108 protein-coding genes and 2 tRNA genes (1 of these 110 running past the window's edge) are annotated in these 111,953 nt (G+C 71.9%); 75 read left to right on the top strand and 35 right to left on the bottom strand.

The window, feature by feature from the left end; translation table 11 throughout:
• Positions 1 to 91 precede the first annotated feature (91 nt).
• On the top strand, positions 92 to 1,189 hold the full coding sequence (locus ABEA10_RS22245; protein WP_329256285.1) for a branched-chain amino acid aminotransferase: 1,098 nt from the start codon (positions 92 to 94) through the stop codon (positions 1,187 to 1,189).
• Positions 1,190 to 1,245: 56 nt separating this feature from the next.
• On the opposite strand, the gene ABEA10_RS22240 is transcribed toward ABEA10_RS22245, so the two are convergent.
• A complete protein-coding gene (locus ABEA10_RS22240; protein WP_345466805.1) occupies positions 1,246 to 1,401 on the bottom strand; it encodes a hypothetical protein in 156 nt (51 codons plus the stop codon).
• 207 nt (positions 1,402 to 1,608) lie between these two features.
• On the opposite strand from ABEA10_RS22240, the gene cimA reads away from it, so the two are divergent.
• Positions 1,609 to 3,180 carry a citramalate synthase gene (cimA, locus tag ABEA10_RS22235; RefSeq protein WP_329256287.1) on the top strand — a complete coding sequence of 524 codons (1,572 nt, stop codon included), beginning with the start codon at positions 1,609 to 1,611 and terminating at the stop codon, positions 3,178 to 3,180.
• Between the two features lie 27 nt (positions 3,181 to 3,207).
• On the opposite strand, the gene ABEA10_RS22230 is transcribed toward cimA, so the two are convergent.
• Positions 3,208 to 3,570 (bottom strand): antibiotic biosynthesis monooxygenase family protein, encoded by a 363-nt coding sequence (locus tag ABEA10_RS22230; RefSeq protein ID WP_329256289.1) that lies wholly within the window; start codon positions 3,568 to 3,570, stop codon positions 3,208 to 3,210.
• A 283-nt stretch (positions 3,571 to 3,853) separates the two neighbouring features.
• Between ABEA10_RS22230 and ABEA10_RS22225 the strand changes: the two genes are divergently transcribed.
• The 4 genes from ABEA10_RS22225 to gltX all read left to right on the top strand — a co-directional run bounded on the left by ABEA10_RS22225 (position 3,854) and on the right by gltX (position 7,579).
• On the top strand, positions 3,854 to 4,039 hold the full coding sequence (locus tag ABEA10_RS22225) for a hypothetical protein (protein ID WP_329256291.1): 186 nt from the start codon (positions 3,854 to 3,856) through the stop codon (positions 4,037 to 4,039).
• A gap of 131 nt (positions 4,040 to 4,170) precedes the next feature.
• A complete protein-coding gene (locus ABEA10_RS22220; protein WP_345466801.1) occupies positions 4,171 to 5,352 on the top strand; it encodes a cellulose binding domain-containing protein in 1,182 nt (393 codons plus the stop codon).
• Between the two features lie 66 nt (positions 5,353 to 5,418).
• Positions 5,419 to 6,183, top strand: coding sequence for a fumarylacetoacetate hydrolase family protein (locus ABEA10_RS22215; RefSeq protein ID WP_329256295.1), 765 nt, complete (start codon positions 5,419 to 5,421; stop codon positions 6,181 to 6,183).
• Complete coding sequence (gene gltX / locus ABEA10_RS22210; RefSeq protein ID WP_425550937.1) at positions 6,176 to 7,579, top strand: glutamate--tRNA ligase; 1,404 nt, start codon at positions 6,176 to 6,178, stop codon at positions 7,577 to 7,579. The genes ABEA10_RS22215 and gltX overlap by 8 nt, the downstream gene beginning before the upstream one ends.
• A gap of 164 nt (positions 7,580 to 7,743) precedes the next feature.
• On the opposite strand, the gene ABEA10_RS22205 is transcribed toward gltX, so the two are convergent.
• Complete coding sequence (locus ABEA10_RS22205) at positions 7,744 to 8,712, bottom strand: hypothetical protein (protein WP_345466796.1); 969 nt, start codon at positions 8,710 to 8,712, stop codon at positions 7,744 to 7,746.
• 252 nt (positions 8,713 to 8,964) lie between these two features.
• On the opposite strand from ABEA10_RS22205, the gene ABEA10_RS22200 reads away from it, so the two are divergent.
• The 3 genes from ABEA10_RS22200 to ABEA10_RS22190 are packed head-to-tail and all read left to right on the top strand — an operon-like array spanning position 8,965 to position 12,069.
• On the top strand, positions 8,965 to 10,122 hold the full coding sequence (locus ABEA10_RS22200) for a Gfo/Idh/MocA family protein (RefSeq protein WP_345466794.1): 1,158 nt from the start codon (positions 8,965 to 8,967) through the stop codon (positions 10,120 to 10,122).
• On the top strand, positions 10,109 to 11,284 hold the full coding sequence (locus tag ABEA10_RS22195) for a DUF993 family protein (RefSeq protein WP_345466792.1): 1,176 nt from the start codon (positions 10,109 to 10,111) through the stop codon (positions 11,282 to 11,284). Before ABEA10_RS22200 ends, ABEA10_RS22195 begins: the two co-directional genes overlap by 14 nt.
• A complete protein-coding gene (locus tag ABEA10_RS22190; protein ID WP_345466790.1) occupies positions 11,281 to 12,069 on the top strand; it encodes a sugar phosphate isomerase/epimerase family protein in 789 nt (262 codons plus the stop codon). The genes ABEA10_RS22195 and ABEA10_RS22190 overlap by 4 nt, the downstream gene beginning before the upstream one ends.
• Here the strand turns inward: ABEA10_RS22190 and ABEA10_RS22185 are convergent.
• Entirely contained in the window at positions 12,066 to 13,193 is a 1,128-nt protein-coding gene (locus ABEA10_RS22185; RefSeq protein ID WP_345466788.1) for an MFS transporter, read from the bottom strand. The genes ABEA10_RS22190 and ABEA10_RS22185 overlap by 4 nt on opposite strands.
• Before the next feature lie 166 nt (positions 13,194 to 13,359).
• Here ABEA10_RS22185 and ABEA10_RS22180 point away from each other — a divergent pair.
• Positions 13,360 to 13,431, top strand: a tRNA-Gln gene (locus tag ABEA10_RS22180).
• Between the two features lie 594 nt (positions 13,432 to 14,025).
• Here ABEA10_RS22180 and ABEA10_RS22175 read toward each other — a convergent pair.
• The 3 genes from ABEA10_RS22175 to ABEA10_RS22165 form a co-directional block, all read right to left on the bottom strand.
• On the bottom strand, positions 14,026 to 14,718 hold the full coding sequence (locus ABEA10_RS22175; protein WP_345466786.1) for an NADPH-dependent F420 reductase: 693 nt from the start codon (positions 14,716 to 14,718) through the stop codon (positions 14,026 to 14,028).
• Positions 14,719 to 14,751: 33 nt separating this feature from the next.
• Complete coding sequence (locus ABEA10_RS22170; protein WP_345466783.1) at positions 14,752 to 15,690, bottom strand: SDR family oxidoreductase; 939 nt, start codon at positions 15,688 to 15,690, stop codon at positions 14,752 to 14,754.
• Positions 15,691 to 15,784: 94 nt separating this feature from the next.
• Positions 15,785 to 16,408 carry an NADPH-dependent F420 reductase gene (locus ABEA10_RS22165; RefSeq protein WP_345466781.1) on the bottom strand — a complete coding sequence of 208 codons (624 nt, stop codon included), beginning with the start codon at positions 16,406 to 16,408 and terminating at the stop codon, positions 15,785 to 15,787.
• 181 nt (positions 16,409 to 16,589) lie between these two features.
• On the opposite strand from ABEA10_RS22165, the gene ABEA10_RS22160 reads away from it, so the two are divergent.
• Positions 16,590 to 17,501 carry a LysR family transcriptional regulator gene (locus ABEA10_RS22160; RefSeq protein WP_345466779.1) on the top strand — a complete coding sequence of 304 codons (912 nt, stop codon included), beginning with the start codon at positions 16,590 to 16,592 and terminating at the stop codon, positions 17,499 to 17,501.
• 291 nt (positions 17,502 to 17,792) lie between these two features.
• Here the strand turns inward: ABEA10_RS22160 and ABEA10_RS22155 are convergent, their stop codons facing one another.
• Positions 17,793 to 18,404 carry a TetR/AcrR family transcriptional regulator gene (locus ABEA10_RS22155; protein ID WP_345466777.1) on the bottom strand — a complete coding sequence of 204 codons (612 nt, stop codon included), beginning with the start codon at positions 18,402 to 18,404 and terminating at the stop codon, positions 17,793 to 17,795.
• A gap of 144 nt (positions 18,405 to 18,548) precedes the next feature.
• On the opposite strand from ABEA10_RS22155, the gene ABEA10_RS22150 reads away from it, so the two are divergent.
• Both ABEA10_RS22150 and ABEA10_RS22145 read left to right on the top strand, forming a co-directional pair.
• A complete protein-coding gene (locus tag ABEA10_RS22150; protein WP_345466774.1) occupies positions 18,549 to 19,283 on the top strand; it encodes an SDR family NAD(P)-dependent oxidoreductase in 735 nt (244 codons plus the stop codon).
• Positions 19,284 to 19,316: 33 nt separating this feature from the next.
• Positions 19,317 to 19,940, top strand: coding sequence for an NADPH-dependent F420 reductase (locus ABEA10_RS22145; RefSeq protein ID WP_345466772.1), 624 nt, complete (start codon positions 19,317 to 19,319; stop codon positions 19,938 to 19,940).
• A gap of 309 nt (positions 19,941 to 20,249) precedes the next feature.
• Here the strand turns inward: ABEA10_RS22145 and ABEA10_RS22140 are convergent, their stop codons facing one another.
• Positions 20,250 to 20,819 carry a hypothetical protein gene (locus tag ABEA10_RS22140; protein WP_345466770.1) on the bottom strand — a complete coding sequence of 190 codons (570 nt, stop codon included), beginning with the start codon at positions 20,817 to 20,819 and terminating at the stop codon, positions 20,250 to 20,252.
• Entirely contained in the window at positions 20,816 to 21,049 is a 234-nt protein-coding gene (locus ABEA10_RS22135) for a hypothetical protein (protein WP_345466768.1), read from the bottom strand. Before ABEA10_RS22135 ends, ABEA10_RS22140 begins: the two co-directional genes overlap by 4 nt.
• Here ABEA10_RS22135 and ABEA10_RS22130 point away from each other — a divergent pair.
• From ABEA10_RS22130 to ABEA10_RS22115, 4 genes are all read left to right on the top strand, one after another.
• Positions 21,048 to 21,479: a hypothetical protein gene (locus tag ABEA10_RS22130; protein ID WP_345466766.1), complete on the top strand. Its 432-nt coding sequence runs from the start codon at positions 21,048 to 21,050 to the stop codon at positions 21,477 to 21,479. The genes ABEA10_RS22135 and ABEA10_RS22130 overlap by 2 nt on opposite strands.
• Positions 21,479 to 24,388, top strand: coding sequence for a tetratricopeptide repeat protein (locus tag ABEA10_RS22125; RefSeq protein WP_345466764.1), 2,910 nt, complete (start codon positions 21,479 to 21,481; stop codon positions 24,386 to 24,388). The genes ABEA10_RS22130 and ABEA10_RS22125 overlap by 1 nt, the downstream gene beginning before the upstream one ends.
• Before the next feature lie 10 nt (positions 24,389 to 24,398).
• Positions 24,399 to 24,896 carry an EXPERA domain-containing protein gene (locus ABEA10_RS22120; RefSeq protein WP_329256331.1) on the top strand — a complete coding sequence of 166 codons (498 nt, stop codon included), beginning with the start codon at positions 24,399 to 24,401 and terminating at the stop codon, positions 24,894 to 24,896.
• A 122-nt stretch (positions 24,897 to 25,018) separates the two neighbouring features.
• Positions 25,019 to 26,539 (top strand): PucR family transcriptional regulator, encoded by a 1,521-nt coding sequence (locus ABEA10_RS22115; RefSeq protein ID WP_345466761.1) that lies wholly within the window; start codon positions 25,019 to 25,021, stop codon positions 26,537 to 26,539.
• Here the strand turns inward: ABEA10_RS22115 and ABEA10_RS22110 are convergent.
• On the bottom strand, positions 26,512 to 27,924 hold the full coding sequence (locus tag ABEA10_RS22110) for a sodium:solute symporter family protein (RefSeq protein ID WP_345466759.1): 1,413 nt from the start codon (positions 27,922 to 27,924) through the stop codon (positions 26,512 to 26,514). The genes ABEA10_RS22115 and ABEA10_RS22110 overlap by 28 nt on opposite strands.
• 28 nt (positions 27,925 to 27,952) lie before the next feature.
• On the bottom strand, positions 27,953 to 28,852 hold the full coding sequence (locus ABEA10_RS22105; RefSeq protein WP_345466757.1) for an arginase family protein: 900 nt from the start codon (positions 28,850 to 28,852) through the stop codon (positions 27,953 to 27,955).
• Positions 28,853 to 29,293: 441 nt separating this feature from the next.
• Between ABEA10_RS22105 and ABEA10_RS22100 the strand changes: the two genes are divergently transcribed.
• The 5 genes from ABEA10_RS22100 (at position 29,294) to ABEA10_RS22080 (ending at position 34,961) form a co-directional block, all read left to right on the top strand.
• Positions 29,294 to 29,587, top strand: coding sequence for a hypothetical protein (locus tag ABEA10_RS22100; protein WP_345466754.1), 294 nt, complete (start codon positions 29,294 to 29,296; stop codon positions 29,585 to 29,587).
• Positions 29,588 to 30,033: 446 nt separating this feature from the next.
• Positions 30,034 to 30,567 carry a (2Fe-2S)-binding protein gene (locus ABEA10_RS22095; RefSeq protein WP_329256357.1) on the top strand — a complete coding sequence of 178 codons (534 nt, stop codon included), beginning with the start codon at positions 30,034 to 30,036 and terminating at the stop codon, positions 30,565 to 30,567.
• Positions 30,564 to 31,553 carry an FAD binding domain-containing protein gene (locus ABEA10_RS22090; protein ID WP_345466749.1) on the top strand — a complete coding sequence of 330 codons (990 nt, stop codon included), beginning with the start codon at positions 30,564 to 30,566 and terminating at the stop codon, positions 31,551 to 31,553. Before ABEA10_RS22095 ends, ABEA10_RS22090 begins: the two co-directional genes overlap by 4 nt.
• A complete protein-coding gene (locus ABEA10_RS22085) occupies positions 31,550 to 33,670 on the top strand; it encodes a xanthine dehydrogenase family protein molybdopterin-binding subunit (RefSeq protein ID WP_345466746.1) in 2,121 nt (706 codons plus the stop codon). Before ABEA10_RS22090 ends, ABEA10_RS22085 begins: the two co-directional genes overlap by 4 nt.
• An 82-nt stretch (positions 33,671 to 33,752) precedes the next feature.
• Entirely contained in the window at positions 33,753 to 34,961 is a 1,209-nt protein-coding gene (locus ABEA10_RS22080) for a damage-control phosphatase ARMT1 family protein (RefSeq protein ID WP_345466744.1), read from the top strand.
• A gap of 76 nt (positions 34,962 to 35,037) precedes the next feature.
• Here the strand turns inward: ABEA10_RS22080 and ABEA10_RS22075 are convergent, their stop codons facing one another.
• Entirely contained in the window at positions 35,038 to 36,195 is a 1,158-nt protein-coding gene (locus ABEA10_RS22075; RefSeq protein ID WP_345466742.1) for an RNA-guided endonuclease InsQ/TnpB family protein, read from the bottom strand.
• A 265-nt stretch (positions 36,196 to 36,460) separates the two neighbouring features.
• Here ABEA10_RS22075 and ABEA10_RS22070 point away from each other — a divergent pair, with 265 nt between their 5' ends.
• From ABEA10_RS22070 to ABEA10_RS22060, 3 genes are all read left to right on the top strand, one after another.
• Positions 36,461 to 37,018, top strand: a complete 558-nt coding sequence (locus tag ABEA10_RS22070) for a DUF6939 family protein (RefSeq protein WP_345466739.1) — start codon at positions 36,461 to 36,463, stop codon at positions 37,016 to 37,018.
• Between the two features lie 74 nt (positions 37,019 to 37,092).
• Positions 37,093 to 37,872: an endonuclease/exonuclease/phosphatase family protein gene (locus ABEA10_RS22065; RefSeq protein ID WP_345466736.1), complete on the top strand. Its 780-nt coding sequence runs from the start codon at positions 37,093 to 37,095 to the stop codon at positions 37,870 to 37,872.
• A gap of 347 nt (positions 37,873 to 38,219) precedes the next feature.
• Positions 38,220 to 38,292: transfer RNA gene (locus tag ABEA10_RS22060), tRNA-Glu, on the top strand.
• Between the two features lie 197 nt (positions 38,293 to 38,489).
• On the opposite strand, the gene ABEA10_RS22055 is transcribed toward ABEA10_RS22060, so the two are convergent.
• Entirely contained in the window at positions 38,490 to 41,645 is a 3,156-nt protein-coding gene (locus ABEA10_RS22055; protein ID WP_345466733.1) for an AfsR/SARP family transcriptional regulator, read from the bottom strand.
• An 80-nt stretch (positions 41,646 to 41,725) separates the two neighbouring features.
• On the opposite strand from ABEA10_RS22055, the gene ABEA10_RS22050 reads away from it, so the two are divergent.
• Complete coding sequence (locus tag ABEA10_RS22050) at positions 41,726 to 42,781, top strand: DUF2332 domain-containing protein (protein WP_345466730.1); 1,056 nt, start codon at positions 41,726 to 41,728, stop codon at positions 42,779 to 42,781.
• Here the strand turns inward: ABEA10_RS22050 and ABEA10_RS22045 are convergent.
• Positions 42,774 to 43,271, bottom strand: coding sequence for an ATP-binding protein (locus tag ABEA10_RS22045; RefSeq protein WP_486303801.1), 498 nt, complete (start codon positions 43,269 to 43,271; stop codon positions 42,774 to 42,776). The two genes, ABEA10_RS22050 and ABEA10_RS22045, sit on opposite strands and share 8 nt — an antisense overlap.
• Before the next feature lie 197 nt (positions 43,272 to 43,468).
• Between ABEA10_RS22045 and ABEA10_RS22040 the strand changes: the two genes are divergently transcribed.
• Together ABEA10_RS22040 and ABEA10_RS22035 are read left to right on the top strand one after the other, a co-directional pair.
• Complete coding sequence (locus tag ABEA10_RS22040; RefSeq protein ID WP_285571323.1) at positions 43,469 to 43,705, top strand: DUF397 domain-containing protein; 237 nt, start codon at positions 43,469 to 43,471, stop codon at positions 43,703 to 43,705.
• A gap of 141 nt (positions 43,706 to 43,846) precedes the next feature.
• A complete protein-coding gene (locus tag ABEA10_RS22035) occupies positions 43,847 to 44,752 on the top strand; it encodes a helix-turn-helix domain-containing protein (RefSeq protein ID WP_345466723.1) in 906 nt (301 codons plus the stop codon).
• A gap of 33 nt (positions 44,753 to 44,785) precedes the next feature.
• Here ABEA10_RS22035 and ABEA10_RS22030 read toward each other — a convergent pair whose 3' ends face one another.
• The 3 genes from ABEA10_RS22030 to ABEA10_RS22020 all read right to left on the bottom strand — a co-directional run bounded on the left by ABEA10_RS22030 (position 44,786) and on the right by ABEA10_RS22020 (position 47,285).
• On the bottom strand, positions 44,786 to 45,646 hold the full coding sequence (locus ABEA10_RS22030) for an SAM-dependent methyltransferase (RefSeq protein WP_345466721.1): 861 nt from the start codon (positions 45,644 to 45,646) through the stop codon (positions 44,786 to 44,788).
• A 78-nt stretch (positions 45,647 to 45,724) separates the two neighbouring features.
• Complete coding sequence (locus tag ABEA10_RS22025) at positions 45,725 to 46,597, bottom strand: hypothetical protein (protein WP_345466719.1); 873 nt, start codon at positions 46,595 to 46,597, stop codon at positions 45,725 to 45,727.
• 43 nt (positions 46,598 to 46,640) lie between these two features.
• Entirely contained in the window at positions 46,641 to 47,285 is a 645-nt protein-coding gene (locus ABEA10_RS22020) for a MerR family transcriptional regulator (RefSeq protein ID WP_345466716.1), read from the bottom strand.
• Between the two features lie 73 nt (positions 47,286 to 47,358).
• On the opposite strand from ABEA10_RS22020, the gene ABEA10_RS22015 reads away from it, so the two are divergent.
• A complete protein-coding gene (locus ABEA10_RS22015) occupies positions 47,359 to 48,348 on the top strand; it encodes a redoxin domain-containing protein (protein ID WP_345466714.1) in 990 nt (329 codons plus the stop codon).
• Positions 48,349 to 48,351: 3 nt separating this feature from the next.
• Here the strand turns inward: ABEA10_RS22015 and ABEA10_RS22010 are convergent, their stop codons facing one another.
• Positions 48,352 to 49,065: an IclR family transcriptional regulator gene (locus tag ABEA10_RS22010; RefSeq protein ID WP_329256384.1), complete on the bottom strand. Its 714-nt coding sequence runs from the start codon at positions 49,063 to 49,065 to the stop codon at positions 48,352 to 48,354.
• 76 nt (positions 49,066 to 49,141) lie between these two features.
• On the opposite strand from ABEA10_RS22010, the gene leuC reads away from it, so the two are divergent.
• From leuC to ABEA10_RS21990, 4 genes are all read left to right on the top strand, one after another.
• On the top strand, positions 49,142 to 50,539 hold the full coding sequence (gene leuC, locus ABEA10_RS22005) for a 3-isopropylmalate dehydratase large subunit (protein WP_345466712.1): 1,398 nt from the start codon (positions 49,142 to 49,144) through the stop codon (positions 50,537 to 50,539).
• An 18-nt stretch (positions 50,540 to 50,557) separates the two neighbouring features.
• Positions 50,558 to 51,148 (top strand): 3-isopropylmalate dehydratase small subunit, encoded by a 591-nt coding sequence (gene leuD, locus ABEA10_RS22000; RefSeq protein ID WP_345466710.1) that lies wholly within the window; start codon positions 50,558 to 50,560, stop codon positions 51,146 to 51,148.
• 109 nt (positions 51,149 to 51,257) lie between these two features.
• Positions 51,258 to 51,482: an SCO5555 family protein gene (locus ABEA10_RS21995; protein WP_345466708.1), complete on the top strand. Its 225-nt coding sequence runs from the start codon at positions 51,258 to 51,260 to the stop codon at positions 51,480 to 51,482.
• A gap of 106 nt (positions 51,483 to 51,588) precedes the next feature.
• The gene (locus tag ABEA10_RS21990; protein ID WP_285569221.1) at positions 51,589 to 51,873 is read left to right on the top strand and encodes an HU family DNA-binding protein; all 285 of its coding nucleotides are present in this window, start codon (positions 51,589 to 51,591) and stop codon (positions 51,871 to 51,873) included.
• Between the two features lie 144 nt (positions 51,874 to 52,017).
• Here the strand turns inward: ABEA10_RS21990 and ABEA10_RS21985 are convergent, their stop codons facing one another.
• Both ABEA10_RS21985 and cofC read right to left on the bottom strand, forming a co-directional pair.
• Entirely contained in the window at positions 52,018 to 52,218 is a 201-nt protein-coding gene (locus ABEA10_RS21985) for a cold-shock protein (RefSeq protein WP_329256392.1), read from the bottom strand.
• Between the two features lie 86 nt (positions 52,219 to 52,304).
• Positions 52,305 to 52,958, bottom strand: a complete 654-nt coding sequence (gene cofC, locus ABEA10_RS21980; RefSeq protein WP_345466704.1) for a 2-phospho-L-lactate guanylyltransferase — start codon at positions 52,956 to 52,958, stop codon at positions 52,305 to 52,307.
• Between the two features lie 81 nt (positions 52,959 to 53,039).
• Here cofC and ABEA10_RS21975 point away from each other — a divergent pair, with 81 nt between their 5' ends.
• From ABEA10_RS21975 to ABEA10_RS21960, 4 genes are all read left to right on the top strand, one after another.
• Positions 53,040 to 53,846 (top strand): lysophospholipid acyltransferase family protein, encoded by an 807-nt coding sequence (locus ABEA10_RS21975; protein WP_345466702.1) that lies wholly within the window; start codon positions 53,040 to 53,042, stop codon positions 53,844 to 53,846.
• Complete coding sequence (locus tag ABEA10_RS21970; protein WP_345466700.1) at positions 53,843 to 54,847, top strand: NAD(P)H-dependent glycerol-3-phosphate dehydrogenase; 1,005 nt, start codon at positions 53,843 to 53,845, stop codon at positions 54,845 to 54,847. The genes ABEA10_RS21975 and ABEA10_RS21970 overlap by 4 nt, the downstream gene beginning before the upstream one ends.
• A 133-nt stretch (positions 54,848 to 54,980) precedes the next feature.
• Entirely contained in the window at positions 54,981 to 56,228 is a 1,248-nt protein-coding gene (locus ABEA10_RS21965; RefSeq protein WP_345466698.1) for a trans-sulfuration enzyme family protein, read from the top strand.
• Between the two features lie 95 nt (positions 56,229 to 56,323).
• A complete protein-coding gene (locus tag ABEA10_RS21960) occupies positions 56,324 to 57,421 on the top strand; it encodes a D-alanine--D-alanine ligase family protein (RefSeq protein ID WP_345466695.1) in 1,098 nt (365 codons plus the stop codon).
• A gap of 15 nt (positions 57,422 to 57,436) precedes the next feature.
• Here the strand turns inward: ABEA10_RS21960 and ABEA10_RS21955 are convergent, their stop codons facing one another.
• Positions 57,437 to 59,281, bottom strand: a complete 1,845-nt coding sequence (locus ABEA10_RS21955; RefSeq protein ID WP_345466693.1) for a beta-propeller domain-containing protein — start codon at positions 59,279 to 59,281, stop codon at positions 57,437 to 57,439.
• Between the two features lie 147 nt (positions 59,282 to 59,428).
• On the opposite strand from ABEA10_RS21955, the gene ABEA10_RS21950 reads away from it, so the two are divergent.
• Entirely contained in the window at positions 59,429 to 60,064 is a 636-nt protein-coding gene (locus ABEA10_RS21950; protein ID WP_345466691.1) for an acetamidase/formamidase family protein, read from the top strand.
• 149 nt (positions 60,065 to 60,213) lie between these two features.
• Positions 60,214 to 60,594: an ankyrin repeat domain-containing protein gene (locus tag ABEA10_RS21945; RefSeq protein WP_345466689.1), complete on the top strand. Its 381-nt coding sequence runs from the start codon at positions 60,214 to 60,216 to the stop codon at positions 60,592 to 60,594.
• 22 nt (positions 60,595 to 60,616) lie between these two features.
• Here ABEA10_RS21945 and ABEA10_RS21940 read toward each other — a convergent pair whose 3' ends face one another.
• The 4 genes from ABEA10_RS21940 to ABEA10_RS21925 all read right to left on the bottom strand — a co-directional run bounded on the left by ABEA10_RS21940 (position 60,617) and on the right by ABEA10_RS21925 (position 64,595).
• On the bottom strand, positions 60,617 to 61,573 hold the full coding sequence (locus tag ABEA10_RS21940) for a sigma-70 family RNA polymerase sigma factor (protein WP_329256410.1): 957 nt from the start codon (positions 61,571 to 61,573) through the stop codon (positions 60,617 to 60,619).
• A gap of 179 nt (positions 61,574 to 61,752) precedes the next feature.
• Entirely contained in the window at positions 61,753 to 62,301 is a 549-nt protein-coding gene (locus tag ABEA10_RS21935) for a YceI family protein (RefSeq protein WP_345466686.1), read from the bottom strand.
• Positions 62,302 to 62,751: 450 nt separating this feature from the next.
• Positions 62,752 to 63,810 carry a galactose-1-phosphate uridylyltransferase gene (galT, locus tag ABEA10_RS21930; RefSeq protein WP_345466684.1) on the bottom strand — a complete coding sequence of 353 codons (1,059 nt, stop codon included), beginning with the start codon at positions 63,808 to 63,810 and terminating at the stop codon, positions 62,752 to 62,754.
• Complete coding sequence (locus ABEA10_RS21925; protein ID WP_329262338.1) at positions 63,807 to 64,595, bottom strand: DeoR/GlpR family DNA-binding transcription regulator; 789 nt, start codon at positions 64,593 to 64,595, stop codon at positions 63,807 to 63,809. Before ABEA10_RS21925 ends, galT begins: the two co-directional genes overlap by 4 nt.
• A 211-nt stretch (positions 64,596 to 64,806) precedes the next feature.
• Between ABEA10_RS21925 and ABEA10_RS21920 the strand changes: the two genes are divergently transcribed.
• The 6 genes from ABEA10_RS21920 to ABEA10_RS21895 all read left to right on the top strand — a co-directional run bounded on the left by ABEA10_RS21920 (position 64,807) and on the right by ABEA10_RS21895 (position 74,054).
• Complete coding sequence (locus ABEA10_RS21920) at positions 64,807 to 65,853, top strand: substrate-binding domain-containing protein (RefSeq protein WP_345466682.1); 1,047 nt, start codon at positions 64,807 to 64,809, stop codon at positions 65,851 to 65,853.
• Between the two features lie 216 nt (positions 65,854 to 66,069).
• The gene (locus tag ABEA10_RS21915) at positions 66,070 to 68,082 is read left to right on the top strand and encodes an NPCBM/NEW2 domain-containing protein (protein ID WP_345466680.1); all 2,013 of its coding nucleotides are present in this window, start codon (positions 66,070 to 66,072) and stop codon (positions 68,080 to 68,082) included.
• A 112-nt stretch (positions 68,083 to 68,194) separates the two neighbouring features.
• A complete protein-coding gene (locus ABEA10_RS21910) occupies positions 68,195 to 69,781 on the top strand; it encodes a sugar ABC transporter ATP-binding protein (RefSeq protein ID WP_345466678.1) in 1,587 nt (528 codons plus the stop codon).
• Positions 69,778 to 70,800, top strand: coding sequence for an ABC transporter permease (locus ABEA10_RS21905; protein WP_345466676.1), 1,023 nt, complete (start codon positions 69,778 to 69,780; stop codon positions 70,798 to 70,800). The genes ABEA10_RS21910 and ABEA10_RS21905 overlap by 4 nt, the downstream gene beginning before the upstream one ends.
• Positions 70,801 to 70,989: 189 nt before the next feature.
• A complete protein-coding gene (locus ABEA10_RS21900) occupies positions 70,990 to 71,715 on the top strand; it encodes a beta-phosphoglucomutase family hydrolase (RefSeq protein WP_345466674.1) in 726 nt (241 codons plus the stop codon).
• Positions 71,712 to 74,054, top strand: coding sequence for a glycoside hydrolase family 65 protein (locus ABEA10_RS21895; protein WP_345466672.1), 2,343 nt, complete (start codon positions 71,712 to 71,714; stop codon positions 74,052 to 74,054). The genes ABEA10_RS21900 and ABEA10_RS21895 overlap by 4 nt, the downstream gene beginning before the upstream one ends.
• Positions 74,055 to 74,122: 68 nt before the next feature.
• Here ABEA10_RS21895 and ABEA10_RS21890 read toward each other — a convergent pair whose 3' ends face one another.
• On the bottom strand, positions 74,123 to 74,578 hold the full coding sequence (locus ABEA10_RS21890) for a DUF3515 domain-containing protein (RefSeq protein WP_345466670.1): 456 nt from the start codon (positions 74,576 to 74,578) through the stop codon (positions 74,123 to 74,125).
• Between the two features lie 31 nt (positions 74,579 to 74,609).
• Complete coding sequence (locus ABEA10_RS21885; protein WP_285571319.1) at positions 74,610 to 74,843, bottom strand: Lrp/AsnC family transcriptional regulator; 234 nt, start codon at positions 74,841 to 74,843, stop codon at positions 74,610 to 74,612.
• A gap of 63 nt (positions 74,844 to 74,906) precedes the next feature.
• On the opposite strand from ABEA10_RS21885, the gene ABEA10_RS21880 reads away from it, so the two are divergent.
• From ABEA10_RS21880 to thiD, 3 genes are all read left to right on the top strand, one after another.
• The gene (locus tag ABEA10_RS21880; RefSeq protein ID WP_345467383.1) at positions 74,907 to 75,815 is read left to right on the top strand and encodes a thiamine-phosphate kinase; all 909 of its coding nucleotides are present in this window, start codon (positions 74,907 to 74,909) and stop codon (positions 75,813 to 75,815) included.
• A 93-nt stretch (positions 75,816 to 75,908) separates the two neighbouring features.
• Complete coding sequence (locus ABEA10_RS21875; protein WP_345466668.1) at positions 75,909 to 76,535, top strand: cellulose binding domain-containing protein; 627 nt, start codon at positions 75,909 to 75,911, stop codon at positions 76,533 to 76,535.
• Positions 76,536 to 76,553: 18 nt separating this feature from the next.
• Positions 76,554 to 77,342, top strand: a complete 789-nt coding sequence (gene thiD, locus ABEA10_RS21870; RefSeq protein ID WP_329256433.1) for a bifunctional hydroxymethylpyrimidine kinase/phosphomethylpyrimidine kinase — start codon at positions 76,554 to 76,556, stop codon at positions 77,340 to 77,342.
• 392 nt (positions 77,343 to 77,734) lie between these two features.
• On the opposite strand, the gene ABEA10_RS21865 is transcribed toward thiD, so the two are convergent.
• Positions 77,735 to 78,034: a hypothetical protein gene (locus ABEA10_RS21865; RefSeq protein WP_345466665.1), complete on the bottom strand. Its 300-nt coding sequence runs from the start codon at positions 78,032 to 78,034 to the stop codon at positions 77,735 to 77,737.
• A 281-nt stretch (positions 78,035 to 78,315) separates the two neighbouring features.
• On the opposite strand from ABEA10_RS21865, the gene ABEA10_RS21860 reads away from it, so the two are divergent.
• Genes ABEA10_RS21860 through ABEA10_RS21850 form a run of 3 tightly spaced genes read left to right on the top strand, consistent with a single transcriptional unit; the run spans position 78,316 to position 80,061 of the window.
• Entirely contained in the window at positions 78,316 to 79,206 is an 891-nt protein-coding gene (locus ABEA10_RS21860) for a CHAT domain-containing protein (RefSeq protein ID WP_345466664.1), read from the top strand.
• A complete protein-coding gene (locus ABEA10_RS21855) occupies positions 79,203 to 79,343 on the top strand; it encodes a hypothetical protein (RefSeq protein ID WP_345466661.1) in 141 nt (46 codons plus the stop codon). The genes ABEA10_RS21860 and ABEA10_RS21855 overlap by 4 nt, the downstream gene beginning before the upstream one ends.
• A gap of 7 nt (positions 79,344 to 79,350) precedes the next feature.
• Entirely contained in the window at positions 79,351 to 80,061 is a 711-nt protein-coding gene (locus ABEA10_RS21850; RefSeq protein ID WP_345466658.1) for a hypothetical protein, read from the top strand.
• 10 nt (positions 80,062 to 80,071) lie between these two features.
• Here the strand turns inward: ABEA10_RS21850 and ABEA10_RS21845 are convergent, their stop codons facing one another.
• Together ABEA10_RS21845 and rpmB are read right to left on the bottom strand one after the other, a co-directional pair.
• Positions 80,072 to 80,554, bottom strand: a complete 483-nt coding sequence (locus ABEA10_RS21845; RefSeq protein ID WP_345466656.1) for a metallophosphoesterase family protein — start codon at positions 80,552 to 80,554, stop codon at positions 80,072 to 80,074.
• 184 nt (positions 80,555 to 80,738) lie between these two features.
• Positions 80,739 to 80,936 carry a 50S ribosomal protein L28 gene (gene rpmB / locus ABEA10_RS21840; RefSeq protein WP_329256446.1) on the bottom strand — a complete coding sequence of 66 codons (198 nt, stop codon included), beginning with the start codon at positions 80,934 to 80,936 and terminating at the stop codon, positions 80,739 to 80,741.
• A gap of 230 nt (positions 80,937 to 81,166) precedes the next feature.
• Here rpmB and ABEA10_RS21835 point away from each other — a divergent pair, with 230 nt between their 5' ends.
• The 4 genes from ABEA10_RS21835 (at position 81,167) to ABEA10_RS21820 (ending at position 86,837) form a co-directional block, all read left to right on the top strand.
• The gene (locus ABEA10_RS21835) at positions 81,167 to 82,810 is read left to right on the top strand and encodes a DAK2 domain-containing protein (RefSeq protein ID WP_345466652.1); all 1,644 of its coding nucleotides are present in this window, start codon (positions 81,167 to 81,169) and stop codon (positions 82,808 to 82,810) included.
• 92 nt (positions 82,811 to 82,902) lie between these two features.
• The gene (gene recG / locus ABEA10_RS21830) at positions 82,903 to 85,092 is read left to right on the top strand and encodes an ATP-dependent DNA helicase RecG (protein WP_345466649.1); all 2,190 of its coding nucleotides are present in this window, start codon (positions 82,903 to 82,905) and stop codon (positions 85,090 to 85,092) included.
• Between the two features lie 173 nt (positions 85,093 to 85,265).
• Complete coding sequence (locus tag ABEA10_RS21825) at positions 85,266 to 85,871, top strand: HEAT repeat domain-containing protein (RefSeq protein WP_345466647.1); 606 nt, start codon at positions 85,266 to 85,268, stop codon at positions 85,869 to 85,871.
• A gap of 387 nt (positions 85,872 to 86,258) precedes the next feature.
• The gene (locus tag ABEA10_RS21820) at positions 86,259 to 86,837 is read left to right on the top strand and encodes a hypothetical protein (protein WP_345466643.1); all 579 of its coding nucleotides are present in this window, start codon (positions 86,259 to 86,261) and stop codon (positions 86,835 to 86,837) included.
• 326 nt (positions 86,838 to 87,163) lie between these two features.
• Here ABEA10_RS21820 and ABEA10_RS21815 read toward each other — a convergent pair whose 3' ends face one another.
• Complete coding sequence (locus ABEA10_RS21815; protein ID WP_345466641.1) at positions 87,164 to 87,823, bottom strand: hypothetical protein; 660 nt, start codon at positions 87,821 to 87,823, stop codon at positions 87,164 to 87,166.
• A 252-nt stretch (positions 87,824 to 88,075) separates the two neighbouring features.
• Between ABEA10_RS21815 and rsmD the strand changes: the two genes are divergently transcribed.
• From rsmD to ftsY, 13 genes are all read left to right on the top strand, one after another.
• Positions 88,076 to 88,642 (top strand): 16S rRNA (guanine(966)-N(2))-methyltransferase RsmD, encoded by a 567-nt coding sequence (gene rsmD, locus ABEA10_RS21810; protein ID WP_345466639.1) that lies wholly within the window; start codon positions 88,076 to 88,078, stop codon positions 88,640 to 88,642.
• Between the two features lie 28 nt (positions 88,643 to 88,670).
• On the top strand, positions 88,671 to 89,150 hold the full coding sequence (gene coaD, locus ABEA10_RS21805; RefSeq protein ID WP_345466637.1) for a pantetheine-phosphate adenylyltransferase: 480 nt from the start codon (positions 88,671 to 88,673) through the stop codon (positions 89,148 to 89,150).
• A gap of 156 nt (positions 89,151 to 89,306) precedes the next feature.
• Complete coding sequence (locus ABEA10_RS21800; protein ID WP_345466634.1) at positions 89,307 to 89,891, top strand: YceD family protein; 585 nt, start codon at positions 89,307 to 89,309, stop codon at positions 89,889 to 89,891.
• A 1-nt stretch (position 89,892) separates the two neighbouring features.
• Complete coding sequence (rpmF, locus tag ABEA10_RS21795) at positions 89,893 to 90,069, top strand: 50S ribosomal protein L32 (protein WP_345466631.1); 177 nt, start codon at positions 89,893 to 89,895, stop codon at positions 90,067 to 90,069.
• A gap of 218 nt (positions 90,070 to 90,287) precedes the next feature.
• A complete protein-coding gene (gene rnc / locus ABEA10_RS21790) occupies positions 90,288 to 91,004 on the top strand; it encodes a ribonuclease III (RefSeq protein ID WP_345466628.1) in 717 nt (238 codons plus the stop codon).
• A gap of 24 nt (positions 91,005 to 91,028) precedes the next feature.
• Positions 91,029 to 91,883 carry a bifunctional DNA-formamidopyrimidine glycosylase/DNA-(apurinic or apyrimidinic site) lyase gene (mutM, locus tag ABEA10_RS21785; protein WP_345466625.1) on the top strand — a complete coding sequence of 285 codons (855 nt, stop codon included), beginning with the start codon at positions 91,029 to 91,031 and terminating at the stop codon, positions 91,881 to 91,883.
• A 263-nt stretch (positions 91,884 to 92,146) separates the two neighbouring features.
• Positions 92,147 to 92,425, top strand: a complete 279-nt coding sequence (locus ABEA10_RS21780; RefSeq protein WP_345466622.1) for an acylphosphatase — start codon at positions 92,147 to 92,149, stop codon at positions 92,423 to 92,425.
• A 167-nt stretch (positions 92,426 to 92,592) separates the two neighbouring features.
• The gene (locus ABEA10_RS21775) at positions 92,593 to 92,790 is read left to right on the top strand and encodes a hypothetical protein (protein WP_345466619.1); all 198 of its coding nucleotides are present in this window, start codon (positions 92,593 to 92,595) and stop codon (positions 92,788 to 92,790) included.
• A gap of 504 nt (positions 92,791 to 93,294) precedes the next feature.
• Entirely contained in the window at positions 93,295 to 96,951 is a 3,657-nt protein-coding gene (gene smc / locus ABEA10_RS21770) for a chromosome segregation protein SMC (RefSeq protein ID WP_345466617.1), read from the top strand.
• Between the two features lie 337 nt (positions 96,952 to 97,288).
• On the top strand, positions 97,289 to 97,690 hold the full coding sequence (locus ABEA10_RS21765; RefSeq protein WP_345466615.1) for a globin domain-containing protein: 402 nt from the start codon (positions 97,289 to 97,291) through the stop codon (positions 97,688 to 97,690).
• Positions 97,691 to 97,756: 66 nt separating this feature from the next.
• A complete protein-coding gene (locus tag ABEA10_RS21760) occupies positions 97,757 to 98,869 on the top strand; it encodes a globin domain-containing protein (RefSeq protein WP_345466612.1) in 1,113 nt (370 codons plus the stop codon).
• A 52-nt stretch (positions 98,870 to 98,921) separates the two neighbouring features.
• Positions 98,922 to 99,575, top strand: coding sequence for a DivIVA domain-containing protein (locus ABEA10_RS21755; RefSeq protein WP_345466608.1), 654 nt, complete (start codon positions 98,922 to 98,924; stop codon positions 99,573 to 99,575).
• 33 nt (positions 99,576 to 99,608) lie between these two features.
• Positions 99,609 to 100,754: a signal recognition particle-docking protein FtsY gene (gene ftsY, locus ABEA10_RS21750; RefSeq protein ID WP_345466606.1), complete on the top strand. Its 1,146-nt coding sequence runs from the start codon at positions 99,609 to 99,611 to the stop codon at positions 100,752 to 100,754.
• 430 nt (positions 100,755 to 101,184) lie between these two features.
• Here ftsY and ABEA10_RS21745 read toward each other — a convergent pair whose 3' ends face one another.
• The gene (locus tag ABEA10_RS21745) at positions 101,185 to 103,539 is read right to left on the bottom strand and encodes an ATP-binding protein (RefSeq protein WP_345466604.1); all 2,355 of its coding nucleotides are present in this window, start codon (positions 103,537 to 103,539) and stop codon (positions 101,185 to 101,187) included.
• Positions 103,540 to 103,861: 322 nt separating this feature from the next.
• Between ABEA10_RS21745 and ABEA10_RS21740 the strand changes: the two genes are divergently transcribed.
• The 4 genes from ABEA10_RS21740 to ABEA10_RS21725 all read left to right on the top strand — a co-directional run bounded on the left by ABEA10_RS21740 (position 103,862) and on the right by ABEA10_RS21725 (position 109,553).
• A complete protein-coding gene (locus ABEA10_RS21740) occupies positions 103,862 to 105,262 on the top strand; it encodes an ammonium transporter (protein ID WP_345466602.1) in 1,401 nt (466 codons plus the stop codon).
• Positions 105,259 to 105,597, top strand: a complete 339-nt coding sequence (locus ABEA10_RS21735) for a P-II family nitrogen regulator (RefSeq protein WP_285569096.1) — start codon at positions 105,259 to 105,261, stop codon at positions 105,595 to 105,597. The genes ABEA10_RS21740 and ABEA10_RS21735 overlap by 4 nt, the downstream gene beginning before the upstream one ends.
• 185 nt (positions 105,598 to 105,782) lie before the next feature.
• Positions 105,783 to 108,002: a [protein-PII] uridylyltransferase gene (locus ABEA10_RS21730; RefSeq protein WP_345466599.1), complete on the top strand. Its 2,220-nt coding sequence runs from the start codon at positions 105,783 to 105,785 to the stop codon at positions 108,000 to 108,002.
• Between the two features lie 165 nt (positions 108,003 to 108,167).
• Positions 108,168 to 109,553, top strand: coding sequence for a hypothetical protein (locus ABEA10_RS21725; RefSeq protein ID WP_345466597.1), 1,386 nt, complete (start codon positions 108,168 to 108,170; stop codon positions 109,551 to 109,553).
• A 3-nt stretch (positions 109,554 to 109,556) separates the two neighbouring features.
• On the opposite strand, the gene ABEA10_RS21720 is transcribed toward ABEA10_RS21725, so the two are convergent.
• A complete protein-coding gene (locus tag ABEA10_RS21720) occupies positions 109,557 to 109,928 on the bottom strand; it encodes a cupin domain-containing protein (RefSeq protein WP_345466595.1) in 372 nt (123 codons plus the stop codon).
• 101 nt (positions 109,929 to 110,029) lie between these two features.
• On the opposite strand from ABEA10_RS21720, the gene ABEA10_RS21715 reads away from it, so the two are divergent.
• Positions 110,030 to 110,476 (top strand): MarR family winged helix-turn-helix transcriptional regulator, encoded by a 447-nt coding sequence (locus ABEA10_RS21715; RefSeq protein ID WP_345466593.1) that lies wholly within the window; start codon positions 110,030 to 110,032, stop codon positions 110,474 to 110,476.
• Here ABEA10_RS21715 and ABEA10_RS21710 read toward each other — a convergent pair.
• Entirely contained in the window at positions 110,450 to 111,391 is a 942-nt protein-coding gene (locus tag ABEA10_RS21710; RefSeq protein WP_345466590.1) for a LysR family transcriptional regulator, read from the bottom strand. The two genes, ABEA10_RS21715 and ABEA10_RS21710, sit on opposite strands and share 27 nt — an antisense overlap.
• A gap of 74 nt (positions 111,392 to 111,465) precedes the next feature.
• On the opposite strand from ABEA10_RS21710, the gene ABEA10_RS21705 reads away from it, so the two are divergent.
• Positions 111,466 to 111,615: a hypothetical protein gene (locus tag ABEA10_RS21705; protein WP_329256498.1), complete on the top strand. Its 150-nt coding sequence runs from the start codon at positions 111,466 to 111,468 to the stop codon at positions 111,613 to 111,615.
• A 109-nt stretch (positions 111,616 to 111,724) separates the two neighbouring features.
• A protein-coding gene (gene ffh, locus ABEA10_RS21700; RefSeq protein ID WP_345466586.1) for a signal recognition particle protein crosses the window boundary here: on the top strand, positions 111,725 to 111,953 show its 5' portion. 1,328 nt of this gene lie beyond the right edge of the window; only the first 229 of its 1,557 coding nucleotides appear in the window; its start codon is at positions 111,725 to 111,727; the stop codon falls past the right edge of the window.

Raw genomic sequence — 111,953 nt, 5'->3', positions numbered from 1 at the left:
CGCGCTGCCGTGACGAAGGAGATAGTAGGACGTCAAAATAAGAAAAGATGGGCAAGGGCGGCACGGGGCCGCGCCGCGAGAGGACCTCCAGATGAGCAACACCTTCGACATCCGGCTCTCCCAGAACCGTACGCCGGCCGAGGAACGACAGCGGATCCTCGACAACCCGGGCTTCGGCCGGTTCTTCACGGACCACATGATCACGATCCAGTGGACCGAAGAGGAGGGCTGGCACGACGCGCGCCTGGAGCCGTACGGCCCCTTGACGCTCGACCCGGCGACGGCAGTGTTCCACTACGGCCAGGAGCTGTTCGAGGGACTCAAGGCGTACCGCCAGGCCGACGGCTCGATCGTGACCTTCCGGCCGTACGCCAACGCGGCCCGTTTCAACACCTCGTGTGAGCGGATGGCGATGCCGCCGCTGCCCGAGGAGCTGTTCGTCCGCTCGCTGGAGCTGCTTGTCGACACCGACCGCGACTGGGTTCCCGCCGATGCGGATTCCAGCCTCTACCTGCGTCCCTTCCTGATCGCCACGCAGCGCGGGCTCGGCGTGAACAGCCCGTCGTCCTCCTTCATGTTCGTCGTCATCGCCTCGCCCTCCGGCGCGTACTTCACCGGCGGCATCAAGCCGGTCTCGGTCTGGCTCTCGGAGGACTACACCCGCGCCGCTCCCGGCGGCACCGGGGCGGCCAAGTGCGGCGGCAACTACGCCGGAGCCTTCGTCGCCCAGGCCCAGGCGGTGCGTGAGGGCTGCGACCAGGTGGTCTGGCTCGACGCCAACGAGCACCGCTGGGTCGAGGAGATGGGCGGCATGAACCTCTTCTTCGTGTACGGCTCAGGGGCGGACGCCCGCATCATGACGCCGGCCCTCACCGGCACGCTGCTCCCCGGCATCACCCGCGACTCGCTGCTGCAACTCGCCCCCGACCTGGGCATCCCCGCCGAGGAGGGCCGCATCTCCACCGACGAATGGCGCGAGGGCAGCGCCTCGGGCGAGTTGACCGAGGTCTTCGCGTGCGGCACCGCCGCGGTGATCACCCCCGTCGGGCGCGTGAAGAGCACGAGCGGTGAGTGGCTGGTCGGCTCGGGCGAGCCGGGCCCGGTGACCATGCGCCTGCGCGAGGAACTCGTCGGCATGCAGCACGGCGAGCGCCCCGACACGTACGGCTGGATCCACAAGACGGCCTGAGGCCGGCCACCGAACGACCTGAGGCCCGCCCCGAGAGCCGACCGGGCGGCCTCAGGTCAGCCGACCAGGGCGGCGGTGTCGAGGGTGATGCTCCAGGGGGCCGGCAGGTCGAGCGGAGGAGCTGGAGCAGGAGACGGAAGATGATGCCGGCGTGAGCCGTGGTGGGCACCGCTCATCACGATCCGGTCATCGATGACCTGCTCGGATCTCACGTCGTCTCAGAGTGTGGAACACCAGGTGTCACTTGCCGTACACATGTGGCAGACTCGGTCGCATCATGCGCTGCGGCCTTCTCATTATCGGCGGGCGCGTCGGCTGATAGCACCACATCGCCGGCGCGCAGACCTCTCACGTCCGTGAGGGGTCATTTTGCTTTTCGGAGCAGTGCGCCTCTCGTATCCCAAAGGACTCGATACCCCATGCATGACGACGGCTTCCACGTCTACGACACGACGCTTCGTGACGGGGCCCAGCAGGAGGGCCTCAACCTCTCTGTGGCCGACAAGATCGCCATCGCGCGTCACCTCGACGAGCTGGGTGTCGGTTTCATCGAGGGCGGCTGGCCCGGCGCCAACCCGAAGGACACCGAGTTCTTCCGGCACGCCCGGACCGAACTCGATCTCAAGCACGCGCAGCTCGCCGCGTTCGGCGCGACCCGCCGGGCCGGCGCGAAGGCCGCGGACGACCCACTCGTGGCCGCGCTGCGCGAGTCCGGCGCGCCGGTCGTGACCCTTGTCGCCAAGAGTCACGACCGGCACGTCGAGCTGGCCCTCCGTACGACCCTGGAGGAGAACCTCGCGATGATCCGCGACACGGTCTCCCACCTGCGTGCGGAGGGCCAGCGGGTCTTCCTCGACGCCGAGCACTTCTTCGACGGCTACCGGTCCAACCCGGCGTACGCCCTGGAGGTCGTACGGACGGCGGCCGAGGCCGGCGCGGACGTGGTCGCACTGTGCGACACCAACGGGGGGATGCTCCCGGACGAGCTGGCCGACGTGGTCGGCGCCGTCGCCGAGTCCGGGGCGCGCCTCGGCGTCCACTGCCACGACGACAGCGGCTGCGCGGTCGCCAACACGCTGGCGGCGGTGAGCGCGGGAGTGACGCATGTGCAGGGATGTGCCAACGGGTACGGCGAGCGCAGCGGGAACGCCAACCTGTTCACCGTGGTCGGGAACCTCCAGCTCAAGCGGGGGTACGACCTCGGTGTCCGGCTCGGCGAGATGACGCGTGTGGCGCACGCGGTGTCGGAGGTGACGAACGTCGCGCCGTCGTCGCAGCAGCCGTACGTCGGGACCTCGGCGTTCGCGCACAAGGCCGGGCTGCACGCCTCGGCGGTCAAGGTCGACCCGATGCTGTACCAGCACATCGACCCCGAACTCGTCGGCAACGACATGCGGATGCTGATCTCCAGCATGGCCGGCCGGGCGTCGGTGGAGCTCAAGGGCCGCGAGCTGGGGTACGAGCTGTCCGGTGAGAAGGCCAAGCAGGTCGTCGGGCGGGTCAAGGAGCTGGAGGCCTCCGGGTACACCTTCGAGGCCGCGGACGCGTCCTTCGAACTGCTGCTGCGCGAGGAGGTCGAGGGGGCGCGGACCCGGTTCTTCACCGTCGAGTCGTGGCGGACCATCGTCGAGCGCCGCACCGACGGCTCGCTGATGAGCGAGGCCACCGTCAAGCTGTACGCCAAGGGGGAGCGGATCGTCGCCACCGGCGAGGGGAACGGCCCGGTCAACGCCCTCGACCGCGCGCTTCGGCTGGCGCTCGAACGCATCTACCCCGAGCTGTCCGCGCTGGAGCTCGTCGACTACAAGGTCCGCATCCTGGAGGGCACGCACGGTACGGAGGCGCGTACGCGGGTGCTCATCGAGTCGAGTGACTCGACCGGGGAGTGGGGCACCGTCGGCGTCCAGGACGACGTGATCGCCGCGTCCTGGGACGCCCTGGAGGAGTCGGTGACGTACTGCCTCCTGCGTGCCGGCCACTCACCGGCCTGAGTACGGGTTCCGCCGCGGCCGGCGTGATCAGTCCTTGGGCGTGGCGCGTTCGACGACCTCGAAGGACCACAGCTCGGAGCCGGTCGCCGCGGGGCCTCCGTGCCCGTGCCCGTGGCCGTGGCCTTCGGGGGCGTCGCGTTCGGCGTCGGCACGTGCCTGTTCGTGGCCCTTCTGGAACGACTGGCTTTCGGTCCAGCGCTGGAAGTCCTCCTCGCTCCGCCAGCGTGTGTACACGAGGTAGCGGTCGTTGCCGCCGGCGGGGCGGAGCAGGGCGAACTCCTCGAAGCCTTCGGCGTTCTCCACGAGACCGGCCCGCCCGGCGAACCGGCGCTCCAACTCGGCGCGCATGGGCTCCGGAACGGTCAGGACGTTGATCTTCACGACGCTCATGAGGGCATTGTCGCGCGCTCCGTCTCCGCTGCGGATGAGGGGTGTCTTGTGCGGTGGTTATGAAGAGCCAATGAAGAGAAAATGTCCAATTTGGGGGTCGTCGGGGTGTTTCAGTGGTCGAACACGTGCGTCTGCACGTGCAGGTCCGCGCGGATGTGAGTTTCCTCAGCGAATGATGCTAAATAAGTGGCGGGGCGGAAATGTCTGACGGCAGACTCTTCCTCCTGTGGCGCTGGGGGCGTCGCGAGTACTTGCTTTCGTTGATCCGGGGGATGTGTCGGAGTTGCAGACTTCTCAGCACTGGTTGCGGTACGACCGCGATATCGAGCTTCTTCTGATCGCCGAGGCCAGCCGGCGGCTGACGACGCGCTCCGGCGACCAGGAGGCGATGGAGTCCGTCATGGCCCTGCTGGAGCGCCAGCAGCACGTGGCCGCCTGCCGGGCCCTTGACCGCCCCATCGAGGCCTGAGAGGCACTGCACGTACTCGGATCGCCGCGGGGGTGCCCCCGCTCAACCGTCCGCTCGTGAGGTGAAACCGTCCGCGCCGTGTCGCCGTCGAAGTCCGGAGATGTCGGTAGAGACCGGAAGACGGTGACACGGTGACGAACACTCCGGGCGACCCGGAAGCCCCCTGGGTCCGGCCGGACCACGAATCCTCCAGCGGACACGCGACCGACGCGCCGGTGACCGGAGGCGCGTCACCGGCGCCACCGGCCCCGGCGGGCGGGTGGCCGGGGAATGCCGCGCCGACGCAGGAGATGCCGGTCGGCGAGACCGGCGCCGCCGCACCGGCCGGCGGTGGCTCCGCGCAGCCGGGGAACGAGCCGCGTACCCGCGAGGTGGCCGCCCCGCCGGAGACCGCCGGGGCACCGCCCGACCTTCCGATGCTCACCCGCGAACTGCCCGTACCCGGCCACGACCTTCCGGAGGCGGCGAGCGCCGCTCCCGAGGCCGCGAGTGATCTCCCCGAGACGCCGAGCAGCCGGTCCGGACCCTGGGACGCGGTCGTGGCCCCGTTCACGACGCCGGAGACGCAGCACGACCAGTCGGCGCCCCGGTACGGCGGGCGTACCGGGGTGTCACGCGGCGAGCCGCCCGCCGAGTACCTGCCGTCCGTCGAACACGGCGAGCACCTCCCGCCCACCGGGCGGCTACCGTCCGGTGAGCAGCCTTCACCGGGTGGGCATCCACCGTCCGGCGAGTATCTTTCGCCCGTTGGGCCGCTGCCGTCCGGTGAGCACCTCCCGTCCGGCGTGCAGTCGCCGTCCGGTGCGCAGCCGTCGCCCGGTGGGCATCCTCCGTCCGGGGCGGGACCGCGCCGTACGACGATGGCGTTCGTCGCGGCCGGCGCCGCGGTCGTGGTCGCCGGGGCCATCGCGTTGGCGTTCGGGCGGCTCGGCGGCGCCTCTCATCCCCAGGCCGGGTGCGCGGGTGAGTTCTGTCCGCGCGAGACGAGCAGCAAGGCCGCCGCGCCTCGGTTCCGCTACCGCACCGTCGAACGTGACACCGGCTACTTCGAGGGCACCGTCACGCTCGTCAACCGCGGCGCGACGCCCCTGCGTTCGTGGACGCTGACGTTCACCTATCCCGGCGCCGACGTCCACAACGCGTGGGAGGTCGTCCTGCGGCAGACGGGGCAGAACGTCGCGATCGTCAACGCCGCGACCGCCGAGCCGATCGCCCCCGGCGACGAGTTCGAGGTGCGGTTCGGCGGCTCGGGCCGTCCGGGTATGCCCACGAACTGCCGTTTCAACGGCACGCCCTGCACCTTCGTACGGTGACCGCGGTTATCCACAACCGGCCCACTGTTGCGACGTCGGCCTCCCGGGCTCGATAGCCTCAGTCTCGTGCGTATCGCGAGGTTCACCAAAGACGGCGACCTGTCCTTCGGGGTGGTCGAGGACGACGACACCATCGCCACCGTGGCCGCCCATCCCTTCGGCGAGATCCAGTTCACGGGGGAGCGCCAGCCGCTGGCCGACGTACGGCTGACGGCGCCGATCCTTCCCAACAAGGTGATCGCGGTCGGCCGCAACTACGCCGAGCACGCCAAGGAGATGGGCAACGAGGCGCCGGCGGAGCCGTTGATCTTCATGAAGCCGTCCACGTCCGTGATCGGGCAGCGGGAGGCGATCGTCTACCCGTCGCTGTCCGAGCGCGTCGACTACGAGGGCGAACTCGCCGTGGTCGTCGGGCGCCTGTGCCGTGACGTGCCGGCGGAGCGGGCCGCCGAGGTCATCCTCGGCTACACCTGCGCCAACGACGTGACAGCGCGCGACCTGCAAAAGAAGGACGGCCAGTGGACGCGGGCGAAGGGCTTCGACACCTTCTGCCCGCTCGGCCCGTGGATCGAGACCGAGCTCGACCCGTCCGACCTCGCCATCACCACGACCGTCAACGGCGAGACCCGTCAGGCCTCCCGTACGGACAAGCTGCTGCATCGCATCCCCGAGCTGATCGAGTACATCACTCAGGTGATGACCTTGCTCCCCGGAGACGTCATCCTCACCGGCACGCCCGAAGGCGTCGGCCCGCTGGAGGTCGACGATGAGGTCTCCGTCACCATCGAGAACATCGGCACGCTCACCAACCGGGTGATCTCACGTGATTAACGACAAGCCCCGCGTGCGCTTCGCGCCCTCGCCGACCGGCATGTTCCACGTCGGCGGCGCGCGATCGGCGCTGCACAACTGGCTGTACGCCCGCCAGCACGGCGGCACTCTCGTGCTGCGCATCGAGGACACCGACGCCTCCCGCAACCGCCCCGAGTGGACCGAGGGGATCATCCGGGCGCTCGCGTGGCTCGGCATCGACGAAAACCAGTACGAGGGCCCGTTCTTCCAGTCGGCCAACGCCGACGAGCATCGGAAGGCCGTGGAGCGTCTTCGCGTCGCCGGCCGCGCGTACTTCTGCGACTGCACCCGCGACGACGTGATCGCCCGCACCGGCGACTCCTACAAGGGCTACGACGGGCACTGCCGCGACCGTGGCCTGCAGGCCGCGCCGGGCCGGGCGCTGCGCTTCCGCACCCCCGACGAGGGCACGACGGTCGTCATCGACCTGATCCGTGGCAAGCCCGCGTTCGAGAACGCCACGATCGAGGACTTCGTCATCGCCCGCGGCGACGGTTCGGTGCTGTTCATGCTGGCGAACGTCGTGGACGACATGACGCAGGGCATCACCCACGTGATCCGCGCGGAGGAGCACCTGTCCAACACCCCCAAGCAGCAGATGCTGTGGGAGGCGCTGGGCGCGCAGCCGCCGACCTGGGCGCATGTGCCCGTGGTCGTCAACGAGAAGCGGCAGAAGCTCTCCAAGCGCCGCGACAAGGTCGCGCTGGAGGACTACCAGGCCGAGGGCTACCTCGCCGAGGCGATGCGCAACTACCTGATGCTGCTGGGCTGGGCCCCGTCGGGTGACCGCGAGATCGTGCCGTGGAGCGTGATCGAGGAGGAGTTCCGGCTCGAGGACGTCAACCCGTCGCCGGCGTTCTTCGACGTCAAGAAGCTGCGCGCGTTCAACGGCGAATACATCCGCGCCCTGCCGCTCGCCGACTTCATCGCGCGCTGCCGCCCGTGGCTGGCCGCCCCGCAGGCCCCGTGGACGCCGGAGCAGTACGACGAGGACGTCTTCGCCGCCCTCGCCCCGCTCGCCCAGACCCGCGTCGCGGTCATGTCCGAGATCACGGCCATCGTGGACTTCGCGTTCCTGGATGAGCCCGAGATCGACGAGGCCTCGTGGAACAAGGCGATGAAGGAGCCCGCCGCCGCGATCCTCGCCGCCGCGATCGAGACCTACACCGACGCGCCCTGGACGGCCGAAGAGCTGAAGTCCCGCACGGAGGCGGTCGGCGTCGCCCACGGCCTGAAACTCGGCAAGACCCAGGCCCCGATCCGCGTCGCGGTCACCGGCCGCACGGTCGGCCTCCCGCTGTTCGAGTCCCTGCAGGTCCTCGGCCGAGACCGCACCCTGGCCCGCCTCCGAAAGGCCGCCACCGCCCTGTCCTGAGCCCCGCTCCCAACGCGGCGAGCGCGCTCAATGCGGCCGACGCGGCGGTCCTCAGTTCGTGTGAGGGGCCCTCTCACCCGGGCTCGGCATGGTGAGAGCGCCCCTCGCAACCGCGAGCCACTCGCGTCCTGAGCGTCGGGTGCGCTGGGTGCGGTTCGCCGTGTTCAGCTTCGGGGGCGGAGGGCGGCCGGCTTGCGGGCGGTGGCTGCACGGTGCGCCGCGGTGAGCGCTGCCAGCACGACCGCCACCCGCATCAGCGCCGAGCCCAGGGAGAACATGCCTTCCGCCAGGCCCTGCCGGCGGGCGATGCCGACCATCCCTACACCGATGTAACGGGTCGGTGCCGGGTGTCCCAGCCACCGCTGCGCCACCGGCCACAGCTGCCACGCCAAGGGCAGGATCAGGACTACGCCGGACACGCCCGCCGACGCCGCCGCGACAGTGGTCATGCCTTCGCGGGCGGCCCAGCGGGTGTGCACGTCGATCAGCGCCGTGACCGCCGCGGCGGCCAGCGCGACGAATGCCGGGCGCGTCGATTCGCCCCAGCCCGGCGGCCCTCCCTTGGCCAGGAGATACTCGCCTGCCCAGTACGCGGCGATCGCGAAGACCGACGTGACCGCGATCACGGCCGGTGCTCCCGGTCGAACCGGTGAGCGTCGTTCCCGATGCCGCGCCGTTCCGGCGAGGCCCGCCGCGACCACGGCGCCGAAGGCGATGGCGGCCATGCACAGCCAGTCGCTGATCGTCAACAGCACCGGAGCCGGCCGTATCCGCGCCTGCGCGAGCGGCGCTGTCAGCGCCTGACGCACCCAGGAGCCCAGCGAAAGCCATTCGGACAGGGGAAGGAGGGAGACCGTCGCCAGCAGGTGCGCCGCGAGCGGGAGGCTCGCCGCCGTCATCGCGCGGCCGGGGTGGCCGCGCATGATGAAGACGACGGCGGCGGCCGCCGAAGCGGTGATCACCAGAGGGACGGGTAAGCGGTCCCACTGCCCGAACAGGGCAGGAAACTCCTGCTCCCGCAGCGCGTGCGCGGCGGCGCAGACGAGGCCGGTGGCCGCCGCGACCAACTGCGCCCACGCGAAAACCGAGGGCACGCTGGGGCGACGGCGCGTCAGCGTGGAGCGTATGTGCACGAGTCATCTCCCTCCAGGGTGGTCGTCGGACGCCACCTGCGTCAGCGCCGAAGCCGTCGACGACGGCCATGCTGTCGCGTCCGCCGACCCGCGGGGGCGAATGTCGGTAAGTCGTGATCTTGGTGCCCGACGGGCGCCCGCCCGGCGGGACGCTCTGGACCGGCGGTGTGGACGGATGATCTGGACACGCTGCCTGCCGCCTGCGTACGGTGGCGCGGAAAGCGCTTTCCCTCCACGCTGAAGAGGTCATTGATGACCACACGCACCCTTGGCGTCATCATGAACGGCGTCACCGGCCGGATGGGGCATCGTCAGCATCTCGTGCGGTCGGTGCTGGCGATCAACGAGCAGGGAGGGGTGCCGCTCGGTGACGGCGGCCGTGTCCTGCTGCGGCCCATCCTCGTCGGGCGGACCCCCGCCAAGCTGCGCGCCCTCGCCGAGGAGCACGGTATCGAGGACTGGACGGCATCGCTCCCCGAGGCCCTCGCCGACCCGGACGCCGAGATCTACTTCGACACCCAGGTCACCCAGGCGCGTGTCCCGGCGGTCACGCAGGCGATCGAGGCCGGCAAGCACGTCTACGTCGAGAAGCCGACCGCCGAGGATCTCACCGGCGCGCTCCGGCTGGCCCGGCTCGCGCGGGAAAAGGGCGTCAAGAACGGCGTCGTACAGGACAAGCTCTTCCTCCCCGGCCTGCGCAAGCTCAAGAGGCTCGTCGACGGCGGCTTCTTCGGCCGGATCCTGTCGGTACGCGGGGAGTTCGGCTACTGGGTGTTCGAGGGCGACTGGCAACCCGCCCAGCGCCCGTCGTGGAACTACCGCGCCGAGGACGGCGGCGGGATCGCCCTCGACATGTTCCCGCACTGGACGTACGTCCTGGAAGGCCTCTTCGGCCGGATCGACGCGGTGACCGCACGCGCCGTGACGCACATCGCGGAACGCACCGACGAGGAGGGCAAGCCGTACACCGCGACCGCGGATGACGCGGCGTACGGCATCTTCGAGCTCGACGGCGGGGCCATCGCACAGATCAACTCCTCCTGGTGCGTACGGGTGAACCGCGACGAGCTGCTGGAGTTCCAGGTCGACGGCACGCACGGCAGCGCCGTGGCCGGCCTGCGCAACTGCCGGGTCCAGCACCGCGGCACGACGCCGAAGCCCGTCTGGAACCCCGACCTGCCCGCGAACCACGGCTTCCGCGACCAGTGGCAGGAGGTTCCGGACAACGAGGACTTCGACAACGCGTTCAAGGTCCAGTGGGAGATGTTCGTCCGGCACGTCGTCGAGGACGCGCCGTTCCCGCACGACTTCGGCGCCGGGGCCCGTGGGGTGTACGTCGCGGAGGCGGGCCTGCAATCCTCGGCGGAGGGCCGCCGAATCGAACTGGAGACGCTCGATGATCACACGTGAGAACCGGGTCCTGCGCCGGCCGGGCCGCCGCTTCCTCCTTCTCCCCGCACCGGGAGGGGCGCTGGAGCCGTACGAGCTGAAGGGCCCGTACGCCTGGCCACGGGCGGAGGGCCTGCCCACCTCACGCGTCGCGTACGCGGCCGCGCACGTCGTCGCCGACCCGCTGGCGGAGCCGGCGAGCCTCGACTGGGACACCACGCTGGCCTACCGCCGCCACCTGTGGTCCTGCGGCCTGCGCGTGGCCGACGCGATGGACACCGCCCAGCGCGGCGCGGGCCTCGACTGGGACACGACCCGTGAGCTCGTCCGCCGCAGCGCGGCCGAGGCGAAGGCCTTCGGCGACCCGTACGACCTGCTCGCCTGCGGCGCCGGCACCGACCACGCGCCGGAGGCCGACTCGGCGGCGGCGATCGCGGACGCGTACGAGGAACAGGTCGCGGTGGTCGAGCAGACCGGCGCCCGCGTGATCCTCATGGCCAGCCGGCAGCTCGCCGCCGCCGCCCGTGGCCCGGAGGACTACCACGAGGTGTACGGGCGGCTGCTGCGGCAGACGTCGCGGCCGGTGATCCTGCACTGGCTGGGGGAGATGTTCGACCCGAGGCTGGCCGGATACTGGGGGAGCGGCGACGCCGAGGAGGCCACGTCGTCCTTCCTGGACCTGGTGAAGGCGCATGCCCCGGCCATCGACGGCGTCAAGGTGTCCCTCCTCGACCCCGGACGCGAGACGCGGCTGCGGGAGGCGCTCCCCGAGGGCGTACGGCTCTACACCGGCGACGACCTCGACTATCCCTCGCTGATCAAGGACGGCAGCGACGCGCTGCTCGGCGTCTTCGACGCGATCGCCCCGGCGGCGTCCGCGGCCCTGGCCGCCCTCGACCGGGGCGAGACCGGCGACTACGACGACATCTTGAACCGCACGCTGCCGCTGGCCCGCAAGATCTTCGAGCCGCCGACCTATCACTACAAGACCGGCCTGGTCTTCCTCGCCTGGCTGGCCGGCCACCAGGACGCGTTCGTGATGGTGGGCGGCGCGCAGAGCGCCCGGTCGGTGCTGCACCTGACCGACGTGTTCCGGCTCGCGGACCAGGCCGGACTGCTGCCCGACCCGGACCTGGCCGTACGCCGGATGCGGTCGTTCCTCACCACCGCCGGAGTACTGTGAACCGCCTGTCGCTGAACCAGTGGACGACGCGGCGCTGGTCGGTCGCCGAGGCCGTGGACGGCTGCGTACGCCACGGCCTGGAGGCGATCGGGCTGTGGCGCGAGCACGTCGCCGACCACGGCCTGGAGGCGACCGCCGCGCTCGTACGCTCCGCGGGCCTGCGCGTCTCGTCCCTGTGCCGCGGCGGCTTCTTCAGCGGGCCGGACTGGCGCGAGCAGAACCACCGGGCCATCGACGAGGCGGCGGTCCTGGAGGCGGCCTGCCTCGTCCTGGTGCCGGGTGGGCTGCCCGCCGGGTCCCGCGACCTCGCCGGTGCCCGCGCCCAGGTGGCCGGCGCGCTGGCCGAGCTGGTGCCGTACGCGGCCGAGCGCGGCGTACGCCTGGCCGTGGAGCCGCTGCACCCGATGTACTGCGCGGACCGGTCGGTGGTGTCGACGCTCGCTCAGGCGCTCGACCTCGCGCCGCCGGAGGTCGGGGTGGTGGTCGACTGCTTCCACGTCTGGTGGGACCCGGAGGTGTTCGCCTCGATCGCCCGCGCGGGATCACGGATCGCGAGCTTCCAGGTGTGCGACTTCCTCGACCCGCTGCCGTCGGACGTCCTGCTGGGCCGGGCGATGATGGGCGACGGGGTGATCGACTTCCGCCCGCTGCGCGCCGCCGTCGAGGCCGCCGGATACACCGGCGACATCGAGGTGGAGATCTTCAACGCCGACGTGTGGGCCGCCGACCCGGACGAGGTCGTCGCGACGATGAAGAAGCGGTACGCCGAACTGGTGCTGGGCTAGGCGCCGCGCGCGGTGAGCGTACGGGCGACGAGCGCGGCCAGCAGCACCGGGACGATCAGGTAGGCGGTGCGCAGCCCGGTCAGGTCGGCGAGGTGGGCCAGCACGAACGGCGCGCCGCCGATCGCCACGCCGGAAGCGAGCGCGGCGCGCGCGGCGGCCCGGTCGGGCGCGTGCGGCCAGGCGGCGACCGTACGGCTGACGGTCGTGGGGTAGAGAAGGGCGACCCCGAGCCCGGTCACCGCGAGCCCGGCGCCGGCCAGGGGCAGGGTGGGCGCGGCCCAGAAGAGGACGAACCCGGCCGCGGCCACCGCGGCGCACACGAGCATGAGCGGCCGATCGCGGGGGAGCCGCCGCGTGATGGGGACCGCCAGCGACCGCCCGGTCGCCATGCCGACCAGGAACAGGTCGGCCACCGCCGGCGCCAGGCCGTCGGACGCGTGGTGCCACTCGGTGACCGCCGAGGCCGCCCAGAACACCATGCAGAACTCCACGCTCACCGCGAAGAGCACCTCGATCCAGGGCCCGATGAGCCGGCGCACGTCGGCGCGCGGCGCGTCGTGCGCGGGTGCCTCGGCCGCCGGCAACGGGACCCGCCAGGCGGGCGCCAGCACGAGGACGAGCATGATTAGCGGCACCACGAGATACCCGGCACGCCAGCCCATCCCGGTCGCGAGCGCCCCGGCCACCATCAGGGGAGCGAGCACGGAGGCCGCACTCGCCAGCCCGTTCGCCTCCCCGACCGCCGCCGCAGGCGCGTGCGGATGGAGAGCGGACAGCAGGGCGGGGATCAGCTGGATGAGCAGCGCCCCGCCGACCCCGATGAGCAGCGCGCCGAGGAGCGTGAGCGCCTGCTGCGAGGTCGCCAGGAGCAGCCCACCGGCGATCATCCCGCCGATGGACAGCCGCAGCGTCACCGCCCGGCCGACCCACCCGACCAGCACACCCCCGAACACCCCGACGATGAGCAGCCCGACCGCGAAGAGTGTGGGGTAGAAGGCGACCTGGTCCCGGTCGACCCGAAGATCCTTCTGAAGGGGCACGAGGATGGCACCGAGCCCGTTGAGGAGGAAGCCGAAACAGCTGAGGACGGCGTACAGCAGCCAGGTCGCACTGTCTCGCGACAAACCCCCCGAACGTTCCACAGGGGGGAGAGTAGCCCGAACGGCGACCGCCACGGCGCTTCCGGCGGTCCCGTGGGACGTATGAGACGCCTGCCGCCGTGCGTTCGCGAGGAGTGGTGAATGTCCGCTAAACTCGCTGAGGCGCTGCGGACCAGGGGTTCGCGGCCCGTGGGGTATGGTGTAATCGGCAGCACGACTGATTCTGGTTCAGTTAGTCTAGGTTCGAGTCCTGGTACCCCAGCACAGCGTCTGACCTACGGCGGGAGTCTCTGATGAGACCCCGCTTTCGTCATCTCTGGGCCCGCGCGGGAACGAACCGGGAACAGCGCGCCATGGGCGTGCGGCGCTTCGCCTCATGAGCCCCAGGCATCACATGGCCGAGTCAACGATCCGGACGCCGGCTCCACACCGCCCTGCCCCTGCTCCTCGGCGAGGCCCTTGCTCACGCCCAGGGTCGCGACGGCACCGAGGACGCCGCAGAGATCAGAGCCATCAGCGACGCCACGATGCGCCTGCTGCTCGGCGCCCCGCTGCATTCCGACGGCAAGCCATCTGCGTAGCCAGGCGCAGCTCTTGGCCTGGATCGTCCAGGTCCTGAAGACCGAGAACCACCAGCTCAAGGAGGCCAGCACGAATCTTCGCGGGCGGTTGGCCCCCTAGGGAGCAGTCCGCGACCTGACCCAGCGACGTCGAACCTGACTCCGCGCGACGAGACGCAGGGGCAGACCCTTCGCTGGATTCGACGCCTCTGCGTGCGAAATAAGCCCCCGCCCGGCATTCCCCGGGCGGGGGCATGGCACGGCCGGACCACATCACGGTCCGCGATAATTGACGGTTACCGCGTTGCGGTGGCCAGTGCCGCGCGGATGGCGTCCTCGCTGACCGGCCGGCCCGTCTCGTTCGAGTACGGCCCGTACGGGGTTCCCCACACCGGCGTGCCCGTCGCCTGCCGCCAGCCATCGGCCAGCCGTCCCGCGTCCACCACGCTGTACCCGATGGATTCGATGAATTCGGTCACCGCTGCCTTCGCCGGCGCGGAGTCCCCGGCGATCGGCAGGTACGAGCGGTCGGTCGCCCCCGCCGGGCGGGCGAGTGCCAGCAGGTGCTTGAAGAAGATGTTGTTGAAGGCCTTCACGAGCATGGCCCCCGGAATGTAGCGCAGCAGCAGCTCGCTCGAGGTGATCGACTTGCTCTCGAGCTCGGGGATGTGCCCGTCACGCTCGGGGCCGTAGTTACATGTGTCGATGACGGTCTTCCCGGCCAGTGGCGCGGCAGGCAAGTTGGGGAAGGCCTTGACCGGCACCGTGACCACGACGATGTCACCGGCCGCCGCGGCCTCCCCGCTAGTCGCCGCGGACGCCCGCGGGCCCAGGTCCGCGGCCGTGTCCGCGAGGGTTTCGGGACCGCGCGAGTTGCTGAGCACGACCTGATGCCCAGCCCCGACGGCGAGCCGCGCGATGGTGGTGCCGATGGCGCCGCTTCCGACGAATCCCACAGTTGTCATATTCTCGGCCTCCCTCCCTTTCATTTGCCAGACTCGTTGCGATTCGGGTCCCTGCCATCAGCTGGCAGGGAAGTAGTGGCCGTTGTCCAAATCGGCGAGCAGGCTGGGCTGAGTGGGTTCCCAGCCGAGGGTCTGGCGGGTGATGAGGTTGGACGCCGGGTAGCTCTGCGTGACGATGTTCGCGAGGGACCCGAAGTATCCCGGCACCATCAGTTCGTCCGCGGGAATGCTCACGGCGGGTAGGCCGAGGCGGCTGCCAATGGCCTCGGCGATCTCGCGGAGCGGGATGGCCCCGTCCGCAACCGCGTGCCAGTATTTGCCGGCCGGCCCCTTCTCCAGCGCCAAGCGGAACAAGGAGGCGACATCGCGGGCGTGCACGGCGTTCCACCGGTTCGTGCCGTCTCCGGGGTAGCCGACGAAGCCCTTCTCCTTCGCGAGCGCGATCAGCTGCACGAGGAAGCCGGCGCGATCGGTCGTGCTGTGCGCGATGTTGGCGAACCGCACGACCGAAGATCGCACTCCCCGCTCGGCGAGGCCGACGACGGCGGTTTCCACGACGTTGCGCGCCCGCAGGGTGCCTTTGTGCTCATCGCCGGCGGGAAGGGCCGGGTCCTCCTCAGTGGCCGGTCGGCCCAGGTGCTGCCCGGGCGAGCCAATGCTTCCCGCCGCGACCAACGGCTTTCCGGTTCCCGCGAGTGCCTCGCCGTAGGCGAGCATGATTGGGAGCTCCGCGGCGGCCACGGCGTCGATCCCGCCGGAGGGAAGCAGGTCTTGCCTGTGCGCGACGTGGATGACGCCGTCGGAGTCGGCGGCTGCCTCCTTGAGCCCGTCGAGGTCCTGGATGTCGCCGCGACGCACCTTGGCGCCGAGCGCGGACAGTGCCGCCGCGGACTCGTCCGACCGGGCCAGGCCGGTGACCTCGTGCCCGGCGGCGATGAGCTCGGGGACGATGTATGAACCGGAATGGCCGGTCCCGCCAGTTACGAAAACGCGCATGCTGCTGTTCCTTGCGAGAGTAGGTGGAAGGCTGCTTTTCGCGTCGCAGATCGGCGTACGTGATGTGATGCGAGAAGCGGTGGTGCGGGCGTGCTCAGCCGGCGAGGTTGACGCCAAGGGAGAAGTTGAAGTTCCCCACGCCGTGGCGGGCCAGGCTGATCATCACCAGGCCCGCCCCTTCCAGCCAGCGCGCTACCTCCAGGCCGCCGGCGTCCAGCGGGCGCAGCCCGAGGGTCTCGATCAACGCCGAGACGCTCGCCTTGGCCCGCGCGTCGTCGCCGGCGAGAAGCACGTCCAGCGGGCCGCCCTGGGCCAGGATGTGGCCGAAGACGGTGTTGAACGCCTTCACGACGTGCGCGCTCGCCGGTGCGGCCTTGGCGATCTCCTGTGCACCAGAGGTGTCATCGGGGGTGACCAGCCCGGTGGCGTCGGGGTTAGAGGTGTTGGTGATGTCGATGATGACCTTGCCGGCGAGCGCGTCTCCGTACTGGGCGACGACCGGCACGGCGCTGGCGTAGGGCACGGCGAGGATGACGAGGTCGCCGGCCGGGGTGGTGCCGAATGTCCCGGCCGTGGCGCCGCCGCCAAGCTCGGCGGCCAGGTTTTTCGCCTGGACCGCGTCGCGGCCGATGACCTCGACGGTGTTGCCGCCCTCGACCGCGCGGGTGGCTATGGCGCGGGTCATGGTCCCCAGGCCGATAATGCTGATGCTGCTCATCGGTGTTTCTGCTTTCCGGGTCTGGACCCTGCTGTCTATTTCCAGTGTCGAATTCTTGGACCGAATTCACTTCGGCGCCCTGAAGCGCCTGTTTTCAGGCTGCCATCGGGTCTGAGTGGGTGTCCAAGACCTCTTGGAGCTGTGGTGATACCTTGAAGGCATCACCGGGCTGGGAGGCTCCATGGATCTGGATCTGCGCAAACTGCGTTACTTCGTCACCGTGGCCGACCAGCTGCATTTCGGCCGTGCCGCCGATGAGCTTCACATCGCACAGCCGGTGCTCAGCCGGCAGATTCGCGCGCTCGAGCAGGATCTCGGCGCCTCGCTGTTCACCAGGAATCGCCACGGCGTAGAGCTGACAGACGCGGGCCGGCAACTGCTGGCCGACGCTGTTCCGCTGCTCGCCTCAACCCACGCGGTCCGCCGCCGGGTGTCCGCGGCCGCCAGCGGCAAGCGGCGGCTGATGGTCGGTTTCCGGGCCGGCATTGCAGTCATCCCGGCGGCCCGTGCGTTCGAGGACCGGCACCCGGACGTGGTCGTGGACGTGCAGCGGATCGAAGGGGACGACCAGGCTGCGATGCTGCTCGACGGCCGTATCGACGTCGGCTATGTGCGGCTGCCCATCGACGAGGCCGGTCTGCGCGTCACCCCGCTGTACACCGAGCCGCGGGTAGCGGTACTGCCCGCCGGACACCGGCTTGCCGGCAAGGAGGAGGTCACCGAGGCCGACCTGGCCGGCGAACCGCTGGTCTGGCACGGTGACCCGAGCACGCAGCCCACCAAGCGCCCGCTCCCCAATGCCGGGTACCCGGTGCGCGGGGTGGACGAGACCCTGGAGCATGTCGCGGCCGGACGGGGCATCTCCTTCCTGGCCCGTTCGGCGTCTGTGTTCTACTCGCATCCGGACGTCGTCTATGTGCCCATCCCGGATCTGGCGCCCGACCAGGTGTGCCTCGCGGTGGCGGCATCGCACACGTCGTCGGTCGTAGATGACTTCGTCACTGCGGCTCAGTCGACGGCCGAGATCACGGCGGAATGTGGGAACTATGAGATGTGGCAGCTTGGAGGCGATGGCGTCTCAAGGCACGCATGAATAGTTCGACCGACCCATCAGGCGCTGGAGACTGAAATGGCCCATGCGGTCAGCCGTCTGTTCGAAACCGGCGGCGCGTCAGCGCCCTGGGCCGGGATGGCGGCCTCGAACTCCTGAAGCCTTCGGGGGGTCGCCGGTCTGCCCGGCGGCTTCTGCTGCGGCCTTCAGTAGGCGGGCGGCCGGTTTCGTGAAAGCCGGCAGGTCCGGGCCAGGTGCCGGGCGGCTGGTGTCGCGTCCAGCGGTGTAGCCGCGCCACCGGCAGTGCGTCCAGCCCGGCCGCGGAGTGCCAAGTCAACTTGCCACTTTCTCCCGTTGCCGGTCGTCGCTGGCTGTGGCGGGGATGGCGTTGTCGATGAGGACGGCGGCGATGGCGGCGGCGGTGGGGAAGGCGTCGGCGTTGAGGACCCGGGTGCGGGCCGCGGCGCCGTCGATGAGCAGTGCGAGCTGCTCGCCGAGCTGTTCAGGGTCGGTGGCGCCGGCTTCGCGGGCGGTGTCGGCGAGCCGCGCGGCGACGGCTTTCTTGTAGTCGCGTGCGTACTGGGACGCGGGGTGCTGGGGGTCGTGGAGTTCGACGGCGGCCGCGATGTAGGGGCACAGGGGGGTGGTCGGGGGGATGTCGAAGGCGGCGAGGAGCCGTTCGCGGGGCGTGAGGTCGGTGCGGTCGAACACGCCGGACAGAACGGAGGGGTCGAACCGGCGCAGGTACTCGGCGACGAGTTCGTCCTTGCTGGTGAAGTGCTGGTAGGCCGTGCGCTTGGACACCTCGGCCGCCGCGCAGAGCTCGTTCATGCCGGTGCGGTTGATGCCCTGCTCGCGGAACAGCTGCTGGGACGCACTGAGGATGCGCTCGCGGGCGCCCCGGCCGCGGCGACGGCCCGTGGGGCCCTTCTCCAACTCCGTCATGGGTCCATCGTACCGCAGCTGGGTAACGACCGGTGTACATAGTTTGCGTCCCGGATGCCCGCCCCGTACCGTAAGCACACAGGGCGGTGTACATAACATCGTCACCCCAGGTGCGCACGGCACCACCGACCCAAGGGAGCGACCATGGGAAAGCTCGACGGCAAGGTAGCGGTCATCACCGGCGGCACCACCGGCATGGCGCTGGCCGGCGCGAAGCTGTTCGTCGATGAGGGAGCGCACGTCTTCATCACCGGCCGCCGCCAGGAGGTCCTGGACGAGGCCGTGAAGCAGATCGGCCGCAACGTCACCGGCGTCCAGGGCGACGCCGCCGACCTGGACGACCTGGACCGCCTGTACGACACCGTCAAGCGGGAGAAGGGCAGCCTCGACGTGCTGTGGGCCAGCGCAGGCGGGGGCGAGCCCGCCCCGCTCGGCGAGATCACCGAGGCCCAGTTCGACACCTGGTTCGGGCTCAATGCCCGCGGCACCCTGTTCACCGTCCAGAAGGCCCTCCCGCTCTTCAACGACGGCGGCTCCATCATCATGACCGGCTCCAACGCCTCGCTCGGCGCCTTCCCCGGCTGGAGCGTCTACGCCGGTAGCAAGGCCGTCCAGCAGGCATGGGCCCGCGTCTGGCTCAACGAGCTCAAGGACCGCCGCATCCGCGTCAACGTCCTGACCCCCGGCCAGGTCGCCACGGCCAAGCAGGAAGAACTCTTCGACGAGGCCACCAAGCGCCAGTTCGAGTCCCTCATCCCCCGCGGCCAGATGGGCCGCCCCGACGAAATCGCCACCGCCGCCCTCTTCCTCGCCTCCGACGACTCCAGCTACGTCAACGGCATGGAACTCGTCGCCGACGGCGGCACCACCGCCATCTGAACCGAACAACGCACAACCAGGGCAGGACATCTCATGAGCAACATCAGCATCATCGGCACCGGGAACATGGCCCGCACCATCGGCACGCGGGCGGTAGCGGGAGGCAACACCGTCGAGGTCATGGGCCGCGATCAGTCCAAGGCCGCTGACCTGGCCAAGGCTCTCGGCGGCGGCGCCACGACGGGAGAATGGGGTGCCGCCCCGGCCGGGGACATCGTCATCGTGGCCCTGTTGCACGACGGTGTCGTGCCGGTCATCGTCCAGTACGGAGACGCTCTCGCCGGCAAGGTCATCGTCGACATCAGCAATCCCTTCAATTCCACGTTCGACGGGCTAGCCCACCGCGAGGAGACCTCGATCGCGCAGGAAGTCGCCAAGGCGGCCCCGGCCGGCGCCAGCGTGGTGAAGGCGTTCAACACCATCTTCCGTCATGTCCTGGAGAAGGGTCGGCCCGACGTCTTCATCGCCGGCGACGATGCGCAGGCCAAGGCACGTGTGGAGGCGTTCATCGAGAGCCTCGGGCTGCGCCCGCTGGACGTCGGCGGCCTGAAAATGGCGCACTGGCTGGAAGGAGCGGGCGTGGTCACGGTGGGCCTCGCCAACCACGGGGTGGGGAACTTGGACTTCTCCCTCAGCATCACCGAACTTCCCGTCTGAGAGCCCGTGGCGAGTCGGTGGGGTAGCGGTCCTGCACGTCCTTCTCGAAGGCGAGGATCACTTCCGTCAGGTCGATGACCGCTCCGTCCAGTCGCCCTCGCAACCAGCAGGTTCGTCCGCCGGATGTAGAGCAGAGACCACATCGTGGAGCCGGCGTGCCGGTGTCCGGGCAGCCGCTGAACGATCAGCAGGTCAGGTTGGCTTGTTCGGCCGGCAAAGCATCCTGTCCACCCTCGGCGATCTTCACGGCGAGGGCGGACAGGATCATCTTGGTCAGGGTTTCCAGCATGATCACGGCGTTCGCAACCTCTAGGAACGGCGGCGTGGGGCCACCTTGAGCCACACGTCCGCGCTCGCGGTGCCGCGTACGGCGTGCAGGTCCCAACACCCCGGCCGGTCGAAGCGGTAACCCGCCCCCCATTCTTCGCCCGGGCGGTGGTACGAGCTGCCGCCGTGCGCCTCGGGACCCCACGCGAGCTTCCGGGAACGGCCGTCCGGGCCGATCGCCGACAGCTGTAGATCGCCGGTCCCGGTCATCCTCCAGACGATCTTCGCCTCATCGCCCGCGCGGATCAGCGGTGACCGGGGGCGCACCATTATCAGTCCCCACAGCCCTGCGCCGTGGCCCGTACCGCGCACCTCGGGGCCGCCGCCGCTGACCGGCGGCAGAGTTCCGATCGGTGAGGGCGGCGCGCAACCGGGCCGGCCGTCCGGTCCGGTCGCGCCGGCGGCGGCCGGGACGCTCGGAACCACGGGCGCGCCGCCGCGGGCCGATGCCGAGTCGCCGGAGGCCGGGATGTGGCCGCCCCCGCATCCGGCCAGGCACAGCGCCAGCCCGATCGATGGCAGGGCGGCGAACCGCCCGTATCCGCGTCTCATCCGACGGGCAGGGTCGGGGCCATGACCGGGTTCTCGTCTCGGTGCGGCGCACGTACGCGGACGACGCCGGGTCGCTCGGCGTAGACCTCGACGATCCGTCCGGAACGGGCACCGGTCGGCGCCGTCACGAGCGGGACGCCGGCGGGCGTACGCGTCAACCGGCCGGTCGCGAAGGGAAACCTCGGTGAGCGCCGGTGCGTCTGTTTCAGTGACAGCGAAGGGAGCGGCATGTTGCAGGAGCTCGTCGTCGCCGGTGGGAGCGCGGTCGTGGGAGCCATGGCCACCGAGTCATGGACGGCCGCCCGCGAGGGGGTCATGCGGATCTTCCGGCACCGCGGGGAAAAGGAGCCGGCCGCGGTCGAGGCACAGCTCGACCGTAACGCCGCCCTGGTGACGGAATCGGCGGACGCGGAGCGCGTACGGCAGGGCCTCACCGGGCTCTGGACCCTGGAGTTCGAACGGCTGCTGGACGAGCATCCCGAAGCCGCCGACGAGCTCCGCGCGCTGATCGAGCGGATCGGTGCGCGGGGCGGGGTTCGGATCCAGACCAACATCGCACGAGACCACGGTAGCGTCTTCGCCTCGCTCGGCGGCAATGTGATCAACCACCAGGCGCCGGTCCACGGCTCCCGTGAAGAGAGCCGTGGCACCGAGGGGTGATGGGGGCCGACCGCCAGACCGTCATCGTCGAGAGCGGTTTCGGGTACGGCGTCATCGGGGCCGACCTCCACGTCTTTCCGGACCGGGGGCCGGTCTATCTCCTCGCCGCCCATCGCCCGCCGCCGGCGCCCGACCGGTCCTGGCTGCTGGAGCAGCCGAGCCGCATGCTGAACGCCCGGTTCCAGGTCGTCGGCTACCGGGGCCGGACCAGGGAGCGGGACGACCTCGCGCACTGGCGTGACAACGGCCCGCGGCTGTCGGCCGTCTGGCTGCACGGTCCCGGCGGCCAGGGCAAGACGCGGCTGGCCGCCGAGTTCGCGGCCGAGAGCGCCGCGGCGGGATGGAAGGTCGTCACCGCGGTCCACGGCGGGGTCATGCGTCCGGGGGGCGCTGAGGATCTGCGCGCCGATGGCGCGGAGGGCGTCCTGCTCATCGTCGACTACGCCGACCGCTGGCCGCTGTCCCACCTGACGTGGCTGTTCAGCAACGCCCTGCTGCACGGGCCGCGCCCCGCGCGGCTGGTGCTGCTCGCGCGTTCGGCCGTCCCCTGGCCCGCGGTCCGGGCGGCCCTGGAAGGCCACTCGGCGGGCACCCGTGACCTCGCGCTGACCGCGCCGGCGACCGTCGGAGAGCGGAAGGCCATGTTCGGTACGGCGCGGGACTGCTTCGCGGCCGTGTACGGGATCGAGTGCCCGGACATCGCACCGCCGGACGGCCTGGAGCTGCCCGAGTTCGGGCTCGTCCTCGCCCTGCACATGGCGGCGCTCGTCGCGGTCGACACCCACGCGCAGGGCGTACGGTCGCCCGCCGAAATGGACGGGATCACCGGCTACCTGCTGGGCCGCGAGCGCAACCACTGGACACGCCTCTGGGAGAACCGCCTGGAAGGAGCGGACCACCGGACACCACCGGGCGTCATGAGCCGGGCGGTCTTCGCCGCCGCGCTGAGCGGCGCCGTCCGCCACGAAGACGGCGTCGCGACCCTCGACCGGGTCGGCGTCGAAGCACCGGCGCGCGTGCTCGCCGACCACGGCGTCTGCTACCCGCCGCAGAGCCCCGGCGACGTCCTCGAACCGCTCTACCCCGACCGGCTGGCCGAGGACTTCGTCGCGTTGAGCCTGCCGGGCCATCCCGTCACCGGAAGTCCGGCCGACTCCTGGGCGCCCGAGGCCGCACGGGAGCTCGGCTCCCGTTCTCCGGACGGCCGTGTGCCGATCCGGTCGCTGGTCTTTCTCGCCTCCGCCGCGGCACCGGACCGGTGGCCGCACGTCGCCCCGTTCGTCGCGCGCCTCGTCCTGGCCGATCCGTCCCTGGCGGTCGCGGCCGGAAGCCCCGTGCTCGGCCTTCTCGCCGAGCTTGACATCGACGTCGAAGTGCTGGAGCGGGTCGCGGCCGAACTCCCCGCACACGGGGATGTCAACGTGGACGTCGGCGCCGCCGCGCTCATCGAACGCCTGACGCCTTCGCGGGTCGAAGCCGGCCGTGATCCGGCCGTCCGGTCCGGGCACTACCAGGAGCTCGCGTTCCGGCTGTCGCGTGCCGGGCGGGCGGGGGAGGCCACCGACGCCGCCGAACGCGCCGTGGAGTGCGCTCGCTCGGCCGACGACTCCTCGCTCGCCATCGCGCTGGTCTATCTCAGCGAGTACGCCGACCACGCCGAGCGCGGCCCGCGCAGCCGTACCGCGGCGAAGGAGGCCACGCGGCTCTTCCGCGACCTGGCGGCCGCGGCCCCCGCCGACTACGAGGTCGGTCTCGCCCTGTCGCTCAGCAACCAGGCGCTGAGCGAGTCGCGGGTGGTCCTGACCGCGGAGGCGCTGGCCGATGCCGAGCAGGCCGTCCGGATCTTCGCACGCCTGGCGCAGAAGGACCCCGCCGCGTACTCCTCCGGCTTCGCCATGGCGATCACCAGCCTCGCGGGCTTCTACCAGCGCGTGCTCCAACCGGCCAAGAGTCTGCGCGGCGCGGAGAAGGCCGTCGGGCTCCTCCGCGAGCGGCTCGCCGCGGGTCCGGCCGCGCCGGCATCCGGTCTCGCCCGGTCGCTCGCGGCCGACGAATCGAACCTGGTCTGGAGCCTGATCGTCCTGGCGGAGAGCCGTTGGGGGGCACGCCGCAAGGAGCAGTCGATCGAGGCGCTCGAGGAGGCGCTGGAGATCTCCCGGAGGCTGGCCGAGACCGTTCCCGAGGCGTATGAGACCGATCTGGCGCGGGTCGCGCAGCGGCTCGCGCTCTACCTGTGGAACCTCGGCCGATTCCGCGACGCGTTCGCCGTCGCGCAGGAGGCGGTCGCGATGTTCACGAAGCTGGCGGCCGCCGTTCCTGGACGGCACGAGGAGGAACTCGCGGCGGCGTCCTGCGTCTACGTACGGGCGGGCGTGGACGGCCGGTGCGATCTCACCGGCCCGCGGCAGGCGGCCGAGCGGGCCCTGGAGATCTACCAGCGGCTCAATCTGAGGCGTCCGGGGACGCACCGCAAGAACGTCGAGTCGGCCCGTGACCTGGTCTTCGAGGTCCGGGAGGCGGCTCGGGGATTCCCGCCCGAGCGGCGGCGAAGCTGGACCAACGAAGCTCACTGGTCGACGCTGATCAACCAGGACGAGGAGTGGCAGGACGCCTCCGACCGGCGGCTCCGCATCGCGGAGATGGACCCGAGGTACTGCGCCAACGTCCGCGCGTTCATCCTCCGGCAGGCCGACGATCTCCTGGCGAAGGTCCTGAGCGCGTTCGCCGTCACACCGGAGGCCCTCGGTCTGCGGGAAGGGGACACCGCGCGCTCATGGCTGGAGAGCCGTCCGCTCCTCATCGCGCTGGCGGACAGGGCGGCGCTCACGCGGAGGAGCGGCGCCCGCCGCGCAGGACCGGCGGAGGCCGAAGGCGCCCGGCCCACGGACGGGACTTCGCGGCGGGCCTAAGATCGGCGGCATGAGCGTGTCGCTGCCGCTGCGGGACCGGAAGATCGACATCGTCTTCGCGGTGCTGTTCTCGGTCTTCACGGTGACGTCACTGATCAGCGATCTGCTGCCGACCGTGGGCGTGGACTTCTCGCGGCCGACCGGCAACTTCTTCGTCGATTCCAACTACTGGTACGCCCATGACGCCGACCCGCTGTTCATGCACCCGCCCGACTGGATGCGGATCGTCACCGGCCTCTCGGCGTTCGTCTACATGCCGTTCTACGTGGTCCTCGTGTTCGCCCTGGTGACCGGGAAGAACTGGATCCAGCTGCCGGCGGTGGTGTACGCCACGATGATCGTCACGCTGACCGGGATCGTCGTGTTCGGCGTCGAGTTCTTCGGCGACCCGGCCATGCGCACCGGCGATCCGGCGAAGTTCCTCGCGTTCAACCTGCCCTACGTCCTGGTGCCGCTCCTGCTGCTGATCCGGATGCGCGCGCCGATGCCGTTCAGGCGTCGTTTTTAGCTTCCGGCGCCGGCTCCGCGGCAGCGGGCACCGCTCATGGAGTAGCTGTTCAGGTCGCATAGCATCCAGGAATTCGGTCGTGGCCGCCGGGCGGGGGCGTACCGGAGACGGAGGGATGCGCCATGCCTTTGACGGTTCGCCAGCTCGCCGCGCGCGCCGACCTGCGGCTGCGGGTGGTGGCCGGGGAGGCGGGCCTGGACCGCGCGATCAGCTGGGTCCACTCCAGCGAGGTCGGCGATCCCACGCCCTGGCTGGAGGCCGGCGCCTTCCTGCTCACCACCGCCACGGGCCACCGTGAGCCGGGGCGGCTCGCCGACCTCGCCCGCAGGCTCGTCGCGATCGACGCCGCCGGTATCGGGTTGGCGGTCGGAGTGGCCTTCGACGAGGTGCCGGCGGAGCTGCGGGAGGCCGCGGACGCCGCGTCGATCTGCGTGGTCGAGGTCCCGTACGAGACGCCGTTCGTCGCGATCTCGCAGGCCGTCGCCGGCCGGATCGCCGAGGAGCGGCAGGCCACGCTCCAGCGTGCCCTGCGCGCCCACCACCTGCTGACGCGGGCCGCGCTGGAGCAGGGGGCGGTACGCGGGGTGCCGTCCGTACTGGCGCGGACGCTCGGCGGGTGGGCCGCGATCATCGGCCGGGACGGCCGTCCCCTGTCGGTTTCACCGCCGGCCGCGGCGGCCGAGGCGGAGGCACGCGTGCCCGAGGTGCGTCGCGCACTGGGACGGGGGATCCGCTCGCTGGCCTCCTCGGAGCCGTCGGGCCAGCTGGTCGGGCAGGCGCTCGGGGTGCGCGGCGCCGAGCACGGGCACCTCGTCGTGTACCGGGACCACGCTCTGGAGGGGCCCGAGCAGGCGGTCGTGGCGGCGGCGGCCTCCCTGGTCACCTATGAGCTGGAGCACGCCCGGATCTCGGCGGCCCGCGCGTCGCGCGTGGACGAGCCGATCCTGCGCGAGCTGCTGCGCGACGGCCTCGACGCCGGCGCGGCGGCACGCCACGTCCGCTCGTGGGGGCTCGACCCGGCCGACCTCGCCGTCCTGGCGGTCGTCCCCGCCCCGGGCGCGGCCGACGGCCTGCTGGAGCGGGTCCGCGCCGAGCTGGGCGCCGCGGGGGCCCGCGCGGTGGCCACCACCGACGCGCGGCGACGGGTGCTGGTGCTCGCCTCCGACGCCGACACCGCGTGCGCCGCCCTGGCCGACGCCACGCTGCCGGGATGGGTCGGGGTCGGTGCGCCCGCGACCGCCGGTGCGCTGGCGCCGTCGCGCCGGCAGGCCGAGCAGGCGGCGCACATCGGGTCCCAGGAAGACCGGCGGATCGCGCGCATCGAGGACTTCGACGGCATGTCGCTGCTGCTGGCACCGGGCGGCGACGTCGGCGCCGACGTCCTCGTACGCCGCCTGCTGCACCCCCTCCTGGAGGTCGAGCGGGACCGGGGGATCCCGCTGATCGAGTCCCTGCGGGAGTTCCTGGATCACAACGGGTCGTGGGGTGAGGCGTCGGCGGCGCTGGGCGTGCACCGCCACACTCTGCGAGCCCGGATGGACACCGTGGAGGGTGTGCTGGGCCGCAGTCTCGACTCGTCCTACCTGCGCCTCGAGCTCTCCCTGGCGCTACGGGCTCACTCGCTCGCCACCGACTCCAGCTGAACCGCCCGGCCCATCCCCAGGTCCCGCGGGGACGAGGCGGGCACGAACGCGCCGACGGCCAGGAAGACCACCAGGCTCGCGAGCCCGCCGTACATCACCGGCTCGTTGGCGTACAGGCCGTCGACCACCATGAACGCGACACAGCCCGCGGCTCCCGCGATCATCGATGCGAGGGCCGCGGTACGGGAGGCCCGCGGCCAGAACAGCGCGCCCATCGCCGGTACGAACAGTGCGGCGGCCAGGAGGTCGGCGGCGACCGTGACCGTGCCGACGACGCTGCCGGAGGCGAACGAGACCAGGAGCGCGACCACACAGACCGCGGTGAGCGCGACCCGGTTGGCGCGCACCGACGCGGCCCGGTCGCCGCGCAGCGGGCGGTACACGTCGTTGGTCAGTACGGTCGACGCCCCGATCAGCAGGCCGCTCGCGCACGACATCGTCGCCGCCAGAGCCGCGGCGATGACCAGCCCGAAGACGCCTACCGGGAGCACCTCGCGGGAGAGCTCGGCGTACGCGTTGTCGGGGTTGGCCAGCGCCGGGAGGATCACCCGCGCGGCGGTGCCGATCAGCGCGCCGGCCAGGCCGTACAGCGCGCAGTAGACGCCGGAGGCGATGCTGCCGTAGAAGGCGACCTTCTCGCTCCGCGCGGTGAAGAGCCGCTGCCAGTTGCCCTGGTCGATCATGAAGCCGAAGAAGAAGAGCAGGAAGTAGGCCAGGATCGTGCCGACCCCGATGCCGACCGGCGAGAAGAACGAGTGGGGGAGCCGGGCCTGCATGTGGCCGAAGCCGCCCGCCCGGTGGACCGACAGCGGCAGCAGGATCAGGAAGATGCCGACCGTCTTGATCACGAACTGGATGACGTCGGTGAGGGTGATCGACCACATGCCGCCGGCGACGCTGTAGAGCGTGATCACCGCCCAGCCGGCCAGCGCCGCCACCGTCGGGGACAGGCCGAAGACGACGTTGAGCACCGTGCCGATGGCCACGATCTGGCTCACGCCGACCATGAGCGAGTAGAACACGACGATCACCGACGCGACGTGGCGCGCGGAGATCCCGAACCGCCGCCCGATCAGGTCCGGGACCGTGTAGATGCCGTTGCGCAGCAGCTTCTTCGACAGCAGCAGCCCGATCGCGGTGATGCCGCACGCCAGCGCCAGCACCAGGGCCATGCCGGAGACCCCGTACTGGTAGCCCAGGCTCACGCCGCCGACGGTGGAGGCGCCGCCCAGCACGACCGTGCTCATCGCGCTCGTGTACATGAACGGGCCGAGGCGGCGGCCGGCCACGGTGAAGTCCTCGGCGTCGCGGCTGCGGCGCATGCCCGCGTACCCGGCGCCGAGCATGACCACGAAATACAGGACGATGACCAGCTTGTCCGTCATGGGGACCTCTCAGAGACAGTACGCGACGTTATCCGGCGAGCCGGCCATGGATGACGTGGTGGGCGATCAGGTAGGCGGCGAGGTTGGCGGTCTGGTCCCGTACGTCGGTGAGGGGGTTGACCTCGGTCAGCACCAGGGCGTCCGCGTACGGGGCGAGCGACTGCACCGCCTCCAGCGCCTGGTGGGAGGTGAGCCCGCCCGGCTCGTGCGCTCCGGCGCCCGGCGCGTGCGCCGGGTCGATGGTGTCGATGTCGAACGCCAGCAGCACCCGGTCGGCCCCGGACACGTGCTCCACCACATCCGCGGCCACCGCCGCGGCGCCCCGCCGGTGCACCTCGGCCGCGGGGATGTTGCGCAGCCCGCGGCTCTCGCGGAACCGCAGCGAGGAGGGGAAGTTGAAGTGCCGCGAGCCGACCTGGACCGACCGGGCCACCTCGACGTTGGGCAACTCGCAGGAGCGCCGCATGCCCGAGGAGTGGCTGTACCGGCCCTGGTGCTCGTTCTCGTCGAGCAGGTCGAGGTGCGCGTCGAAGTGGACGATCGCCACCGTCCCGTCCGTCGCCTCGGCCAGGCCGCGCGCCGCCGGGTACAGCAGCGAGTCGTCGCCGCCCAGCAGGATGGGGGACCGGCCCGCGCGTACGGAGCCGGCGACCGCCTCGGCGGCCGACGCCAGGGTCGCCTCCAGGTCATGGCCGATCACGTGGACGTCGCCCCGGTCCTCCAGCAGGTCGTCCGGGAACGGGTGGACGGTCGCGTGGTCGAGGCAGTACACCTCGCCGTTCTCCCGGCGCTGCAGGATCCACTCCATCGCCTGCCGGACGCGCGCCGGCGCGTACCTGCTTCCCGGCCAGCCGAGCGTCGAGCCGCCGTCGAACGGGGCGCCGAGCAGGTCGTATCGGCGAGGGGGGCGTGCGGCGGGCAGAGACATCGGGGGCTCCTGGCGGACCGGTCGGCGGCGTATTCGACGGATTCCGACACTGTCGAGCACGATGCGTCGCTCCGCACCGGCCCGGATGTCCAGTGGGCGGCCGCCCGGCTGGACACGTCGTCCAGCCGGGCGGTGTCCCCTTGCCCAGCGGAAGGCTTCGGGAAAATGCGGATTTTCAGGAGAATTCCCGTACGTGATATTAACTGCGGGGAGAGTCTTTATCGGGGGATTTATCGGCTCGGCCGACGCCAGGAGCCGCAGGCGCATCTATGCAGGTGAGAGTGGTTATGATTCAGTCTGGAAAGCGTTCATAACAGACACTTAGCATTACGAATTGATCACGCGTTGGGTGGCGCCGGTGTCGCCGGTCGGTATCTGGATACCACTTGGTCGTGGCCCCGTGATCGGGGTTATCAGGAGTCACGATTTAGGGGGAAATCAGTGCTCAAGAAGCTCACCGCAACAGGGATCCTGGCAGGGGCGGCCACGGGCGTCATCCTGCTCGGCGGTCCCGCTCACGCGGACCGTCTTGCTGCCAGCCCGAACGCCGTCTCGTACCCGGCAGCCTGCTACGTCACCACGCCTGGCTACGTCCCGCCGGCCTGGTGCTCCACCTACCTGCCGGCGCCGGTACAGGTCTACCCGCCCACCACGTACTACCCGCCCGTCACGTACGTGCCCAGCTACGGCTGGGGCCGGTGGCACCACGGCGGGTGGCACCACTGGCACCGCTGAGACGGCGCGCCCGGAAACTGACCGGCTTCCGGCGTGACACCCGTGGCCCGTCCGCGTCATCGCGGGCGGGCCACGGCCGTGCTTCCACGTCCCTGGCGGTGCCCCTACGCCCCTGACCGTCCCCTTGCGTCCCCGGTCGTGCCCCGCGTCCCCGGTCGTGCCTCCGCGGCCCTGGGTCGTTCTCCTGTGTCCCCGGCCGTTCCGCCGCGCCTGCGGGCGTCCGTCTCGGTTGCCATTCGGAGTTTCCTCCGCTTAGGGTGGTCGGTGCGGAGGAGTCTCCGGTTACCGGCGGCGCAAGGGCAGGTCGCGCCGTCCAGAACAGGACCATCAATGACCACCAACACCCTGTCCGCACCGGTCATGGCGAGGACAGACATACCCGACGGCATGACGGGAACGAGCGACGGAACGTTCCCAAGAGACGGCGCTCCGCCCCAGGAGAGTGAATGACTTCCACCAAGTCCACAGCGATCTCGCTCCGTGTCAACGGAGAGACGCACTCCCTCACGGTCGACAACCGCACCACCCTGCTCGACGCCCTGCGGGAGCGGCTCGACCTCATCGGTACCAAGAAGGGCTGCGACCAGGGCCAGTGCGGCGCCTGCACGGTGCTGCTCGACGGCCGGCGGGTCAACTCCTGCCTGCAGCTCGCGGTCGCCGCCGAGGGGCGCGAGGTGACCACGGTCGAAGGCGTGGCCGACGGAGAGCGGCTGCACCCGGTCCAGCAGGCCTTCCTCGACCTCGACGGCTACCAGTGCGGCTACTGCACGTCCGGCCAGATCTGCTCGGCGGTCGCGGTGATCGAGGAGCTCGCCCGGGAGTGGCCGAGCGCCGCCACCGAGGACGTACGGCGGCCTCCGGAGGTCAGCGAGGAGGAGATCCGCGAACGCATGAGCGGCAACCTCTGCCGCTGCGGCGCGTACGTCAACATCGTCCGCGCCGTGACCCAGGCGGCGAAGAACGAGCAGGTGACCGCATGAGGGAATTCGACTACCGGCGCGCCGCCGACGCGCACGAGGCGGTCGCGCTGCTGTCCGGCGAGCCCGAGGCGCGTTTCCTCGGCGGCGGCACCAACCTCGTCGACCTGATGAAGACCGGCGTGGAGAACCCCGCGCTGCTGGTCGACGTGCGCGGCCTCCCGCTGGACCGGGTCGAGGTCGCCGACGACGGCGCGCTGACCATCGGCGCGACGATGACCAACAGCGACCTCGCCGCCCACCCCGAGGTCAGGCACCGCTACCCGGCGCTCGCCGAGGCTCTCCTCGCCGGCGCGTCCGGGCAGCTGCGCAACATGGCCACGGTCGGCGGCAACCTGCTCCAGCGCACCCGCTGCGGCTACTTCACCGACCTCAGCCGGCCCTGCAACAAGCGCGAGCCCGGCAGCGGCTGCTCGGCGCTGGACGGCGAGCACCACAACCACGCCATCCTCGGCTGGTCCGAGCACTGCGTGGCCACGAACCCCTCGGACATGGCCGTCGCGCTCGCCGCCTTCGACGCCGTCGTCCGCGTCCTCACGGCGGAGGGGTCCGCCGAGATCCCGCTCGCGGAGTTCTACCTGCCGGTCGGCGACACTCCGCACCGCGAGACCGCGCTGCCGGACGGCGCGCTGATCACCGGCGTGACCCTGCCGGCCGCCACGGTGGCCGCCCGGTCCCGCTACCGCAAGGTGCGCGAACGCGCCTCCTACGCCTTCGCCAACGGCTCGATCGCCGCCGCCCTGCACGTCGAGGACGGCACCGTACGCGACGTGCGCATCGCCTTCGGCGCGGTCGCGTCCCGGCCCTGGCGCGCGCGGGAGGCCGAGCGGGCCCTCATCGGCGGCCCGGCCACTCCGGAGGCGTTCGCCGCCGCGGCCGACGCCGAGCTGGCCGCCGCCCGGCCCCTGGCGCACAACGGGTACAAGGTGCCGCTCATCCGGAATCTCGTCGTCTCGACGCTCACCGAGCTTCAGGAGGCCGCTCGATGACCACCCCCGCCGCGCCGCCCCGCACCTCCGCGACCGGTACGCCGCACACCCGGCGGGAGGGCCGCGCGAAGGTGACCGGGGAGGCCCGTTACGCCGCGGACATCCCGTTCGCCGAGCTCGCCCACGGGTGGCTCGTGACCTCGACCGTCGCCCGCGGCCGGATCCGCTCCATCGACACCGACGCCGTGCTCGCGATGCCGGGCGTGCTCGCCGTCCTGCACCACGGCAACGCCCTGCGCCTGACGCCCGGCGCGGGCGTCATGGGCCCCGACGCGAACCTCCAGCTCCTGCAGGACGACCGCGTGCCGCACGTCGGCTGGCCGGTCGCCCTCGTGGTCGCCGAGACCCAGGAGCAGGCCAGGGAGGGCGCCGACGCCCTCGTCATCACCTACGACGAGGAACCGCACGACACCGCCTTCCGGGCCGACCATCCCGGCCTGCGCCCGACGACGCCGAGCCCTCTCGCCATGCCGGACGTCGACCAGGGCGACCCCGACGCCGAACTGGCGGCCTCGGCCGTCGTGGTGGACCGGGAGTACACCACGCCCGAGGAGTTCCACAACGCGATGGAGCCCCACGCGGCGATGGCGCGCTGGGAGAACGGCCGCCTGGAGGTGGTCGACTCCAACCAGGGTTCCTACGCGGTCGCCCAGGTCCTGGCCAAGCTGTTCTCCCTCGACGCCGACAAGGTGCGGGTGCGGTCCGAGCACGTCGGCGGCGGCTTCGGCTCCAAGGGCCTGCGGCTCCCGCACGCCGTGCTCGCGGCGATGGCCACCACCGTGCTCAACCGGCCGGTCCGGGTGGTGCTCACCCGCCGGCAGATGTTCTCGCTGGTCGGGCACAGGCCCGCGACCGCGCAGCGCGTACGGCTCGGCGCGGACGCGGACGGGCGCCTGCGGGTGCTCGAGCACGAGACGGCCTCGGCCACCTCGACCGTGCACGAGTACGCCGAGCAGTCCACGCGACACAGCAGGATCCTGTACGCCGCGGACGCGTTCCGCCTGCGCACCAGGGTGGTTCCGCTCGACGTGCCGACGCCGTCGTTCATGCGCGCGCCCGGCTGGACCACCGGGTCCTTCGCCGTCGAGTCGGCGATGGACGAGCTGGCGGCCGAGGCCGGCGTGGATCCGATCGCGCTCCGCATCCGCAACGAACCCGAGGTCGGCCCGGTCTCCGGGCTGCCGTTCAGCAGCCGCAACCTGGTCGGCTGCCTGGAGGAGGGGGCGCGCCGCTTCGGGTGGGCGGACCGCGACCCGCGTCCGGGCGTCCGCCGGGACGGGCGCTGGCTCCTCGGTACCGGAGTGGCGTCCTCCGCCCACTCGGCCGGGGTCGGGGCGTCGACGGCGGCCATCACCGCCGAGGCGGACGGCACGTTCACCGTACGCGTCACCGCCGCCGACATCGGCACCGGCGCCCGTACGGCGCTCAGCCAGATCGCCGCCGACGCCCTGGACGTGTCACCGGAGTCGGTACGGATACGGATCGCGGACAGCGACTTCGGCCCCGCCTGGCTCGCCGGCGGCTCGATGGGCACCGCGTCGTGGGCCTGGGCGATCACCGAGGCGGCGGTCGCGCTGCGCAAGAAGCTGGCCGACGTGATCGACGTCCCGCCGGAGGGGATCACGGCCGGCGCCGACACCACGGAGCTGCTCGGCGCCCGTGAGCAGCGGGAGAGCCACGGGTACGGCGCCCAGTTCGCCGAGGTCGCGGTGGACCCGCTCAGCGGCGAGGTCCGCGTGCGCCGCATGCTCGGAATCTTCGCGGTGGGCCGGGTGATCAACCCGCTGACCGCGCGCAGCCAGCTCGTCGGCGGCATGACGTGGGGGCTGTCGATGGCACTGCACGAGGAGGGCGCGCGCGACGACGTCTCCGGCGGCCTGGCCAACGGCGACCTCGCGGGCTACCACGTGGCGGCCAACGCCGACGTTCCCGTCATCGAGGCCGACTGGGTCGAGGACCACGACACCTACAACCCTTCGGGGATCAAGGGCCTCGGCGAGATCGGCATCGTCGGCGGCGCGGCCGCCATCGCCAACGCCGTCTGGCACGCGACCGGCGTACGCCACCGGCACCTGCCGATCAGCCTCGACCGGGTGCTGAACGGCGGCCGGCGGTAACGTTCGCCCGGACGACGGAGGTGGCGGTGCCCTGGACGCCGGGTCCGAGACGGCCTCGGCCCCTCCAGAGGGAGGCTTCACCTTGGCCGGCCGTACCGACCCCGGGAGCGACCCCCGGGAACCCGCGGCACCGGGCTTCGCCCTGCCACCTGACGCGCCGGAGCCGCTCGGCAACGGTCCGGGCGGCTACGGCCGGCGGGTGCTGCGTGAGCGCACCCCGACGCTGATCACCGAGGTGCGCGACCGGCACCCGTACGGGCCGGGGCAGCGCCGCGCGCTCGACGCGCTGCGGGAGGAGATCGCCTCCGGTGCGATGCGGCCGCTCGGCGAGGGCGCGCCCGACCGTGCCCGCTGGGACCGCTGGGGCGCCGCCTACTTCGGCCGTCCGTGGGCCGACGTGCCGTTCCTGTGGTGGGAGTCCTACTTCTACCGGCGGCTGCTGGAGGCGGTGGAGTTCTTCACGCCCGGTCCCTGGTTCTGGGTCGACCCGTTCGAGTACTGGAAGACCGCGGAACTCCGGGACGCGACGGTCGCCGTGCCCGCTCATCGGCGGCCCGCCGCCGATGAGCGGCAGGCCCTCCTGCTGGCCTCGCTGTGGGGCAACCAGGCCGACCTGGGCTTCCTGTTCGGAGCCGCGGGAGGGCCGGCCGCCTCCGGCGGCCTGGTGGCCGACGACGGTGCCCTGGTGTGGTCCGCGCTCGACGCGGGCGGCCCGGACCACGTGGCCGTCGTCGCCGACAACGCCGGCCGGGAGCTGCTGGCCGACCTGCTGCTGATCGACCACCTGCTCCACACCGGCCTGGCCGCGAGGGTGACGCTGCACCTCAAGCCGCATCCGTACTACGTCTCCGACGCGACAACGGCCGACCTGGTCGCCTGCCTGCGCCACCTCGCCGCCGCGGACGGCGAGGCCGCCGCCGTCGAGCGGAGGCTGTCCGAGACGATCGGCACGGGCCGCCTCCGCCTCCGCGCCCATGCGTTCTTCTGCGCGCCGTGGTCGTACCACCACATGCCCGCCGACCTGGCGGAGGAGTTCGGCGGCCGCACACTCACGATCATGAAGGGCGATCTGAACTACCGGCGCCTCGTCGGCGACCTCGCCTGGCCGCCCACGACGCCGTTCGCCGAGGTCACCGCGTACTTCCCGGGGCCGGTGGCCGCGCTGCGCACGCTGAAGTCCGACGTCGTGACGGGCGTCGACGCCGCGACGCTGTCCTCGCTCGACGCGTCCGGCGGCGACTGGCGGACGAGCGGCACCCACGGCCTGATCCAGGCGCGCGTGTCAACTTGACTCGGCCCTGACGGGCCGGGTTTGGAGGTAGCTCCCGGCTGGCTGCTGGGTGGGCTCCTCCGTTCAGCCGCCCCTTTTAGGGGGTGGCAGGGACGCGTGACTCACTCCCCGCGGTCCACACAGCTTCGCCTTTGCGGGCGATGTTGTGGGAGGCGTTGCGGTCTGCGTGGGCAACGACCCCGCAGTTCCGGCAGCAGAAAACCGATTGGCTGACCCGGTTGTTGTTGTCGATGTGGCCGCACTCACAGCACTGTTGTGAGGTGTAGGCCGGATCGACGAAGACCACGGGCACGCCGGCCCGCTTGGCCTTGTAGGCGATGAAGTCTGCGAGCTGGGCGAAGGCCCAAGAGTGGAGGGTGACCCGTTGGGGCTTGCGGAGCCGTACCCTCTGCCGGATTCCCTTGAGGTCCTCCAGGGCGATTCCGGATGAGGTGCGTTGAGCCTCGGTCACGATCGTCTTGGCGATGATGTGGTTCTGGTTCGCGGTGTGGCGCTTCTCGCTGCGTCTGCGTTTCTTCAGCAGCCGTTTGGCGGACTTGGTCCGCTTCTTCTGAAGCTTGCGGCGTAGTTCGAGCTGCCGTTTGCGGTGCCGGTTGAGTCCCCGCCCGGCGGCCTTGTAGCCGGTGGAGGTGGTCGCGATGGCGGCGATGCCCAGGTCCACGCCGATGAACCGGCCGGGCTCGTACCGCTCGGCCTCGGGCACCTCACAGGTGGCGATCAGATAGAACACCCCATCACGCCGGACCAGATCCGATTCACCCTGCCGGTGCTCCTGCAGCGTCTTGAGCGCACCCGCCGAGCAGGCGAACCGGACGTTCTTCACCCGGCCCTGGACGGTCCACACCGACACGGTCCCGGCGTCGTACTGCCACGACAAACACCGGTCATCGTAGGGTTGCGCGGCCTCGGCACGGAACACGATCGGCTTGGTCTCGGCCTTGAGGCGACGGCGAGAGCCCGGCTTGCCGAGGTTCCCGGCACGAATGTTCGCCTTCAACGTGGTGTAGGCGTCACGGACCTTCTTGATCACATGCTGGGCGGCCTGCGCCCCCAGGCCCCGCGACTTCAGCTCCGCGTAGGTGTGCTTGCGCAGCTCGTACACGTGCGGCACACCGCGCTCGAACGCCACGGCCGAGACCCAGTTCGCCGCCTCGTTGACCACGTGCAGGGTCCGCTCAAGCGCCAGCGCCTGCCCGGCATCCGGCATGAGTTTGACCTGCACCACGACCTTCACGGTCAGTAACCTTAACGTTCTTCTGTGTCACGCAGGAGGGTAATCTCCTGATAACCACAGGGGTAACAGCGTCGCCTACACCCCGCACACGCATTTGGTCTCCCCCGCCCCAGCACCGGTCCAGCCGGCGCTAGTGCGCCGCACTCGAGGGAAGCGATTCCTCTCGGCCCTGAAGGACTGGGGTTCCTCGCTAGATCATGCTGAAACCGTCGGTGCCGTCGGCCATGCTGGGCCCGACCCGTAGAAGGGGAGGAGAGGGGCCGGCATGCCGATCCACGTCGCGAGCCGCCGTCGTTCGGCGGCCGGGCTCGCCGGGGCCTTTCCGGCGGCGCGCATCATCGACGTGACCTCGCGGGCCGAGGAGCCCTGGGTGCGGCTCAGCCCGTTCTACCCGCACGGCGGCATCCCGGTGCCGCGCTCACCCGGGGTCACCGCGCAGTCGGTCGAGGGCATCTGGCAGGCGCTGAAGGTCTTCGCCACCGCGGACGTCGACCGCGCCGTCCTCGGCAACACGCGCATGCGCGGGCTGAAGCGCACCGTGCGCAGGTACGGCCCGGTCCGCGGCCACCGTGACGGGCTCGACGGCGAGACGCTGCTGCCGTACGAGACGGCGCGGCGCCGCATCTACCTGCCGGCCTACCGCTGGGTGCTGGAGAACAGGACCGCCGACCTGGTCGACCGCCTCCGCGCCATGGCCGCCGACGGCGACGTCGTCCTGCTCGACTACACGACCAACGGCGACGTCGCCGACCCGTCCGCCCCGCTGTCGCACGCCGCGCTCATCGCCCATCACGTGCGAGGTCACTGGCCGCATGAGGCGTGACGCCGGGTGATCCCGGCCGGTCGAGCATGGCGCGATGCTCGGAATGGCCGCTGAAAGCGTGGTAAAGCGGAGCCATGACGTATGACATCGCCGAGCCGTACGGGCCGCTCATCACGAGCACGCTGCGTCTCGTCACGTGGAACGTCTGGGCGCGTTTCGGGCCCTGGGAGAGCCGGGAGACCGCGATCAAGGCCACCCTGGCACGCCACGACCCGGACGTCGTCGCCCTCGTCGAGGCATGGGACGGCCAGGCGGAGCGGCTCGGGATGCCGCACCACGTCTTCGCGGGCGAAGGCCTGGCCGTGCTGTCCCGCTGGCCGATCGAGCGGCACGAGTGGCGTCGCCTGCCCGGCCCCGAGGGAGCCGGGGGCGGCGTCGTGTTCACCGAGATCGCCGGGCCGCGCGGCCCCGTTCAGATCTTCACGGTGGCGCTGACCTGGCGGCTGGAGCACGGCGCGGTGCGGCAGGAGCAGGTACGCGCGCTGAGCGCGTTCGTCGCCGAGCTCCAGCGCCGGAGCCGGCCGACGATCGTGTGCGGTGACTTCAACGCCGACCCGGACAGCGACGAGATCCGCATGCTGACCGGCAAGGCCGCGACGGCAGTGCCGGACCTGGTCTGCTACGACGCCTGGGACACCGCCGGCACCGGCGGTCCCGGTCACACCTGGGCGCGGGCCAATCCCTGGGCGGCCCCGGTGCTGTGGCCCGACCGGCGGATCGATCACATCCTGTCCGCCTGGCCCCGGCGCGGCGGCGCCGGCCATCCGGTTCACTGCGAGGTCATCGGCGCCGACCCGGTCGACGACGTCGTCCCCTCCGACCACTACGGCGTCCTAGCCGACCTGCGGTATTAGGGTCTGTCTCAAAGCCCCGCTGTCCTACTGCGCGGCGTCCAGGCGCCGCCTCGCCGCGTTGTCGTCGGTCGCCGGCCAAACCCGGGCTGACTCCCTCCTCCGCCTTGCGACGCGCCGGCTGGACGCCGCTCGCTACGGACGGGGACCTTGAGACAGACCCTAGACGGACGTTGGGACCGGAGGTGTCTCCGGTTGGCTGTCGTCGCCGGGGGTCGGTATGCTTTTCCCGCCGATGAACGCGGATTTCGATCCGTGACTTCGGCGCCTCGAAGATCCCGGTTCGTACAACGGGAGAACGTCCGCTAAGCTGGGCGTCGCCCGCGAGGGAGACCAAGCGGGCGGGTTGAGGTCCCGTCGTCTAGTGGCCTAGGACGCCGCCCTCTCAAGGCGGTAACGCCGGTTCAAATCCGGTCGGGACTACAGCAGGAAGGGCTGATCGCCATAACGGCGGTCAGCCCTTTTGTCATAAGCGTCCTTCACTTACGCCTCAGCGGGCACACGGCTCAATTCGCCCCATTGTTTCCAGATATGTGGTGACGCATGCTCAGGATCGACCGACGTCATCCACCGCCGAGCGCACATCCACCGTCTTCCGCAACTCCACCGCCGACCGCACGTCAGGCGCCGACGAGCGCGAGCGCCTCTTCGCGGGCCATCGCCGCGCCGCGTGCGAACGCCGCCGCGTACGCCGCCTCGCCGATCAGCTCCCCGGCCCGGCGGGCGACGCGCGCGATGTCCGGGTCGCCCGCCACGGAGATCCCGCGCAGAGCCGCGCCCGCGCCGAGCAGCGTCGCGGCGCGTTCCCCGTCACCACGGAGCACCGCCACCCCGGCCAGCCCCTCGACGGCGTCCGCCGCGGCCCGCGCGTCGTTGCCGCCGACGCCGAGCGCCTGCCGGTGCCACGCCTCGGCCGCGGCGGCGTCTTCCTCGGCCTCGGCGATCCGGCCGAGGCTGACGAGGACGCGGCCCCGTACCTCGGTGACGCCGAACGACGCCGCCGTGCAGGCCTTCAGCGCCTCCTCGGCCAGGCGGCGGGCCTCGCCCAGGTCGCCGGTCAGCCGCGTCAGCTCGGCCAGCCCGTGCCGGACCTGCGCCACCCTCTCCGGCGAGCCCGACCGGCGCGCGAACTCACCGGCCTGCGCGTAACAAGAACGCGCTCCCGCGACGTCGCCGGCACGCCCCAGCCCCTCGGCCCGCAGGCACAGCAGGTCGGCGATGTCCTCGGCGGCGTCGAGCCGGCGGACCAGCGCGAGCGCCTCATCGGCCAGCGCGAGCGACCGGCGGTCGTCCCCGCGCCAGGCCGCCAGGCGGGCCAGCGCGGACAGGACCCCGGCCAGTCCCCAGCGGTCGCCGACCGCCCGGAAACCCTCGGTACTGGCCGTGAACTCGGCCTCGGCGCCATCGACGTCGCCCTGGAAGAGCAGGACGTACCCCCACCCGAGATGACGGAGCGCCAGCGACCACGGGTCGTGGCCCATCAGCCGCTCCTGCAGCTCGACGTCCGCCGCGGCCGGCCCGGTGCCGAGCGCCCACATCACGGTCACCACCGGGCGCAGTGGCCGGTGCTCACCGGTCTGGCGGCCGGCGGCCACCACGTCGAGGAACCGCTGGAGGTCGTGCGCCGGGGATCCCTGGACGCCGCCGATGACGATGACCAGGACGGCGAAGAGGTACTCCTCTTCCAGCCCGGCCGGCGGCTCGGGCCCGATGACGTCGAGCAGTTCGAGGGCGACCGGCACGCCCTCGCTGCGCAGCCCGCGCAGCCACCAGTACGACCCCACGGCCGTGAGCAGGCGCAGCGCCAGAGGGGGGTCGGCGCGCACGGCCCACCGCAGCGCCGCCATGAGGTTGCCGTGGTCGGCGTCGAGCCGGGCCAGCCAGTCCACCTGCTCGGCCCGGCGCAGGTACGGCTCGGCGGTCTCGGCCAGGTCGAGGAAGTACGCGGCGTGCGCCGCGTGCGTGGACTCGTCCTCGCCGGCCTCGGCCAGCCGCTCGGCGCAGAACGCCCGGATGGTGTCGAGCATCCGGTAGCGGCCGCCCACGTCCTCGACGAGCGACTTGTCCACGAGGTCGGCGAGCAGATCGTCGACGTCCTCGGCGGGCAGGCCGCACACACGCGCGGCGGCGTCCGGCGTCGCGCCGCCGGCGAAGACCGTCAGCCGCCGCGCCAGGGTCCGTTCGTCCTCGCCCAGCAGGTCCCAGCTCCACTCGACCACCGCACGCAGCGTCCGGTGCCGGGGCGCCTTCGTACGGTCGCCGCGCGAGAGCAGCCGGAACCGGTCGTCCAGGCGGGCGGCGACCTCCTCCACGGTGAGCGAGCGCAGGCGTGCGGCGGCCAGCTCGATGGCCAGCGGGAGCCCGTCGAGCGCGACGCAGATCCGCTGGATGGTGCCGAGCTCGGCCGTCGGGTCCAGATCCGGGCGTACGGCGGCGGCACGATCGGCGAACAGGCGGATCGCCGGATATCCCAGCGCGTCGAGGGCGTCCGCCGCGGGCGGTGGCAGGGGGAGCGGGGGAAGCGGGCACAGGCCCTCGCCGGTGATGCCGAGCGCCTCGCGGCTCGTCGCCAGCACGCGGAGCTCCGGGCAGGCGCCGAGCAGCCGGTGCGCGAGCCGGGCGGCGCTGTCGACGACGTGCTCGCAGTTGTCGAGGATGAGCAGGAGCGGCCGTTGGGACAGCGCGGCGACGAGCCGCGCCTCGGGGTCGGGCCGCGCCTCGGCCGGCTGCGCGAACAGGCCGGACTCGCGCAGCCCGAGGGCCTCGACGACCGCCTGCACGACCGTGTGCCGGGCCCCCGCGGCGTCGACCGGCGCCAGGTCGACGAAGCACACCTCGCCGTTCTCCTGCGCGGCCGCCTCGATCGCCAGGCGGGTCTTGCCGGACCCGCCCGGGCCGAGGAGCGTCACGAGCCGTCCGGCGGCGAGCAGCTTGGAGATCCGCCGCAACTCCTCCTCGCGCCCGACGAAGCTGGTCAGCTGGGCCGGCAGCGCGCGGCGCGCGTCCGGCGTCTCCGGCGGCGCGGCCGGCCGCTCGGCGCGCAGGATCGACAGGTGCACGGCGGCCAGCTCGGGTGACGGGTCGGCGCCGAGCTCCTCGGCGAGAACCCGGCGTGTGTCCTCGAACACGGTGAGGGCCTCGGCCTGCCGGCCGCCGCCGTGGAGCGCGCGCATCAGCTGGCCGCGCGGGCGTTCGCGCAGGGGATGGGCGGCCACCAGCTCCTGGAGCTCCGGTACGAGGTCGCGGCCGCGGCCCAGCGCCAGCGCGGCCTCGGCGCGGTCCTCCAGCGCGGACAGGCGCATCTCCTCCAGCCGTGCGGCCTGCGCCTCGGCGAACGGCGCGTCGGCCACATCGGCCAGCGCGGGCCCGCGCCACAGGTCCAGCGCCTCGCTCAGCAGGTCCATCGCGTGGGCGGCGTCACCCGCGGCCAGCGCGGTCCGCCCCTCCCCGGCGAGGCGCTCGAACCGGTGGACGTCGACGTCTTCGGGCTCGACGGCGAGGCGGTAACCGGCCGCGTGGAACTCCACCACCCCGGAGGCGAGGTCGGCGGCGGCGAGGCCGCGCCGGAGCCGGGAGACCTGGGACTGCAGGGCGTTGGCGGCGCCCGCGGGCGGTTCGTCGCCGTACAGGCCGTCGATGAGGCGCTCGGTGGTGACCAGCCGGCCGGCGTTCAGCAGCAGAAGGGCGAGGAGCGCGCGCACCCTCGGGCCGCCGACCGACAGGGGGTGCCCTTCGGCGGACCGCACCTCCGTCGCTCCCAGAATGCCGAACTCCATGGCGTCGATTGTGGCGCATAGGAGACATATTGATCATAATCAACATTGACGATGATTGATCGGCTTGCGACGATCCCGGCATGAGCACCGCCCAGAGCGCCGCCGACCCTCTCGCCGAGCTCTTCGCCGCCTCGCCGCGTCATTTCGCCGACTCGCCGCTGTACACGCGGCTCGGCCGGGTGGTCGCGGCCGATGAGCGGCTGCTCGCCATCGCCCGGCACGCCCGATCCGGCCAGCTGCCCTCCAACCTGCTGTTCGCGTCAGTGCACTACCTGCTGCTCCGCGATCCGGCGCAGGAGCTGGCGGCCTGGTACCCCTCGACCGGACGCGAGCCCGCGGCCGGTGATCCCGGCCCGGCGTTCACCGCGTTCTGCCTGAGCCGGCGCGAGGAGATCATCGAGCTGATGCGCCGCCGTCTCGTCCAGACGAACGTCGTGAAGCGCTCGATCCTGCTGCGGCTCGGCATGACGGTGGTCGCGTCGATGACGGACGAGCCGGTGATGCTGATCGAGGTGGGGTCCAGCGCGGGCGTGCACCTGCGCTTCGACGACTACCGGTACGAGATCGGGGGGCGTACGTGGGGGAGGGCGTCCTCACCCGTCGTCGTGGCGGCCGAGTGGCGCGGGGACGGGCCGCCGCCCGACCTCGGCCCGCTGCCCGCCATCGCCGATCGCGCGGGCATCGACCTCAACCCCATCGACGCCGGCGATCCGGACGAGCGGCTCTGGCTGCGGGCGCTGATCTGGCCGGAGAACCTCGCGCAGGCGGCCCTTCAGGACGAGGCGCTGCGGGCCGTGGCGGCGAACCGACCTCGTACGTACGCGGGGGACGCGGTCGACCTGTTGCCGGAGGTCGCCGCCGAGGTGCCGCGCGGGGCGCCGATCGTGATCTTCCATTCCGCGACGCGCCTGCACGTGGCCACCGAGCGAAGAGAGGCCTTCGACGCCGCGATCGCGGGGGCCGGGCGGGAGCACGACCTGTTCCATCTGTCCTTCGAGGGGGCCCGTGACCTGGGGACGGATGCGTTCGCCCTCGAACTGAGCCGCGGCGGTGAGCCGGTCCGGCGGCTGGCGATCGGCCACGGGCACGCGGAGTGGCTTTCGGACTCCGGACCCGGCCGGCCGCGCGTCAGATGATCGAGAAGGACGCCCAGACCGCCTTGCCGCCGCCGAGGAGGGGCGTCCAGCCCCAGGCGCGGCTGATGGCCTCGATGATGTGCAGGCCGCGGCCGGTCTCGGCGACCCAGTCGGGATCCTGCATCTTGGGCGCGGTGTCGGTCGGGTCGGTCACCATGCAGACGAGCTGGCTCTCGTAGCGGGCGAGCACCAGGCGCAGCGGGTCGTGGGCGGTGGGGCACAGGCCGTACCGGATGGCGTTGGTCACCAGTTCGGAGACGACCACCGCGGCGTCGTCGTAGAAGTCGCCGAGACTCCACCGGGTAAGTGTGTCTTTTGTCACATTACGGGCGATACCCGGCGAGGCAGCCTCAGAGGGCAGGTCCTGGGCGGCGACCAGCGGCCGACCGCCGTTCGACCAAGGGGTGCCGTCAAAAGGGCGGAGCCAGTCGTCCCACCCCTGGTCGTTGAGGGGGATGCCGGTGGTTTCGCTCGGTGGCGGCAAGTTCATTGCGGACCCTGGGGGAAGTCGGGGACGTCGCGGGGCGCTCCATGCGCCGTTCCGCTATCTTGCTCCTCAAGTCGTGCATATGCAAGCACGCATGCACGCACGGATGCACGTGCATGTGCACGAGCGTCGTGCCGCTCCCGGAAGGGGTCCGACCTTTGGCTCACCGGTCGGGCGGTCTTGGATGGCTTGGAGGCGACATGTATCAGGCCTACAACGGAATATCGGCAGCCCGCCTGCGGGAGGCCAGCTGGCTCAAGAGCCATGCCAGTAATCCGAGTGGAAACTGCGTCGAACTCGCCGAACTGCCGTGTGGCGAGATCGCGATTCGCAACTCACGGTTCCCGGACGGCCCCGCGCTGCTGTACACCCGGGCGGAGATCGACGCTTTCATCAAAGGAGCGAAGGACGGCGACTTCGATCACATGCTCGCCTGAGGTGAGCGACCATACGCCGCCTGAGGCGGGCGACCACCCGCTCGCCGAGGGCCGGCCGAACCCTGCCCGCGCGAGGCGGGCGCTTTGCAACGACGGGCTCCAGTGGGACACTGGGCCGATTCCAGTGTCCTAGGGGAGCACATGATCGGGTCCCATGCCGGCGGTGAAGAGACCGCACGCGACATGTTCGGCCCCCATCGCGGTGGGCCGACCGTGTTGCGCATCATCCTGGGTTCCCAGCTGCGCCGCCTCCGCGAGAAGCGGCAGATCACGTGCGAGGAGGCCGGCGCGGCGATCCGGGGTTCGCACTCGAAGATCAGCCGCATGGAGCTGGGGCGCGTGCGCTTCCGGCGCCGCGACGTCGCCGACCTGCTCACGCTCTACGGAGTGGACGACGAGAGCGACAAGGCGGCGATGCTCACGCTGGCCGACCGGGCGAACGCCCCGGGCTGGTGGCACAGCTACTCCGACATCCTCCCGTCCTGGTTCGAGGTCTACATCGGCCTGGAGGAGGCCGCGTCCCGCATCCGCGCGTACGAGGTCCAGTTCGTCCCCGGCCTGCTGCAGACCGAGGACTACGCGCGCGCCGTCACGCTGCTGGGCCACCCGACGGCCCCGGGCCACGAGGTGGAGCGGCGCGTCGGCCTGCGGATGCGGCGGCAGTCGCTGCTGCAGTCCGACGACCCGCCGCACCTGTGGGCGGTCGTCGACGAGGCGGTGCTGCGGCGCCCGCTCGGCGGAGTCCAGGCGATGCGCCGTCAGCTGCGGCACCTGCTGGAGATGACCGAGCTGCCGAACGTCACGCTGCAGATGGTGCCGTTCGCCCTCGGCGGGCACGCGGCGGCGGGAGGGCCGTTCAGCATCCTGCGGTTCGCCGAGCGCGACCTGCCCGACGTGGTCTACCTCGAGCAGCTCACCAGTGCGCTCTACCTCGACAAGCGCGAGGACGTCGACCACTACCACGTGGTGATGGAGCGGCTCTGCATCGACGCCGAGCCGGCCTCAAAGATCCGCGACACCCTCAACCGCATCCTCAACGAGATGTAGCGCGGGATCCTCAGCGAGTCCGCCACTGGATCCTCAGCGAGATCCGGCGCCGGCTCCGCGCGCCTGCCGGGCGCGGTCGCAGACCTTGCGGCCGACGCCGCCGACCTTCCAGACCGTCTCCGCCGCCCGCGCGTGCAGCGGGTGGTCCGGGCGCCACTGACGCAACCAGACCAGGCCGGGGTCGACCAGCTCGAAGCCGTCGAAGAACCCCAGCACGTCCTCGCGGTTGCGCGCGGTGTTCGCCTGGGGCCGGTGGAGGGCGGTCCGGTAGATGTCCTCGATGGCGCCGGCGACCTCGGGCCGGATGTCGAAGACGAGATGAGAGAGGGCCAGGTGGCTTCCCGGCGCGGTCGCGTCCCGCAGCGTCGCGACGCTTTTGTATGGATCGTCCGCGTTCGGGATGACGTGCAGCGCGCCGAAGATGAGGATGGCGACCGGCTCGTCGAAGTCGATGACGCCGCGCACCTCGCGGTCGTCGACCAGTTCCTGGGGGTGCAGGATGTCGCCCTCGACGACGGCCGTGCGCTCGTCGCAGGCGAGGACCGCGCGGCCGTGTGAGATCACGACCGGGTCGTTGTCGACGTAGACCACGCGGGCGTCCGGGAGCACCGAGCGCGCCACCTCGTGCGTGTTCTGGAGGGTGGGAAGGCCGGACCCGATGTCGAGGTACTGCCGGATGCCCTGCGCGGCGAGGAAGCGCACGGCACGGCCGAGGAAGTTCCGGCTCTCGGCCGCGATCGCCCTGATCTCCGGAGCGATCGCGAGCAACTCTTCCGCCGCGCGCCGGTCGGCGGCGAAATTGTCCTTACCGCCGAGAAAGTAATCGTTGATGCGGGCGATGTTCGGCCGGGTCGTGTCGAACTCCCCGAGTGCCCGCCGCGCCGCGCCGGTCACATTTCACCCTTTCTACCGCTGTGAGCCGATCTTAGACCCATGCGGAGACAGCCAGCATCGAACTGAATTGTCCGGTAGTCAGGAAGCGTCGGCCGCGAGGTCGCGGGCGCGGCGGCGCGCCTCTCGCGCGGTGCGTTCGGCGCGGCGGTGCTCCCGCTCGGCCACCTGGGCCCGGCGGGAGAGGTCCGTCTGCCGGGCCTCGGCCTCGTGCACCCGCCGGCGCAGGTCGTCGAGGTCGCGTTCGGCGTCGGCCAGCCGCCGCCGGGCCTCCTCGACGGAGGACGCCCACTCGGCGAGAGAGCGCTCGGCCTCCTCGGCCTCGCGCTCGGCGGCACGGGCCCGCTCCGCGCGCCGTTCCCGCTCCTGCCGTTCCCTGCGCTCGCGTTCCCTCCGCGCGGCCTCGCCGTCCTCGCGTTCTTTCCGGGCGGCCTCGTCGTCCTCGCGGGCCTTCTTCGTCCGGCGCGGCGGGGGCTTCGGGCGGGCCGGCGGCGCGGCGGCACCGAACGGGCCGAAACCCGCGTGCCGCAGCGGATGGTCGAGCCGCCCCGCGCGTACGGCCTCGGCGGCCGACGGGTCGGCGATCGCGGCGCGCAGCGTCTCGTCCACCTCGTCGGCGAAGGCGTCGCTCAACGGCCGCCCGGCCTCGTCGGCCAGCGTGCGGGCGCGCCGGACCAGATCGTCGACGACAGAGTCCCGTTCGCGGTCCAGGGCGGTCAGGTCGCCGCCCTCCGACCAGGCCGCGCGCATGCGTTCGCCGAGCTCCAGCACGGGGCCGACCGCGTCGTCGCGGACGAGGAGGTTCACCGCCCACGCCGGGACGGTCGGGCGCCGCATCGCGGTGAGGCGCCGGGCGTCGTCGCGCGGCAGCTCGCCCGCCAGCCGCTTCCGGGTCGCGGTGAACTCCGACGGCAGCACGCCGTACAGCTCGTCGGCGGCCTCGTCGAAATCCACACCGTCATGATTACCCGTGCCCGGCCGGACGTGAAGCGTACGGTCAGCGGCTCTCGGCGTCGGCGCCGAACCGGCGGGCCGAGGCGTCCTCCTGGGCCATGCGCCGCAGCGCGAGCAGCACCTTCTCGTACAGCACGTTCGTGGCGACCGCCGTCTGCACGGCCCGGCCGCGCTCGCCCTCGACCGGAATCCCGCCGATCTCATGCTCGGCGATGATCGTCGCCGCCTCGATGTAGGGCCGCAGGTCGGTCCAGACGATGGGCCGCCCCAGGCGGCGCAGCGCGAGGAACGCCTGGGCGAGCAGGTCGCGGGTCGGCGCGTCCGGGGACACCTGCCAGCCGAGCTCGGCGACGATGGCGTCCACGTCCTCGCGGGCCGAGCGCCAGTCGGGCTCGTCGGGCCGGGCCTCGGCCGCCGGGCTCAGCGTGTACGCGGCGGTGCCGAGCAGCTCGTGCAGGCCGACCGCCTCGTCGTCGACGGCGCCGATGATGCGCTTCACCGCCGCGACGGACAGGTCGCCGACCTCGCGGAGCGCCCGGATGAGACGCAGCCGCTCGAGGTGCTCCTCGGCGTACTCCGCCCTGGTCGCGGCGGTCGCCGCGCCTTTCGGCAGCAGGCCCTCCCGGATGTAGTACTTGATCGTCTGCACCGGCAGGCCGCTGCGGTCGCTGAGTTCGGAGATCTTCATCCGTCACCCCCCTTGACTTAGATACTAGCGCTATCCAATAGTTGGAGAGTGTCACTATCCAATGGAGGGTCTCATGAATCACACCCTGCTGACCGACGGCCGCGAGGAGCGGATCGATCTCGACGGTGACCTGCGCGCGCCGCTGACCGCACCGGTGCTCGGCTGGGTCCGCAAGCCGCACGGCTGGTGCCGTGACGATGCGTGTGTCCCGGTGGCCGCGGTGCGCGACGCCGAGGCCGGCGGGGGGATCGACGTCGTGGCCTTCGCCGAGCTGACCGGCAAGATCGCCGTTGTGGACCGTGAGGAGCGGGTGATCGCCCTCGCCGACGCCGCGCCGCTGACCCCGACCGGGTGGGCGCCGGACTTCACCCTCGACGGCCGGTCCCTGGGCGACGTCCGCGGTCGCAAGGTCGCGCTGGTCTTCTGGGCGTCGTGGTGCGGCTGCCGGTACGACCTGCCGGCGTGGGAGGAACGTCACAAGGCGCTGGAGCCGTACGGCCTCACCGTCGTGAGCATCGCGTGCGACCGCGATCCGGAGCAGGCGCGGCCCTGGCAGCGGGACCTCACCCACCCGGCGCTGACCGACGCCGACGGGATCGTCGCCGAGCGCTACGACATCGTCAACGTGCCGACGGTCGTCTGGGTGGACGAGGAGGGCCGGATCGCCCGGCCGCAGGACAGCCAGACGGCGACCGACCTGTTCCGCTCGATGAACGGCATCGACTCCGAGGTGTCATGGGCGGCGCTGCGGCGCTGGGTGATCGAGGGGGATCGCGGTCTCACGGACGCGCAGATCGGCGAGTACCTGCGCGTTCCGACGCCGGAGGAGCAGCGGGCCCGCGCTCACGCCCGCCTCGCGGTGTGGCTGGCCCGCCGGGGGCGTACGGAGGCGGCGAACCGTCATCTCGCCGAGGCCGCCGGCCTGGCCCCGCACGACGTGGCGATCCGGCGGGGACTGATGCCGCTGACCGGGGTGGACCCGTTCGGCGACGCCTACTTCGCGCTCCGGGAGGAGCTGGAGACCCGGGGAATCCCCGTCTATCGCCCGCTGGGCGCCTCCTGAGGCTCAGGGGCGGCGCATGGACTCGGAGATCTTCTCGGCCGCGGCCAGGACCGGCGGGGCGTGCATCCGGCCGGGGGAGCGGCTCAGGCGTTCGATCGGGCCGGACACGGAGATCGCGGCGATCACGCGCGCGCCGGTGCCGCGGATCGGCGCGGACACCGACGCCACGCCCTGCTCGCGTTCGCCGACGCTCTGGGCCCAGCCGCGGCGGCGGACGGAGGCCAACGTCGTCGCGGTGAACTTGGCGCCGCGCAGGCCCCGGTGGAGGCGGTCGGGCTCCTCCCAGGCCAGCAGGATCTGGGCCGCCGACCCGGCCGTCATCGGCAGCGAGCTGCCGACCGGCACGGTGTCGCGCAGGCCGCTCATCCGCTCGGCCGCCGCCACGCAGACGCGTGCGTCGCCCTGGCGGCGGTAGAGCTGGGCGCTCTCGCCGGTCAGGTCGCGCAACTGGGTGAGGATGGGCTGGGCGACGGCAAGCAGCCGGTCCTCGCCGGCCGCGGCGGCGAGCTCGGCCAGGCGGGGGCCGAGGATGAACCGGCCCTGGGTGTCGCGGTGGACCAGCCGGTGGTGCTCCAGCGCGACGGCGAGGCGGTGGGCGGTGGGGCGAGCCAGACCGGTCGTCTGCACGAGCTGGGCCAGCGAGGCGGGGCCGGCCTCCAGGGCGTTCAAGACGAGTACCGCTTTGTCAAGTACGCCGACTCCGCTAGAGTTGTCCATGCCTCGATACTGCCGTCTCGCAATCTGAGATGCAAGTCGTGAGCAAAGGAGCCCAGGACCAAGAAGAGGTGAAGTGATGGGCCGGACACTGGCGGACAAGGTTTACGACGCGCACGTGGTGCGCAGCGCGGAGGGCGAGCCGGACGTCCTCTACATCGATCTTCACCTCGTCCACGAGGTGACGAGCCCGCAGGCCTTCGACGGCCTGCGCATGGCGGGCCGCAAGATTCGCCGGCCGGACCTGACGATCGCCACCGAGGACCACAACGTCCCGACGACCGACATCCTGGCCCCGATCGCCGACCCCGTCTCGCGGACGCAGGTGGAGACCCTGCGCAAGAACTGCGCCGAGTTCGGCGTACGCCTGCACCCGATGGGCGACGCGGGCCAGGGCATCGTGCACGTGATCGGCCCGCAGCTCGGGCTCACCCAGCCCGGCATGACGGTCGTCTGCGGCGACTCGCACACGTCCACGCACGGCGCGTTCGGTGCTCTGGCGTTCGGCATCGGCACGAGCGAGGTCGAGCACGTCCTGGCGACGCAGACGCTGTCGCAGAACAAGCCCAAGATGATGGCGGTCACCGTGAACGGTGAGCTGCCCTACGGCGTGACCGCCAAGGACCTGATCCTGGCGATCATCGCCCGCATCGGCACCGGCGGCGGCCAGGGCCACATCATCGAGTACCGCGGCGAGGCGATCCGCGCGCTCTCGATGGAGGGCCGCATGACGGTCTGCAACATGTCCATCGAGGCGGGTGCCCGCGCCGGCATGATCGCGCCGGACGAGACGACCTTCGCCTACCTCGAAGGCCGCCCCAACGCCCCGAAGGGCGCCGACTGGGAGGCCGCCAAGGAGTACTGGCGGTCGCTGCGCACCGACGACGACGCCGTCTTCGACCGCGAGGTCGTCATCGACGCCGTCGAGCTGACCCCGTTCGTCACCTGGGGCACCAACCCCGGCCAGGGCGCTCCGCTGTCCTCGAGCGTGCCGGACCCGTCCTCGTTCGAGGACCCGACCCGCCGCAGCGCCGCCGAGCGGGCCCTGGAGTACATGGGCCTGACCGCCGGCACCCCGCTGCGCGACATCGCCGTCGACACCGTGTTCGTCGGTTCCTGCACCAACGGCCGCATCGAGGACCTGCGCGCCGCGGCCGAGGTCGTCAAGGGCCGCAAGGTCGCCGACGGCGTCCGCATGCTGGTCGTGCCGGGCTCGATGAAGGTCAAGGCGCAGGCGCAGGAGGAGGGCCTCGACGCCGTGTTCACCGAGGCCGGCGCCGAGTGGCGCGAGGCGGGCTGCTCGATGTGCCTCGGCATGAACCCCGACCAGCTCAAGCCGGGGGAGCGCAGCGCCTCGACCTCCAACCGCAACTTCGAGGGCCGGCAGGGCAAGGGCGGCCGTACCCACCTGGTCTCGCCCGCCGTCGCCGCCGCCACCGCCGTCACCGGCCGCCTGGCCGCTCCCGCCGACCTGTAACGAGGAGACCCAGCAGACATGGAAGCCTTCACCGTTCACACCGGGCGCGCCGTGCCGCTGCGGCGCAGCAACGTCGACACCGACCAGATCATCCCGGCGGTCTGGCTCAAGCAGGTCAGCCGTACGGGCTTCGAAAAGGGCCTGTTCTCCGCCTGGCGGGAGGACCCGGAGTTCGTGCTGAACCGTCCGGAGTACGCCGGGGCGTCGATCCTGGTCGCCGGGCCGGACTTCGGCACCGGATCCTCGCGCGAGCACGCCGTCTGGGCCCTGCAGCAGTACGGCTTCCGCGCCGTCATCTCGGCCCGCTTCGGCGACATCTTCCGCAACAACGCCACCAAGATGGGCCTGCTGCCGATCCAGCTGCCCGAGGACTACATCGAGCGCCTGCAGGACAAGATCGAGGCGAACCCGGCCAAGGAGTTCACCATCGACCTGCCCGCCCGCGAGCTGCGCTGCGACGAAGGCGGCGTGCGGTCCTTCGAGATCGACGACTACACCCGCTGGCGCCTGACGGAGGGGCTCGACGACATCGGCCTCACCCTGCGGTACGCCGACGACATCACCGTCTATGAGAAGAACCGGCAGCCGTGGCTCCCGGTGACCGCCTGAGAGACCGGGACAGGGCGGTCTCCGCCCGTCCGCGTACGCCGGCGGGGCGCGCGTCGTCCCCGCCGGCGGCCTCGCCGCGCCGGAGCCACCGAAAAAACCGGGTGTGATTATGAACGCATCGCGCGGGAGCTGGAACGATCCGCAGCTCGACGCCCTGGCGGACGGGCTCCGGATCGCGCATGCGCGGGTCGCGAAGCTATCGCCGCTGGTCAGACCGCAGATGACCAGGCATTTGCTGGTCATCACCGACCTCGCCAAACGGGATGCCGCGCTCGCCCTGAGACGCCTCGAATCATTCCTCAGCGATCTCGACGGCGATGAAAACGTTCCCTGAGGGGCACTTCCGCCTGCGACACAGCCGAAAACCTCAGCCATGGGTGATTGTGTAGATGCTGCGAGTCCCCTAGTTTCAAGCGAGCAAGGGGGAAGAGGAGTAACCCATGAACAAGCGTGAGCTCGTCGACGCTGTCGCCGAACGAGTGGGCAGTAAGAAGATCGCGGGAGAGGCCGTCGACGCGATTCTGGACACCATCCAGGACACCGTCGCCAAGGGGGAGAAGGTCGCCATCACCGGCTTCGGCTCCTTCGAAAAGGCGGATCGACCCGCCCGAGAGGCCCGCAACCCGGCGACCGGCGCCACCATCAAGGTGCCGGCGACGTCGGTCCCGAAGTTCAAGGCCGGTGCCGATTTCAAGGGTCAGGTGGCCGGTCCCAAGAAGAAGTAACACCCGAAGAAGCGACGCATACGGTCGGCGCCCGGAGAGACATCCCGTCTCCCGGGCGCCGTCGGCGTCCGCGGGCCCCCGACCCCAGACCGGCAAGGCTCAGACCGGCAAGGCTCAGGCCCGCGAGGCTCAGGCCCGCAAGGCTCAGGGCAGGGGGAACGTCGACAGGGTGATCGCGGTGATCCAGCCCTCCTCGACGGCGATGTTGACCCGCTGACCGAGACGCAGCAGCCGCAGGCCGCCGGCGTCGAACGCCAGCGCACCGAAGGTCATCTCGCTTCCGTCGTCCAGCAGCACGCTTCCGCTGCGCGTGTCACGATCGAACGCCTTCACCGTCGCCTGCATAACCGCAGAGCTTAGAGCCTGCCCGCGAGCCCCTGATGTCCCCGGCGGCGCGGCGGGGCTCGGAGGCAGGACTATCGGAGGCAGGACTAACGGCGTGCGGAGGGCAGGAGCGGGGCGACCGAGGCCGTACGGGGGCCGACGCCGAGCTCCAGGGCGGCGCGCAGGTCGTCGATCGTGTCGACGTCGCGGCGCACGCTCGGGACGTCGTCGAGCGCCAGCTCCCGTGCGCCGCCGTCGCGGTGGCGGGCCCGTGACTCCAGGCCGAAGGCCGGGGTGAAGACCGCGTCCGGCCGGGCGGTGTAGAGCGTGGTGCCGACGCCCGCCGCGTCCGGGACGAAGGCGTTCGGCACCGCGGCGGCGGCGTCCAGCACCCGCGTCAGCTCGCCGGGCCGCAGCGACGGCAGGTCGGCGCTCAGCGCGCCGACGGCGCGTTCGGGGGCCAGGCGCCGGGCCTCGGCGGCGCCGTGCACCAGGGCCGGGTTCAGGCCGTCGTCGGGTTCGTCGGGCACGATGATCGCGCCGAGGGCGGCCAACTCCGGCGCCGCGACCGGATCGTCGGTGACCACGACGACCCCCTCGACCCGCGATGATCGGAGTACGGCCGATACCGTGTCGGTCGCGATCGCCAGCGCGAGCCGCTCGCGGTGCGGCCCGGCGGGTCCGGACAGGCGCGACTTCGCCCGTGCCAGCGGCTTGACCGGCACGACGAGCGTCCAGGTGAGACGGTGGGTACGAGGCATCGTGGGTCGACACTATGCGGAACCAACCGCGAGACTTGACCGGACCCCGCAGTTGGCGGGGACGAACCTAGGAGATGGGCAATGAAATATTCGCCCGTGTGGCGCACGATCGTTGTGGGGATCCTGCGGCCGTTGCTGTTCACCCTGCTCAAACGCGACTGGAAGGGGCAGGAGAACATCCCCCGCACGGGCGGCGTGGTCATCGCGCCCAACCACCTGTCCGAGTCCGACCCGCTGGCGCTGGCCCACTTCGTCTACACCGGCGGCCGATTCCCGGTGTACCTGGCCAAGGACTCGGTGTTCAAGAGCCGGGTGCTCGGCCACATCCTGCGCCGTACCGGCCAGATCCCGGTCTACCGCGACCGCTCCGACGCGGGCCTGGCGCTCCGCGACGCGGAGAAGGGCCTGCGCTCCGGCGAATGCGTGATCTTCTACCCCGAGGGCACCTGCACCCGTGACCCGGACCTATGGCCGATGACCGGCAAGACGGGCGCGGCCCGCGTCGCGCTCACCACCGGCGTCCCGGTGATCCCGGTCGCGCACTGGGGCGCGCACGAGCTGTGGCGGTACGGCACGAAGAAGATCCGGCTGTTCCCGCGCAAGACGATGCACGTCGTCGCCGGGCCGCCCGTGGACCTGTCGAAGTACGAGGGAAGGCCGCTCGACGCCGAGACCCTCACCGCCGCGACCGCCGACATCATGGCCGCCATCGCCGCCCTGCTGGGCGAGCTGCGCGGTGAGACGCCGCCGGAGACGCTCTATGACCACCGCGCGGCGACCCGCGCCGCCCGCGCCGCCAAGCGGGGGGCCGGCGCGGAGGGCGGCGGAAGCGACAAAGACGGCACGGACGGCACGGACGGCGACAACGAGGAGGCCAAGGCCTCTTGAAGATCGCAGTACTGGGAGCAGGGTCCTGGGGGACCGTCTTCGCCAAGGTGCTCGCCGACGCGGGCGGCGACGTCACCCTCTGGGGACGCCGTACGGACGTCGTCGACGCGATCAACCGGACCCGTCGCAACCCCGACTATCTCCCGGACACCACGCTGCCGGAGCGCCTGAGCGCCACCACGCACGTCGCCGAGGCCCTCGACGGCGCGCCGTACATCGTCCTGGCCGTGCCCGCCCAGACCCTGCGCGCCAACCTGCGGGAGTGGCGGCCGCTGATCGGCGACGACGCCGTGCTGGTCAGCCTGATGAAGGGCATCGAGCTCGGCACCTGCAAGCGGATGAGCGAGGTGGTCCGCGAGGTCGCCGGGGTGCCGGAGGAGCGGGTCGCGGTGATCAGCGGGCCCAACCTGGCCCGCGAGATCGCGCTGGAGCAGCCCTCGGCAGCCGTCGTCGCCTGCACCGACGAGCCGACCGCGCAGAAACTCCAGCTCGCCTGCATGACGCCCTACTTCCGCGCGTACACCAACCCGGACGTCGTAGGCTGCGAGCTGGGCGGCGCGGTCAAGAACGTCATCGCCCTCGCCGTCGGCATCTCGGTCGGCATGGGCATGGGCGACAACGTCCGCGCCCTGCTGATGACGCGCGGGCTCGCCGAGATCGCCCGCCTGGGCGCGGCACTGGGCGCCGACCAGCACACCTTCGCCGGGCTGGCGGGCATGGGCGACCTCGTCGCCACCTGCGGCTCGCCGCTGTCGCGCAACCGGACGTTCGGGGAGAACCTCGGGCGCGGCATGAGCCTGGACGAGGTCATCGCCGTGACGAAGCAGACCGCGGAGGGCGTCAAGTCCTGTGACGCGGTGCTGGAGCTCGCGCGGCGCCACCACGTCGAGATGCCGATCACCGAGGGCATCGTGGCCGTCATGCACCGCGGCCTGAGCCCCGTCGAGGCGGGCCGGCTGCTGATGTCGCGCACCCCCAAGCCGGAACGCTACGGAGTCTGAGAGCACATGAGCGAGGGAATCGAAGACACGCCCCTGTGGTCACCCTTTCCGACGAAGGAGGGCTCATGACCGAGCGAAGCGAGGGAATCGAAGACACGCCCCTGTGGTCACCCTCTCCGACGAAGGAGGGCTCATGACCGAACAGCCGTCCGGGGAGAACACCCGCGCGGTCCACCTGCCGCCGGCCCCCGTGCCCAGCCAGCAGCCGCTCGGCACGCCGGTGTGGCGCTCGGCCACCTACGCGTTCCCGACGTCGCAGGAGTACGCCGACGTGCTGGGCGAGCGCATGCCGGGCTACACCTACAGCCGGATCGACAACCCGACCTCCGACGGGTTCGCGGCGGCGGTCGCCGCCCTCGAGGGCGCGCGCGTCGGCGGCGTGACGGGCGAGGCGTTCGCCTCGGGCATGGCGGCGATCACCGGGGTGCTCCTGGCGTACACTCACGCGGGCGCGCACGTCGTCGCGCCCGCGGCGGCGTACGGCGGCACGTACGGGCTGTTGTCGCAGCTGCTGTCGAGGTTCGGGGTGGCGACCGACTTCGTCGACATGACCGACCCGGCGAAGGTGCGCGCGGCGATCCGCCCTGAGACGCGGCTCGTGTGGGCCGAGACCCTGGCGAACCCCACCATGGCCGTGGCCGACCTGCCCGCGCTGGCGGAGGCGGCACACGAGGCGGGGGCGCTGCTGGTCGTCGACTCGACGTTCGCCACACCGGTCGTGTGCCGCCCCCTGGAGCACGGCGCGGACCTCGTCGTCCACTCGGCGACCAAGTACATCGGCGGGCACAGCGACGCGACGGGGGGTGTCGTCGTCGGCCGTACCGGCGTGGTCGCGCCGGTCCGCGCGGTGCGCATCCACACCGGAGGATCGCTGGCGCCGGACGAGGCCTTCCTGCTGCGCCGCGGGCTGGAGACGCTGCCGCTGCGGGTGCGCCGCCAGTGCGACACCGCCGCGCTGCTGGCGGCGGCCGCCGCCCGGCATCCCGCGGTCGCCCGGGTCGACTACCCGGGGCTGCCGGACCACCCCGGCCGCGAGACGGCGCGCCGGCTGTTCGACGCCGGGCCGGAGGGCACCCGGTTCGGCGCGATCGTGACGATCACCCCGCACGGCGACGCCGCGGCCGGCATGGCCCTCGCGGACGGCCTCCGCCTGGCGAAGGTGGCCACCTCACTGGGCGGCACCCACACGCTGGCCGGGCACATCGCCTCCACGACGCACCGGCAGATGGACGAGCGCGCGCTGGCGGCCGCGGGCATCGGCCCGGCGGCCGTCCGCTTCTCCGTCGGGCTCGAGGACGCCGACGACCTGATCCACGATGTCAACAATGCCTTGAGCGCTCTGGGGCGGATCGGGGAACACGAGGGGGCATTGAACTCGTGACCCGACCCGGCCGTTTCACGCGGCCGGGCGGCGAAACACGCCGTGTAGGGTCAAGGCTCGCGGGCGTCGTCGCAGGTGAGAAGAGGGGTGGAGGCATGCGCAAGGTCCGTGTCGCCGTCGTTTTCGGCGGCCGTAGCTCCGAACACGCGATCTCCTGCCTCACCGCGGGCGGCATCATCGCGGCGATCGACCCGGACCGCTACGAGATCGTCCCGGTGGGCATCGCCCGCGACGGCCGCTGGGTGCTCGCCTCCGGGCAGCGGCTCGCGATCGAGGACGGGCACCTGCCCGAGGTGGACACCGGCGGCGCGGCCCTCGCCCTCCCGTTCGACGGGCCGGGCGGCGGCCTGATGGTCGTGGCGCCCGGAGAGGTGCCGCGCGCCCTGGGCGAGGTCGACGTGGTGCTGCCCCTCCTGCACGGCCCGTACGGCGAGGACGGCACGATCCAGGGCCTGCTCGAACTCGCGGGAGTCCGCTACACCGGCGCCGGGGTGTTCGCCAGCGCCGCCAGCATGGACAAGGCCTTCATGAAGGTCATCCTGCGGGGCGCCGGGCTGCCCGTGGGCCCGTACGTGGTCGTCGGCGACCGCCGCTGGCGGCGCGAGCGCAAGCGCGTGGTGGACGACGTCAAGGAGCTCGGCTGGCCGGTGTTCGTCAAGCCCGCGCGTGCCGGGTCGAGCATGGGCATCTCCCGCGTCGACGCCGAGCCGGACCTGGAGGCCGCGGTCGAGGCCGCGCGCGAGCACGACCCCAAGGTGATCGTCGAGGCGGCGGTCGAGGGCCGCGAGATCGAGTGCGGCGTCCTCGAGGGGCTGGACGACGGCCCGCCCGAGGCCAGCCTGCCCGCCGAGGTGCACGTCGGCGACGGCCACGACTACTACGACTTCGAGGCCAAGTACCTCGATGAGGGGCTGCGGCTCGACATCCCGCCCGACCTGCCGCCCGCCGTCATCGAAGAGGTCCGCAGGCTGTCGGTGCAGGCCTTCGAGGCGGTCGGTTGCGAGGGCCTCGCCCGGGTCGACTTCTTCTACACACCCGACGGCCGGGTCGTCGTCAACGAGATCAACACGATGCCCGGCTGCACGCCGGCGTCGGCGTTCCCCAAGATGTGGGCGGCGACCGGCCTGGACTACCCGGCCCTCGTGGACCGCTGGATCCGTACGGCGATGCAGCGGCCCACCGGCCTGCGCTGAGCCGGCGACAAGGCCTCAGGCGAACGGCAGCCAGGCCGTCCTGGCGAGGGTCGTCGCGTCGTCGGCCTGCAGACCGGACGGCGACAGCGTCCAGAGCGTGTCGCCGACCAGCAGCGCCCGCTGAACGGGGCCCGCCGCGTCCGGCTGCCGTACGCTCCCCAGACGCCGTACGCTCGACGGACCGGCCGACAGCACCAGGGCCCCGTCCCGGCCGCCCATCGGAACGACCGTCAGTCCGGTGGCCGGCCAGTAGAGGAACGCGCGCGGGTCGCCCTCGACCGCCGACCATGAGGACGGCAGCGTGTACCCGCTCAGCCTCTTCGGCGCGGCCGGGTCGCTCACGTCGAACAGCGACACCTGGGCGCCCTTCACCCGCCCGTTCGCGTCGGCCTGCTGGCCGACCCCGATGAGCCGTCCGTCGCCGGCCGGGTGCAGGTAGGCCGAGTAGCCGCTGATCTTCAGCTCGCCGGTGACGCGTGGCCGGGCGGGATCGCGCAGGTCCAGGGTGTACAGCGGGTCGGTCTGCCGGAAGGTGGCGACGTAGCCGACCGGGCCGGCGAAGCGCACCGCGTAGAGCCGCTCGCCCCGGCCGAGCCCGCCGGCCTCACCCACCTGCTGCAGGCGGTTCCCGCGCCGGGCCAGGACGTACACGGCGCTCTGGGAGGTGCCCGGGGACGTCGCGGTGCCTCCGGAGGTGGTGGCGACCCGCAGGTTCCCGGCGTACTCGGACAGGGCGTACCGGTTCACCGGGGTGCCGGGCACCGAGCCGGAGGCGGCGAACCGGGGCGGGCCCGAGCCTCCCGCGTCGAAGCGGTAGATGTCGGTCCGGTCCGCCGAGCCGGACGGGTGGTCGGTGACGTACAGGCCGGTGCTCGATCCGTACACCGTCTCGCCGCCGGCCACCACGCTGACCGGGGAGGCGTCGGCCATGTCGCCGGACAGGTCCACCGACAGCACCGACACCAGCGACAGCCCGGTGTAGGACGGCGGATGGCTGACCTGGTCGCACGGCACCTTCTCGGCCGTGGTGCGACCGCCGCGCGTGACGCTGTAGCGCGGCAGCCACGCGTCCAGCGGCGCTTTCCCGACCGCCCCGCGGTTCGCCGCGGTCGCGTCGGCGTCACTGCCGCCGTGACGCTGCGGGAAGGCGATGTTCGGCGCCGACCGCATGACGATCCGCGCGGTCGGGCCGGTGCGGCGGGCGTCGACGTACGAGCCGTCGAGGCGCATCGAGCTCACCACGCGTGGCGCGCCGTGCAGGTCGACGAGCACCAGGCGCGGACCCGGTGCGCTGCGGGCGGTCACCGGCCCGTCGACGATGCCCCCGCGCGCGAAGGTGATCGCCGGGCGCAGGACGACGAGTGCCCGGTCGCCGTACAGCATCAGCTCACCGGCGGACCACGCGCCGCCCTCCCGCAGGTCCAGCGAGCCGGTCTGCCTGCGGGACGCCGCGTCGACCACGACCAGCCGCCCGCGCGCCACCGTGACGATCCGGCGGCCGTCGGTCTTGACCTGGTCGGGCTCGTCGACGCCCGGCTCCTGCACATTCGTGTCGGAGTGGGGCGTGGCGGCCTGCTGCTTGGCCGTCAGGTCGCCGGGGACGCGCCCGCTGACGAGCGGACGCATGACCGGGTCACCCGCCAGGCCGTAGGGGCCGACGTGCGCCGCGGTGGCCTTGCGCAGGCCGCTGAGGAGCTCGCCGCAGTCGTCGTAGGCGACCAGGCGGAGCGAGGGGGCGGGGCGTGCGGGGGCGGCGAGGCTGCTCGCGCCGCATCCAGCGATGATCAACCCGGCGACCGCGACCGCGAGAACCGGCCGGCCACCCGAACTCGAATCGGAGCCCATGGGGTTTGGACGCACGCCGTTCCCGCCCGGTTCCGGTGAAGTCCAATTGACGGGTCGTTAAAAGCCGTGAAACCGCGCTGAAACAGCCTGACGTGCAGGATTGACCCATCAGATCCGCCGAAGGTCCGTTGAAGGTCCGCCGACGAGAGAAGGGACCGGCACTTGCTGTTCACGCCTGCCGCGCCGATCCGGACGGTGCAGTACATCCCCGGTCACAATCGCTGGCATCCCGACATTCCGCCCGTCGCCGAGGTGATCGCCGGAGGTTCGATCCGGCTGAGCTGCCAGGGCGATGGTGTCCTGTGCGGGCCGGTCGGCGTCGTCGGTGCCGAGCCGGGGGACCTCGTCATGGTCGAGATCCTCGGTATCGGCCGCCTGGACGGGTGCTTCTCGCCCGCGGCCCATCCGGGCGTCCTCGGCTGTGCGCCCTCGCACGCGATGCTCCGCGACACGCCCGGCGACCCGGAGGGAGCGCTGCTCGGACGCATCGCGCCCTCGTCCGCCGACCACGACCGGATCGCGGCGAGCGCCCCGCCGGTACGCGCCTCGTGCCGGGCACTGGCGCCGCGCGCGCAGATCCTGCTGCCGGTGCACGTTCCGGGAGCCCGCATTTCAGCCGGTGACCTGCACTTCCCCGACGAGGGCGGCTGCCGGACCGAGGGCGGCCGGCTCGACCTGCGGGTGCATCTGACCAAACGCGGCATGGAGCGGTTCCAGATCACCGAGCCGGTGCTCATGCCGATCACGACCAGTTCCCTCGACGCGACGGTCGCGGGCCTGACCGTCGGAGTCGCCTGAAGCCGCGCCGGACGGCGCCGCGAATCCCCGTGTGACACCGAGGAGGTGAACGCCTAGCGAGAGCACCCAGACCGTCAGGAGGCACCTCGCCGAGGAGCGCGACTCGTCTCCCGCGCTCCTCGGCGTCCCTGCGTGGCATGCTGGAAGCGATGGACGATCCTGAGCTGGTGGAGTTCGCGACCAGGCTGTTCGGCCTCGCCCGCGAAGGCCGCGCCGAGACGCTCGCCGCGTACGTCGACGCGGGCGTGCCGGCCGACCTCGCCAACGACGCGGGAGACACCCTGCTGATGCTGGCCGCCTACCACGGGCGTGCCGAGACCGTACGGGCGCTGCTCGAACGCGGCGCCGACCCCGGCCGGGCCAACGACCGCGGCCAGACACCGCTGGCCGGCGCGGTGTTCAAGAAGGAGGCCGACGTCGTACGCGCCCTGCTCGACGCGGGCGCCGACCCTCGGGCGGGCACCCCCTCGGCCGTCGACACGGCCCGGATGTTCGGCCATGAGGACTACCTGCGGTGGTTCGGCGCGTGAGGCCGCGGCGTACGGGCGTCTCTCAGGCGGCGAGCGGCGCGTCCAGCCGCTGCGCCATCTCCCGCATCCGCCGCAGCGCCGCCAACTCCATCTGCCGCACCCGCTCGGCGGACACGCCCAGGCGCATCGCGATCTCGCGGCGGCTGTGCTCCATGCCGTCCTCCAGGCCGTAACGCGCCCGGAGCACCACCGCCTCGCGCGGCTCCAGCCGGTCGAGCATGCCGTCGATGATCTCGAGCTGGGCGCCGGCCATCGCCTCGTCCTCGGGCGAGGGCGCGTCCTCGTCGGCCAGCAGGTCGCCCAGTGAGGTCTCCTCGTCCTCGCCGACCACGGCGTCCAGGCTCGCCGGCGTACGGTCCCAGCGGTCCAGCTCGCCGATCCGCTCGACCGGCAGGTCCAGCTCGGCGGCCAGCTCCTCGTTGGTGGGCTCGGAGCCGGTGAGCAGGACGAGTTCGCGGCGGGCCTTGCGCAGCCGGTTGACGTCGGTGTGGACGGCTCCGGGCAGGCGCACGGACCGGGAGGAGTTGGCCAGGGCACGGCCGATCGCCTGCCGGATCCACCAGGTCGCGTAGGTGGAGAACTTGAAACCACGCTGCGGGTCGAACCCCTCGACCGCCCGGATCAGGCCGATCGTGCCCTCCTGGATCAGGTCCAGCAGGCTCATTCCGTCGGTGGGGTAGCGGCGCGCGACCGAGACGACCAGGCGGAGGTTGGCCAGGATGAACCGGTCCTTGGCCGCGTCGCCGCGCGCGGCGACCTCCTCCAGCTCATCGACGGTGGCACCGTCGGGACGGGTGCCGCTGTCGAGGTGGTTGTGAGCCAGCAGCCCGGCCTCCATGGCCAGCGCGAGTTCGATCTCCTGTTCGGCCGTGAGCAGTGGTGTCGCGGCGATCTCATCCAGATAGGCGCCGAGCAGGTCGCCATCGGCGGCACGTCCGGGCCGCCTGACACGCCTGCCGCTGTTCGTGGTCGCCGCCATGGGCCACCTCGCTCTCACGTCGGATCCCGTATGGATCAACGCCGATCTCCCCTTTGCTGTTCCGCGATACCCCGAATGTCGGCTTCGCCAACACGGAGAAGAGCACCCGGTCAGGGTGCTCTTCGTCACGCGGTCAAGGGGAAGGGCTCAGAGACCGCCCGGAAACCCCCGGCGGTCTCTCAGGCGCGGCTGGCCTGGACCTCGAGCTGGATGTCGACGTTGTCGCCCAGGAGCGCCTTTTCGCCGCCGAGCGGCACGTTGAACTCGATGCCGTACTCCTTACGGCTGATCGAGGTGGTGGCGCTGAAGCCGACGCGCGTGCCGCCCCAGGGGTCCTGGCCGGAGCCGTTGAACTCCAGGTCGAGGGTGACCGGGCGGGTGACGTCGCGGATGGTCAGGTCGCCGTCCAGGAGGTAGTCGCCGCCGTTCTCGCGGATGCCCGTGCTGACGAACCGCATGGTCGGGTAGTTGTCCAGGTCGAGGATCTCGGCGGACCGGACGTGGTTGTCGCGGTCGGCGTTGCGGGTGTCGATCGACTTGATCTGGATCTCGACGGAGGTCGTCGACTCGAGCACGTTCTCGGGGATCTCGAGCGAGCCGGAGAACTCCGTGAAGGAGCCGCGGACCTTGGTCATCAGATGCCGGATCACGAACGTGACCTCACTGTGCGCGGGGTCGATGTTGTACGTGCCGGGGTCGATCCCGAGCTCACTGGCGAGGGCGGTCATGGAAGCCTCCATTGCTTGAATGTTCAACTATGATACCGGATTTTAGTTGAAACTTAAATCATGGGCAAGTCGTCAGGACAAGGAAGATACTGATCCGGGCGGAGCCGGCACGCCACTGTCCCGACGACGCGGTGTACGGCGAGGAGGCGGGAGCCACCCCGGGCGTCTCCGGCCGGCGTTGGATCATCGACCCGATCGACGCGACGGCGGCACTTCGCGCACCATGTTCCCCTGTTCGGCGTCAGCATCGCGCCCGAGGACGAGCACGGATCCGCGCTCGGCTACGAGGACCTGGCGCCGATGCCGGTGCTCATCGAGGAGGCGGGCGGCCGGGCCGCCGACCTGTCCGGTGGGCCGTTGCTGCCCGGGCCGGGCACCGCGGTGGTCGGCACGGGGCGGTTCCACGACGAGCTGCTCGGGCTGCTTCGCCCGCCCGGCGGAACGGCGGGTCTAGGTCGCCTCGCGCAGGCGGCGGGCGGCGTCCTCGGGGTAGATGTCGTTCACGAAGGCGCCCATGGCGGCCTCCGACCCGGCGAGGTACTTCAGCTTGTTCGCGGCGCGGCGGGTGCTGAACAGCTGGAGGTGCAGGTAGGCGAGGTCGCGGTCGGCCGTGACCGGTGCCTGGTGCCAGGCGGAGACGTAGGGCATCGGCACGCCGAACAGGCGGTCCAGGCGCTGCAGCACGTCGACGTACAGCGGGGCGAAGGCGGTGCGCTCCTGCGCCGACAGGGCGCTCAGGTCCGGCACCTTCCGGTGGGGGAACAGGTGCACCTCGAACGGCCACCGGGCCGCCTGCGGCACGAACGCCGTCCACAGGTCGTTCGCGGCCACCACGCGTGTGCCGGCGGCGCGCTCGTCCGCGAGCACGTCGGCGAACAGGTCGCCCCCGGTCTCCTCCCGGTGGGCGCGGGCGACCTGGAGCATCCGCTCGGTCCGCGGCGTGACGAAGGGGTAGGCGTAGATCTGCCCGTGCGGGTGGGCGAGGGTGACGCCGATCTCCGCGCCGCGGTTCTCGAAGCAGAACACCTGCTGCACGCCGGGCAGCGTGGACAGCTCGGCCGTACGGTCGGCCCACGCCTCCATGACCGTGCCGACCTGGGCCAGGTCGAGCGTCGCGAACGACGCGTCGTGGTCGGGGGAGAAGCACACCACCTCGCAGCGGCCCAGCCCCGGGACGACGCCGTCCAGGTGCTCGGGGGCGCGGCCGGAGTAGGACGGGAACCGGTTCTCGAAGACGGCCACCTCGTAGTCGGCGGCCGGGATCTCGGTGGGCCGGCCCGGTTTGGAGGGGCAGAGCGGGCACTGGTCGCTCGGCGGCAGGTGGGTGCGGTCCTGGCGGTGCGCGGCGATCGTCACCCACTCGCCGAGCAGCCGGTCGCGGCGCAGCTCGGACGCCTGCGGGGGCGGCGGCAGCGTACGCGTGTCGACCGCGGACCGGTCGGCGTCGTCGTGCCGGTCGAAGTAGATGAGCTCCCGCCCGTCGGCGAGATGGGTGACCGTGCGTTTCACGCGTCCGCCTCGCCCGGGTCGACGGTGATCAGTTCGCCGACCTCGTCGGCGAGCTGTTTGCGCGCCTCGTCGCCGACGCCGGAGTCGGTCACGAGCACGTCGGCGTCGGACAGCCGCGCGATCGTGCTGAGCCCGACCGTCCCCCACTTGGTGTGGTCGGCCAGGACGGCGAGGCGGCGTGCCGCGCCGACCATCGCCCGGTCGGTCTCGGCCTCCATGAGGTTCGGCGTGGTGAAGCCGGCGCGCGTGCTCATGCCGTGCACGCCGAGCAGCAGCAGGTCGACGTTGAGCGCGCGGACCGCGTTGACCGCGACCGGCCCCACCAGGGCGTCGGAGGGAGTGCGGATGCCGCCGGTGAGCACGATCGTCTGGTCGGCGCGGCTCGCCCGGTAGAAGACATCGGCGATCTGGATCGAGTTCGTGACAACGGTCAGCTCCGGTACGTCGGTGAGGTGGTGGGCGAGCGTCCACGTGGTGGTGCCGGCCGAGACGGCGACCGCGGTGCCGGGCCGTACGAGCCGGGCGGCGCGGCGGGCGATGGCCTCCTTCTCCTCGCGCTGGCGGACCGACTTGGCCGCGAAGCCGGGTTCTTCGGTCGAGCCCGCGCCGACCGTGGTCGCGCCGCCGTGCACCTTGGAGACCAGGCCGCGGTCGGCCAGCACCTCCAGGTCGCGCCGGATCGTCATGTCGGAGACGCCGAACTCCCGTACCAGGTCGGCGACACGGACACCGCCGTGCTGCTGGACGAGGTCCAGGATCACCTGCTGCCGCTGTTGGGCGAGCATCGTCACCTCCTCTCGGTGACCGTCCACGGCGTGAAGCGTGCCTGGAGAAACGACATATGTCAACACAGCCGCACATCGTGACGCGGCAGGTCTTGTTGGTTTGTGTGTGGAATGGTAGGAATGCGCACATCGCCTGGTAACTCGGCGGAAACATCGGGGTAACGGGACCAGGACCATCACCAGCCGACAGTTGTCAGAAAGAAGGCAGAGCATGGCCCGGATACGCAGGCCGGGAGCCGCGGTCGTCGCGCTCGGCGTCGCGGTCGCCCTCAGCCTCTCCGCCTGTTCGTCAGGCAAGGAGAGCACCGACACCAACGCGGACAAGAAGGTGTCGGGGAAGATCTCCATCGCGTACCTGCAGAAGCAGGGCGACCAGCAGTACTTCATCGACGAGGCCCAGGGCGCCAAGGACAAGGCCAAGCAGCTCGGCAACGTCGACGTCAAGGTCGTCAACCTCGGCAATGACACCAACAAGGCGGTGTCGGAGACGCAGGCGGCCGTCGCCCAGAAGGCCAACGGCGTCATCATCGTGCCGCCGGACCCGGCCGTCGGCCCGCAGATCGTGCAGACGGCGGCCGCCGCGAAGGTCACGCTGCTGACCAGCGACGACCAGATCTGCAAGAACGGCCCGGACCCCTCCAAGTGCGCCAAGGACCAGCTCGTGCAGCGGGTCGGCTTCTCCGGCAGCCAGATGGGCCAGCAGGTCGGCCAGCGCGCCGGTGAGGAGTTCAAGAAGGCGGGCTGGAAGGCCTCCGACACCGCGGTGATCTCGGCCTGGAAGCAGGACGTGACCGTGTGCACCGACCGCGTGGTCGCCGCCCAGACCGCGTTCGAGCAGGCCGCCGGCACCAAGGTGCAGGTCATCAAGGTCGGCACCGACAACACCCCGACCGACGCCCAGTCCAAGACCGGCGCCGTCGTCTCGGGCCACCGCTCCGTCAAGCACTGGGTCGTGTGGGGCTGCAACGACGAGAACGTCTCCGGCGCGGTCACCGCGCTGCAGAACGCCGGCTACAAGGCCGGTGACATCGACGGTGTCGGCCTCGGCGCCTACCTGGCCTGCAAGGACTGGAACTCGGGCAAGGCGACCGGCATGAAGGCCGCGCTGTTCATCAACGGCTACGACGTGGGCGGCCTCGCCGTCCAGACGATGGTGGACAACCTGCGCAACGGCAAGCCCATGCCGCAGGAGGCGTTCGCGCCGACCAAGATGGTCGACGCCTCCAACTGGAAGCAGGAAGGCGTCAAGTGCACCTGACCTGAGCGAACCGGCCGGGGAGCGCGGCGTTCTCCCCGGCCGGTCGACGCCGTCGCCCGCCGCCTCGGGCACCGGCGTCCCGCCCCTACGCCGACGATCGCGACCGGTGCGCATCCTCCGCCGCCCACCGGCCGCGTCACCCCGGGGAACGACGCGGTGCCCGATCCACCGCGCCGGCCCCAGCAGTGCGCACACCCCCGAACGCAGGAGCAGCACATGCGCACCGTCCGTGTCCTGGTATCGGCACTCGTCGCGACCGCGGCGAGCGTCGCCGGTGCCGCCACCCTCTCCCTCGCCTCGGCCCCGCCGGCCGCCGCCCTCGACAACGGCCTCGCCCGCACACCCCAGATGGGCTTCAACAACTGGAACGCCACCCACTGTGGCGCGGACTTCAACGAGGCGATGGTCAAGAGCATCGCCGACCTGTTCGTCTCCTCCGGCCTGAAGGACGCCGGATACCGGTACGTCAACCTCGACGACTGCTGGGCCGAGCACGACCGCGACGCGAACGGCGACTACGTCCCGAACAAGACGCGGTTCCCGAACGGCATCAAGGCGGTCGCCGACTACGTGCACTCCAAGGGCCTGAAGTTCGGCATCTACACCAGCGCCGGCACCATGACCTGCGCCCAGACGATGCCCGGCTCGCTCGGGCACGAGCAGCAGGACGCCCGGCTGTTCGCGTCCTGGGGAGTGGACTACCTCAAGTACGACAACTGCAACAACCAGGGCGTCGACGCCGTCCAGCGGTACACCACGATGCGCGACGCGCTGAAGGCGACCGGCCGCCCCATCCTGTTCTCGATGTGCGAGTGGGGCGAGAACAAGCCGTGGCTGTGGGCCAAGGACGTCGGCAACTCCTGGCGCACGACCGGCGACATCGGCGACAGCTACACCAGCATGCTCGGCATCGTCCACCAGAACATGGCCCTGGCCCAGTACGCCGGCCCCGGGCACTGGAACGACCCGGACATGCTGGAGGTCGGCAACGGCGGCATGACCGACATCGAGTACCGGTCGCACTTCAGCCTCTGGGCCGAGATGGCGGCGCCGCTGCTGATCGGCACGGACCTGCGCAAGGCCTCGCCCGAGACGATGAAGATCCTCACCAACAAAGACGTGATCGCGGTCGACCAGGACACCCTCGGGGCCCAGGGCGCGCCGATCTCCACCGACGGTGGCCGGGACGTCTTCGTCAAGCCGCTCGCGAACGGCGACAAGGCCGTCGCGCTGTTCAACGAGTCGGACGGGCCGCAGCGGATCACCACGTCGGCCAGGGCGATCGGGATGCCGTCCGCGCCGGCGTACCGGGTCCGCGACCTGTGGGCGCACACCGACCGGGAGACCGCCGGCACCCTGAGCGCGATGGTCCCGGCGCACGGCACGGTGATGCTGCGGGTGGCACGCGACCGGCGCTGGGCGGCGTACCCGCCGGCGGTGGACGCCGCCACCGACGTGCCGGTGGCGTACCCCGGCGCGCGTCCGTTCGTCGAGCCCGGCACGTCGGTGACCGTGACGACGACCGCGTCGAACTTCGGCAGGCTGCCCGCGCCGCTCGTCAAGAACGACCTCGCCGCGCCGGACGGGTGGACCGTCCAGGCCACGTCGCCCAGGTCCAGCGCACTCGTCGGCTCGGGCAGGAGCTTCGCCACGACGTGGACCGTCCAGGTGCCGGCCGGCGCGAAGCCCGGCACGTACGACCTGGACACCACCGCCACGTACGAGCCGGACTCCACGGTCGCCCGGAACACCGTCCAGGTCGACGTCCTGAACGTCACGCCGCCGCCGTCCGGCACCTCCTACCTCAGCGACCTGACCTGGCTCCGCGCCGACAACTACTGGGGCCCGGTGGAGAAGGACACCAGCAACGGTGAGAAGGCCGCGGGCGACGGCCACCCGATCACCATCAACGGCACCGTGTACAAGAAGGGGCTCGGCGTGCACGCTCCGAGCACCGTCGAGTACTACACGGCCAAGAAGTGCACCTCCCTGTCGGCCGACGTCGGCGTGGACGACGAGAAGACGGCCAACGGCTCGGTGACCTTCCAGGTCTGGGCGGACGGCACGAAGGTCGCCGACAGCGGCCTGCTCACGACCGCCGATCCGGCCGCACATCTGACCGCCGACGTCGGCGGGGCGACGCTCGTCCGCCTCATCGTCACCGACGGCGGCAACGGCACCGACAGCGACCACGCGGACTGGGCCGACGCCCGGCTCACCTGCACCTGACCCATCCGGCGGGGCGGCTCACCGGCCGCCCCGCCACGACACGAAGGCCTGCCATGACCGAGCGGAGCGACGGGATCGAGGACACGGTCATGAGGCCGACGAAGGAGATCTCGTGACCGAGCGAGACGAGGGAATCGAAGACACGGCCCCGGCCGTCACACCCTCCGACGACAAAGGGCTCGTGACAGAGTTGCGCGTCGCGGGGATCTCCAAACGGTTCGCCGGCGTACGGGCCCTGAACGACGTCACACTGGACTTCGCCGGCGGGGCGGTGACCGCCCTCATGGGCGAGAACGGCGCCGGGAAGTCCACCCTCATCAAGATCATCAACGGCGACTACCTGCCGGACGAGGGAGAGATCATCCTCGACGGCGAGCCGCTGAACCTGCACTCGCCGGCCGACGCGCGGCACGCCGGCATCCGCGTCATCCCGCAGGAGCCCGAGATCGTGCCGCACGTCTCGGTGGCCGAGAACGTCTACCTCGGCACGCTGCCCCGCCGGGCCGGCCGCGCCCTCGACCGCGCCACCCTCAACCGGCGCGTACGCGCCGACCTCGAACGCCTGGGCTTCGAGCGGGTCATCGACCCGGACACCCTCGGCTCCCGCCTCACCCCCGCGCAGCGCCAGCTGGTGGAGATCCTGCGGGCGCTGACCACGGACGCGAAGGTGATCGCGTTCGACGAGCCGACGTCGTCGCTGTCGGAGCACGAGGTCGAGGCGCTGTTCGCGCTGATCCGCCGGCTGCGCGAGGACGGCCTGGCCGTCATCTACGTCTCGCACCGGATGCAGGAGATCTTCCAGCTCGCCGACCACATCGCGGTGTTGCGCGACGGCGGCCTGGTCGGGGTGCGCGAGGCGGCCGAGACCGACGAGAACGAGATCGTGCGGATGATGGTCGGCCGCGACCTGTCGGCCATGTTCTCCCGTGAGCACTCCGCCACCGGCGACGTCGTGCTGGAGGTCGACAACCTCACCAGTGACGACGTGCAAGACATCAGCCTCACCGTGCACGCCGGTGAGGTGGTGGCCCTCGCCGGTCTGGTCGGCGCGGGCCGCTCCGAGCTCGCGGGGGCGCTGGTCGGCGACCTGCCGATCCGCTCCGGGGAGGTGCGGGTCGAGGGCCGGCGCGTGCGGCTGCGGCAGCCGGGCGACGCCGTACGGGCCGGCATGGGCTACGCCCCGGAGGAGCGCAAGGCCCAGGCGCTGCTGCTCGAACGCTCGGTGCGCGACAACACCTCCCTCGTCGTGCTGGACCGGCTGCGCCGCTTCCGCTTCGTCCGACGCGCCGAAGAGCGCCGGCTGACCCGGGAGTACGTCGACCGGCTCAACGTGCGCACGCCGGACATCGAGCACGAGGTGCGCAAGCTGTCCGGCGGCAACCAGCAGAAGGTCGTGCTCGCCCGCTGGCTGGCCCGCAAGCCGAAGGTGCTCATCCTCGACGAGCCCACCCGCGGCATCGACGTGGGCGCCAAGGCCGAGATCTACCACCTCATCGACGACCTCGCCCGCTCGGGCGTGGCCGTCCTCGTCATCTCGTCCGAGCTCCCCGAGGTGCTCGGACTGGCCGATCGCATCATCGTCATGCAGAACGGCCGCATCACCGGCGAACTCGACCGGGCCGACGCTTCCGAGGAGGCCATTCTCGGCCTCGCCATGGCGGAGGACCTGACCACGTCGCTATCGGAGGGACAGCAATGACAACCGCCACCCGCGAGCCGGTGGACACGCCGCCGAAGGAGGCGGCGCCGCGCCGTGTCCTGAGCACGGTCGGGCCGCAGAACATCAGCCTCATCGGCGCGCTCATCGTCGTCGTCGCGATCTTCACCTGGCTGAACTCCGGCTACCTCACCTGGAACAACATCCAGGTGATCGGCGAGGCCGCGACCGTGGCCGGGCTGCTGGCCGTGGTCCAGACGGTTGTGATCATCTGTGGCGCGATGGACATCTCCGTCGGCTCGCAGACCGGCGTCGCCTCGGTCATCTCCGCGATGGCCTTCATGTCGACCGGGCACAACCCGTTCCTCGGGATGGCCGCCGCGGTCGGGCTGGGCATCGTGATCGGCGTGGTGAACGGCCTGATCATCGTGTACGGCCGGGTCAACCCGGTCATCGCGACGCTGGCCGGGCTCGCCGCCTACAAGGGCGTCGCCCAGCTCATCTCCGGCGGCCGGGCGCAGGGCTTCGTCCTGGGCGACGACCTGTTCATCTTCATCGCCCGCGGCCGGATCGCCGGCATCCCGGTGCAGGTCTGGATCCTGATCGTGGTCGCCGTCCTCGTCCACCTGATGCTCAAATACACCGACATCGGGCGCAACGTCTACGCGATCGGCGGCAACGACACCGCCGCGCGCCTGGCCGGGATCAACATCAACAAGTACCTCATCGCGGTGTACGCGCTCGCGGGCATCGTCTCGGCCGTGGCCGGCATCGTGCTGACCGCGCGCACCGGGTCGGGCCAGCCGACCAGCGGCAGCGAGGGGCTGGAGCTCCAGTCGATCACCGCCGCGGCCCTCGGCGGCTGCGCGCTCAAGGGCGGCAAGGGCGGCATCGGCGGCACCCTGCTGGCGGTGCTGCTCCTCGGCGCCCTGAACAACGGCCTCAACGTCGTGGGCGTCAACACGTTCTGGCAGAACGTCGCCCAGGGCGCGCTCCTGGTCGTCGCGGTCATCATCCAGCAGCGCCGTAACGGGGAGCGCGCGGTCGGCCTGCCCACCTGAGCACCCGCGCCCGTTCCTCGAAGAACGCCCGGAACCCCGTGCCCGCCGCTCGCGACGGTGAGGGTTCCGGGCGGTCGCTTGAAGCCGGCGCGCCGCCGTACGCGCGGGCTCTCAGGCACCGGGTCACCGGCGATTGACACGGCCCTATGGGGTAAGCATGTGTCGTTCGACGATCCTGGGGAGGAACACGTGCTCGGACTGCCGGAGGCCGTTACGGCGTGCCTGTTCGACATGGACGGGGTGCTGACCCGTACCGCCACCGTCCACGCCGCCGCGTGGAAGCAGATGTTCGACGACTTCCTCCGGGAGCGTGAGGGCGAGGGGTTCACGCCGTTCGACCCGGTGGCCGACTACGACGAGTACGTGGACGGCAAGCGACGCGAGGACGGCACCCGCTCGTTCCTGGAGTCGCGCGGCATCGAGCTGCCCGAGGGGTCGCCGGACGATCCGCCGGACGCGTCCACGATCAACGGGCTGAGCGCGCGCAAGAACGCGCTGGTGCTGGAGAAGCTGCGGGAGCACGGTGTGGAGGTGTATCCAGGGTCGATCCGCTACGTCCGCGCCGCGCGGGACGCCGGGCTCCGGACCGCGGTCGTCTCCTCCAGTGCCAACACCGCCCAGATCCTCGACGCGGCGGGCATCGCCGACCTGTTCGACGCACGCGTCGACGGCCTGACCGCCAAGGAGCGCGGGCTGGCCGGAAAGCCGGCGCCCGACATGTTCCTCGCCGGGGCGGAGTCCCTCGGCGTGCCGGCGTCGGCGGCCGTGGTGTTCGAGGACGCCCTGGCGGGCGTGGAGGCCGGCCGGGCGGGCGGTTTCGCGCACGTGGTCGGCGTGGACCGCGTCGGCCAGGCGGAGGCGCTGAGGCGTCACGGGGCGGACGTCGTCGTCAAGGATCTGGAGGAGCTGCTTTGATCAAGCAGGCCGCGTACGCCGTCGAGCCGTGGTGTGTCCGCGAGCAGGAGCTGGACCTCGACACGCTCGCGCAGAGCGAGTCGGTGTTCGCCCTGTCCAACGGCCACGTCGGGCTGCGCGGCAACCTCGACGAGGGAGAGCCGCACGGGCTGCCGGGCACCTACCTCAACTCGGTCTACGAGCTGCGGCCGCTGCCGTACGCCGAGGCCGGCTACGGGTACCCCGAGTCCGGGCAGACGGTCATCAACGTCACCAACGGCAAGCTGTTCCGGCTGCTGGTCAACGATGAGCCGTTCGACGTCCGGTACGGCGAGCTGCGCTCGCACGAACGCCTGCTGGACCTGCGGGCCGGCACGCTGACGCGCAAGGCCGAATGGACCTCTCCGGCCGACGACACCGTACGCGTGACCTCCGTCCGTCTCGTCTCCCTCGTGCAGCGCGCCGTCGCGGCGATCTGCTACGAGGTCGAGGCGGTCGACCAGCCGGTGCGCATCGTCGTGCAGTCGGAGCTGGTCGCCAACGAGACGCTGCCGACGGCGGGCAAGGACCCGCGCGCCGCGGCGTCCCTCGAGTCGCCCCTCGCCCCCGAGGAGTGCGCCGCCACCGACCAGAGCGTCGTCATGGTGCACTGCACCCGGGAGAGCGGCCTGCGCGTCGGCGCCGCGATGGGCCACGAGATCGACTGCCCCGACGGCACGATCGACACGGGGGTCCTCAACGACGTCGGCCGCGTCACGGTCGCCACGCGCCTGGAGCCGGGCCGGCGGCTGCGCATCATCAAGTACCTGGCCTACGGCTGGTCCAGCCAGCGGTCACGGCCCGCCCTGCACGACCAGGTCATCGCCGCCCTGGCGGCGGCGAGGCTCACCGGCTGGGAGGGGCTGCTGCGTGAGCAGCGGGAGTACCTCGACGACTTCTGGGCGGGGGCCGACGTCGAGGTCGACGGCGACGCCGAGGTGCAGCAGGCGGTGCGCTTCGCGCTGTTCCACGTCCTGCAGGCCGGGGCGCGGGGCGAGCGCCGCCCCATCGCCGCCAAGGGCCTGACCGGGCCCGGGTACGACGGCCACACGTTCTGGGACACCGAGTCGTTCGTGTTGCCCGTGCTCACCTTCACCCAGCCGCGCGCCGTCGCGGACGCGCTGCGGTGGCGGCACTCGACGCTCGACAACGCCCGGGCGCGCGCCCGGCAGCTCGGGCTGGAGGGGGCCACCTTCCCGTGGCGCACGATCCAGGGCGACGAGTGCTCCGGGTACTGGCCGGCCGGCACGGCGGCGTTCCACATCGGCGCCGACATCGCCTACGCGGTCGTGCGCTACCTGTCGGCCACCGGCGACGAGGCGTTCGCCCGCGACTACGGCCTCGAACTGCTGGTGGAGACCGCGCGGCTGTGGCGCAGCCTCGGCCACCACGACGCCCAGGGGCGCTTCCGCATCGACGGCGTGACCGGGCCGGATGAGTACAGCGCCATCGCCGACAACAACGTCTACACCAACCTCATGGCCCAGCGGAACCTCCAGGCCGCCGCGGACCTGGCCGAACGCCACCCGGAGCAGGCCGAACGCCTCGGCGTGACCGACGAGGAGACCGCGTCGTGGCGCGACGCGGCGGCCGACATGCACATCCCGTACGACCGGCGGCTCCAGGTGCACCCGCAGAGCGAGGGCTTCACCGAGCACGCGCCGTGGGACTTCGAGTCGACCGGGCCGGACCAGTATCCGCTGATGCTGAACTTCCCCTACTTCGACATCTACCGCAAGCAGGTCGTCAAGCAGGCGGATCTCGTGCTCGCCATGCACCTGCGCGGCGACGCCTTCACCCCCGAGCAGAAGGCGCGCAACTTCGCCTACTACGAGGCGCTGACGGTCCGGGACTCGTCGCTGTCGGCCTGCACCCAGGCGGTGATGGCGGCCGAGACCGGCCATCTCGACCTGGCCCACGACTACCTGGGCGAGGCCGCGCTGATGGACCTGGACGACCTGGAGCACAACACGCGCGACGGGCTGCACATCGCCTCCCTCGCCGGGGCCTGGACCGCCCTGGTCGGCGGCCTCGGCGGGATGCGGGTGGACGACGACACGCTCGCGTTCACCCCGCGGCTGCCCGGCGGGATCACCCGGCTGGCCTTCCGCGTGCGGTATCGCGGACGCCGGCTGAAGGTCACCGTCACCGCGCACCAGGCCGTGTACGAGCTCCTCGACGGCGCCCCGCTGGAGATCACCCACGGCGGCGAGCGCGTGGCGCTGGACGGCGGAGCGGTCAGCCGCCCGGTGACGCCGCCGCCGATCCGGCCCACGCCCACCCAGCCGCGCGGGCGCGCGCCCCGGCGCCGCGGGGAGTGATCACAGGGAGCCGTCGGGGCCGGCGGCGAGCGCCGTCTTGATCGGATCGGCCGGCTCGAAGGGAGCGATCACAGGGAGCCGTCGGGGTTGGCGGGGACCGCCGTCTTGATCGGGCCGGCCAGCTCGATCAGCACGTCGCCCGGCGGCTCGTACGCCCCGGGCACGGTCACCTCGACGTACGCCCGGCGTCCGACGGCGGTGAACGTGACCGGGCGGTCCGCGGGCACCGGCAGCCAGTTGACGCCGTTGACCACCACCAGCTCCGAGGTGGGCTTCAGCGCGGTGGGGCGGGGCACGCCGCAGCGCACCACGATCGCGGGCGAGCCCCAGGCCGTGACGAGCGGCGACTTCGGCGACGTGGCGCGCCGGGACTTGCCGTGGACCTTCGCGGGCAGCCGGTCACGGAGGCTCCGGCACACGGACGCGATCGCCGCGGGCGGTCGCGGCACGGGGACCTCGACGGCTCCGGTGCCGCACCCGGTGAGCAGGAGGAGCACACCGCCCGCCGTCAGAGCGCGCCTCATGGTGCAGACTGACGGCGGGAGGGACACCGGCTCAGATGTGGACGATGGGGCAGGTCAGTGTGCGCGTGATCCCCTCCACCGACTGGATCGACGCGACGACGAGCTTGCCCAGCTCGTCGACGTTGTTCGCCTCGGCTCGGACGATGACGTCGTACGGGCCGGTGACGTCTTCGGCCAGGGTCACGCCCGGGATGCCGGAGATCTCACCGGCCACCTCGGCGGCCTTGCCGACCTCGGTCTGGATGAGGATGTAGGCCTGCACCATCACGTCCTCCCTGGGACAGCCAATCTGACGGTCACCGTACCGTGTCTTCACTGGAGGTGGGTCATCACCGTCGGCGAACTCGGCGAGTTCGGAATCATCGCACGGATCACCGCGCGCCTCGCACCCGGCCCCGCCGTAGAGCTGGGACCCGGCGACGACGCCGCGATCGTCGCCGCGCCGGGCGGCCGGGTGGTCGCGACCACCGACGTGCTGGTCGAGGGGCGTCACTTCCGCCGCGACTGGTCACCGCCGTACGACATCGGCCGCAAGGCGGCCGCCCAGAATCTCGCCGACGTGGTCGCGATGGGCGCCCGGCCGACGGCCCTGCTCGTGGGCCTCGGCGTTCCTCCCGACACCGACGTCGCCTGGGTGGAGGCCCTGTGCGACGGGATGCGCGACGAGTCGGCGCAGGTCGAGGCGTCGATCGCGGGCGGCGACATCGTCCGCGCCGAGACGGTGCTGCTCGCCGTGACGGCCATGGGCGCACTGGACGGCCCGCCGCTCACCCGCGCGGGCGCGCGTCCCGGCGACGTCGTCGCGGTCTGCGGGCGGCTCGGCCACGCGCAGGCCGGCGTCGAGCTGCTCGAGCGCGGGTTGCGCGAGCCGGCCGCCCTGGTCGGCGCCCACCGCCGCCCGCGCCCGCCGTACGCCGCGGCCCTGCGCGCCCGTGAGCTCGGGGCCACGGCGATGCTCGACGTCAGCGACGGCCTCGTCCAGGACCTCGGGCACATCGCCGAGGCGAGCGGCGTACGGATCGAGCTCGTCGGCGACGCCGTGCCCGGTCCGCCCGTGCCGGACGCGCGGCGGCTGGCGCTCACGGGTGGTGAAGATCACGCATTCGCGGCGACGTTTCCGCAGGAGGCGGCGCTGCCCGCGGAATGGCAGGTCATCGGACGTGCGGTCGCCGGTCCCGCGGGCGTCACGGTGGACGGACGGCCGTACGGAGCCGGCGGATGGGACCACTTTCACTAACCAGATGGAACAGTTCTCCCTGTTGACGCCCCTCGTCTGGTAGGCATGACTGGTGTGCTTTTGGTATACATCCCGAGACCGGAGAGGGACGGGATGGGACGACACACCAAAGACGTGGAAGACGGCGTTCCTGAGGAGGACGGCCCTCACCGGTACGGGAGGGTCGGCAAGGTGCCGCTCCTGCCGGCGGTCGCCGGTGTCGTGGCGATCGGTGCGATCGTATCCGCGCTCAGCACGCAGCAGATCTCACTGAACTTCGCCGGCGGGCCGCCGCCACCGGGCGACCGGGCGGCGCAGCCGCAGGTCAGCGACTCGGCCTCGCCTCAGGACCGGAGCCGCCGCACGGCGCGCGACGGCGACTCCTCGCTCCTCCCGCGTGCGGGCGGCAGCCCGCGGGCGAGCCGGGGGAGCGGGCGAAAGACGGTCACCGTCTCCTACCGCACCCTCACGACGGGGGCGACCGGATTCCGCGGCCAGGTGACGATCACCAACCACGCGAGCACCTCGGTGCGGGGCTGGACGCTCATCCTGCGATACTCGCGGGCCCAGATCCTGTCGGCGTGGGACGTGAAGGTGGTCCGCCGGGGCACGACCCTCGTCGCGGACAACCCCGCCGGCCACCCGTACATCGCACCCGGAAAGTCGGTCAAGGTGTCCTTCGTCGCCACCGGGACCGCCGGCCGGCCGGCCGGCTGCTCGTTTAACGGAAGCTCCTGCTGAGCGCCGTACGCTTGGCCCATGACTCCTCCTCGCGTGCTGACGATCGCCGGGTCCGACTCGGGCGGCGGAGCGGGCATCCAGGCCGACCTCAAGACGATGCTCGCCCTCGGCGTGCACGGCATGAGCGTCATCGCGGCGGTCACCGCCCAGAACTCCCTCGGTGTCCAGGGCTACTGGGAGCTCCCGCCCGAGGCCGTGCGCGCCCAGCTCGACTCAGTGCTCTCCGACATCGGCGCCCAGGCCGTGAAGACCGGGATGCTCGCCTCGGCCGTTCTGGTCGAGACGGTGGCCGCCGCGCTGGCGGAGGTGACCGTACCGGTCGTCGTCGATCCCGTGGGCGTCTCCAAACACGGTGACGCGCTCCTGGCCCCGGACGCGCTGGGCGCGGTCCGCACGGAGCTTCTCCCGCTCGCGACGGTCGTCACGCCGAACCTCTGGGAGGTCGAGCAGCTCACCGGCGTCAAGGTCGTCGACGAGAGCGGCCTGCGCGAGGCGGCCGAGGCCGTACGCGCGCTCGGGCCGCGGTGGGCGCTCATCAAGGGCGGTCACCTGCCCGGAGAGCCGGTGGACCTGCTGTTCGACGGCACGCGCGAACACCGGTTCGCGGCCGAGCGGCACGACAACCGGCACACGCACGGCACCGGCTGCACGCTCGCCTCGGCCATCGCCTCGTATCTGGCGCTCGGCCACGACGTGGTGAGCGCGGTGGGGCTGGCCAAGGAGTACGTCACCGGGGCGATCGAGCACGGCTTCCCGCTTGGCGCCGGCATCGGCCCCGTCGACCACGGCTGGCTCCAGCGCCGCTGACCCGGCCGCACGCACCGGGGCGCGCGGCCTTCTGCGGTCAACCGGTCACGGTGCGCGGTCTGCCGTGGTTGGATTCGCGCGGAGGAGGGGTTTCCCCGTGCTTCGGATCTCTGGCGCCGCCGACATGGGGACCCTTCCCGGAGGAGCAGGCACCGCAGCAGGCCGATGACGCGGGGGCCGAGAACGACGACTACGAGGACCACTGGGGCTACGAGGCGCCGGCCGAACCGCACGAGAGCGACGATGACGGGCACACGACGACCGCCCCGCCGCCGGGTCCCCTGGCTTCGCCGCCGAGCACGCGTTCGGAACCGGCACGCCGCTCGCACGACGACGGGACGATGACCGGGCCGGACCTGGACCGGTTGCTCGAAGGTGAGCACCGAACCGACTCACGTGACCCCGCGCCGAGCTCTGTTCGCTACCTGTCCGCCGACTTTCCGGCGCGTGTCCCGGCCGGCGACGTGGCCAGCCTGATCGTGCGGATCCGCCTCGACCCCGCCCAGGGCGGGCGGGTCGCCCCGCTCAAGGCGCTGAACGTGCCGCCACAGGGCATGCCGCTGAACATCGTGGCGCAGCCGTCGCCGGGCCTGGTGCCGCTCGACCGTCTCGACCGTCAGGTGGTCCTGCCCTACGACGGCGACTCCGAGCCGGTGCGGTTCTTCTTCGAGGCGCGGACGCTCGGCCTGCACCGGGTGAACATCACCGTGTGGGCCGGCGGCACGTTCGCGGGCGAGCTGACCGCCGAGGTCTCGGCCGAGGCGCGGGTCGCGGCCACGTCCGGGGGCGCCTACACCGCCTCGCTCGGCCGGCTGGAGCCGACGCCGGGCGAGGCGACTCTGCAGGTCCGGCGCGCGGCCGGGGGCTACATGTTCCAGCTGATGACGCCGCACAACCTCTATCCGCCGGTCACCGAGAGCCTCGCCGGCGACCCGGCGACCCGGCGGGCGCGGTCGAGCGGACCATCGCGACGTTGCAGAGCCTGGCGTCGGGCCGCAGCGGGTACTCCGGCCCCGCGGCGGGGCTGTGGCTGCGGGAGGCCGGCGTCTCGCTGTGGAACCAGATGGTGCCGCAGGTCATCAAGGAACAGTTCTGGGAGCAGCGGAGCCGCATCCGGTCCTTCAACATCGCCACCGACCAGGACATCCCCCCGTGGGAGCTGCTGTACCCGCTGTCTCCGACCGAGGACGAGGGTTTCCTGGTCGAGCAGTTCCCGGTGATGCGCCGGGTCTACGGGCAACAGCGGGTCGCGGCGATCTCGCTGCGGCCGGCCGCGTTCGTCCTGGCCCGCGACGCGCCCGCCGAGGCGCACGCGGAGGTCAGCATGATCAACCAGCGCCTACGCGCCGCGCTGGGCACCGGCAACGGCACGCTGGTCGACGGCGTGCAGAGCCTGCTGGAGCTGATCAACTCCGGAGAGGCCGGGCTCCTGCACTTCGCCTGCCACAACCGGTTCGACGCGTCGGGCGGCGGCTCGTCCGTGGCGATGGCGGACGGCGACTTCACCCCGATGATGCTGACGAGCGCCGCGACCGGGCACACGCTGGCCACCGGACCGCTGGTCTTCCTCAACGCCTGCCGCAGCGCGGGCGCGGTCTACGAGTACACCCGGCCCATGGGCTGGGCGAGCGGCTTCATGGCCGCCGGGGCCGGCGCGTTCGTCGGCACGCTGTGGGCGGTGCCGAGCCAGCCGGCGCGGGAGTTCGCCGAGGCGTTCTACGCGGCCTGCCTGGACGGGGCTCCCCTCGGCCAGGCGGTGAAGATCGCGCGTACCGCGATCCGGAGACCCGGTGACCCCACCTGGCTCGCCTACACCGCGTACGGAGACCCGGCAGCGAGGGTCGCGGCCGGGTCAAGCCCATGAGCGCCGAGCCCAAGATCGGAGATGTCCGGTTCTCCGACTCCGGGGAGGTCGAAGTGTTCGACGGCACGGCCTGGGGACCGTACCGGCAGATTCCCGACGACGCCGGGGTCGTCCTGCGGGACCGGACGGAGGAGTAGACGACGCGTGGGTGAGGACGCGGAACGACCGCAGGCGAGCGTGCCGGCGCCGCGCGTGCCGGGGCCGGCGGACGCCGTCGCCGACATGCGGACGACCGCCCGGTGGACGATCGCCGCGGCGGCGGGCGTGGGCGCGCTGCTGCTCGGCGGCGCGCCGCTGACGGCGATCGGGAAGATCTCCGGCGCGGGCGAGGCGGTCCTGGCGTTCGCCGGGCTCGTGGTGGCGCTGGGCGGCGTGGGGTGGGCGATCTGGCAGACCGGGGAGGCGCTGATGCCCCGCATCGCCACGCTCGACGACCTCGACGATCCGGCCCTCGCCGACCTGCGCGCGACGATCGCCCGCGACCCGTCGGCGTTCTACGGCCCGTTCGGCACGAGCGGAGCGGATCTGCGGAAGGCCGTCGCCTTCCACGGCACGGTCGCGGCCAACCTCGCCGTCACCGCGGCGGCCGAGACCGATCCCGTACGCGTGCGCCTGCTCGACCAGGCCCTCGCCGACGCCCGTGCCAACACCGAGGCGGTGCGCCGGCTCCAGGACCGGCTGCTGGAGTTCGTCCTCGCGTGGAAGGTGCGCGCGGCCGTACGCCGCGCTCGCCTGCACACCCTGGCCGCCGCGGCGGTGATCGCACTCGGCGCCGTACTGTTCCTCGGCGCCACCCACGACGCGGACGCCGACCGGCCCGCCCACCCGGCCCCCAGCCCGAGCGTGGCGCGCTGAGTCGGCGGCGTCAGGTCACCGGCACGATCTCGGCCGTCAGGAGGCGGCCGTCCTCGACGTGGAGCAGCCCGATCGTGCCGTGCGGCTGGCGGCGGCGGTCGGTGGGGGAGCCGGGGTTGAAGATGCGGACGCCGTCGCCGGTCTCGTCCAGCGGGATGTGGGAGTGACCGAAGACGACCAGCGCGGCGCCGGGGAACCGGCGGTGCATCCGCGCGGTCCGCCGGGCGGCCGGGCCACTGTCATGGATCATCGCCGTCGGCAGCCCGTCGAGGTCGAACTCCAGCGTCTCCGGCGCGCCCCAGGCGGCGACCTCCGGCCCGTCGTTGTTCCCGAGCACCACCTTCACCGGCGCGTACGCGGACAGCTCGTCGAGCACCGAGGGGACGCACACGTCGCCCGCGTGCAGAATCAGGTCCGCGCCGCGCAGATGCTCCGCCACCGCGGGCGGGCAACCACGCCACCGCCGGGGCGCATGAGTGTCCGAGATCGCCACCACTCTCACGGTCCCATCCTGCCCCGTACGAACGAATACATCGCGGGAGGGCGTGGCTGGGAGGCGTTAGAGGTCCGGACAACACCGAACGGCCGGCCCGTGCTAAGGCCGGCCGTTCGATTCGTGCGTGCCCGGTGAGGGCGGAGTCCGTGGTGGCGCCGCCAGGCGCCGGCGGAACGTGGTGTCAGCGCGCCGTGGGGCGGGTGACCTTGCCCGCCTTGATGCAGGACGTGCACACGTTGATGCGCTTGGTGGTGCGGCCGACGACCGCACGCACCCGCTGGATGTTCGGGTTCCAGCGGCGAGGGGTGCGGCGGTGCGAGTGAGAGACGCGCATGCCGAACCCCGGCCCCTTGCCGCAGACGTCGCAGACGGAAGCCATGGATGCGCTCCAAAGGTTCGAGTGGGATGGCCCGGGATCGGGCGCTCGTCAAAAAGAGGCCCGGACCGAGCCTTCGGTAGAGGATAGCCGACCCCGCCCCCCGCGTGCGAATCGCTGGGTTACCGAAGCCGCCCGGTGTCCGGTAAGTCTAAGGGGATCTTGGCCGTCACGCGGCCGGGCGCAGACCCAACCGGACACCCGTGCGCCGGGCGATGATCATGGGAGGTGGCGTGGGAGACCTTCTGGACGCCGCGGGCGTACGGCGGTGGAGCCGGCTCGCGGCGGACGCCCTGGGCCGTACCCGCGCGGAGATCGACGCGCTCAACGTCTTCCCGGTGCCCGACGGGGACACCGGGACCAACCTCCACCTGACCGTCCTGGCGGCGGCCGAGGCGGTCGAGCGGCTGCCCGCCGACGCGGACGCCGCCTCGATCTGGCGTGCCCTCGCCGACGGCGCGCTGATCGGCGCGCGCGGCAACTCCGGGGTGATCCTCAGCCAGATCCTGCGCGGACTGGCCGAGGTCCTGGGCGGCGGAGGCCGGCCGGCCGAGGCGCTGCGGCACGCCTCGCGGCTGGCCGACCGGGCGGTCGCCCACCCGGTCGAGGGCACGATTCTCAGCGTGCTCCGCGCGGCGGCGGAGGCCTGCCCGGAGGACGGCGCGCCGGGCGCGGTCGCCTGGGCCGTCGCCGAGCACGCGCGCGCCGCGCTCAACGAGACGCCCGCGCAGCTCGACGTGCTGGCCCGGAGCGGGGTGGTGGACGCGGGCGCGGCCGGGCTCTGCGTCATCCTCGAGACGCTCGCCGCCGTCGCCGGCGAGGAGTTCCCCCAGTCGTACGCGGTGCCGCGCCGGACGGCGCCCGGCGAGACGTCCGGTGAGACGGGCGCCTGCGAGGCCGGGAGCACGCCGGCCGGCGGCGCGTACGAGGTGATGTTCCTCCTCGACGCCGGCGAGGAGGCCGTGGCGGAACTGCGGGCCGAGCTCGACCGGCTCGGCGACTCCCTCGTCGTGGTCGGCGGCGACGAGTTGTGGAACGTCCACGTGCACACCGACGACGCGGGCCCGGCGATCGAGGCGGCCGTCCGGGCGGGCCGTCCTCACGGCATCCGCGTCACCTACCTGCGGGCGGAGGTGGACCGGCGCGCGCGCACCACCGGGCGCGGCGTCGTGGCGGTGACCCTCGGCGGCGGGCCGACCGCCCTGTTCGAACAGCACGGCGTCCGTACCGTACGCCGTGAGGCCGGCGGCCCGCCGTCGCTGGAGGAGCTGATCGCCGCGATCGTCCAGGCCGGTGACGAGGTCGTCGTGCTGCCGGGCGACCCGTCGGTCCTCGCGGTCGCCGAGGCGGCGGCCCGGCGCGCGCGGGAGGACGGCGTGCGCGTGGCGGTCATCCCGTCCCGCGCGTCGGTCCAGGGGCTCGCCGCACTGGCCGTCCACGACCCGCTGCGGCGCTTCGACGACGATGTGATCGCCATGACGAGCGCGGCGGGCGCCACGCGGTTCGGCCGGCTCGAGACGGCGGGGGAGGAGGCCGTGACGAGCGCGGGCATCTGCCGCGCCGGCGACACGCTCGGGCTGATCGAGGGCGACGTGGCCGTCATCGGCGCCGATCCGGCGGACGTGGCCACGCAGGTCGTGGACCGGATGCTGTCGGGCGGCGGAGAGCTCGTCACGCTGATCATCGGCGAGCCGGCCGACGACCGCCCCTCCGGCCCCGACGACCGCCTCCCCAGGCCCGACGACCGTGTCTCCGGGCCCCGCGGCGGCCTCGCCGGTGTCGTGCGGGAGCATCTGCGCGGGCACCGGCCGGACGTCGAGGTCGTCGTGTACGAAGGAGGGCAGGAGCACTACCTGCTCCTCATCGGCGTGGAGTGACCGCGCCTCCGTGGGCGGGTGGGGAACGTCACGGGCCCGGAGCCGGTAGAACTGTCGGTACCTGGCTGTTGGATGGCTGGAGGAAGGGTTCCGTGACGACACTCGAGCAGCCACTGGTCAAGGCGGTGGGGGCCAAGGCGGCCAAGAAGCTCGCCGCCCTCGACCTGGAGACCGCCGGTGATCTGCTGCGCCACTATCCCCGGCGCTATGCCCAGCGCGGCGAGCTGACCGACCTCGACAGCCTCGCCGAGGGCGAATACGTCACGGTCCTGGCCGAGGTGCAGAAGGTCCAGGGGCGCAAGATCAGCAAGAGGCCCGGAAACCTGCTCGAGGTCACCGTCACCGACGGCCGCGGCCTGCTCACCCTCACGTTCTTCGGCAAGGGCGCCTACGTGCCCGAGCGCGAGCTGCCGCCGGGCACACACGGGCTGTTCGCCGGAAAGGTGACGTTCTTCGGCTCCGGCCGCAACGCCAAGCGGCAGCTCGTCCACCCGGAGTACAAGCCGCTCGCCGGGGGCGACCTCGCCGGCGCGGCCCGCGAGTTCGCCGAGGAGCTGATCCCCGTCTACCCGGCGGCCAAGGGGGTGACCTCCTGGCAGATCGCCGACTGCGTGCGGATCCTCCTCGACACCGCCGAGCTCGGCGACGACGCCCTGCCCGAGCACGTGCGCAGGCGCCATCGGCTCATCGGGCTGGCCGACGCCTACCGCGGCATCCACCGGCCGCGCGACATGGCCGAGGCGGGCCGGGCGCGCAAGCGGCTCAAGTGGGACGAGGCGTTCGTGCTGCAGACCGCGCTGGCCCAGCGGAGGCGCGCGGCGGCCGAGCTGGCCGCGACCCCCCGGCCACCGGCCGCCGAGGGCCTGCTCGCCGCGTTCGACGAGCGGCTTCCGTTCGAGCTCACCGAGGGCCAGCGCGCCGTCGGCGACGAGATCGCGGCCGACCTGGCCCGCACCCACCCGATGCACCGGCTGCTCCAGGGCGACGTCGGCGCGGGCAAGACGGTCGTGGGCCTGCGCGCGATGCTGCAGGTGGTCGACTCCGGCGGGCAGGCGGCCCTGCTCGCGCCGACCGAGGTGCTGGCCCAGCAGCACCACCGCTCGATCGTCGCGATGCTCGGGCCGCTCGCCCAGGCCGGGCAGCTCGGCGGCGTCGAGCACGCCACGCGCGTCGCCCTGCTGACCGGCTCACAGGGGGCCAAGGCGCGCCGCGAGGCCCTGCTCGACGCGGCCTCTGGGGCGGCCGGCATCGTCGTCGGCACGCACGCGCTGCTCCAGGAGCACGTGCAGTTCGCCGACCTGGGGCTCGTCGTGATCGACGAGCAGCACCGCTTCGGCGTCGAGCAGCGCGACGCGCTGCGCGAGAAGGCCACCGGCGGGCGCCCGCACGTCCTCGTCATGACCGCGACGCCGATCCCGCGCACCGTCGCGATGACCGTCTACGGCGACCTGGACACCTCGGCGCTGACCCAGCTGCCCGCCGGCCGTTCGCCGATCGCCACGCACGTCGTGCCGTCCGCCAACCGCGCCTACTGGAACCGCGCCTGGGAGCGCATCCGCGAGGAGGCCGCCCAGGGGCGTCAGGCGTACGTCGTGTGCCCGCGCATCGGCGACGAGGAGGTGCCCGCGCCGGAAGACGTCCCGGAGGAGGACGGCGAGGACGCCCGCCGACCGCCCCTGGCGGTGCTCGACGTCGCGCCAAAGCTGAGCGAGGGTCCGCTGCACGGCCTGCGGCTCGACGTGCTGCACGGCCGGATGCACCCGGACGAGAAGGACGCGGTGATGCGCCGGTTCGCGGCGGGCGAGCTGGACGTCCTGGTCGCCACCACCGTGATCGAGGTCGGCGTCGACGTGCCCAATGCCACGGTCATGGTCGTCATGGACGCCGACCGGTTCGGGGTCTCCCAGCTCCACCAGCTGCGCGGCCGGGTCGGCCGCGGGCGGCACGCGGGCCTGTGCCTGCTGGTCACCGACGCGGTGGAGGAGTCCAAGGCCCGCGAACGCCTCGACGCGGTCGCCTCGACGCTGGACGGGTTCGCGCTGTCGCGCATCGACCTGGAGCAGCGGCGCGAGGGCGACGTGCTCGGCGAGAGCCAGTCCGGCCGCCGGTCGAGCCTGCGGCTCCTCACGCTGCTGCGCGACGAGGAGATCATCAAGGAGGCCCGTGCCGAGGCGACCACGCTCGTCGAGGACGATCCGGAGCTGCGCGGCCATCCCGCGCTGGTGGCCGAGCTGGCCGCGCTCGTCGACGAGGAACGCGCGGAGTACCTCGAGAAGACCTGAGTTTCCCTACCTAACTGGTTGACATTGAAGGGATGGTCCTCCAGGATCGAAGCCGTGTACCGGAGGGCTTTGCTGATCGCGCGGCTCCACGTCGACCTGGGACGGCAGGCCGGCGCGCTGTGTCGCCGGTGATCGCCCCGCGCCCGATCGCCGCCTCAGCTCCGGAGGACCCTGTGACCGTCATCGACCTGCCCGCGAACGAGCCCGCCCTCAGCGAGGAGACCGGCAACGCGCTGGCCCGCGCGCTCGCCGACCCCGACCCCGGCGTACGCCGCGCCGCCGCCGACGCCGACGCCCTCATCGACGAGCGCGAGGTGCTGATCGGCGAGGAGGGCGTCCGCGCGCTCGTGGACACGAAGGCGAACGGCCCCGACTCGTACGTCCGCGCCGTCGCCGCCGAACTGGTCCGCGCCATGCGCGCCGCCGCCTGGGAGATCTACACCCAGGCCCTGAGCCGGGAGGACGGCGCCCGTGCCGAGACCGTCCGCGGCCTCGTCGTGCTGCGCGCCGCCGCCGAGTTGGCGGAGATGGCCCTGACCGACCCTGACTGGCGCGTGCGCCGGCGGGCCGTCGCCGCGCTCGGCGGCCTGGACGGCCGCGACGCGATCGGCCCGCTGACGAGTGCGCTGGAAGACGAGATCGTGTCCGTCCGCCGGGCCGCGGTACGGGCGCTGGCCACCTGGGCGGCGGACCGGCACTACGCCCGGACGGCGCTGACCGCCGCCCTGAACGACCCGGACGCGGGCGTGCGCACCGAGGCGCGCTGGGCCCTGGCCTGACGCCGCTTCCCCCGGCGGTCAGGCGGCGCGGCAGCCGACCTCCATGCCGTCCTCCACCGGGAAGGCGACCGGGACGTAGCCGTTCGCGGGGGCCCACACGTACGCGAGGTAGCCGGACAAGGGCGTCTCCGGCCAGGACGGTCGTCGTGTCGGAGACCCCTGCCTCCTCCAGGTTGGCGCGGGCGGCGGCGACCTTGGCCGCTCATCTCGGTGCCGAAGACCGGCCCGGTGCCGTTGTCGGCGACGGCGAGGCAGATCGTGGAGATCCCGAACGACGTGCCGAGCTCTGCGACGGTCTCCGGCCGGGCGGCCCGGCGGTGAGACGAGCCTCGGCGATCACGGCGCGGGGCGTGGCAGGGGAGGGACGGTTGCCGATACCCTCCCGCAGTGGAGCACAAGAGCGACTTCCGCCTCCCCGTCGCCGCCGCGCCCGCGTACCTGACCGCCACGATCGCGGCCGTGTCGGCCGCCGGGGCTCTCGTCGTCCTGGTCATGGTGGGGTACCTGCTGGCCACGATGAACCGGCTCTCCCGCGAACCCTCCACCACGCTCGTGTTCGTCTTCTTTCCCGTGCTCGCCTTCGGGCTGCTCGCCTCCGCGGCCGTGATGGCGCTGCTCGCCCGCGGCGAGTTCCGGCTGCTGCGCAACCCTCCCGTCTTCACCACCGACGGCGTACGGCTGCGGGTCTTCGCCCGCCGAGGCTACGACGTGTTCGTCCCCTGGGAGCGCGTGGCGCGCCTGCGCATCGCCGACCAGGGACCCCGGCCGTTCCTGGTGGTGGACGTGCCCGGCGCCGAGGACCTCGTCGGCGGCGACCCCGGCAAGACCGAGCGCCTGCGCCGGACCGCCGAGCGGTTCGAGGGAGCCGCCTTCGTGTACGGGCTGCGCGGCGCCCTCATCCACGCCGAGGACCTGGACGCGGTCGTCGACCGGCTCAGCGACGGCACGGTCGCCCTCGACTACTGAACCGCGCTGAGGAGCGGACCGTCGGCCACCGGTCCGAGCGCCGGGTCCACCGTCACCCAGCCGACTCGGCTACGGAACGGCACTGAGGAGCGGACCGTCGGTCATCGATCCGAGCGCCGGGTCCGGTGGGCCCCGCCTCACCGCTGTGGAGCCGCGCCCTTAGGAAGTCGGCGCCCTGCGGTCGGCGCTCGTGCCGCCGGCCGATCATGGGCTGGCCGTCACCCGGCCCCTGCGCCGCGGCTTCGCCGTGCGGGCCGCCGTCGTCCGCCCGCGAGAACGCCGGAGGGCGTCCCCGCGCGCACGCGGGAACGCCCTCCGGTCGTTCGTCAGGCGTCGCGGCCGAACCGGAACCGGGAGCCGGCGATGCCGGCCGCTCCGGTCAGCACGGCAGTGGCGCCCAGCAGCGCGAGCACCCCGATCGGGCTGCCGGTGAACGGCAGGGAGTCGCCGGCCACGGTCAGCGAGCTCGCGGCGGCCTCGGCGGCGCCGGGCGGGGCCGCCTGCGGCGGTGTGGGGTTGCCGACCGGCGGGGCCGGCGGCGGCGTCGGCGGGCCGGGCGGGATCGGGTTCGGCGGCGCCGGCACCGGTCCGCACTGCTGCGGCGGGTGGGCGCACAGGTGGAGGCTCACGTTCGCCTTGACGCCGTCGGTCGAGGCCTTGACGGACGCCTTCACCCCCGCCTTCACCTCCGGCGCGGAGCGGCCGGGCGACTTGCCGCCGCCGGACCGCTGCGGGGCGCCCAGCCGCACATGCACCGGGAGGTTGACCCGGAGGGCCGGCTTGGAGGAGCTTCGCGTGCCGGACGTCGTCTGCTTGACCACCCCGTCGACGGTCTTGGTCACGCCGTCGACGGTCTTGCCCAGCGTGCCGGGCAGGTCGAGGGAGAGGGTCGGCCCGCCGGTGTCGGCCTGGGCCATGCCGCTCATGGCGGTGAAGCCCAGGACCGTCACGCCGGCGGTCGTGGCCAGTCTCGTGCGTTTTCGCATACAGGAATCTCCAGGTCGGGAGGGCCGTCCGCGAGGTGACGCCCCCATCACCGCTTGTCTCGGGAAGGGAGGCCCGAGGAGCGCCTGCCGTACGGTCAGCGATTAGTTTGTCACGACAAGTAGCTTTTTGAAATTGCTTTGACGGCGATCTGTCAATAATTCACAGCGTTTTGTGGTCGCCCCCGAGTGGGCCGAACGGCCTCAGAGCCCGCGCGGGACAGGGCGGCCGGTCCGCTGGGCCACACTGAGTGCGTGACCCGAGTCATCGCAGGAACCGCCGGCGGCCGGCGGCTCTCCGTGCCCACCGGCCGCGACACCAGGCCCACCAGCGACCGCGCGCGGGAAGGGCTGTTCGCGACCGTCCACTCGCTGCTCGGCGAACTCGACGGCCTGCGGGCGGCCGACCTGTACGCCGGGTCGGGCGCGGTCGGCCTGGAGGCCCTGTCCCGGGGTGCCGCGCACGTGCTCCTCGTCGAGTCGTCGCCGCGGGCCGCCAAGGCGATCAGGGCCAACGTCGAGGCGCTCGGCCTCCCCGGTGCCGAACTCGTCACCGACCGGGTCGAGCGGGTGCTGCGCCGGCCTCCGGCTGAGCCGTACGACCTGGTCTTCGCGGACCCCCCGTACGCCGTGACCGACGACACGGTGACGCGCATGCTCGAGGCGCTGCGCGACAACGGCTGGCTCGCGCCCGGCGCCCTCGTCGCCGTCGAACGCGCCACCCGGGGAGCGCCTGTCACCTGGCCGTCCGGGTATACCGAGGACAGGGCCCGTCGTTACGGCGAAGGCACGCTTTGGTACGGTCACGCCGCAGGCCACTGACGACTTCCTTGCAGAGGGGATCCACCTCGTGCGCCGTGTTGTCTGTCCGGGTTCCTATGACCCCGTCACCAATGGACATCTCGACATCATCAGCCGCGCGTCGCGCCTCTATGACGAGGTCGTCGTCGCCGTACTCATCAACATCTCCAAGAAGAGTCTCTTCACCGTCGAAGAACGCGTCGAGATGATCGGCGAGGTCACGAAGGAGTACGGCAACGTCGCCGTCGAGAAGTTCCACGGGCTGACCGTCGACTTCTGCCGCGAGCGCGGCATCCCGGTGATCGTCCGCGGTCTGCGCGCGGTCAGCGACTTCGACTACGAGTTGCAGATCGCCCAGATGAACCACCAGATGGCCGGCGTCGAGACGATGTTCATGGCCACCAACCCGCTCTACTCCTTCCTGTCATCCAGCCTGGTCAAGGAGATCGCGCAGTACGGTGGAGACGTGTCCGGGCTGGTGCCCGAGCCGGTGCAGCGGCGGCTCGCCCGTCGTTTCGCGGAGTCCTGACCGGGCGTCCGGTACGAAGCGCGGGAGGCCGGCCGGCGGTCGCTTCCGACCCTCGTCGGGAGAGTCACGACCGGCCGGTGCCGCGGCCGAGTTGGGGATGAGGGCCCGGGTTCGGTAATCTAACCAATCGACCTTGCCCGACGGCGGTGATGCGCCATGCCTCACGGAAGCAGGAACGACCTGACACGCATCGATCCCCGCGACCCCTTCGTGATCGACACGCGAGCTCTGGGCCGCCGGCCGGGGTCGATGCGCAAGGATTCCCACACCGTGCCGGCTCCGGCGGATCTCGGCGTCGAGATGGTCGGTGTTCCCGAGGGCGCCGACATCGAGCTGGACATCCGGCTCGAGGCGGTGATGGAGGGCGTGCTCGTTTCGGGCACGGCGCGGGCACCTCTCTCCGGAGAGTGCGCGCGCTGTCTGGACCCGCTCACCTCGTCGATCGAGGTGGACTTCCAGGAGCTCTACGTCTACGACGACACTCGCTCCGGCGAGAGCGCGGAAGACGACGAACGCCGTCTCGAGGGAGATCTGATCGATCTCGAGCCGGTCGTCCGGGACGCGATGGTGCTCGCACTGCCGCTGTCCCCGCTGTGCCGGGACGACTGTCCCGGGCTGTGCTCGGACTGCGGGGTCCGGCTGGCCGACGCCGAGCCGGATCACCACCACGACGCCGTCGACCCCCGGTGGGCGGCATTGCAGGGCATGTTGGATCAACGACAAGAAGACCAGGAGGGCTGACGTGGCCGTACCAAAGCGGAAAAAGTCGCGCAGCAACACGCGGCACCGTCGCTCGCAGTGGAAGACCCAGGCGCCCACGCTCGTGCGCTGCCCGCAGTGCCGCGACGAAAAGCTGCCGCACACCGCGTGCCCGACCTGCGGCACCTACAACCGCCGTCAGGTCATCGACGTGTCCTGAGAGACCGCCCGGAGCCCTCTCCCGAGGGTTCGGACCGTCTCTGACGACGTTCTCGGGGGCGGCGGAGTGCCGCCCCCGCCCGTCTCGCGACGAAGAGTCGCCCGAGGCCGTGGCGGACGCCGGGGGTCGACCCGGCGTGCACCTCGTCCTCGCGGAATCTTCCGCGGAGGAAACACCGTGAATACTGTCAGTGCCGCCTCCCACACGGGGAGGACCGCATGAAGCCCGACCACTCGGTGACCGACCGCAGCGCACTCGAGGCCGCGCTCGGCGTGGCCCCCGATCCCGTGCTGCTCGAACGCGCCCTGACGCACCGCTCGTTCGCGTACGAGAACGGCGGCCTGCCGACCAACGAACGCCTGGAGTTCCTCGGCGACTCGGTGCTCGGCCTCATCGTCACCGACACCCTGTTCCGCGGCCACCCGGACCTGCCGGAGGGCCAGCTCGCCAAGCTGCGTGCCGCCGTGGTCAACATGCGGGCGCTCGCCGGCGTCGCCCGCCAGCTCGACCTCGGCGCCTACATCCGCCTCGGGCGCGGCGAGGAGGGCACCGGAGGCCGCGACAAGGCCTCGATCCTCGCCGACACGCTCGAGGCCGTGATCGGCGCGGTCTACCTCGACCAGGGCCTGAAGGCCGCCGACGAGCTCGTCCACCGGCTCTTCGACGCCCTGATCACCCGCTCGGCCAGCCTCGGCGCCGGACTCGACTGGAAGACCTCGCTGCAGGAGCTGACCGCCACCGAGGAGCTCGGCGTGCCCGAGTACCACGTGGAGGAGAGCGGCCCCGACCACCAGAAGAGCTTCCGCGCCGTCGTCTCGGTCGGCGGCGTGGAGTACGGCCGTGGCGAGGGGCGGTCGAAGAAGGAGGCCGAGCAGCAGGCGGCCGAGGCGGCGTGGAACGCGATCCGTGAGCGGTCCGCGGCCCGCCCCGAATGACGCTTCTCGTGGAGGAGGCCGCCGTTGCCCGAACTCCCTGAGGTCGAGGTCGTACGCCGGGGCGTCGAACGCTGGGTGGCCGGGCGGACCATCGAGTCCGCCACCGTCCTGCACCCGCGCGCGGCCCGGCGTCACGCGGAAGGCCCCGCCGACCTCGCCGCCCGCCTCACCGGCCGTCTCGTCTCCGGCGCGTGCCGGCGCGGCAAGTACCTCTGGCTGCCGGTCGGTGAAGACGAGTCGCTCCTGGCCCACCTGGGCATGAGCGGCCAGCTGATCGTCGGCGAGCCGGACCGGCCGTACGAGAAGCACCTGCGGGCGCGGTTCACCTTCACCGACGGCGGGGCGGACCTGCGGTTCATCGACCAGCGCACGTTCGGGCACCTCATGCTGACCGAGATGGCCGACGGCGTGCCCCTGCCGATCGCGCACATCGCCCCCGACCCGCTGGAGAAGGCGTTCGACGAGGAGACGTTCTTCCGTGCGCTGCGGAGGCGCCGCACGGGTCTCAAACGCGCGCTGCTCGACCAGTCGCTGATCAGCGGCGTCGGCAACATCTACGCCGACGAGTCGCTGTGGCGGGCCCGGCTGCACTGGGCCCGCCCCACCGAGACGCTGGGACGCCCGGAGGCGACGCGTGTGCTGGCGGCCGCCCGTGAGGTCATGGAGGCCGCGCTCCTGGCGGGCGGAACCTCGTTCGACAGCCTGTACGTCAACGTCAACGGCGAGAGCGGCTACTTCGACCGGTCACTCAACGTGTACGGGCGCGAGGACGAGCCCTGTCCACGCTGCGGCAGCCCGATCCGGCGCGACGCCTTCATGAACCGCTCCTCCTACACCTGCCCCACCTGTCAGCCCCGCCCCCGCCGGGCGCGCTACTGATTACCGGAAGCGCTTAAAACCGCTTCCGGATGGTCCGGTACCGGCGTCCGGGTCCGGTCACGAGGCCCCGGCTGGACGGGTTGCCCTGGTTCGTCCCGAGTGCTACTCGGCGGTCCGTACTGACCGCCCGTCCGGCCGACACCGCGCTCCGAGCCGGCGAAAGGGCCGGTCAGACGGGTGCCCGGGATCGTTCCAAACCGTTGCCGCGCCCCGGTTGCGCCCGTGCGTGATCGGCTCCGCCGGCGCGACTAGGATCCCGGAGCGTGGAGGAGCAGACACGGCTGACCGCGTGGGTCCGCGGTCGCGTCCAGGGCGTCGGGTTCCGCTGGTGGGTACGCTCCAGGGCGCTTGAGCTGGGGCTCACGGGCTCGGCGAGCAATCTGACGGACGGACGTGTCGAAGTGATCGCCGAGGGGCCGCGGGCGGCATGTGACGATCTGCTCGAGATGTTGCGCGGCGGCCGCACTCCCGGAATGGTCACGGGCGTCGTCGAACGATGGACCGAGCCCCGTGGGGATCTTCACGGGTTCATCGAACGCTGATCGTCCCCGGAAGTCTGCTAAACTCGGATAGACAGGTTGTTACGCGTCTGTGACATCCGTCTTGACCGGCTCTCTCGCCGGTGCGACCCTAGTTGTTACGCGCATCTATTCGGCTCTCATGTGCGCGATCATTCCTGCTGGTCACTCAGCGTGGAGGACCCTTAATCATGGCGAAGGCTCTACTCGGCCACGTCGGCGGTCCGGACCCCCGCATGGTTGCGGAGATGCGGCGCCTTCAGCAACGTGTCCGTGACCTGGAGGCCGAGCTCGTACGGCTCCAGACCGAGAACGACGCGCTCGCGGCGGTTGCTGACAACGAAGTCATGGCGCTCCGCGCCAACGACCGCGAACCGGCGCTGACCTAGAGGTCAGGCTGCTCCGTAAAAGGGACGTCGATCATGACGTCCCTTTTTGTTGCCCGGGAATCGGCGGCGGCCGCCCGCTTTCCAAGCTTCTTCCCCGTCTGGTGCGGGGAGGCAATCAGTTCGGAAATATATGTGTGATCACGATCTTCCCAGGTCAGGTCGCTGCCCGGCCGCCGGGTGAATTCTCTCCGCGCGGTGAGGCAAGGGAAATGTGGCGCCGCGAGAGATGTCCGGGCAAAGATTGACCCTTTTTCGCGCCGCGGCGCGAGGCGCCGTACGCCGGGCCGATGCCCGGCGGGGCGTTCGAGCGGGGCGGGGGAGCGGCGCGGCCGGGGCGGTTTCGCGCGGAGCCCCGCGAAACACGAGGGTTCGTGGCACATTTGGGGATGTCAGATGCCGGTGCGGCGGCTTCCGGCCGGTATGGTGCGCAGGGGCCGGCCGCGGTGACCCCTCGCAGAGCTCCCGGGCCGTGCCGAGCCGGGCGGGGAAAGGATCGGTGGACGCTTGTACTTGAAGAGCCTCACGCTGCGTGGCTTCAAGTCCTTCGCGTCCTCGACCACGCTGCGTCTCGAACCCGGCATCACGGCCGTCGTCGGGCCCAACGGCTCGGGGAAGTCCAACGTCGTCGACGCCCTCGCCTGGGTGATGGGCGAGCAGGGTGCCAAGTCGCTGCGCGGCGGCAAGATGGAGGACGTCATCTTCGCGGGCACCTCGTCGCGCCCGCCGCTCGGCCGGGCCGAGGTCCTCCTCACGATCGACAACACCGACGGCGCCCTGCCGATCGACTACACCGAGGTCACGATCAGCCGGCTGATGTTCCGGTCGGGGCAGAGCGAGTACGCCATCAACGGCGACACCTGCCGCCTGCTCGACGTCCAGGAACTGCTGTCGGACTCCGGCATCGGCCGTGAGATGCACGTGATCATCGGCCAGGGCCAGCTCGACCGGGTCCTGCACTCCGGGCCGGAGGGCCGCCGCTCCATGGTCGAGGAGGCGGCCGGCGTCCTCAAGCACCGTAAGCGCAAGGAGAAGGCCCTTCGCAAGCTCGACGCGATGCAGGCCAACCTCACGCGCGTCCAGGACCTCACCACCGAGCTGCGCCGCCAGCTGAAACCCCTGGGACGCCAGGCCGAGATCGCCCGCAGGGCCGCCGTCATCCAGTCCGACCTGCGCGACGCGCGCGTACGCCTGCTGGCCGACGACCTGGTGACGCTCAGCGGCCGGCTCAAGCAGGAGGCCGTCGACGAGGCCGCCGTACGCGAGCGGCACATCGCCGTCGAGGAGGCCCTCGCCGCCGCCCAGCAGCGTGAGGCGGCGCTGGAGGCCGAGGCGGCCGAGCAGGCGCCCGTGCTGGCCCGTGCCCAGGAGACCTGGTACTCCCTGTCGTCCCTGCGCGAGCGGCTGCGCGGCGTCGGGGAGGTCGCCGCCGAGCGCCACCGCCACGCCACCGAGGCGCAGGAGGACGACCGCCGGGGCCGCGACCCGGAGGACATGGAGCGCGAGGCCGCGGAGGTCGCCGAGCAGGAAGAGGTCCTCGCCGCGCGGCTGGAGGCGGTCGAGGAGGCGCTCGCCGAGGCCGTACGAGAGCGGTCGGAGGCCGAGTCGGCGCTGGAGATGGAGGAGCGCCGCCTGCAGGCCGCCGCGCGCGCCGCCGCCGACCGGCGGGAGGGCCTGGCCCGGCTGCGCGGCCAGGTCGGCGCGCTGGACAGCAAGATGCAGGCCACCGAGGCGGAGATCGGCCGGTTGAGCGAGGCACGGGCCGCCGCCGAGGAGCGCGCGAAGATCGCCGAAGAGGAGTACTCCTCCCAGAACACCCAGGCGGAAGAGGACCCCGAGCTGGCGGCCGAGCACGAGCGCGCCCAGGAGGTCCTCGAACAGGCCAAGGAGTCCGCCGAACAGGCGCGCGAGGCCGTCGAGGCGCCCCGCCGGGCCGTTCGCGAGGCGCACGAGCGCGTCGGCGCGGCCCGTGGCGCCGACCAGGCCGCGCAGAAGGAGGCGACCGCGCTGCAGGCGCGGGTCGAGGCGCTCGACCTGACCCTCGGCAGCGCGGCGGACGGGGGAGAGGCACTGCTCGCCGCCGGTCTCGACGGCGTCCTGGGCACGCTCGCGTCCCTCCTGTCCGTCGAACCCGGCGCCGAGGTCGCGATCGCCGCCGCCCTCGGAGCCGCGACCGAGGCCGTCGCCGTCGACTCGCTCGACACCGCCGAGTCCGCCCTGACCCGGCTGCGCGCCGACGACGCGGGCCAGGCCGGTCTCGTGGTCGGCGACGGGCCCGCCACCAAGCTCGAGGACGTCCCGCTGCCGGACGGCGTCCGGCGCGCCACCGACCTGATCACCGCGGCGGAGTCCGTACGCTCCGCCGTGCACCACCTCCTCGCCGACGTCGTGGTCGTCGACGACCTGGCCGCCGCCGCCGCGCTCGTACGCCGGGCGCCGGAGCTGCGGGCGGTCACGCGCGAGGGTGACCTGCTCGGCGCGCACTGGGCCCTGGGCGGGGGCGGCGGCCGGCAGAGCGCGCTGCAGATGCGCGCCGCCCGCGACGAGGCCGCCGAGCGGCTCGCGGCGGCGCGCGAGAAGGCCGAGGGGACCGCCGAGGCGCTCGAGGAGGCCGTGGAGGCCGAGCAGCGGGCCCAGGCGGTGCTGGAGGCGGCCCAGGCCGCCGTCGGCGAGGCACAGACGGGCGTGAGCCGCGCCCAGGCGGCCCTCGACCGCGTACGCGCCCGGCTGCGCGAGGCGGCCGCCGAGGCCGCGCAGGAGGCCAGGCACGTCGCCGGGCTCCAGGCCGCGGCCAAGGCCGCCCGGCAGGAGGCCGAGCGTCTCTCCGCGTCCGTACGGGCCGCGGAGGAGGCACGCGAGCGCGACGCCGAAGAACGCGTCCGGCTGCGCGAGCGGCTGGAGGCCGCCGAGGCCGAGCCGGTCGAGGAGGACGACGAGGCGTCCTTCCGCCGCGACGAGCTCGCCGACCGGTGCCAGGAGCTGCGGTCCGCCGAGATGGAGGCGCGGCTCAACGTCCGTACCGCCGAGGAGCGGGTCAAGGCGATCGAGGGCCGCGCCGACGCGCTGCTGCGCGCGGCGGCGGAGGAGCGCGCCGAGCGCGCTCGCGCCGCCGAACGCCGCGAGCGGCGCGCCCGCGACGCCCGTGTCGCGCAGGCCGTCGTCGTCGGCACGCACCGGTCCCTGGCCCGCATCGAGGTGTCGATCGCCGCGGCCGTCGCCGAGCGCGAGGCCGCCGAGCAGGCGCGTGCCGCCCGCGAGGAGGAGCTGAAGGCCGTCCGCACGCGCGTGCGCGAGCTGACCGGCGAGCACGAGCGGCTCGTCAACGTCGCCCACGGCAGCGAGGTCGCCCGCGCCGAGCGCCGGCTCCGCCTGGAGCAGATGGAGGAGCGGGCGATGGAGGAGTTCGGGCTGGAGGTGGACGTGCTGATCGCCGAGTACGGCCCCGACCAGCTCGTCCCGCCGCCGCCCGACGCGCCCGAGGACGCCGAGCCCCAGGCGTACGACCGTGCCACGCAGGAGAAGCGCGCCAAGCAGGCCGAACGCCAGCTCACCCAGCTCGGGAAGGTCAACCCGCTGGCGCTGGAGGAGTTCGCCGCCCTGGAGGAGCGGCACGCCTTCCTGACCTCCCAGCTGGAAGATCTGAAGAAGACCCGGCGCGACCTGCTCACGGTCGTCAAGGAGGTCGACGAGCGGGTCGAGCAGGTCTTCACCTCCGCCTACGAGGACACCGCGCGGGAGTTCGAGGGGATCTTCTCGCGGCTGTTCCCGGGCGGTGACGGGCGCCTGTCGCTGACCGAGCCGGAGGACATGCTGACCACCGGCATCGAGGTGGAGGCCCGGCCGCCCGGCAAGAAGGTCAAGCGGCTGTCGCTGCTGTCCGGCGGCGAGCGCTCCCTGGTCGCGATCGCGTTCCTCGTCGCGATCTTCAAGGCGCGGCCGTCGCCGTTCTACGTCCTCGACGAGGTCGAGGCGGCCCTCGACGACACCAACACCCAGCGTCTGCTGGGCATCTTCGAAGAGCTCCGCGAGTCCTCGCAGCTGATCGTCATCACCCACCAGAAGCGCACGATGGAGGGCGCGGACGCGCTCTACGGCGTGAGCATGCGGGGCGACGGCGTGACTCAGGTGATCAGCCAGCGGCTGCGCGAACCAGAACCCGCCTGACCCTCCCCTCGCGGGCCGTCCACGGCCGGGGCATCGACCCTCCGGTTTGGCCGATATGTCCGACATGTCCTCTTGACGATCGACGTCCGGTCTCACCTCACGAGCGTCCCGGTCGCGCGCGCCTCCTGACCGTGCTCCCTGACTCAACGGTGGCGTTCCAATTCACAGCGCGGCGGCCGGGCGAGGTCGCGGCGTACTGACGCAGCGTGTTGACCTCGTCGCTATCCGACCGTGACTTCTTTCGTCACATCGTCCCGTCCTAACCCATGAGTAACGCTTGCGCCAGAGTCGGCGCTTCGTTAGGAATAGACGTCTTCAACCCGAGAAAGGGCCTCATATGGACGCTCAGCGACTGAAGGATAACTTTGCGCAGGTCGCCGATCACGGTATGGAGGTGGCCGATTACTTTTACGCGGATCTCTTCCAGAGCAACCCCGGCTACCGGTCACTTTTCCCGGCTTCCATGGCGCGTCAGCAGAAGGTTCTCCTGGAGGCGCTTACGCAGATCGTCGCATGGGTGGACAACACTGAGGAATTGGTTCCCTACCTTCAGCAACTGGGCCGCCGGCATCAGGGATTCGGTATCACCGCCGAGCACTACCTCGAGGTCGGCAACAGCCTCGTCGCGACCCTTCGCTACTTCAGCGGCGACTCGTGGACGCCTGAGCTGGAGAAAGACTGGACGGCCGCGTACGACGTCGTCTCGGGCGTCATGGTGAAGGCGGGCGGCGAGGGGTAGCGCGCACCCGGCGCCGGTGCCCGGCACCGGCGCCCGCTCGCGTAAGCCGCCCCATCAGGAGAACGTGTGGACGCTCAAGCATTGAAGGATAACTTTGCGCAGGTCACTCAGCATGGTGACGCTGTGGCATTGTTCTTTTACTCGGATCTATTTCTGCGGAATCCAGGGCTTCGGGAGATGTTCCCGATCGGAATGAACCACCAGCGCGATCGGTTGTTGCACGCGCTGGGACGTATCGTTTCTCAGGTCGACAACCTGCCGGAACTCGTTCCTTTCGTTCGTCAGCTCGGTGCCGACCATCGCAAATTCGGGGTCGAGGCGCTGCATTATCCGGAGGTCGGGCAGAGCCTGATCACTACTCTGCGTTACTTTTCCGGTGCGGAGTGGACCGACACCCTCGCCAAGGACTGGAGCGACGCGTACGGAGTGGTCGCCAAGGTCATGATCGAGGCCGCGGAAGAGGACGCGGCGCAGCGCCCGGCCTGGTGGAACGCCCAGATCGTGACGCACGAACGGCGCCGCTTCGACCTCGCGGTGATGCGAGTGGTGACCGAACGGCCGCTGCCGTTTCTGCCCGGGCAGGCGGTCGCGGTGGAGGTTCCCTACCGGCCGCGCACGTGGCGGTTCTACTCGATGGCGAACGCACCGCGCCCCGACAACACGATCGACTTCCACGTACGGCTGGTCGACGGAGGGCCGGTGAGCCCCGTCCTGGTGCGCTCGGTGGCCCCGGGCGACCAGCTCAGGCTCGCGTCGCCGGTCGGCACGATGACCTACGACGATCGCTCCGGCCGCGACGTACTCCTCATCGGCGGCAGCACCGGCCTGGCGCCGCTCAAGGCGATCCTCGAACGGATCGCGCAGAGCCCCGCACCGCCGCGCGTCCACCTGTTCTTCGGCTCACGCACGATGGACGGCCTGTACGACCTGGACGACCTGGCCAAGCGGGCGGTGGAGTACCCGTGGCTCACCGTCGTTCCCGCCGTGTCCGACGAGCCCGCGGACGGCGGCGCCGAACAGGGCACGCTCGCCGACGTCATCGCCCGGCACGGGATCTGGAGGGATCACGACGCGTACGTGTGCGGCTCGCCCACGATGGTGGACGCGACCTCTGACCGCCTCGTACGCCTCGGGCTCGGCAGGGATCGCATCCGGTTCGACAAGTACGCGGACGCATAGGGGGATCCATGACACGCCCCAATGGTGACTCTCTCCGACGAAGGAGGCCCCAGTGACCTCACTAGACAATCCCGGCGCTCAGCGTCTCACCCCGGCCGAGCTGCAGACGGCCGACTTCCGGCGTGCCCCGCTCGGCCGGCGGGGCTATGACGAGGACCAGGTCCGCGCCTTCCTCCACGGGGTCGAGCAGGAGCTGGTCCGGGTCCTCAACGAGAAGGCGGCGCTGCAGAACGAGGTCGGCCGGCTGCGCGACCGGATCTCCGGCAGCCCCCAGGGCATCTCGCCCGCGCAGGCCGAGGACGCCCACATGCAGGCCGTGCGCATCCTGTCCACGGCGCAGGAGACCGCCGACCACTATGTCGCCGACGCCCAGCGCTACAGCCAGGAGCTGGCCGAGGAGGCGCGGCGCAACCGCGACGAGATCCTCGCCGAGGCCAAGGCGCGGGCCGTGATGGTGCTGGAGGAGGCGCATCGGCAGGCGTCGACCGCGGCCGAGCAGGTCCGGCCGTCCTCCTCCGCGCCCCTGTCGGACGACGAACGCCGCAACCTGGAAAGTGAGATCACCTACCTGCGGACGTTCAGCGACGTCTACCGCACCCATCTGCGGTCCTACCTGGAGGCACTGCTGCGAAACCTCGAGGAGTGGGGGAACTCCGAGCACGAGACCATGCCGCCGACCCGCCTGCCGCTGCCCCGCTCTCGCTGACCGGCCCCGGCCTCTGCGAGACTGGGACACGCTATGGAATACCTGATCCTCGCCATCGCGATCGTCGTGGTCGCCGTCGTCGCGGCCGGACTCTTCCTGCTGAGAGGGCGCGGCCGTACGGCTCCGCCGCCGCAGGCGCCGCCGGAGAGCGGTGTCTCACCGGGCGGCACCGCCGTCCTGGAGGAGGACACCGCGACCGTCGAGGCGCCTCCGGTGGAGGTCCCGGCGCCGCCGGTGCCGGAGGTGGAGGTCCCGCCGCCGTCCGCGGGCCGTCTCGTACGCCTGCGCGCGCGGCTGTCCCGGTCGCAGAACGCCCTGGGACGCAGCCTGCTCCTGCTGCTGTCCCGCGACGCGCTCGACGACGACGCGTGGGAGGAGATCGAGGACACTCTGGTCACCGCGGACGTCGGCGTGGCGCCGTCCCGGCAGATCGTCGAGGACCTGCGCACCAGGGTCAAGGTGCTGGGCTCCCGTGACGCCACCGAGGTGCGCGCGCTGCTCAAGGAAGAGCTGCTGGGCCAGATCGGCAAGGACTGGGAGCGCTCCCTGCGCACCGAGCCGCACGGCGCCCAGCCGGCCGTCATCCTCGTCGTGGGCGTCAACGGCACGGGCAAGACCACGACGTGCGGCAAGCTCGCACGGGTCATCGTGGGCGACGGCCGTACGGTGCTGCTCGGTGCCGCCGACACGTTCCGCGCCGCCGCGGCCGACCAGCTCCAGACGTGGGGGTCCCGGGTCGGCGCGGAGGTCGTGCGCCGGGACGAGGGCACCGACCCGGCGAGCGTCGCCTTCGAGGCGGTCAAGCACGGCATCGCCGCCGGCGTCGACACGGTGATCGTCGACACGGCCGGCCGCCTGCACACCAAGACCGGGCTGATGGACGAGCTCGGCAAGGTGAAGCGAGTGATCGAAAAGCAGGCGCAGGTCGACGAGGTGATCCTCGTCCTCGACGCGACCACGGGCCAGAACGGCCTGCAGCAGGCCCGCGTCTTCGCCGAGGTCGTCGACGTGACCGGCATCGCCCTGACCAAGCTCGACGGCACCGCGAAGGGCGGCATCGTGATCGCGGTCCAGCGCGAGCTGGGCGTGCCCGTCAAGCTCGTCGGCCTCGGCGAGGGCCCCGACGACCTGGCCCCGTTCGAGCCGGAGGCCTTCGTCGAGGCGATTCTCGGCGACTGAGCGGGCCTTCCGCGGGTCTGAGCCGGGTCTGAGCGGACGCCCCGGCTGTCTCTCCGTGCGCGCTGGAGCGTTGTATCGACCCGTGTTCAGGCGGGCCTCACGGGCACCGGCCCCGAAGGTGATTCGGCCGTCACGGGGAGAGGTGTACGGGGCGTCTACCTGCGGATTCGGGTATTTCTCCCCGTGTGCCCGGCAGCCTCGGGTGGCATCGTCGTCGGTGGAGGTCATCGGGACGCCGGACACGGCGCCGGCGCCTCCGGGGACACCGCGCCGTACGCGGCCGTCCCTCCGGAACCACAGGAAAAGCGGTGGCGCCGTCAACCCCCCCGGCGGCGCCAGCGCGTCACGGTGTCGCATCCCCCCGCGACGCCGTCCCGGCGACGCGGGCCCGGACCCCGCGTCGCAGGTACACCGGGGTCGGCACCACTCGTCATCGCAGGTGCCGGCCCCGGTGCCCCACCTCGCCGTTGAGCTCGCCATGGCCGTTGCCGTTATCGCGCTCACTGATCCAGACCGCGATCTGGGAGCGCGACGCGAACCCGAGCCGGTGCATGATCTGCTCCACATGGCCCTCGGCGGTGCGCTGGGAGATCACCAGCTTGGTGGCGATGTCGCGGTTGGTCAGCCCGCGGCCGATGAGCCGGGCCACCTCGGTCTGCCGCCGCGTCAGCGGCGCCGAGCGCTCGCCGTCCACCGGTCCGGCCGCCTCCGCGACGTCGTCCTCGGCGCTCTCCTCCAGCGCGTACGCGAGCGCGTGGTCCACGTCGAGCCGGGCGCTCTCGCGCACCGTCGACTCGAAGGCCGTCTCGCCGAGCGCGCGCCGGATCTCCGCCACACACCCCTCCTGGTAGGGGCGCAGATGCCGGTATCCGGCCACCTGGGCGCCGATCGCCCGCCGTGACCGCGGCTCCCGCGAGAACCTCTCGAAGATCCCCAGCAGCCGCGCCGCCCGCTCGTACCGGCCGTCCGCCGCCGTGATCCACGCGAGAGCCGCCATGTTGAGGCCGATGCCACGGGAATTGCCGAGCTCACGATGGAAGGCGAGACTCTCCCTCACCAGCGCGCCGGCGGGCGCCGTGTCACCCCGGCGCCAGAACGCCACGCCGAGCATGGTCAGCAGGTGGGCGCGGTACAGGCCCTTGCCGTGGTCGTCGCACAGGGCGATGCCCTCCTGCGCGGTGCGGACGGCGGCGTCCAGGTCGCCGGCCAGGGTGAGCGCGCTGGCGAGCCACAGGGCCGCGCGGATGCGGCCCATGATGTCGCCGGCCGCGCGCTGCCGCTCCTCGGCGGCGCGGCACAGCGTGATCGCGGTCTCCGCGTCGCCCCGGTCCAGCGCCAGCAGTCCCTCCTGGAGGGCGATGTCGGCGAGGATCACGCCGTGCCCCAGGAGTTCGCCGATCTCCCGCGCCTCGTCGAACAGCCGGCTGCCCTCCTCGGGCCGGCCGTCGACCACGGCCAGCCAGCCGTCCACGATCAGGGCGCGGCCCCGCGCCTCGTCCTTCGCCCGGTGCAGGGCCAGCCCCTGGGCGAACCGCTGGCGGCCCTCGCCGAGGTAGCCGCTGAGCCAGTGGTTGCGCAGGTCGGCGGCCATCCGCAGGCCCCACGCGGCGCCGCCGGGCGTGCTGAAGCAGTAGTCCATGGCCGAGCGCAGGTTGGCGGTCTCCAGCTTCACCCGGCTGAGCAACTTCAGCTGACACGACTCCGACGCGAGCGTGTCGGCGCACATCCGAGCGAAGTGATCACGGTGCCGCCGTTGCACGGCGTCGGCGCCGCCCCCCTCGGCGAGCCGCTCCCGGCCGTACTCCCGCAGCGACTCCATGAGCCGGTAGCGGACCCCGAACGGCGTCTCCTCGGTGATCAGCACCGACTTGTCGACGAGCCCGGCCACGAGGTCCAGTACCTCCTCGCGGGCGATGCCGTCGCCGGAGCAGACGTCCTCGGCCGACTCCAGGCCGAAACCGCCGACGAACACCGAGGCCCGCGCCCACAGCAGCCGTTCCTCCGGCGTGCAGAGCGTGTGGCTCCAGTCGATCAGCGCCCACAGCGTGCGATGCCGCTCGACCGCCGTACAGGAACGGCGTTCGAGCAGGCGGAACCGGTCGTCGAGGCGTCCGAGCAGGTGCTGGACCGACAGGGCCCGCAGCCGTACGGCCGCCAGCTCGATCGCGAGCGGGACGCCGTCGAGGCGGCGGCAGAGCCGCTCGACGGCCTGGCGGTTGTCCTCGGTCAGCGCGAAGCCGGGGCGTACGGCCCGCGCCCGGTCGACGAACAGCCGCACCGCGTCGTAGCGTGTCGACGCCTCGACCGATCCGGGATCGGTGCCGGGCAGCGGCAGGGGCAGCGCCGGCACGTCCAGGGTCTGCTCGCCCGTGATCCCCAGGAGCTGCCGGCTCGTGGCCAGGACGCGCAGGCAGGGCGCGGCGCGCAGCAGGGCGTCGGCCAGTACGGCGCATTCGGGCAGGAGATGCTCACAGTTGTCCAGCACGATCAGCGCGGTCATCTCCCGCAGATGATCGGTCAGGGTCTCCACCGGGCACCGGCCGGAACGATCCTCGACGCCGAGTGCCGCGGAGACGGCCTGCGCGAGCAGCTCGGGGTTCTCCAGCTCGGCCAGATCGACCGGCCACACGCCGTCGGGGAACGCGCGCCACAGCTCCGCGGCGACCCGGTAGGCCAGCCTGGTCTTGCCGACCCCGCCCACCCCGGTGAGCGTCACCAGCCGTGAGTCGGACAGCAGACGTTTGACGTCGGCCGCCTCGCGCCGACGTCCGACGAAACTCGTCACCTCCGCGGGTAGCCCGCCTGCGCGCCACCGGGCGGAGGGGCGCGACACCGCAGACACCGTTGCCGATCCCCGCCCTTATAGGGATGACCTGGGAACTTATCCTCACACTGTACGTCGGGCCGGGCGCGACGGCCCGTGACGGGCGTCACGGTAGGTGGCCACCGGCGGCGAACGCGTACGAAGCGGGGCGTAGCACTTCGAAACACGTCGGAAACATGGGCGCGCACGGTTTCACACCGCCGAAACACTCATGCCCCGTAGGTGAAACGGCTCTGCTCGAAGCTCCAGAGCAGTATCGACCACCTCACCGAAGGGGCGCCGCATGCCGCCGGACGTTCTCAAGATGTTGAATTCAGGCGACACCGCCTGGCTGCTGGCGAGCTCTGCTCTCGTGCTTCTCATGACCCCGGGCCTCGCGTTCTTCTACGGCGGTATGACCCGGTCCAAGAGCGTCCTCAACATGCTGATGATGAACTTCGCCACGATCGGCATCGTCAGCGTGCTGTGGGTCTTCTACGGCTACTCCCTGGCCTTCGCCAAGGACGTCGGGAACCACGGCTTCATCGGCGGCTTCGGCCGGGTCGGGCTGAAGGACACGCTGCTGTCGGCGTCCGGCACGTCGCCCGAACTGGCGTTCGTCGCCTTCCAGCTCATGTTCGCCATCATCACCCCCGCGCTGATCAGCGGTGCCATCGCGGACCGGGTGAAGTTCGGCGGCTGGTGCGCGTTCGTGGCGATCTGGACCACGATCGTGTACTTCCCGGTGGCGCACTGGGTGTTCTTCTTCGGCGACCTGTCCACGACCAAGGACGGCGGCTTCCTGGCCGACCACATCGGCGCCCTCGACTTCGCCGGCGGCACCGCGGTCCACCTGAACGCCGGTATGGCGGGCCTGGCCCTGGCCCTGGTGGTCGGCAAGCGGGTCGGCTGGCCCAAGGAGCCGATGCGCCCGCACAACGTGCCGTTCGTGCTGCTCGGCGCGGGCCTGCTGTGGTTCGGCTGGTTCGGCTTCAACGCCGGCTCGGCGCTGGCCGCCAACGCCCAGGCGTCGGTGGCGTTCGTCAACACCCAGGTGGCGACCGCGGCCGCGGCGCTCGGCTGGATCGTCGTGGAGAAGTTCCGCTACGGGAAGTCCACCGCCCTGGGCATGGCCTCCGGCGCGGTCGCCGGCCTCGTCGCGATCACCCCGGCCTGCGCCTCGGTGAACCCGGTCGGAGCGATCATCCTCGGCGTGATCGCCGGCGCGCTCTGCTCCGTGGCGGTCGGCATGAAGACCAGGTTCGGCTTCGACGACTCCCTCGACGTCGTCGGCGTGCACGCGGTCGGCGGCGCGGCGGGCGCGCTGCTGATCGGTTTCCTGGCCACCCCGACCGTGACCGGCATCCTCACCCCGGCCAAGGGCGACGGGCCGGCGGGCCTGTTCTACGGCGGTGGGTTCGGCCAGCTCGGCAAGCAGGCCGTCGGCGTGGTGCTGGTGGCCGTCTACTCGTTCGTCCTCACCTTCGTCATCGGCAAGGTGCTGGACAAGATCATGGGTCTGCGGGTCAGCGAAGAGGACGAGGTGTCCGGCATCGACCTGGCCGTCCACGCGGAGACCGCGTACGAGATCGGCACGGCGCACGGCGGTTCCGGCGGCGGACACGGAATCCTTGCCGCACTGACGGCGGACCACGCCAAGGGCTCGGCGGAGCCCGGCGACAAGAAGGTGGAGGCTGAGGCATGAGACTCGTCACGGCGGTCATCAAGCCCTTCAAGCTCGACGACGTGAAGGCGGCGCTGGAGACGTTCGGGGTCAACGGCCTCACGGTGAGCGAGGCCAGCGGGTACGGCCGCCAGCGCGGTCACACCGAGGTCTACCGGGGCGCGGAGTACAAGGTCGACCTCGTGCCCAAGCTGCGGGTGGAGGTCCTCGTCGACGACGAGGACGCCGAGGACATCGTCGACGTCATCGTGAAGGCGGCGCAGACCGGCAAGATCGGCGATGGCAAGGTCTGGTCGGTGCCGGTCGACACCGTGGTGCGCGTGCGTACCGGTGAGACCGGGCCGGAGGCGCTGTAAGGGTGACGAACACGCTCGGGGGAGGGCACGGCCCGGCCGAGGCGACGCCTCGGCCGGGCTCCGCCGTACAGGGCGGCGACAGGGCTCAGCAGGTCTCTGCCGTACGGGACGCGGCTCAGGCGGGTCCGGCCGTTCAGGACGGTGCTCAGGCAGGCACGGCTGGTCAGGGTGGCGGCAGTGCACGCGTGCGGCTGCGTGCCGAGCGGGCGCGCCGCGCCGGCGAGCTCGACCGCCGGCTGGCCCGGCTGGTCGGTGCCGAACCGGACGTCGCGCTGGTCGCGGTCGGCAGCCACGGGCGTGAGGAGCTCACGCCGGGCGGTGACGTCGATCTGGTGCTCCTGCACCGCGGCCGGCCCGACATCGCGGCCCTCGCCGAGCGCGTCTGGTATCCGATCTGGGACTCCGGGCTGCGGCTCGACCACTCGGTCCGCACGCCCGCCCAGGCACGCGAGGTCGCGCGCGAGGACCTCAAGGCCGTCCTCGGCCTGATCTCCGCGCGGCACGTCGCGGGCGACCCGGACCTCACCCGTGAGGTCCGCGAGACGGTGCTCGCCGGCTGGCGCTCGGACGCGCGCCGCCGGCTGCCCGAGCTGCGCGAGATGACCCGCGCCCGCTGGAGCGACTCCGGCGAGCTGGCGTTCCTCCTGGAGCCCGACCTGAAGGAGTCGCGCGGCGGGCTCCGCGACGTGCACGCGATCCAGGCGGTCGCGGCGGCCTGGGTCGCCCCGGCCCCGTCCGCCCGGGTCAAGGACGCCTACGCGCTGCTCCTGGACGTCCGGCACGCGCTGCACGAGACGACCGGCCGCGCGGCGGACCGCCTCGTCCTGCAGGAGCAGGGCGCGGTGGCCGAGGCCCTCGGCCTGCTCGACGCCGAAGCGCTCCTGCGCACGGTGGTCGAGGCCGCCCGTACGGTCACCTTCGCGGTCGACCACATGTGGCGGTCGGTGGACCGCTTCTGCTCCCCGTCCGGCCGCCCGGTACGCCGCCCCCTCGCCGACGGAGTCGTCGAGCACGACTCCGAGGTCGTTCTCGCCCGCGGCGCGGACGCCGGCGGCGACCCCACGCTCGTCCTGCGCGCCGCGGCGGCGGCCGCGCAGGCCGGCCTGCCGCTGGCGATCTCGACGGTCGAGCGGCTGGCACGAGAGACGCCGCCCATGCCCGTGCCGTGGCCGGCGGAGGCGCGCGACGCGCTGGTGACCCTGCTCGGCGCCGGGCCGCCCGCCATCGGCGTCTGGGAGGCGCTCGACCAGGTCGGCCTGATCGAACGCCTGATGCCCGACTGGGAACGCGTGCGCAACCGTCCGCAGCGCAACCCGGTGCACACCTTTACCGTCGACCGCCACCTCGTGGAGACCGCGGCGCGGGCCGCCGCCCACACGCGCGACGTGGCCCGCCCCGACCTGTTGCTGGTCGGCGCGCTCCTGCACGACATCGGCAAGGGCTGGCCCGGCGACCACGCCAGGACCGGCGCGGTGATGGCGCGCGACCTGGGGGAGCGGCTCGGCTTCGACACCGGCGACGTCCGGGTGCTGGAGGCCGTCGTACGGCACCATCTGCTGCTGCCCGAGACCGCGACGCGCCGCGACCTGGACGACCCGGTGACGATCGAGACGGTGGCTGAGACGGTCGGCGACCCCGTCGTCCTGGAGACGCTCGCCGCGCTGGCGGTCGCCGACGGCCAGGCCACCGGACCGGCCGCGTGGAGCCCCTGGAAGGCCGGGCTGGTCGCCGAGCTCACCCGCCGTGTCGCCGCGGTCCTGGCCGGCGCGCCGCCGCCGGTGGCGCCCGAGCCGACGCCGGAGCAGCTCGCCCTCGCCCGGCACGGCGGCGGCTCCGTACGCGTCGTCGGCTCGCGGATCACCGTCGTCGCGCCCGATCGGCCCGGACTGCTCTGGCAGGCCGCCGGCGTGCTCGCGCTGCACCGTCTGGCCGTGCGCGGCGCCCGTACGGTCTCCTGGGGCCGGGGCGCGGAGGGGCCGACGGCGCTGCTGGAGTTCCTGGCCGTGCCGGAGTACGGCTCCGGGCCGGACCCGGCCGCGCTCGAGGTGGACCTGCGCCGGGTGCTGGCCGGACGGCTGGACGTCGAGAAACGCCTCGAACGCCGGGCGCGCTCGTACCGCCCGCGCAAGGGCGTCCCGGTGCCGCCGCCCCGCGTGACCATGATCGACGACGCGTCCGCGACCGCGACGGTGGTGGAGGTGCGCGCGCACGACCGCCCGGGCCTGCTGTGGCGCGTCGGGCACGTACTCGGCACCTTCGGCCTGCAGGTGCGGGCGGCGCGGGTCGAGACGCTCGGCGCCGAGGCCGTCGACGTCTTCTACGTCGTCGACGCCGAGGGGCGCCCGGTCACCGACGAGGACCTGCGCGCGTCGGTCCGCGCGGGCGTCCTCGACGTGGTGCGCTGAGCCCCCGTCGTGCCTGTGCCGCGTCCCTGAAGTGCGCGGAATCCTTGAGGTAGGTGTCCTGGCCCACACCGGCCAATGAAGATCACGGAAACCTCTGTCGCGATCATTGACCGCGCTCCCGGTGGCGATGACGCTTCTTGCGTTCGCGATGCCTGGGAGGCTCCTGTGCGTAGATTTTCGCGTGCCGCCGTACTGGCGGGTGTGACGGCGCTCGGCGGGCTGGTCGCCGTGCCGGCCGCCACCGCGGGGACGACGACGGTCGTCGAGCGAGGTCACGACCGTACGATCACGTTCCGCGCCGACCGTACGGGCGAGGCGCTCCTCGACGTGACCGCCGCCGCGCCCGGGGTCTCCTGGGGCGAGGAGGGCCACGAGTCGGCGGTGCTGTCGCTCTACGTCGACGGCCGGTACGTCACCGACGACGTGGTGCCGGCCGCGTTCCCGATCACGCGGGAGTTCGCGCTCGGGCACCTGCGGGCGGGCCGGCACCGGCTGACGCTCCGGTTCGCGGCGGACCGTTCGCGCGGCACGCGGGTCGACGTCACCCGCACCGCCGTCCGCGTGGTGAGCCGCGGGCGGGACTACGTGGACCTGGCGCACGCGCCGATCCTGTACGGCCGGAACGGGGCCGACTCGGGCGGGCCGTTCCAGAACGCCTTCACCGACACGCCCCTCGTCGCCTGGCACGAGGACGTGCCCGCGACCGTGCCCGGACACCGGCTGCTGACCTACTCCTACATCTGGAGCAACGAGGACGGCGGCACCTCGACGCCGCAGCTCATGGCCCGCTGGGGCCGGACGACCGACATCGAGTGGATCTACCAGGTCGAGGTCGACGCCCGGGGCCACCGCGTGCCGGGCACCGCCGTGATCCAGGCGCCGAACCACGTGACGCAGCCGTTCGGCGGGACGTACGAGGGCGATCACCCGCTGATGCAGACGTGCACGCTCAACAACAACATCTGCGACAAGGTCGATGACCCGATGCGGTTCTTCCTGTCCACGTCAGCGTCGCTGAACGCGGCCACGGAGGCCCGGGAGCAGATCATGGACCGCAACCCGTGGACGTACTGGGTGTCCGACGCGGAGTCGCGCCGCGAGGGCAAGGTGGAGGCGGACCCGCCGACCTCCTCCACCACGTCCATCGCCGACCCGCGCGACTACCTCTACCTGGTCGTCCGCAAGGTGACGGAGAATCCCCCGAACGGCGCCCTCGACTGGGTGGGCCTGTCCATCGGGGTACGCCTGAAGGACGACCCGACGGTGTACCGCTCGGACCACCTGTTCCCGGACCGTTCGATCCAGCGCGACCTGCCGGCGGCCACGACGGTGCAGCTCCCGCCCGGTACGACACCGTCCGACATCGCGGAGATCACCGCGATCCGGGTGCCGACCTCGAACGCCGACCCGGGTTCGACGATCGAGGTGCAGGCGGTCAACCGGGCGTTCTTCCTCGGCCGCGACGACGAGCCGCAGCGGTCGTTCCTGTCCGGCACGACCCCTGCCACGCTGACCAAGGCCGAGCCGACCGCCGTCATCTACGGCGGCTGAGGGTCACTCGGACCAGGGCGGCACGACGGTCCGCCCGTTCAGCGTCGCCCGTACGCCGGCCGAGGTGCACACCACCAGCCGGGCGGGCTCCGACCCGTCGTTGAGCATCGAGAACGGGACCCCCGGCGGCACGATCACCGCGTCGCCGGGGCCCGCCTCGTACGGGTCTCCGCCGATCGTGGCGGACATCCGCCCGGACCGTACGACGAACACCTCCTCGCGGTCGACGGTGTGCTCCTCGCCGCGCAGGCCGGGCGGCACCTCCAGGTACCAGATGGCCAGCTCGGCGGAACCACGGCTGGGAACCGCCATGGGATGCGCGGTCAGGCCGTGGAACTCGATCTTCTTCGCCTCGGCCAGCGTGTTCACGGGCATGGGTGTCCTCCCTCGATATGGTCAATCTGCTTGACGATGAAGAAGGTAAAGCGGCTTGTCCATATAGTCAAGCCGCTTGTCTTCATGAGGAGGGATTGCCGATGGCCGGGGAGATCCCGGGGCTGCTGGGCATGGCCTTTCACGCGATCATGGAAGAGGTGCACGTCCGGCTGGCCGAGGAGGGGTTCGGCGACGTACGGCCCGCGCACGGCTTCGCGTTCCAGTACCTGTCCGTACGCGGAGGTGCGACAGCGGTCGAGCTGGGGCAGCACCTGGGCGTCACCAAGCAGGCCGCCGTGCAGCTGGTGGACGAGCTGGAGCGGCGCGGCTACGTCGAGCGCCGCCCGCACCCGGCCGACCGGCGCGCCCGCGTCGTCGTCCTGGCCTCGCGCGGCTGGGCCTGCGTCGGACGGGTCGTGGCGCTGTGGACCGAGATCGAGAACCGCTGGGCCGGGCTGGTCGGCGCCGACCGGCTCGAGGTGGTCCGCGAGTCGCTGTCGGCGTACGTCACCGCGGCCGGCTCACCGCCGATCCGGCCTCTCTGGTAGGCGCGCGAGCTCCCGGCCGGCCTCCTCCAGCGCGGCCAGGCCCCGCGCGATCGCGGGCCGGCGGTCGCCGCCGAGCCGGACGCACGCGAGGACGTGGCGGGTGGGTGCGTCCCGCAGCGGGAGCCGGGCGACGTCATGCAGGGCGGGCACCGCGGCCGTACGGGGGATGAGGGCGACGCCGAGGCCGCAGGCGACGAGGGCGGAGACCGCGGCGTAGTCGCGCGCGTGGTGCGCGACCCGTGGTGTGAACCCCGCGGCCGAACACGCCGCGACGGCGAGCTCGTACAGGTCGCAGCTGCCCGCGGCGGCCAGCACCCAGGGCTCGTCCGCGACGTCGCCCAGCACGGCCTCGTCCCGCTCCGCCAGCGGGTGGCCGGCGGGCACGATCAGGTCGAACGGCTCGGCCAGCACCGGGCGGCGGCCGAACTTCGCGTCGTCCAGCGGCAGGGTCGATCCGTCCAGGACGACCACGGCGATGTCGGTCTCTCCGGCCAGCAGCCGGTCCAGCCCGGCGGCCGTCTCCTCCTCCGCGACGTGGACGGTCAGCCTGGTGTCGGTGGCGCGCAGCCGGGCCGCGGCCGGCGCCAGCAGTCGTGCGACCGCGGAGGGGAACCCGCACATGTGCAGCGACTCGGCGCTTCCGTCGGCGTACGCGGCCAGCTCCGCCCGTGCCCGCTCCCAGTTCGCGTGCAGCGCGTCGGCGTGGGTGACCAGGGCGCGGCCCGCGGCCGTGAGCCGTACGCGGCGGCCGTCGGGCTCCAGCAGCGCGACGCCGGTCTCGCGCGCGAGCTGGCGCAGCTGGTGGGAGACGGCGGACGGGGTGAGGTGAAGGACGTCGGCGGCCGCGGTGACCGTGCCGTGGCGGTGCACGAGGCGCAGCACCTGGAGACGCCGCAGGTCCACCGACTCGATCATGCGTTTTCCTCACAAGGTAATGCGTGAAAAGATGAGCTGGACCTCAACTGTAGGCGCGGCCGACACTGACAGCCATGAACCGGTGCCACCGATGCGGCAGCCCGCAGGAACCCCCGTACACCGTCGTCTCGCGTCACTTCACCTCGGAGGGCGTGCTGGTCTACACCCGCTGTGCCTGCGGAGCGTTGCGGCCGCGGCTGCTGCGCTACGACGGTCTTCGCTGAGACGTGAGGGGTGCGGCGGGGAGCCGCGGGCCGAGCGTCATACCCAAGGCCTGCCGAACGGATAGTGTGGTACGTCGATCCCCAAAGCTTCCTAGGACTGGCCAGACACGTGTTCGAGACGCTTTCCGACCGGCTGACTACGGTCTTCTCCTCACTGCGCAGCAAGGGCAAGCTGTCCGAAGCGGACATCAACGCCACGGCGCGCGAGATCCGCATCGCGTTGCTCGAGGCCGACGTGGCGCTGCCCGTCGTCAAGGACTTCATCGCGCAGGTCAAAGAGCGGGCCCGTGGCGCGGAGGTGTCCCAGGCGCTGAACCCCGCCCAGCAGGTCGTCAAGA

The organism is Actinoallomurus oryzae (assembly GCF_039541955.1).
Taxonomy (GTDB): Bacteria; Actinomycetota; Actinomycetes; order Streptosporangiales; family Streptosporangiaceae; genus Actinoallomurus; species Actinoallomurus oryzae.
This window is presented reverse-complemented; position numbering and strand designations above follow the sequence as displayed.

Coding starts and splice junctions, on each gene's coding strand:
- ABEA10_RS22050 (WP_345466730.1), top strand. CDS start 41,726: ATGAGCACCGCCCAGAGCGCCGCCGACCCTCTCGCCGAGCTCTTCGCC.
- ABEA10_RS21975 (WP_345466702.1), top strand. CDS start 53,040: ATGAAATATTCGCCCGTGTGGCGCACGATCGTTGTGGGGATCCTGCGG.
- ABEA10_RS22145 (WP_345466772.1), top strand. CDS start 19,317: ATGAGCAACATCAGCATCATCGGCACCGGGAACATGGCCCGCACCATC.
- ABEA10_RS22090 (WP_345466749.1), top strand. CDS start 30,564: ATGAGGGAATTCGACTACCGGCGCGCCGCCGACGCGCACGAGGCGGTC.
- ABEA10_RS21995 (WP_345466708.1), top strand. CDS start 51,258: ATGAACGCATCGCGCGGGAGCTGGAACGATCCGCAGCTCGACGCCCTG.
- ABEA10_RS22070 (WP_345466739.1), top strand. CDS start 36,461: ATGCCGATCCACGTCGCGAGCCGCCGTCGTTCGGCGGCCGGGCTCGCC.
- cimA (WP_329256287.1), top strand. CDS start 1,609: ATGCATGACGACGGCTTCCACGTCTACGACACGACGCTTCGTGACGGG.
- ABEA10_RS22200 (WP_345466794.1), top strand. CDS start 8,965: ATGACCACACGCACCCTTGGCGTCATCATGAACGGCGTCACCGGCCGG.
- ABEA10_RS21740 (WP_345466602.1), top strand. CDS start 103,862: ATGCCGCCGGACGTTCTCAAGATGTTGAATTCAGGCGACACCGCCTGG.
- ABEA10_RS21885 (WP_285571319.1), bottom strand. CDS start 74,843: ATGGTGCAGGCCTACATCCTCATCCAGACCGAGGTCGGCAAGGCCGCC.
- ABEA10_RS21905 (WP_345466676.1), top strand. CDS start 69,778: ATGACAACCGCCACCCGCGAGCCGGTGGACACGCCGCCGAAGGAGGCG.
- ABEA10_RS21710 (WP_345466590.1), bottom strand. CDS start 111,391: ATGATCGAGTCGGTGGACCTGCGGCGTCTCCAGGTGCTGCGCCTCGTG.
- ABEA10_RS21815 (WP_345466641.1), bottom strand. CDS start 87,823: ATGCGAAAACGCACGAGACTGGCCACGACCGCCGGCGTGACGGTCCTG.
- ABEA10_RS21925 (WP_329262338.1), bottom strand. CDS start 64,595: ATGCTCGCCCAACAGCGGCAGCAGGTGATCCTGGACCTCGTCCAGCAG.
- ABEA10_RS22150 (WP_345466774.1), top strand. CDS start 18,549: ATGGGAAAGCTCGACGGCAAGGTAGCGGTCATCACCGGCGGCACCACC.
- ABEA10_RS21705 (WP_329256498.1), top strand. CDS start 111,466: ATGAACCGGTGCCACCGATGCGGCAGCCCGCAGGAACCCCCGTACACC.
- ftsY (WP_345466606.1), top strand. CDS start 99,609: ATGGAATACCTGATCCTCGCCATCGCGATCGTCGTGGTCGCCGTCGTC.
- leuD (WP_345466710.1), top strand. CDS start 50,558: ATGGAAGCCTTCACCGTTCACACCGGGCGCGCCGTGCCGCTGCGGCGC.
- ABEA10_RS22020 (WP_345466716.1), bottom strand. CDS start 47,285: ATGAAGATCTCCGAACTCAGCGACCGCAGCGGCCTGCCGGTGCAGACG.
- ABEA10_RS22115 (WP_345466761.1), top strand. CDS start 25,019: ATGCCTTTGACGGTTCGCCAGCTCGCCGCGCGCGCCGACCTGCGGCTG.
- ABEA10_RS22110 (WP_345466759.1), bottom strand. CDS start 27,924: ATGACGGACAAGCTGGTCATCGTCCTGTATTTCGTGGTCATGCTCGGC.
- ABEA10_RS22175 (WP_345466786.1), bottom strand. CDS start 14,718: ATGAAAGGGAGGGAGGCCGAGAATATGACAACTGTGGGATTCGTCGGA.
- ABEA10_RS21935 (WP_345466686.1), bottom strand. CDS start 62,301: ATGACCGCCCTCGCCAGTGAGCTCGGGATCGACCCCGGCACGTACAAC.
- ABEA10_RS21775 (WP_345466619.1), top strand. CDS start 92,593: ATGGCGAAGGCTCTACTCGGCCACGTCGGCGGTCCGGACCCCCGCATG.
- ABEA10_RS22130 (WP_345466766.1), top strand. CDS start 21,048: ATGTTGCAGGAGCTCGTCGTCGCCGGTGGGAGCGCGGTCGTGGGAGCC.
- ABEA10_RS22120 (WP_329256331.1), top strand. CDS start 24,399: ATGAGCGTGTCGCTGCCGCTGCGGGACCGGAAGATCGACATCGTCTTC.
- ABEA10_RS22230 (WP_329256289.1), bottom strand. CDS start 3,570: ATGAGCGTCGTGAAGATCAACGTCCTGACCGTTCCGGAGCCCATGCGC.
- ABEA10_RS21965 (WP_345466698.1), top strand. CDS start 54,981: ATGACCGAACAGCCGTCCGGGGAGAACACCCGCGCGGTCCACCTGCCG.
- ABEA10_RS21915 (WP_345466680.1), top strand. CDS start 66,070: ATGCGCACCGTCCGTGTCCTGGTATCGGCACTCGTCGCGACCGCGGCG.
- ABEA10_RS22195 (WP_345466792.1), top strand. CDS start 10,109: ATGATCACACGTGAGAACCGGGTCCTGCGCCGGCCGGGCCGCCGCTTC.
- ABEA10_RS21875 (WP_345466668.1), top strand. CDS start 75,909: ATGGGACGACACACCAAAGACGTGGAAGACGGCGTTCCTGAGGAGGAC.
- ABEA10_RS21985 (WP_329256392.1), bottom strand. CDS start 52,218: ATGCAGGCGACGGTGAAGGCGTTCGATCGTGACACGCGCAGCGGAAGC.
- ABEA10_RS21990 (WP_285569221.1), top strand. CDS start 51,589: ATGAACAAGCGTGAGCTCGTCGACGCTGTCGCCGAACGAGTGGGCAGT.
- ABEA10_RS21855 (WP_345466661.1), top strand. CDS start 79,203: ATGAGCGCCGAGCCCAAGATCGGAGATGTCCGGTTCTCCGACTCCGGG.
- ABEA10_RS22160 (WP_345466779.1), top strand. CDS start 16,590: ATGGATCTGGATCTGCGCAAACTGCGTTACTTCGTCACCGTGGCCGAC.
- ABEA10_RS21765 (WP_345466615.1), top strand. CDS start 97,289: ATGGACGCTCAGCGACTGAAGGATAACTTTGCGCAGGTCGCCGATCAC.
- ABEA10_RS22045 (WP_486303801.1), bottom strand. CDS start 43,271: ATGAACTTGCCGCCACCGAGCGAAACCACCGGCATCCCCCTCAACGAC.
- rnc (WP_345466628.1), top strand. CDS start 90,288: ATGAAGCCCGACCACTCGGTGACCGACCGCAGCGCACTCGAGGCCGCG.
- ABEA10_RS21940 (WP_329256410.1), bottom strand. CDS start 61,573: ATGGCGGCGACCACGAACAGCGGCAGGCGTGTCAGGCGGCCCGGACGT.
- ABEA10_RS22140 (WP_345466770.1), bottom strand. CDS start 20,819: ATGAGACGCGGATACGGGCGGTTCGCCGCCCTGCCATCGATCGGGCTG.
- ABEA10_RS22170 (WP_345466783.1), bottom strand. CDS start 15,690: ATGCGCGTTTTCGTAACTGGCGGGACCGGCCATTCCGGTTCATACATC.
- ABEA10_RS22095 (WP_329256357.1), top strand. CDS start 30,034: ATGACTTCCACCAAGTCCACAGCGATCTCGCTCCGTGTCAACGGAGAG.
- ABEA10_RS21960 (WP_345466695.1), top strand. CDS start 56,324: ATGCGCAAGGTCCGTGTCGCCGTCGTTTTCGGCGGCCGTAGCTCCGAA.
- ABEA10_RS22155 (WP_345466777.1), bottom strand. CDS start 18,404: ATGACGGAGTTGGAGAAGGGCCCCACGGGCCGTCGCCGCGGCCGGGGC.
- ABEA10_RS22135 (WP_345466768.1), bottom strand. CDS start 21,049: ATGCCGCTCCCTTCGCTGTCACTGAAACAGACGCACCGGCGCTCACCG.
- ABEA10_RS22040 (WP_285571323.1), top strand. CDS start 43,469: ATGTATCAGGCCTACAACGGAATATCGGCAGCCCGCCTGCGGGAGGCC.
- thiD (WP_329256433.1), top strand. CDS start 76,554: ATGACTCCTCCTCGCGTGCTGACGATCGCCGGGTCCGACTCGGGCGGC.
- ABEA10_RS22035 (WP_345466723.1), top strand. CDS start 43,847: ATGATCGGGTCCCATGCCGGCGGTGAAGAGACCGCACGCGACATGTTC.
- ABEA10_RS22245 (WP_329256285.1), top strand. CDS start 92: ATGAGCAACACCTTCGACATCCGGCTCTCCCAGAACCGTACGCCGGCC.
- ABEA10_RS22010 (WP_329256384.1), bottom strand. CDS start 49,065: ATGGACAACTCTAGCGGAGTCGGCGTACTTGACAAAGCGGTACTCGTC.
- ABEA10_RS21890 (WP_345466670.1), bottom strand. CDS start 74,578: ATGAGGCGCGCTCTGACGGCGGGCGGTGTGCTCCTCCTGCTCACCGGG.
- ABEA10_RS22055 (WP_345466733.1), bottom strand. CDS start 41,645: ATGGAGTTCGGCATTCTGGGAGCGACGGAGGTGCGGTCCGCCGAAGGG.
- ABEA10_RS22165 (WP_345466781.1), bottom strand. CDS start 16,408: ATGAGCAGCATCAGCATTATCGGCCTGGGGACCATGACCCGCGCCATA.
- ABEA10_RS21920 (WP_345466682.1), top strand. CDS start 64,807: ATGGCCCGGATACGCAGGCCGGGAGCCGCGGTCGTCGCGCTCGGCGTC.
- ABEA10_RS21945 (WP_345466689.1), top strand. CDS start 60,214: ATGGACGATCCTGAGCTGGTGGAGTTCGCGACCAGGCTGTTCGGCCTC.
- cofC (WP_345466704.1), bottom strand. CDS start 52,958: ATGCCTCGTACCCACCGTCTCACCTGGACGCTCGTCGTGCCGGTCAAG.
- ABEA10_RS21800 (WP_345466634.1), top strand. CDS start 89,307: ATGCCTCACGGAAGCAGGAACGACCTGACACGCATCGATCCCCGCGAC.
- ABEA10_RS22065 (WP_345466736.1), top strand. CDS start 37,093: ATGACGTATGACATCGCCGAGCCGTACGGGCCGCTCATCACGAGCACG.
- ABEA10_RS22085 (WP_345466746.1), top strand. CDS start 31,550: ATGACCACCCCCGCCGCGCCGCCCCGCACCTCCGCGACCGGTACGCCG.
- ABEA10_RS22105 (WP_345466757.1), bottom strand. CDS start 28,852: ATGTCTCTGCCCGCCGCACGCCCCCCTCGCCGATACGACCTGCTCGGC.
- ABEA10_RS21735 (WP_285569096.1), top strand. CDS start 105,259: ATGAGACTCGTCACGGCGGTCATCAAGCCCTTCAAGCTCGACGACGTG.
- ABEA10_RS21720 (WP_345466595.1), bottom strand. CDS start 109,928: ATGCCCGTGAACACGCTGGCCGAGGCGAAGAAGATCGAGTTCCACGGC.
- ABEA10_RS21715 (WP_345466593.1), top strand. CDS start 110,030: ATGGCCGGGGAGATCCCGGGGCTGCTGGGCATGGCCTTTCACGCGATC.
- leuC (WP_345466712.1), top strand. CDS start 49,142: ATGGGCCGGACACTGGCGGACAAGGTTTACGACGCGCACGTGGTGCGC.
- rpmB (WP_329256446.1), bottom strand. CDS start 80,936: ATGGCTTCCGTCTGCGACGTCTGCGGCAAGGGGCCGGGGTTCGGCATG.
- ABEA10_RS22015 (WP_345466714.1), top strand. CDS start 47,359: ATGAATCACACCCTGCTGACCGACGGCCGCGAGGAGCGGATCGATCTC.
- ABEA10_RS22125 (WP_345466764.1), top strand. CDS start 21,479: ATGGGGGCCGACCGCCAGACCGTCATCGTCGAGAGCGGTTTCGGGTAC.